The 115,343-nt window shown below is 53.6% G+C and carries 96 protein-coding genes, 1 other RNA gene, 1 pseudogene and 1 riboswitch; of the genes and pseudogenes, 59 read left to right on the forward strand and 39 right to left on the reverse strand.

Features of this window, described 5'->3' with window-relative positions; genetic code table 11:
• Positions 1-162: 162 nt before the first annotated feature.
• The 6 genes from G8770_RS15235 (at position 163) to G8770_RS15260 (ending at position 6,271) form a co-directional block, all read left to right on the forward strand.
• Positions 163-1,947 (forward strand): hypothetical protein, encoded by a 1,785-nt coding sequence (locus G8770_RS15235; protein WP_167188609.1) that lies wholly within the window; start codon positions 163-165, stop codon positions 1,945-1,947.
• Positions 1,948-2,027: 80 nt separating this feature from the next.
• Positions 2,028-2,753, forward strand: coding sequence for a GNAT family N-acetyltransferase (locus tag G8770_RS15240; protein ID WP_167188612.1), 726 nt, complete (start codon positions 2,028-2,030; stop codon positions 2,751-2,753).
• Positions 2,754-2,906: 153 nt separating this feature from the next.
• Complete coding sequence (locus G8770_RS15245) at positions 2,907-4,004, forward strand: AAA family ATPase (protein WP_167188614.1); 1,098 nt, start codon at positions 2,907-2,909, stop codon at positions 4,002-4,004.
• A gap of 1 nt (position 4,005) precedes the next feature.
• A complete protein-coding gene (locus G8770_RS15250) occupies positions 4,006-4,695 on the forward strand; it encodes a RelA/SpoT domain-containing protein (protein WP_167188616.1) in 690 nt (229 codons plus the stop codon).
• A gap of 98 nt (positions 4,696-4,793) precedes the next feature.
• On the forward strand, positions 4,794-5,054 hold the full coding sequence (locus tag G8770_RS15255; RefSeq protein WP_167188619.1) for a hypothetical protein: 261 nt from the start codon (positions 4,794-4,796) through the stop codon (positions 5,052-5,054).
• Between the two features lie 659 nt (positions 5,055-5,713).
• On the forward strand, positions 5,714-6,271 hold the full coding sequence (locus G8770_RS15260) for a hypothetical protein (protein WP_167188622.1): 558 nt from the start codon (positions 5,714-5,716) through the stop codon (positions 6,269-6,271).
• A 119-nt stretch (positions 6,272-6,390) separates the two neighbouring features.
• On the opposite strand, the gene G8770_RS15265 is transcribed toward G8770_RS15260, so the two are convergent.
• The 7 genes from G8770_RS15265 to G8770_RS15295 all read right to left on the reverse strand — a co-directional run bounded on the left by G8770_RS15265 (position 6,391) and on the right by G8770_RS15295 (position 12,098).
• Positions 6,391-7,317 (reverse strand): hypothetical protein, encoded by a 927-nt coding sequence (locus G8770_RS15265; RefSeq protein WP_167188624.1) that lies wholly within the window; start codon positions 7,315-7,317, stop codon positions 6,391-6,393.
• Positions 7,318-7,406: 89 nt separating this feature from the next.
• The gene (locus tag G8770_RS15270) at positions 7,407-7,604 is read right to left on the reverse strand and encodes a helix-turn-helix transcriptional regulator (protein ID WP_167188627.1); all 198 of its coding nucleotides are present in this window, start codon (positions 7,602-7,604) and stop codon (positions 7,407-7,409) included.
• Positions 7,605-7,706: 102 nt separating this feature from the next.
• Positions 7,707-8,240, reverse strand: a complete 534-nt coding sequence (locus G8770_RS15275; protein ID WP_167188629.1) for a hypothetical protein — start codon at positions 8,238-8,240, stop codon at positions 7,707-7,709.
• 54 nt (positions 8,241-8,294) lie between these two features.
• A complete protein-coding gene (locus G8770_RS15280; protein WP_167188632.1) occupies positions 8,295-9,512 on the reverse strand; it encodes a tyrosine-type recombinase/integrase in 1,218 nt (405 codons plus the stop codon).
• 198 nt (positions 9,513-9,710) lie between these two features.
• Positions 9,711-10,100: a transfer-messenger RNA gene (ssrA, locus tag G8770_RS15285) on the reverse strand.
• 214 nt (positions 10,101-10,314) lie between these two features.
• Positions 10,315-10,668 (reverse strand): DUF6482 family protein, encoded by a 354-nt coding sequence (locus G8770_RS15290; protein ID WP_167188634.1) that lies wholly within the window; start codon positions 10,666-10,668, stop codon positions 10,315-10,317.
• 83 nt (positions 10,669-10,751) lie between these two features.
• Positions 10,752-12,098, reverse strand: a complete 1,347-nt coding sequence (locus tag G8770_RS15295; RefSeq protein ID WP_167188637.1) for a sodium-dependent transporter — start codon at positions 12,096-12,098, stop codon at positions 10,752-10,754.
• Between the two features lie 444 nt (positions 12,099-12,542).
• Here G8770_RS15295 and G8770_RS15300 point away from each other — a divergent pair, with 444 nt between their 5' ends.
• Entirely contained in the window at positions 12,543-15,041 is a 2,499-nt protein-coding gene (locus G8770_RS15300; RefSeq protein WP_167188640.1) for a TonB-dependent receptor plug domain-containing protein, read from the forward strand.
• 87 nt (positions 15,042-15,128) lie between these two features.
• Positions 15,129-15,734: a LysE family translocator gene (locus tag G8770_RS15305; protein ID WP_167188643.1), complete on the forward strand. Its 606-nt coding sequence runs from the start codon at positions 15,129-15,131 to the stop codon at positions 15,732-15,734.
• Positions 15,735-15,836: 102 nt separating this feature from the next.
• Here G8770_RS15305 and smpB read toward each other — a convergent pair whose 3' ends face one another.
• Together smpB and G8770_RS15315 are read right to left on the reverse strand one after the other, a co-directional pair.
• The gene (gene smpB, locus G8770_RS15310) at positions 15,837-16,316 is read right to left on the reverse strand and encodes an SsrA-binding protein SmpB (RefSeq protein WP_167188646.1); all 480 of its coding nucleotides are present in this window, start codon (positions 16,314-16,316) and stop codon (positions 15,837-15,839) included.
• Positions 16,317-16,405: 89 nt separating this feature from the next.
• Positions 16,406-17,824 carry a sodium-dependent transporter gene (locus tag G8770_RS15315; protein ID WP_167188649.1) on the reverse strand — a complete coding sequence of 473 codons (1,419 nt, stop codon included), beginning with the start codon at positions 17,822-17,824 and terminating at the stop codon, positions 16,406-16,408.
• Positions 17,825-18,198: 374 nt separating this feature from the next.
• On the opposite strand from G8770_RS15315, the gene G8770_RS15320 reads away from it, so the two are divergent.
• Both G8770_RS15320 and G8770_RS15325 read left to right on the forward strand, forming a co-directional pair.
• Entirely contained in the window at positions 18,199-18,630 is a 432-nt protein-coding gene (locus G8770_RS15320) for an SRPBCC family protein (protein WP_167188651.1), read from the forward strand.
• Between the two features lie 87 nt (positions 18,631-18,717).
• Positions 18,718-19,053: an RnfH family protein gene (locus G8770_RS15325; protein WP_167188653.1), complete on the forward strand. Its 336-nt coding sequence runs from the start codon at positions 18,718-18,720 to the stop codon at positions 19,051-19,053.
• 228 nt (positions 19,054-19,281) lie between these two features.
• Here the strand turns inward: G8770_RS15325 and G8770_RS15330 are convergent, their stop codons facing one another.
• A complete protein-coding gene (locus tag G8770_RS15330; protein WP_167188655.1) occupies positions 19,282-19,692 on the reverse strand; it encodes an outer membrane protein assembly factor BamE in 411 nt (136 codons plus the stop codon).
• A gap of 123 nt (positions 19,693-19,815) precedes the next feature.
• On the opposite strand from G8770_RS15330, the gene fur reads away from it, so the two are divergent.
• Both fur and G8770_RS15340 read left to right on the forward strand, forming a co-directional pair.
• On the forward strand, positions 19,816-20,223 hold the full coding sequence (gene fur / locus G8770_RS15335; RefSeq protein ID WP_167188657.1) for a ferric iron uptake transcriptional regulator: 408 nt from the start codon (positions 19,816-19,818) through the stop codon (positions 20,221-20,223).
• Positions 20,224-20,421: 198 nt separating this feature from the next.
• Positions 20,422-20,964 (forward strand): hypothetical protein, encoded by a 543-nt coding sequence (locus G8770_RS15340; protein WP_167188659.1) that lies wholly within the window; start codon positions 20,422-20,424, stop codon positions 20,962-20,964.
• A gap of 186 nt (positions 20,965-21,150) precedes the next feature.
• Here the strand turns inward: G8770_RS15340 and recN are convergent, their stop codons facing one another.
• Positions 21,151-22,815 (reverse strand): DNA repair protein RecN, encoded by a 1,665-nt coding sequence (recN, locus tag G8770_RS15345; protein WP_167188661.1) that lies wholly within the window; start codon positions 22,813-22,815, stop codon positions 21,151-21,153.
• A gap of 371 nt (positions 22,816-23,186) precedes the next feature.
• On the opposite strand from recN, the gene grpE reads away from it, so the two are divergent.
• The 8 genes from grpE to acs all read left to right on the forward strand — a co-directional run bounded on the left by grpE (position 23,187) and on the right by acs (position 36,224).
• A complete protein-coding gene (gene grpE, locus G8770_RS15350; protein ID WP_167188663.1) occupies positions 23,187-23,768 on the forward strand; it encodes a nucleotide exchange factor GrpE in 582 nt (193 codons plus the stop codon).
• A 199-nt stretch (positions 23,769-23,967) separates the two neighbouring features.
• Positions 23,968-25,896 carry a molecular chaperone DnaK gene (gene dnaK / locus G8770_RS15355; protein WP_167188666.1) on the forward strand — a complete coding sequence of 643 codons (1,929 nt, stop codon included), beginning with the start codon at positions 23,968-23,970 and terminating at the stop codon, positions 25,894-25,896.
• Positions 25,897-26,177: 281 nt separating this feature from the next.
• Complete coding sequence (gene dnaJ, locus G8770_RS15360) at positions 26,178-27,311, forward strand: molecular chaperone DnaJ (protein ID WP_167188668.1); 1,134 nt, start codon at positions 26,178-26,180, stop codon at positions 27,309-27,311.
• A 92-nt stretch (positions 27,312-27,403) separates the two neighbouring features.
• Positions 27,404-28,207 carry a 4-hydroxy-tetrahydrodipicolinate reductase gene (gene dapB, locus G8770_RS15365; protein WP_425050610.1) on the forward strand — a complete coding sequence of 268 codons (804 nt, stop codon included), beginning with the start codon at positions 27,404-27,406 and terminating at the stop codon, positions 28,205-28,207.
• Between the two features lie 782 nt (positions 28,208-28,989).
• Positions 28,990-30,126, forward strand: a complete 1,137-nt coding sequence (gene carA / locus G8770_RS15370) for a glutamine-hydrolyzing carbamoyl-phosphate synthase small subunit (RefSeq protein WP_167188674.1) — start codon at positions 28,990-28,992, stop codon at positions 30,124-30,126.
• Between the two features lie 126 nt (positions 30,127-30,252).
• Positions 30,253-33,474, forward strand: coding sequence for a carbamoyl-phosphate synthase large subunit (gene carB / locus G8770_RS15375; protein WP_167188677.1), 3,222 nt, complete (start codon positions 30,253-30,255; stop codon positions 33,472-33,474).
• Positions 33,471-33,947, forward strand: coding sequence for a transcription elongation factor GreA (gene greA, locus G8770_RS15380; RefSeq protein ID WP_167188680.1), 477 nt, complete (start codon positions 33,471-33,473; stop codon positions 33,945-33,947). The genes carB and greA overlap by 4 nt, the downstream gene beginning before the upstream one ends.
• Positions 33,948-34,286: 339 nt before the next feature.
• A complete protein-coding gene (gene acs, locus G8770_RS15385; protein ID WP_167188683.1) occupies positions 34,287-36,224 on the forward strand; it encodes an acetate--CoA ligase in 1,938 nt (645 codons plus the stop codon).
• Positions 36,225-36,347: 123 nt separating this feature from the next.
• Here the strand turns inward: acs and G8770_RS15390 are convergent, their stop codons facing one another.
• The gene (locus G8770_RS15390) at positions 36,348-36,524 is read right to left on the reverse strand and encodes a hypothetical protein (protein ID WP_167188686.1); all 177 of its coding nucleotides are present in this window, start codon (positions 36,522-36,524) and stop codon (positions 36,348-36,350) included.
• A 14-nt stretch (positions 36,525-36,538) separates the two neighbouring features.
• Here G8770_RS15390 and G8770_RS15395 point away from each other — a divergent pair, with 14 nt between their 5' ends.
• Together G8770_RS15395 and G8770_RS15400 are read left to right on the forward strand one after the other, a co-directional pair.
• The gene (locus G8770_RS15395) at positions 36,539-37,159 is read left to right on the forward strand and encodes a trimeric intracellular cation channel family protein (protein WP_167188688.1); all 621 of its coding nucleotides are present in this window, start codon (positions 36,539-36,541) and stop codon (positions 37,157-37,159) included.
• Between the two features lie 125 nt (positions 37,160-37,284).
• The gene (locus tag G8770_RS15400) at positions 37,285-37,776 is read left to right on the forward strand and encodes an acyl-CoA thioesterase (RefSeq protein ID WP_167188691.1); all 492 of its coding nucleotides are present in this window, start codon (positions 37,285-37,287) and stop codon (positions 37,774-37,776) included.
• A 34-nt stretch (positions 37,777-37,810) separates the two neighbouring features.
• On the opposite strand, the gene G8770_RS15405 is transcribed toward G8770_RS15400, so the two are convergent.
• The gene (locus G8770_RS15405) at positions 37,811-38,443 is read right to left on the reverse strand and encodes a TetR/AcrR family transcriptional regulator (RefSeq protein ID WP_167188694.1); all 633 of its coding nucleotides are present in this window, start codon (positions 38,441-38,443) and stop codon (positions 37,811-37,813) included.
• 217 nt (positions 38,444-38,660) lie between these two features.
• On the opposite strand from G8770_RS15405, the gene smrA reads away from it, so the two are divergent.
• Complete coding sequence (gene smrA / locus G8770_RS15410) at positions 38,661-39,251, forward strand: DNA endonuclease SmrA (protein ID WP_167188697.1); 591 nt, start codon at positions 38,661-38,663, stop codon at positions 39,249-39,251.
• Positions 39,252-39,524: 273 nt separating this feature from the next.
• Positions 39,525-40,340, forward strand: a complete 816-nt coding sequence (locus G8770_RS15415) for a mechanosensitive ion channel family protein (protein ID WP_167188700.1) — start codon at positions 39,525-39,527, stop codon at positions 40,338-40,340.
• 527 nt (positions 40,341-40,867) lie between these two features.
• Here G8770_RS15415 and G8770_RS15420 read toward each other — a convergent pair.
• Both G8770_RS15420 and G8770_RS15425 read right to left on the reverse strand, forming a co-directional pair.
• A complete protein-coding gene (locus tag G8770_RS15420; RefSeq protein ID WP_167188702.1) occupies positions 40,868-41,179 on the reverse strand; it encodes a DUF3301 domain-containing protein in 312 nt (103 codons plus the stop codon).
• An 88-nt stretch (positions 41,180-41,267) separates the two neighbouring features.
• Positions 41,268-42,167: a LysR substrate-binding domain-containing protein gene (locus G8770_RS15425; protein ID WP_167188705.1), complete on the reverse strand. Its 900-nt coding sequence runs from the start codon at positions 42,165-42,167 to the stop codon at positions 41,268-41,270.
• A gap of 310 nt (positions 42,168-42,477) precedes the next feature.
• Here G8770_RS15425 and G8770_RS15430 point away from each other — a divergent pair, with 310 nt between their 5' ends.
• From G8770_RS15430 to maiA, 9 genes and pseudogenes are all read left to right on the forward strand, one after another.
• Positions 42,478-43,179, forward strand: coding sequence for a CoA transferase subunit A (locus tag G8770_RS15430; protein WP_167188708.1), 702 nt, complete (start codon positions 42,478-42,480; stop codon positions 43,177-43,179).
• A 12-nt stretch (positions 43,180-43,191) separates the two neighbouring features.
• Positions 43,192-43,848, forward strand: a complete 657-nt coding sequence (locus G8770_RS15435) for a 3-oxoacid CoA-transferase subunit B (RefSeq protein WP_167188711.1) — start codon at positions 43,192-43,194, stop codon at positions 43,846-43,848.
• 216 nt (positions 43,849-44,064) lie between these two features.
• Positions 44,065-44,568, forward strand: coding sequence for a DUF1003 domain-containing protein (locus tag G8770_RS15440; protein WP_167188714.1), 504 nt, complete (start codon positions 44,065-44,067; stop codon positions 44,566-44,568).
• Positions 44,565-45,086: a mechanosensitive ion channel domain-containing protein gene (locus G8770_RS15445; RefSeq protein ID WP_167188717.1), complete on the forward strand. Its 522-nt coding sequence runs from the start codon at positions 44,565-44,567 to the stop codon at positions 45,084-45,086. The genes G8770_RS15440 and G8770_RS15445 overlap by 4 nt, the downstream gene beginning before the upstream one ends.
• A gap of 133 nt (positions 45,087-45,219) precedes the next feature.
• Positions 45,220-45,513: pseudogene (locus G8770_RS24225) on the forward strand (ATP-dependent zinc protease family protein); the annotation flags it as partial.
• A 96-nt stretch (positions 45,514-45,609) separates the two neighbouring features.
• Positions 45,610-46,557: a 30S ribosomal protein S6--L-glutamate ligase gene (rimK, locus tag G8770_RS24230; protein ID WP_341771165.1), complete on the forward strand. Its 948-nt coding sequence runs from the start codon at positions 45,610-45,612 to the stop codon at positions 46,555-46,557.
• A 375-nt stretch (positions 46,558-46,932) separates the two neighbouring features.
• Complete coding sequence (gene hmgA / locus G8770_RS15455; protein WP_167188722.1) at positions 46,933-48,255, forward strand: homogentisate 1,2-dioxygenase; 1,323 nt, start codon at positions 46,933-46,935, stop codon at positions 48,253-48,255.
• 56 nt (positions 48,256-48,311) lie between these two features.
• Entirely contained in the window at positions 48,312-49,640 is a 1,329-nt protein-coding gene (gene fahA / locus G8770_RS15460; protein WP_167188725.1) for a fumarylacetoacetase, read from the forward strand.
• Positions 49,641-49,824: 184 nt separating this feature from the next.
• Positions 49,825-50,463 (forward strand): maleylacetoacetate isomerase, encoded by a 639-nt coding sequence (gene maiA, locus G8770_RS15465; protein WP_167188728.1) that lies wholly within the window; start codon positions 49,825-49,827, stop codon positions 50,461-50,463.
• A 260-nt stretch (positions 50,464-50,723) separates the two neighbouring features.
• On the opposite strand, the gene G8770_RS15470 is transcribed toward maiA, so the two are convergent.
• A complete protein-coding gene (locus G8770_RS15470) occupies positions 50,724-51,068 on the reverse strand; it encodes a YtxH domain-containing protein (RefSeq protein ID WP_167188731.1) in 345 nt (114 codons plus the stop codon).
• A 580-nt stretch (positions 51,069-51,648) separates the two neighbouring features.
• Here G8770_RS15470 and G8770_RS15475 point away from each other — a divergent pair.
• The 4 genes from G8770_RS15475 to G8770_RS15490 all read left to right on the forward strand — a co-directional run bounded on the left by G8770_RS15475 (position 51,649) and on the right by G8770_RS15490 (position 53,708).
• Positions 51,649-51,828: a hypothetical protein gene (locus G8770_RS15475; protein WP_167188734.1), complete on the forward strand. Its 180-nt coding sequence runs from the start codon at positions 51,649-51,651 to the stop codon at positions 51,826-51,828.
• A 309-nt stretch (positions 51,829-52,137) separates the two neighbouring features.
• A complete protein-coding gene (locus G8770_RS15480) occupies positions 52,138-52,785 on the forward strand; it encodes an MBL fold metallo-hydrolase (protein ID WP_167188737.1) in 648 nt (215 codons plus the stop codon).
• Between the two features lie 21 nt (positions 52,786-52,806).
• The gene (locus G8770_RS15485) at positions 52,807-53,238 is read left to right on the forward strand and encodes a hotdog fold thioesterase (protein WP_167188740.1); all 432 of its coding nucleotides are present in this window, start codon (positions 52,807-52,809) and stop codon (positions 53,236-53,238) included.
• A gap of 29 nt (positions 53,239-53,267) precedes the next feature.
• Positions 53,268-53,708, forward strand: coding sequence for a YtoQ family protein (locus tag G8770_RS15490; RefSeq protein WP_167188743.1), 441 nt, complete (start codon positions 53,268-53,270; stop codon positions 53,706-53,708).
• A gap of 115 nt (positions 53,709-53,823) precedes the next feature.
• Here G8770_RS15490 and G8770_RS15495 read toward each other — a convergent pair whose 3' ends face one another.
• Positions 53,824-54,054, reverse strand: coding sequence for a hypothetical protein (locus tag G8770_RS15495; RefSeq protein WP_167188746.1), 231 nt, complete (start codon positions 54,052-54,054; stop codon positions 53,824-53,826).
• Positions 54,055-54,239: 185 nt separating this feature from the next.
• Here G8770_RS15495 and pdsR point away from each other — a divergent pair, with 185 nt between their 5' ends.
• The 5 genes from pdsR (at position 54,240) to G8770_RS15520 (ending at position 60,032) form a co-directional block, all read left to right on the forward strand.
• Positions 54,240-54,938 carry a proteobacterial dedicated sortase system response regulator gene (pdsR, locus tag G8770_RS15500; RefSeq protein ID WP_167188749.1) on the forward strand — a complete coding sequence of 233 codons (699 nt, stop codon included), beginning with the start codon at positions 54,240-54,242 and terminating at the stop codon, positions 54,936-54,938.
• A gap of 138 nt (positions 54,939-55,076) precedes the next feature.
• A complete protein-coding gene (locus tag G8770_RS15505) occupies positions 55,077-57,422 on the forward strand; it encodes an ATP-binding protein (RefSeq protein WP_167188752.1) in 2,346 nt (781 codons plus the stop codon).
• Positions 57,423-57,504: 82 nt separating this feature from the next.
• Positions 57,505-58,164 carry a DsbA family oxidoreductase gene (locus tag G8770_RS15510; RefSeq protein ID WP_167188754.1) on the forward strand — a complete coding sequence of 220 codons (660 nt, stop codon included), beginning with the start codon at positions 57,505-57,507 and terminating at the stop codon, positions 58,162-58,164.
• Between the two features lie 150 nt (positions 58,165-58,314).
• On the forward strand, positions 58,315-59,058 hold the full coding sequence (locus G8770_RS15515; protein ID WP_243760527.1) for an SIMPL domain-containing protein: 744 nt from the start codon (positions 58,315-58,317) through the stop codon (positions 59,056-59,058).
• A 137-nt stretch (positions 59,059-59,195) separates the two neighbouring features.
• Entirely contained in the window at positions 59,196-60,032 is an 837-nt protein-coding gene (locus G8770_RS15520; RefSeq protein WP_167188759.1) for a crotonase/enoyl-CoA hydratase family protein, read from the forward strand.
• An 80-nt stretch (positions 60,033-60,112) separates the two neighbouring features.
• Here G8770_RS15520 and G8770_RS15525 read toward each other — a convergent pair whose 3' ends face one another.
• Positions 60,113-60,715 carry a pentapeptide repeat-containing protein gene (locus tag G8770_RS15525; protein WP_167188762.1) on the reverse strand — a complete coding sequence of 201 codons (603 nt, stop codon included), beginning with the start codon at positions 60,713-60,715 and terminating at the stop codon, positions 60,113-60,115.
• A gap of 332 nt (positions 60,716-61,047) precedes the next feature.
• On the opposite strand from G8770_RS15525, the gene G8770_RS15530 reads away from it, so the two are divergent.
• Positions 61,048-62,358: a hypothetical protein gene (locus G8770_RS15530; protein ID WP_208022294.1), complete on the forward strand. Its 1,311-nt coding sequence runs from the start codon at positions 61,048-61,050 to the stop codon at positions 62,356-62,358.
• 114 nt (positions 62,359-62,472) lie between these two features.
• Here the strand turns inward: G8770_RS15530 and G8770_RS15535 are convergent, their stop codons facing one another.
• The gene (locus G8770_RS15535) at positions 62,473-62,955 is read right to left on the reverse strand and encodes a gamma-glutamylcyclotransferase (protein ID WP_167188765.1); all 483 of its coding nucleotides are present in this window, start codon (positions 62,953-62,955) and stop codon (positions 62,473-62,475) included.
• A 488-nt stretch (positions 62,956-63,443) separates the two neighbouring features.
• Between G8770_RS15535 and G8770_RS15540 the strand changes: the two genes are divergently transcribed.
• From G8770_RS15540 to G8770_RS15565, 6 genes are all read left to right on the forward strand, one after another.
• Positions 63,444-65,150: an autotransporter assembly complex protein TamA gene (locus G8770_RS15540; RefSeq protein WP_167188768.1), complete on the forward strand. Its 1,707-nt coding sequence runs from the start codon at positions 63,444-63,446 to the stop codon at positions 65,148-65,150.
• A complete protein-coding gene (locus G8770_RS15545; RefSeq protein ID WP_167188770.1) occupies positions 65,150-68,998 on the forward strand; it encodes a translocation/assembly module TamB domain-containing protein in 3,849 nt (1,282 codons plus the stop codon). The genes G8770_RS15540 and G8770_RS15545 overlap by 1 nt, the downstream gene beginning before the upstream one ends.
• A gap of 112 nt (positions 68,999-69,110) precedes the next feature.
• Positions 69,111-69,292: riboswitch (FMN riboswitch) on the forward strand.
• A gap of 95 nt (positions 69,293-69,387) precedes the next feature.
• Positions 69,388-69,876, forward strand: coding sequence for a 6,7-dimethyl-8-ribityllumazine synthase (locus G8770_RS15550; RefSeq protein ID WP_167188773.1), 489 nt, complete (start codon positions 69,388-69,390; stop codon positions 69,874-69,876).
• Between the two features lie 314 nt (positions 69,877-70,190).
• Positions 70,191-70,973: an SDR family oxidoreductase gene (locus G8770_RS15555; protein WP_167188776.1), complete on the forward strand. Its 783-nt coding sequence runs from the start codon at positions 70,191-70,193 to the stop codon at positions 70,971-70,973.
• Between the two features lie 126 nt (positions 70,974-71,099).
• A complete protein-coding gene (locus tag G8770_RS15560; RefSeq protein ID WP_167188779.1) occupies positions 71,100-72,842 on the forward strand; it encodes a SulP family inorganic anion transporter in 1,743 nt (580 codons plus the stop codon).
• Between the two features lie 404 nt (positions 72,843-73,246).
• A complete protein-coding gene (locus G8770_RS15565) occupies positions 73,247-74,359 on the forward strand; it encodes a GGDEF domain-containing protein (RefSeq protein ID WP_167188782.1) in 1,113 nt (370 codons plus the stop codon).
• A 52-nt stretch (positions 74,360-74,411) separates the two neighbouring features.
• On the opposite strand, the gene G8770_RS15570 is transcribed toward G8770_RS15565, so the two are convergent.
• Positions 74,412-74,831, reverse strand: a complete 420-nt coding sequence (locus G8770_RS15570; RefSeq protein ID WP_208022295.1) for an NINE protein — start codon at positions 74,829-74,831, stop codon at positions 74,412-74,414.
• A 455-nt stretch (positions 74,832-75,286) separates the two neighbouring features.
• Between G8770_RS15570 and G8770_RS15575 the strand changes: the two genes are divergently transcribed.
• From G8770_RS15575 to G8770_RS15585, 3 genes are all read left to right on the forward strand, one after another.
• Complete coding sequence (locus G8770_RS15575) at positions 75,287-76,396, forward strand: peptidase M42 (RefSeq protein WP_167188784.1); 1,110 nt, start codon at positions 75,287-75,289, stop codon at positions 76,394-76,396.
• A 126-nt stretch (positions 76,397-76,522) separates the two neighbouring features.
• On the forward strand, positions 76,523-77,995 hold the full coding sequence (locus G8770_RS15580) for a RimK family protein (RefSeq protein WP_167188787.1): 1,473 nt from the start codon (positions 76,523-76,525) through the stop codon (positions 77,993-77,995).
• The gene (locus tag G8770_RS15585; RefSeq protein WP_341771162.1) at positions 77,985-79,214 is read left to right on the forward strand and encodes a GNAT family N-acetyltransferase/peptidase C39 family protein; all 1,230 of its coding nucleotides are present in this window, start codon (positions 77,985-77,987) and stop codon (positions 79,212-79,214) included. The genes G8770_RS15580 and G8770_RS15585 overlap by 11 nt, the downstream gene beginning before the upstream one ends.
• A gap of 69 nt (positions 79,215-79,283) precedes the next feature.
• On the opposite strand, the gene G8770_RS15590 is transcribed toward G8770_RS15585, so the two are convergent.
• The 4 genes from G8770_RS15590 to pyk all read right to left on the reverse strand — a co-directional run bounded on the left by G8770_RS15590 (position 79,284) and on the right by pyk (position 83,368).
• Positions 79,284-79,838: an NADPH-dependent FMN reductase gene (locus G8770_RS15590; protein ID WP_167188793.1), complete on the reverse strand. Its 555-nt coding sequence runs from the start codon at positions 79,836-79,838 to the stop codon at positions 79,284-79,286.
• A 209-nt stretch (positions 79,839-80,047) separates the two neighbouring features.
• Positions 80,048-80,767, reverse strand: coding sequence for a hypothetical protein (locus G8770_RS15595; RefSeq protein WP_167188796.1), 720 nt, complete (start codon positions 80,765-80,767; stop codon positions 80,048-80,050).
• 543 nt (positions 80,768-81,310) lie between these two features.
• On the reverse strand, positions 81,311-81,868 hold the full coding sequence (locus tag G8770_RS15600; protein ID WP_279537173.1) for a peroxiredoxin: 558 nt from the start codon (positions 81,866-81,868) through the stop codon (positions 81,311-81,313).
• Positions 81,869-81,958: 90 nt separating this feature from the next.
• A complete protein-coding gene (gene pyk, locus G8770_RS15605; protein ID WP_167188799.1) occupies positions 81,959-83,368 on the reverse strand; it encodes a pyruvate kinase in 1,410 nt (469 codons plus the stop codon).
• A 551-nt stretch (positions 83,369-83,919) separates the two neighbouring features.
• On the opposite strand from pyk, the gene G8770_RS15610 reads away from it, so the two are divergent.
• A complete protein-coding gene (locus G8770_RS15610; protein WP_167188802.1) occupies positions 83,920-85,281 on the forward strand; it encodes an amidohydrolase family protein in 1,362 nt (453 codons plus the stop codon).
• Positions 85,282-85,431: 150 nt separating this feature from the next.
• Here the strand turns inward: G8770_RS15610 and G8770_RS15615 are convergent, their stop codons facing one another.
• Positions 85,432-86,646, reverse strand: a complete 1,215-nt coding sequence (locus tag G8770_RS15615; protein ID WP_167188806.1) for an MFS transporter — start codon at positions 86,644-86,646, stop codon at positions 85,432-85,434.
• 252 nt (positions 86,647-86,898) lie between these two features.
• Here G8770_RS15615 and G8770_RS15620 point away from each other — a divergent pair, with 252 nt between their 5' ends.
• Positions 86,899-87,114, forward strand: coding sequence for a dodecin (locus G8770_RS15620; RefSeq protein ID WP_167188808.1), 216 nt, complete (start codon positions 86,899-86,901; stop codon positions 87,112-87,114).
• A 293-nt stretch (positions 87,115-87,407) separates the two neighbouring features.
• Here the strand turns inward: G8770_RS15620 and G8770_RS15625 are convergent, their stop codons facing one another.
• Positions 87,408-87,617 (reverse strand): cold-shock protein, encoded by a 210-nt coding sequence (locus G8770_RS15625; protein ID WP_167188811.1) that lies wholly within the window; start codon positions 87,615-87,617, stop codon positions 87,408-87,410.
• A 661-nt stretch (positions 87,618-88,278) separates the two neighbouring features.
• Here G8770_RS15625 and G8770_RS15630 point away from each other — a divergent pair.
• Positions 88,279-89,166: a dienelactone hydrolase family protein gene (locus G8770_RS15630; RefSeq protein ID WP_167188814.1), complete on the forward strand. Its 888-nt coding sequence runs from the start codon at positions 88,279-88,281 to the stop codon at positions 89,164-89,166.
• Positions 89,167-89,313: 147 nt separating this feature from the next.
• Here G8770_RS15630 and G8770_RS15635 read toward each other — a convergent pair whose 3' ends face one another.
• The 9 genes from G8770_RS15635 to G8770_RS15675 form a co-directional block, all read right to left on the reverse strand.
• Positions 89,314-91,140 carry an SLC13 family permease gene (locus tag G8770_RS15635; RefSeq protein WP_167188817.1) on the reverse strand — a complete coding sequence of 609 codons (1,827 nt, stop codon included), beginning with the start codon at positions 91,138-91,140 and terminating at the stop codon, positions 89,314-89,316.
• Between the two features lie 608 nt (positions 91,141-91,748).
• Positions 91,749-93,347: an arylsulfatase gene (locus tag G8770_RS15640; RefSeq protein ID WP_243760528.1), complete on the reverse strand. Its 1,599-nt coding sequence runs from the start codon at positions 93,345-93,347 to the stop codon at positions 91,749-91,751.
• Between the two features lie 396 nt (positions 93,348-93,743).
• Positions 93,744-94,718 carry a sensor domain-containing diguanylate cyclase gene (locus G8770_RS15645; RefSeq protein ID WP_167188819.1) on the reverse strand — a complete coding sequence of 325 codons (975 nt, stop codon included), beginning with the start codon at positions 94,716-94,718 and terminating at the stop codon, positions 93,744-93,746.
• A 178-nt stretch (positions 94,719-94,896) separates the two neighbouring features.
• Positions 94,897-95,799, reverse strand: coding sequence for a hydroxymethylglutaryl-CoA lyase (locus G8770_RS15650; RefSeq protein ID WP_167188822.1), 903 nt, complete (start codon positions 95,797-95,799; stop codon positions 94,897-94,899).
• An 82-nt stretch (positions 95,800-95,881) separates the two neighbouring features.
• Entirely contained in the window at positions 95,882-97,933 is a 2,052-nt protein-coding gene (locus tag G8770_RS15655) for an acetyl/propionyl/methylcrotonyl-CoA carboxylase subunit alpha (protein ID WP_167188825.1), read from the reverse strand.
• A gap of 46 nt (positions 97,934-97,979) precedes the next feature.
• The gene (locus G8770_RS15660; protein WP_167188827.1) at positions 97,980-98,768 is read right to left on the reverse strand and encodes an enoyl-CoA hydratase/isomerase family protein; all 789 of its coding nucleotides are present in this window, start codon (positions 98,766-98,768) and stop codon (positions 97,980-97,982) included.
• Positions 98,769-98,785: 17 nt separating this feature from the next.
• On the reverse strand, positions 98,786-100,393 hold the full coding sequence (locus G8770_RS15665) for a carboxyl transferase domain-containing protein (protein ID WP_167188829.1): 1,608 nt from the start codon (positions 100,391-100,393) through the stop codon (positions 98,786-98,788).
• Between the two features lie 51 nt (positions 100,394-100,444).
• Positions 100,445-101,614 (reverse strand): isovaleryl-CoA dehydrogenase, encoded by a 1,170-nt coding sequence (locus G8770_RS15670; RefSeq protein WP_208022296.1) that lies wholly within the window; start codon positions 101,612-101,614, stop codon positions 100,445-100,447.
• A gap of 66 nt (positions 101,615-101,680) precedes the next feature.
• Entirely contained in the window at positions 101,681-102,109 is a 429-nt protein-coding gene (locus tag G8770_RS15675) for a MerR family transcriptional regulator (RefSeq protein WP_167188832.1), read from the reverse strand.
• Between the two features lie 278 nt (positions 102,110-102,387).
• Here G8770_RS15675 and G8770_RS15680 point away from each other — a divergent pair, with 278 nt between their 5' ends.
• Positions 102,388-103,539, forward strand: coding sequence for an NAD(P)/FAD-dependent oxidoreductase (locus G8770_RS15680; RefSeq protein ID WP_167188835.1), 1,152 nt, complete (start codon positions 102,388-102,390; stop codon positions 103,537-103,539).
• A 173-nt stretch (positions 103,540-103,712) separates the two neighbouring features.
• Entirely contained in the window at positions 103,713-105,446 is a 1,734-nt protein-coding gene (olsF, locus tag G8770_RS15685) for a bifunctional ornithine lipid synthase OlsF (RefSeq protein WP_167188838.1), read from the forward strand.
• A gap of 243 nt (positions 105,447-105,689) precedes the next feature.
• Here olsF and G8770_RS15690 read toward each other — a convergent pair whose 3' ends face one another.
• Positions 105,690-106,859, reverse strand: a complete 1,170-nt coding sequence (locus G8770_RS15690) for a hypothetical protein (protein WP_167188841.1) — start codon at positions 106,857-106,859, stop codon at positions 105,690-105,692.
• A 401-nt stretch (positions 106,860-107,260) separates the two neighbouring features.
• On the opposite strand from G8770_RS15690, the gene serB reads away from it, so the two are divergent.
• Entirely contained in the window at positions 107,261-108,472 is a 1,212-nt protein-coding gene (serB, locus tag G8770_RS15695) for a phosphoserine phosphatase SerB (RefSeq protein ID WP_167188843.1), read from the forward strand.
• Positions 108,473-108,662: 190 nt separating this feature from the next.
• On the opposite strand, the gene G8770_RS15700 is transcribed toward serB, so the two are convergent.
• From G8770_RS15700 to epmB, 3 genes are all read right to left on the reverse strand, one after another.
• Positions 108,663-110,795, reverse strand: a complete 2,133-nt coding sequence (locus G8770_RS15700) for an EAL domain-containing response regulator (RefSeq protein WP_167188845.1) — start codon at positions 110,793-110,795, stop codon at positions 108,663-108,665.
• Between the two features lie 422 nt (positions 110,796-111,217).
• Entirely contained in the window at positions 111,218-113,050 is a 1,833-nt protein-coding gene (locus tag G8770_RS15705) for a hypothetical protein (protein WP_167188848.1), read from the reverse strand.
• A 283-nt stretch (positions 113,051-113,333) separates the two neighbouring features.
• The gene (gene epmB, locus G8770_RS15710; protein ID WP_167188851.1) at positions 113,334-114,353 is read right to left on the reverse strand and encodes an EF-P beta-lysylation protein EpmB; all 1,020 of its coding nucleotides are present in this window, start codon (positions 114,351-114,353) and stop codon (positions 113,334-113,336) included.
• Between the two features lie 377 nt (positions 114,354-114,730).
• Between epmB and efp the strand changes: the two genes are divergently transcribed.
• Positions 114,731-115,303, forward strand: a complete 573-nt coding sequence (gene efp / locus G8770_RS15715; RefSeq protein ID WP_167188854.1) for an elongation factor P — start codon at positions 114,731-114,733, stop codon at positions 115,301-115,303.
• The last annotated feature ends 40 nt before the right edge of the window (positions 115,304-115,343 follow it).

Consider the following 115,343-nt stretch of genomic DNA (forward strand, 5'->3'; position numbering starts at 1 on the left):
AAATATTTTACAACCGCTTGCGTAGGCACTCTTCTCTGGGATATGTAAGTCCTGCGCAGTTTGAAAAGGACGCGGCAATGGCCGCTTAGTTAAGGTGTCTACTTTTGGTGGGTAGGACCAACCTTGTGCGAGCACCATTAGGATTAATCGTAGAGATTTATAATGTTCAAAAAGAAACAAGTAGAGCATGCCAATATAGATACTAAGCACGTTGTCAGCTCAAATGAGCTTGAGCCATACAAACAACCAATGGTTTTTCTATTCGATGCTGAAGAGGCAGTTGTCGAAACGTTAAAGGAGCTACGGTTCAATAGTTTCGAAGGAAGCTTTGGCTCTATAATAAAGGTGAATAATAAAAATCATGAGGAAAAATTTCTAAAGCTTAATCATGACTATCCAGCAAACCTGCATGAGTTTGATATTGTAATGCTGGACCTGACAAAGAATAAGTCTGAAACCTATGATCCCAGCCAACATCAATTGATTAACACATCAGGGAATACTGCTCATGCTTTATTGAGCGCATATCCAGAACAGATCTTCGATCCACGTCCTCTCGCCATAAACATGGTTTCTAAGGATCTAAATGATCTTTTTGAAAAGAAGTCTGTAATTATTGTCTTTTGTGGATCTGAGCATATTTCAGAATACCAGTTTGTTGAAATTACGAGTCGTGGAGTCAGCATAACGGGCAGAGAGAAGCTGTCCAGTTTTAGATTCTACCAGAATCTTCCTGGTTATAAATCTCGTAGTGGAAGAAAAGTAAAACTGCCTGAAAAAGACTCCAAGTTATCGCCACTATTTCGAAAACATCTAGATAGCATCGACTTCGAAACCACTTTTTACCATCCAACGGTTTGGAGAGACAATAAAAATCAACTATCAGATAACTTTGCTCCACTGCTACTTAATGAGAGAGACGAAATAGTTAGTTATGCTCATTTTATTGAAAAATCAATTGTGTTTGTTTTTCCAGATATAGCGGATAAGCCTAACTTCGTGAGTGAGCTTTTCAAAACGTATCTTCCCGAAATAGTTCCTGAAATTTTCCCGTTCCACGGAGAATTTCAGTGGCTGGATGATGGTAACTATCCGCTTCCCGGTGAAAAGCAATTATTACGAGATAGAGCTGTAATCGAAGAGAAATATAATAAAGATATTGCTGAGAATGAAAATGCGCTGGTTTCTTTAAAAGACAGATACAAATTCTTGTCTGATTTGATTTCTGAGACTGGGGGCGCTCTAGTTTCAGCTGTGGAAATATACTTGAAATGGTTAGGTTTTGAATCGGTGGTCAATCTAGATGATACTGACCCTGATATCCTTGAAGAAGATATTCAAATTGATTGTGAAGACCGATTTTTAGTTATTGAGATCAAAGGCATTGGTGGTACGTCTACAGACAAAGATTGTTCTCAGGTTAGCAAGATCAAATATAGACGCGCAGAGGAACGGGATAAATTTGATGTGTTCGGACTATATATTGTTAATCATCAGAGATACATGCCACCAAAATCAAGATCTAACCCGCCGTTCACAGAAAATCAAATCAAAGATGCTGGCCATGATAAAAGGGGCCTTTTAACTACATATGACCTTTATAAAGCATACTTTATGATTGAAGAAGGCATCTTGCAAAAAGAAGATGTTAGAGAATCACTTTTTAAAACAGGTTTAATTACTTTGGAGCCTGAAAATATATCATCTATTGGTACTCCACATGAGCTGTTTATGGATGGCCAAGTTGCCATTCTAAACTTAAATAGCATAACTCTAGCAGTAGGTGACACTCTGATAGTAAGAAAAAATGGTGATTACTCAAAAGCCATAATCGAATCCTTGCAAGTTGATGACAAGGAAGTAGATACCTGTAATACAGGGGAGATTGGCATAAAGTTAGATAGAAAGTTGAAGAAGAATTCGGAGCTGTTTGTTAGAAAGGTATAACAAGTTGCTGCACACGGAAAAATCACTCGCTGCGCTCACGATTTTCCGGTGAGCAAGGCGTTAGATCTAGAAGGTAGAGCATGTCTCAATTCGTGAATGATTTCGGCCAGCCTGTCGGGGAGCCACTTGCTCAGTGGGTAGAGCCCGCGCATCCGTCGCCGGAGCCGATGGATGGTCACTTCTGTTGCTTGGAGCCGCTTGCTCCGGAACGTCATGCAGAACAGCTCTATGCGGCGAACGCGCTGGACAAAGATGGGCGTGGCTGGACCTATCTTCCCTATGGCCCGTTTGGCTCCTTTGAGCGCTATTATGAGTGGCTTCAGGCAATGAGTCGGAACGATGATCCATTGTTTTTTACGATCATTCAGAAGTCGGATGGGCGAGCCGTTGGCGTTGCGAGCTATCTCCGGGTGATGCCAGCGAGTGGCTCCATCGAAGTTGGTCATCTCCATTTCTCCGAGCAGCTCAAGCGAAGTCCGGTCGCTACGGAAGCCATGTTCTTGATGATGAAAAGAGCTTTCGAACTAGGCTATCGACGCTATGAGTGGAAGTGCGACGCTCTGAATGCGCCCTCGTGTGCCGCCGCTCAGCGCCTCGGGTTCAGTCATGAAGGCACTTTTCGTCAAGCTACTGTGTACAAAGGGCGTAGCAGAGATACTGCGTGGTTCTCCGTTATTGATACCGAATGGCCGGCACTGTCGAGGGCTTTTTCACAATGGCTAGGGCCAGATAACTTTGATGAGTTTGGGGTGCAGCGCGCCTGCCTGAGCGAATTAACTCAAGCAGCCCTCCAGCAGTGGTCGTGAAGGACAGCATCCACACAGTTAAGATCATCTAACAAGTGGCTGTTGCCGGACGCACCTACGCTGGCTCCGGTACGCCGCAAAGCTAAGGCGTTATGCAATTTCAAGAACTGGTCAAACTACACAGATAGCTAAAAAATTCATGAAGGAGGATAGGTGAAAATAATATCGGTATTTAACAACAAGGGAGGAGTTGGTAAATCTACTTTGACCTACCATTTAGGTGCAGCTTTATCTGAAAAAGGAAAGAAGGTTCTACTTATCGACCTTGATCCTCAGTCTAATTTAACTTTGTATGGACTTTCTGAAGAGCGTTTAGAAGAGATTTGGAATTCGGAAGACGAGTATATTAGCGATTACAAGGCTGCCAAATCAAAAATTAGTGGCGATCAGTTTGAGGTCTTTCAAAAATCTAATCACTCGATACATTATCTGTTAAAACCAATCGAGGACGGCGAATCAGAAGAAAAAGAATTGTCTACACCTGTTTCTCTTCGGCCCAATTTAGATTTAATACCAGGGAGATTGACCCTTCACTTATTCGAAAACAAATTGGCAAAGCACTGGAGCGAAGCGTTCCTCGGTGAGCCGCAGGCAATAAGAATTGTTACTTCTGTAAGAAAAATATGTGAAGAATATGCTCAAAAATATGGCTATGACGTTACACTTATTGATACATCTCCTAGTCTAGGGTCTCTTAACAAAGTAATTATATCGAGCGCTGACTCAATACTTATTCCTTGTGCTCCTGATATGTTTTCTGACTACGGCATTAGAAATATTGGTAATGCCCTTTCCGTTTGGAGTAAGGAGTTCAATACCATGTATTCCTTGCTATCTGATAGCAAACGAAAATACTTTTCAAGTAAATTTGTAAAACTCCTGGGCTACACAGTCTACAATGCGAAAAAAAGGACTGATGCACCTAACGATCTAAACATAGCCCTCGCCCATTTTAACTACGCAAAGAAGATCCCCGAAACTATAAAAAACTTTATTCCAGCTGATTGCTTGCTCAACAATGGTCACAAATATTTTGACAGTTCAATAGGTGGTAACTCTGTAATTCATGGTCATGGCACCCTTCCAACAATGGCCCAAAAATATAAAGCCCCAATGTGGGAGGTTCCTAACCTTCAAAGCTTAGGCGAGGAAAAAAATACGATAAAAGGAAATGCGGGAAGCTATTACGAAACTCGAAAGGGCTACATGAAGCTTGCCGAGGACGTAATAGAAAGATTGGAGTTACTCTGATATGGAAGATATCAATCTAGATGATGCAATTAAGCTCATTAAGGACGATATGCATTCTTATGAGTTACTCCATGACAAATTTTTATCTTATATAAACAGAGATCCTGACCTAAAAAATCTGGTTCATAGCTATAAGTCAAGATTTAAGGATCTTGATCACCTTAAAAGCAAAATTGAGCGGAAGAATCACGAAGATTCAATGTTGCCTGAAGATGAGCAGAAAGGTCCTATTACACAAGACAACATACAAGAACGAATTACTGATATTTGTGGTATTCGAATACTCCATCTTTACATTGGACAGTTTGAAGCTATTCATAAAGCTTTAATGAAATATGTTAATTCTAACGAGCTTGCCCTTTTTGAGCCGCCAAAAGCATATACATGGGATCCAGAATACTCAAAAACATTCGAGGCTTTAGGGGTATCTCCCAAGCTGAAGGAAAGTTTTTACACCAGTGTGCATTATGTATTTAAGCCTAGGGCGGATAGTAATATCACCTGCGAAGTTCAGGTTCGCACTTTGTTTGAAGAGGTTTGGGGCGAGATTGATCATACTTTTAACTATCCAGAACCGTCTAAAAGTAAGGTAATTCAGGAGCAGCTCAAAGTTTTAGCTCGCGTTGTAGGTGCAGGAACAAGACTTTCTGATTCGATATTTGAGCTAAATTCTCTTCAAGATGCAGAGTGATAAACTGCATAACAAACGCATGTTGTCGGACTGGTTTTCCGCTGCGCTCCAAACCAGCCGAAAATGCGGGCGTTATGTTTACGCAGGTAATTAAGTGAATGGATAACCTGATATATTTCTTTGCGTATATTGGATATATCGCAGTTAGTTCTGTGGTGGCTTACCCATTACTTAAGTGGAAGTCCCAGCAGCCTAAAACATTATCCAATATCATTGATATGGTATTTTTTAATGCCATCATTTTAGGTGCTCTTCCGCTCCTGCCGTTCTTGATGAAGTATCCTCCCAAGCAGCCAATATCTCCCTCTGAAAGCTACGAATACTATAATAAAAAGAGAATATGGCTGTGGAACAAGTAATAAAACATAACAAGGCGGTGTTGTCGCCTTCGGCTGGGACTTCCATTCCGCTGACGCTGCAGTCAGCCCCAAACCGCGGCGTTAGTTTTCCGAGTTACCCACGAACAGTAGACACCTTCTATAGTTATATGGACTTCCCGCCGTCCGCTATTGGTTCCTTACCGTCGTAATTATTTAATCTTCAAATTTACATTGTAATATTTCAAATCAACTAGCAGATATAATCGTTGATGTGTCATCTGATTTTTGTGGCGAATTACAATAATTTCAATTCGTATCTGCGTATAAAATCCGGTGATAGCTACTGTTTAACTTTATTGATAACTGAGAGACTACTTCAGGTGTTATCAATGTTTTAGATTTTCAAGTGACTCTTTCGCTCGCTTCAATTGTTGATGATAGCTTTCCTCTCGACCCGTCTGCTATGAGTTGTTATACAGTAATCAATTTCCAGTTAAATCTCCTCTCATTTACTAGTGATCTTGATGTCTGAGTAAGTAAGCTAGTTCAGTTGTTTAAACTTGGTCTCTGTACTCAATAACTTTTAAAACTCATAACAATTGATAAGTAAGCTATCGCCTCAACACCAGCTTGTTAACTGTTAAGATAACGTTATTCAGGCTATGTGTTAATTTTTGCTAATGATTTAGGAGAAAGTCATGGAAAGACCGGGGGGCAGTGAAAGGAATCGCTGGTGCCGTGTGACAACCACTGATGATTTAAAGTCTCTGGATGTGCGTAAGCTAGCGAGAAACGCAGGGTTAGCTAATCAATCATTTAGGGTCGAGTGGATGTCTGGCGATGAATACACTGGATCAATTGATGTGAAGACATCTAGGCAAGCTATTGAGCTGAACTACCGAATCAAAACTTTTGACTTCTGGCGGGTTTGTGAGCAAGTCGTTTCCCTGGTTTATACGAGCTGCCATTTTGGGCGTAAACGTCCTTGGTTCAGTTGTCCTGGTTGCTTAAGTCGATGTGCGATTCTCTACTTGGGTGGTAGTGGCTTTGCCTGCAGGGTTTGCTACGGGCTCCTCTATCGCTCTCAGACGCTCTCTAAGCTTGATCGTTACCTGTACCAGCGGGTTGCCCTTGAAAAGCGGCTGTATGGCGATGAGGGCTGTTTTAAGCCGGGTGTACACAGTCGTACACGCAGCCGTGTGTGGGAAAAGTATATGGCCCTTCAGGAAAAGATAAGTACTGAACTGATGGGGTAAAAAGGCCTGCAGCTTAATCTGCTTGATTGAGACTCTTCAGTTCTCGCAGGCCGGGTCGTTAACACTGTATACAGCTGGGTTATCGGAAATTACTCAATTCTTACATCTAAGGCAGTCTACTATCCGAAGTCATCCGGAGCATTGTAAGCGTCAAGCCACTCTTCCAAGGTTTGATCTTGGACACTTTTTTCATTGGTAGAGAGAGGGTAAACATTATCTCTTGTATACGCGTTACCTTGATTACTTAATTCGTGGCTACGCACATACGTACTTGAAAATGGCTGTAGCCCAGGCGGCATAAGGGCTGCACTCAAATCGTTGTCCGGGACTGTTGTCCGGCAGTTGTCCGGCAGTTGTCCGGGAGTTGTCCGGCAGTTGTCCGGGACTTGAACGGTATTGTACTGGTGATTTTGATTTTTTTGTGTGCTTGTGGAAGAGGGCGACTCAGTGGAAGCGGATGGATCCAAAAAGAGCTTCCGTAGCTGCTCAGCTGTGATTTCCAGCGTCTTCAGTTTTTTGTCAATGATTTTTGAGGTCTTGGGGTCGATATCTAAGTTATACAGAAACTGACCGAAGTGACCCATGTAATCGTGCATTGATGAAAGACGCTTAAGCGGTGGCAGACCAAGTGACAGCCAGGCATTGTAAAGGTCGTGGTTTTTGGTTATCCAGAAGTGTCCTTTTGGCAAGGCACTGCCTTTGAGCCCGTGCTTCGTATTTCGTTGGCGGGTTAAGTTTACGTTGAAATATACACGGGCCATTTTACCTGATTTGAGGCTGCGGAAGCTCATGTGAACGCCGCCAGATTTTTTTCCTTTTTCTACAGTGTATTTATTTGCCGTATAGTCGAGGTACTCGTATGCCTCTAATCCGGAAGTGCGTAGGATTTCGTTAATAATTTGGGCTTTGTGAGTTTTCAACCAGTCAATAGGAACTGGTTTTCCGCTTTTGGCTTCGATGACTAGCTTGCCACCAGTGATAGCTATCTTGTCACCCCGTTTCAATAAATCCTTTACTGATGGGGTTTTAGTTGGGTGCTTTTGCATGCGCTGTTCTCGCGAAAAATAGCCCCTCTTCCTTGAGGGGCTGATCGTTTGACTGTTCGTCTTGTATGGGTAGGTTCTAGGTGGAAGAGTTAGCAGTCGCGAGATGCTGCGATACGTGCAGCCATCCACTCATGTAAATCGTCTAAGAGCCATCCAACTGCGCGACCTTCTTCGCCAAGCTGAATCTGACGAGGGAAAGTACCTTGGGCGATGCGGAGGTAGATGCTGCTAGTGGAAAGACCAGTCATTGCCTTCACTTCTGGAAGGCGGAGAAACACAGGTGCCATGTCGATTTTCCTTAATCAGTTAATGGAAGTTGTCAGTCCTTCTGACATGGCATAGTAAATAGGGCAAAACTGATAAAAGGGAGGCTTAGTGATTTTTTGCCACTAATATTTTGTCTTTGGGATGTCTTTGGCTCTCTTTCCTGCTTCAGAATAAGCTTTTCGTTGCGTACGTTCCTTTTCCTCGTAGTAGCTAACTCTTCCCGCCAGTACTTTTTGGCTCTCCATGACGTCCTGAAGCTCTTTTTGAAGCTTCATGTATTCGATTTTAATTCTTAACAACTCCACTTCCAATTCACCGATATTGTGAGGTATAGAGATGCTATGGGCTTGACCTTGGGTGTTAAGTGTTGGCAACTTCATAAGTCCATCGGATGGACTTTCTCTGCTTCTAACGCTCTCAACAGGGGGTAGTTCTGGACTTATGCTGTAAATCCAAAACAAAAGCTCCTGTGTATTAAATATGTTGTTAGATTCTTTACCGCTCTCTCTCAGCTTGCCCGAAATAACCGCTCCCCGGATGCGGTTTCTAAGTTTTTTTCGAGCATGTGAAGGGGAGGCTTGGGGATAAATCTTTTCGGAAAAGTAATCTAGTACACCCTCTCTTTTAACTTCTGGAAAGTCGAATATATTTGTCAAAATCCATCTCCAAATTGTGGCTAGCTACTGTAGTTGGCTTAGCTGATTGGTTATCTAAAGCGATATGGCCCCCTTTGCAGGAGTGGCTGTTTTTTTAAGCATCTCGAGGTAATCCGCCCACTGCTGCATCATGTCAATACGTTGTGGTAAATGGCTGGTGCGGTTATAGGCTCGGCCCAGGGAGTCTTTTACTGCATGGGCCAGCTGATGCTCAATCCACTCCGGCGGAAAATTCAATACTTCATCCAAAATCGTGCGTGCCATGGCCCGAAAGCCATGGGGTGTCATTGTCTGATTGTCGTAACCCATCGTTCGCAGTGCTGTTCTTACGCCATTCTCACTCAGTGGGCGGCTGGTGCCCCTTGCACTGGGGAATACGTATAGCCCCCGTCCGGTAAGCATTCGCAGTTCTTCAAGGATCAGCAGAGCCTGGTTGCTCAAGGGGACGATGTGGGGTTGCTTGATCTTCATTTTGCTCGCTGGGATCTCCCAAATAGCAGAGTCCCAATTGATCTCTTCCCACTCCATGTGCCGCAGTTCGCCAGGGCGACAGAACAGTAATGGGGAAAGCTTCAGGGCAGCTTTTACAACGGGTGTCCCTTGAAAGGCTTCTATCGCAACCAGTAGCTTGCCGACTTCTGCCGGGTCGGTGATCGCTGCTAAATGTTGTTCGACTGGGTTCCTCAGGGCGCCTTTCAGATCCGCGCTGGGATCTCGTTCAGCTCTGCCGGTGGCTATGGCGTATCGAAAGATCTGACCGCAGGTTTGTTTGGCTCTGTGGGCGGTTTCAACAGCACCTCGGGCTTCAATTTTGCGGAGGGCTGCCAGTAGTTCAGGTGGGGTGATACTTTTGATAGGCCTGTTACTGAGAAGCGGAAACAGATCCTTTTGCAGTGCTCGCCAGGTGCGATCCTGGTGGCTCTGGGACTTGTCGCACATTTTGATGTGAAACCACTCAGAAGCAATGCTCTCAAAGCTGTTGGCTGCAGCATCAACATTAGCGGCTTTCTTAGCCCGTTTGACTTCGCCAGGATCGGTGCCGTTGGCCAGTAGCTTGCGGGCTTCGTCCCTTCGTTCAATTGCCTCCTTCAGGCTGATGTCGGGATAGACGCCTAGGGCAAGGGTTTTTTGCTTGCCAGCAAAGCGGTAAGCCAGTCGCCAGTATTTGGCGCCAGTGGGAGGGATATGCAGGTACAGGCTTTTCCCTGCTGGTAATTTGCGGAGCTTATCGCCTGCCTTGGCTTTCTTTACTTCCAGTGCAGTCAGTGACATACAAATCTCCTTTTGTATCGCCGTTTACTGAGTTGTTGGTACATGGTGTGTGGAAGTTAATGTGTCCCAACATTAGTACCAACAGAAGCGTTGGTATTTCAGTATAACTTATAGGCAGTCCTGGGAAAGCAAAAAAGCCGCAATCCTTTGGGGGACGCGGCTTTCATGGAAGTTACGGGATGTTGCTGGAAAAGTATTTGGTGGAGCCGGGGGGAGTTGAACCCCCGTCCGCAAGCACTCTGCCTTAGGGTCTACATGCTTAGTTCCACTATTTGATTTAACTCATTACAGCCCAGTGGCCAAGACGTAACAAGCGATCCTGATAAAGTTTTAGCTGATCCACCCCAGGCAGGCTTCACTGCGATCCAGTTCTATATGACAGTCAGTAGCGCGGTACTGGCACCTTGCTAAAGACCGCTAGCGGCGAACCACTAGATGGTGTTACAAAAGGCTACTTACGCAGCCAGTTGAGCACCGTAGTTGTCATCGTTGGCAACTAATATTGTGCAGCTTTGGATTTACGTGATTCGCTACCCTCACGACATGCACCTAAGGTTTTGTTACCGACGTCGAATCCAAATCGGCCCCTCAAGATCGTCCATTATAGGCAATATGGTGTTAATAAAACAGGTTTCAATGCTTTAGCACCACATTAATCTTCAAACTGCCTTACAGACCACGGATTCCGTGGCGAATGGCCGTTGATGATCGTGCCCATCAACTCTATGACAGCGCCAGAGGTCTTTTATTGCACCGCGGGTGGTTTTTATTTATGTCTGCCGGCGGCAGCGGTGTTATTGAGCTAGTCATTGTCTGGCCAGTGGCCTTGTTGGCTTGCGGTTATGTCTGTCAGGTTGGGCGGCTCCAGGGAGATAGGCAGCAGCAGGGTGTTGGGCTGTTGACGCTGGGACTGGCCAATCATTTCATCGTAGGCACTGTTTTGTCGCAGGTGCAGTGATTCAAGGTTGAGAGTCGACAGCAGGGTGCGCATGTTGGTCAGATTGCGGGTTTTTAAGGGGGTGTGGTGGTCGGCCCAGATCAGCCGCTCAGCACCCTCCTGCGCCACAAACGCCTGATACAGGGCGCCATCGTAGGATTCAATGACGACCGACAGGCAAGAATGCTCACTGAGCTCTTCAAGCAGAAGTTTAGCCATAAGGGGTACCCTAAATAGAACACACCCTCATGGTTACGGCTTGGTGGGGAAAATGGATCAGTGGCGTGGGTACTGGCCCTAAGTTAGGCGGCCACGCTTTGGATCAGGGTGACCAATACCAGAATCGGGCAGACAAATTTGACGTAGTTGGGCCAGATTTTCCAAAAGAACGTGCCTTCAATTTCAGGGTGGCCGGACTTGATTTCTTTCAGCAGGCTGTCGCGGTGCCAGATCCAGCCGGCAAACACACATAGCATCAAGCCCAGCATGGGTTGGCTGTAAACGGTGGTGAGGCTGATGACGAAGCCAAACAGCTGGTCAAAGTTAAATAAAATGACGGTGGAGCAGCCGAAGATGAGGGTGCCTATGATCCAGGTGGCCTGACGGCGCGATGCGGGCGTTTCTTCGACGGCCAGGGACACGGGCACTTCCAGCATGGAAATGGAAGAGGTGAGCGACGCAATGGACATCAAGGTGAAAAAGGCGAAGGCCACGAAGATGCCAATCTCGCCCATGGAGTCGAACAGCGCTGGCAGTACCTGAAAGATCAGGTCAGGGCCGGCAATCAGTTCGCCGCTGTCGGTAAAAATATTGGTGCCGTGTTCCCTGGCCACATAGATGGCGGGAATAATCAGCAAGCCCGCCACAAAGGCGGTTCCGGAATCGACCAGGGTCACCATCACACCCAGTTTCGGCAGGCTTTCCTTATCGCTGAGGTAAGAGCCATACACCAGCATGGTACCGACCCCCAGCGACAGCGAGAAGAAGGCCTGCCCCATGGCATCCAGAATCAGGCTGGGCTTCAGTTGGCTGAAGTCGGGCACCAGGTAGATTTTCAGCCCGTTCATGGCGCCATCCTGGGTCATGACATAGGCAATGAGTGCAAACAGGATGACCATCAGCATCGGCATCAGACGGGTCGACCATTTCTCGATACCGGAGGAGATGCCACTGGAGATGATCGACATGGTGAGCACCATGAAGATGCCCATGGTGATGATGTTGCGGGTATTGCCAAAGTTGGTGAGCCATTCGCTGGCTTCGCTCCAGCCCAGCATGTTGGTGATGGATTCAGCCAGGTAGGCCAGCATCCAGCCGGCCACGATGCCATAAAAGCTTAAAATAAGGCTGGCAATAATAACGCCGTACATGCCGACGCCGCTGCCGATCCTGCGGGTGGCCTTGGTCGGGGCAATACCGCGCAAGGCGGTGAGGATATTGGATTTAGAGTGGCGACCGATAATCAGTTCGGCCATCAGGGCCGGATAGGCTAAACAAAAGGCCATGGCGAAATACACCACCACAAACGCAGCACCACCGTTGCTGGCGGTTTGCGTCGGGAACCCCCAAATATTGCCCAACCCAATGGCGGAGCCTGCAGCGGCCATGATGAAGCCAAATTTGGAGGAAAACTGTTCTCTTGATGCCATGGGGAAGCTCTTGTCGATTTCTTGGTGTTTGGTTTGGTTTTTTTGTGTCTTTTGTTGTGTATATTAGGATGCAATGTTTGCAAGGCGGTTGGCTATGCGACAGAAGAGCTTGCATGCTAAGGCGTTTGCAGATAAATGCGCTTATTGTGCGGGTAGATGGGACAGGTGTTCAAGTTTTTAAAATAATAACGAAGTATCTCAGCAGGCTTTTCAAGCCCAGGGCTTCGCTGGCGTTAGGAAGAATCTTTTTGTGACTGGGTAGTCACTATCCTTTCTTGCAAACGCATGTTCGAATTAGGTCTAATGGCGCGGTTTTGTCCCACCGCAGTACCATGACGCCCTGGTTAGGGTGAAATGTAGCCAGTTTGAGCTATAACATTACAGCGGTGGCCATAAAAAAATATAAGCCCTATATCGTCAGGGTATAAATACGAGGAGACTTCCATGTCTAATCAGCAGAGAACAGAGAGTAAATCTTTATTCGTACGCGCGTTGCTACCAGCCTGTATTGGAGCCATCGTTACCGGTGGTGCGTGGGCTCAGGAAGCCCAGCCCAAATCCAGCGAAGCTATTGAGGAAGTGATCACGGTTGGTACCCGTATGGCTGGCCGCACAGCGACTGAAAGTCTTGTGCCAGTTGATGTGATTTCAGAAGAAGCCATTCAAAACTCTGGTGCGGTCGACACTGCCGATATGCTGCGTAAGTTGGCACCGTCGTTCAATATGAATAACACCACAACCTCCGATGGCCAGGATCTGATGCGACCTGCCACTCTCCGGAGTATGGCTCCTGACCAGGTGTTGGTTTTAATCAATGGTAAGCGACGCCACCAGCAGGCAGTGATCGCCGTTCAGGAAAACGTTGGTCGAGGATCTGCGGGTACTGATTTAAGTTCTATCCCATTAACTGCAATTGCGAGAGTGGAAGTGCTGCGCGATGGCGCCGCTGCACAATACGGTTCTGATGCAATTGCGGGTGTGATCAACATTATTTTGAAGGACTCTCCGGGAGGCAATGCCTGGGGTCAGTATCGAACGACTTCTGAAAACGATGGCGATACCGTTAAAGCGGGCATCACTTATGGCTTTGAACTGGGCGATGGCGGGCACTTGAATCTGACCTACGAATATCTGGATCAGGATCCGATGAACCGTGCCACAGAATCAAACTGGTTTGGTGCGAGCCCGGTAACCGATCAATTGATTCTGGTGGGTGAGAGTGACGTCGAAAGTGATTCTGTCTGGATGGACTTCGCGTTACCTATTGGTGTTGGTGAGCTGTATGCGTTTGGTGGTTACACCAAGAAAGAAGGTGAGTCCCTGGGTTTTTACCGTGGGCCAACTGATGGCCGGGTTTGGTCATCCATTTACCCGAATGGTATCACTCCTGCCTTGGGCACCGAAACAGAAGACACCTCTTTTGCGATGGGGTACCGCGCTACTCTGGGTGAGTGGGAAACCGATGCCAGCGTCGTTTGGGGGGAAAACCGCTTTGAATTCAGTAACATCGAATCCCTGAACGCCAGTTATGGTCCAACCAGTCCCACTTCGGCCTATGACGGCGCGCTGATTGTCGATCAGCTCACCTTCAATGTCGATGGACACCGCAGCATCAGTTTGCCATTTACCCAGGACGCGTCCTTGGCTCTGGGTGCGGAATGGCGCGAAGACGGTTACCAGCAAGAAGCGGGCGATGAGGTTTCTTACGCTCGTGGCAGCCAGTTGTGTGACGAAAATTTTGTCAACTCATCCGACCCGGCCAAAGACCCCGGTACCTGTGTCTACACTGACGGCGGCAGTCTGGTAAATGGCACCACAGTACCTGGCATGCAGGGCTTCCAGGGCTACAGCCCAGCGATGGAGCTGGATACTGATCGAGACAGCTACGCTGTCTATGCGGATCTGGAGATGTCTCTCACTGATCGTCTGGATCTAGGGGGTGCGCTTCGCTATGAGGATTACTCCGACTTTGGCGATACCACGAACATAAAGTTGTCCGGTCGCTATCAGCTGACCGAATTGTTGGCGATGCGAGCTGCCTTTTCTACGGGCTTCAGAGCCCCGGGTGTGCAGCAGCAATTTTTCACTCAGCGTTCAATTTCCCTGGATAATGGACAGTTGGCCGATTTGGTAACTCTGCGGCCTGACAGTGCGCTGGCAGCCGACTTTGGTTTTGAAGAGTTGAAGGAAGAAACATCCGAAAGCTTCAGCTTTGGTCTGGTTTACTCGGGTGACTTTTGGACCAGTACGCTGGATGTTTATCAGATCAATATTGAAGATCGCATCGTATACTCCGGTAATATTTCTGCGACCGGTGATGCCAGCAACCCAATTGATATGGTCTTTGCTGCCAACAGTGGCTCTGGGCAGCAGTTGGATGGTGTTGCCAACGTCTCCATTTTTACCAATGCGGTTGATACAGAGACTACTGGGCTGGACTGGGTGAACGCCTGGGATTATTCACTGGATAGCGGTGATGGCATTGTTTTGGAAGCCACCTTCCATATGAACAATACCACCGTTGAGAAGGTGAACAGTGCCTCATCCTTCGTTTCTAACGAGATAGTGTATGGTGCCAGTCAGCAATTGCTGTTGACCGATGGCCAGCCAGGTAAGCGTGCAACGCTGGGGGCAACTTATAACGCCGCTAGCTGGAGCCTCACCGGGCGTGCCAATTATTATGGTGAGGTGAGCACTTCCAGTTATGGAACTGAAAAGAAAACCTGGAGTGCAAAGACCCTGGTTGATGTCACCGGTGTTTGGAATGTGACGGAGTCTTTCCAGCTGTCAGCAGGTGTCCTCAACCTGTTTGATACTTACCCTGATAAGTGGGGTAAAGAAGGGGGAGACTTCCCGGGTTTGGGCTTTAAATACGGTTGGACGTCATTTCCGTTCTCCATTGCAGGGCGCGAATACTATATGCGAGCCTCGTTTAATTTCTAAGGCAGTCCTTTAGAGTAAAAGGGCGCGTATGCGCCCTTTTTTGTGTCTGAGTGGCAGGGTTTTATTGAATAATGTTTGGGTATCACAATGACAATTTTTGATTGGCTGACCCTGGCGGGTCTCTGTTTTCTGGGGGCTTCCAGCCCTGGCCCGAGCCTGGCGGTAATGATTGAGCAAACCCTCAAAGGCGGTCGAGAGCAGGGCGCCATTGCGGCTGTGGCCCACGGCGCGGGTGTGGGTGTGTATGCGGTACTGGCGGCTCTGGGGCTGGCAGTAATCGTTCAGCAAACGCCTTGGCTGTTCAATGGGCTGCGCTGGCTGGGGGCATTGTTTTTATTGTTTCTGGCTTACAAATCGTTCACCGCGCCGATGGCGTTTGGTGAAGGAGAGGTGCACAACGTGACGTCACGGCAGGGAGTGGTAACCGGTTTTCTGACGGCGTTTTTGAACCCCAAGCTGGCGATCTTCTTTCTGGCGGTTTACACCCAGTTTATTACCCCCGAGACAACGATCTTGCAGAAGCTGGGCATGGCGGGCGTCTCGGCAGCGGTCGATGCGCTGTGGTATCTGCTGGTCGTGGGTATGCTGTCGCAGCCCAGTGTGATCAAGCGGCTGAAGCTGCACGCCATTAAAATGCAGCGATTTTTTGCCGTGTTTCTGGTGTTGGTGGCGATACGAGTGGTGGTGAACTGAGAAACGGGGGGCTTGGGGTGCTCGTTTCTTCTGGGGTGCAAGGCCGGTAAGGCACCGTTACCTCAAAGATGTCAAAGGTGACGGTGTCCGTATTTGAAGGGGTCAGGCGGGCTTTTGGAAGAGGCGCTGCTTTTCGCGGGCCCAGTCACGCTGCTTTTCTGTTTCGCGCTTGTCGTGCATTTTCTTACCCTTGGCCAGGGCAATTTCGCATTTGACCAAATGGCCTTTCCAGTACAGCGCGGTAGCAACGCAGGTGTAATCCTTTTGCTCTACAGCTTGTTGGAGTTTGGCGATTTCCTTGCTTTTCAGCAGCAGTTTGCGCTGACGGTTTGGTTCGGCGACGTGATGGGTCGAAACGGTATTCAGCGGAGAAATCTGGGCGTTAAGCAGCCAGGCTTCACCGTTTTTGAAGAACACGTGGGTGTCGACAATCTGCACCTTGCCTTCGCGCAGGCTTTTGACTTCCCAGCCTTGCAGGGCCAGGCCCGCCTCATATCTATCCGTTAAGTGATAATCGAAGCGTGCTTTCTTGTTTAACGCGATAGTGCCCGTTGAGGACTTCTGTGATTTCTTCTTAGCCATGGCGGCGGATTATAACGACTCGGTGGAACCTGTGACAGCATTAATTCGTCCTCTGGCAGGGGGTGCCCGCCAGGGGACTAGTGTGGGGGTTAAATCAGGCTTATGTTGAAGAACTTGTTCAAGACCGTATTCACAAACACAAACAGCAGGATGACAGGGATAAAGGTGCCGAGCGCGAAGTTGGAATAGCGTTCCAGCAGGGAGCCTTTGTAGTTGGGCTCGCCGGTTTCCAGCTCAGCATTCCAGTTGGCCTTTTTCCAGCGGTAGGTCACCAGCAAACAGATAATAAAGCCATTGAGCGGCAGAATCGTGTCATAAAACACGTCGTACACCAGATCAAAAAGCGAATGGGACGCCTCCCCGTAGTGGGCGAAGTTGGTGAAAAAGTCCACCATGCCAAAAGACAGGCCACACGCCAGAGCGATGAAGAACATGGTGATGCCGATGGTGGCCAGTGCCCGGTTGCGGCTGTAGCCTTTCTGGTCCATGACGCCGGATACGGGGACTTCGATGATGGAGACCAGTGATGTCAGTGCGGCAAAAAACACCAGCAGGAAAAACAGCGCCGCCACGATACTGGCGCCGACATAGCCGACGGAGACCTGCATGGCCAAGAAGATTTTGGGCAGGAAGGTGAAAATCAGGGAAACGGAAGAGTCGGAGAGGGTGCCGGGGTCGATGCCGGGATTGAACGAAAAGATGGCCGGCAGCACCATCAGGCCCGCGGTAAAGGCAACCCCGGTGTCAGCGAGGGCCACCATCTTGGCCGAGCCTGGAATGCTGGAGCGGCCGTCCATGTAAGAGCCGTAAGTGATCAGGATGCCCATCCCCAGGGATAGGGAAAAGAAAGCTTGCCCCATGGCCCCATTAATCACCTGTGCATTGATCTTGCTGATGTCGGGTATCAGATAATATTGAACGCCGGCCATGGCGTGATCGCGGGTAAGTACGAAAATCACCAGCCCAACCAGCATCACAAACAGGGACGGCATCATGATTTTTGCACCGCGTTCAATGCCGTCTTTGACGCCGGAATGCAGAATGAGCCCCACCAGTGCCGCTACCGCGATGAGATACACAAAGATAGTCGGGCTGCTGACAAAATGGGCGAAGTAGTCCGGGTCGGTCAATGCCTGCAGGTTACCGCTGATAATGGCGGTTAGGTAGCCGGTAATCCAGAGGGTAATGACGGCGTAAAAAACCGCTATCATGTAGGGGGTGATCAGGGCCAGCCAGCCGCCGATCAGCCAGCCCGGGCTGCCCGGAGCAAAATGCCGATAGGTCCCCAGGGGGTTTTTCCGGCTGTTTCGACCGGCCGCCAGTTCAGCCATCATGACGGGCAAGCAGATCAGTACCACGAAAAAGGCGTAAAGTAATAAAAAGGCGGCGCCCCCGTTTTTGGCGGCGTTGACGGGAAAGCCGACCAGGTTCCCGATACCGACGGCAGAGCCCGCCGCCGCTAAAATAAAGCCCAGGCGTGAGCCAAACTGTTCGCGATTTGCTGTCATTTTAATCCTAATTTTTGTGATTTTTATAGCTTGTTCTTGTGGCGCTGTTATCTGTCGGATACTAGCAACTTTATGAGGGCTTGTCCCCGACTCCAGTCCTGAATCGCTTGTGATTGTTGGGCTGGCGGCAAGATTGTTTGATGCAGGGCGGCGGTGGCTGCAGTTGTGGCTTCAGGTGATCGCCTCAACAGGTGTTAAAGGCTTGTTGGGGTGGCTTTAATCGGTTGTGAGCTTGTTTCGCAGGGCTGTTAGTATACGGTCATTGCAACGGGGGCTGAATAACCGCGAGGGCGGGCCTCAACAGGAAGATCTTGGCTTATAGAGAGTGAGTCACTACAATCGGCCGGCTAAGATAACCGTGGATCGGAGTGTCAGTGACTCAAATACATCGCAGTGCCCTGGTGGCCTATTCTGACCAGAAAATGTTTGAATTGGTGAACGACATTGAAACGTATCCTCACTATATGGACGGCTGTGTCGGTGCCAAGGTGCTGGAGCGCAGTTCGGTAGAGGTAACAGCTCGCCTGGATCTCAAGAAAATGGGGGTGAGTTACAGTTTTACCACGCGCAACCTCCTGGACGCTCCGCATACCATGGATATGAATCTGGTGGAGGGGCCGTTCAAGCGACTGAAGGGGGTGTGGACCTTTCGTGCGCTGGCGGAGGATGCCTGCAAGGTCTCCCTGGATCTGGAGTTTGAGTTTAATAACAGCCTGATGGCCAAAACGGCGGGCAAGTTGTTTGAATCGGTAGCCAATGAATTGGTGGATGGCTTGTGCCGCCGGGCGAAACAGGTCTACGGTTAAGTCGGGGGTTGGGCGCAGGTGTGTCCAAAAGCAGTATTTGAAAGAGCGCCAGTGATTAATGGATGACCCGGAGGGGTACGCTAGACTATGTCGGATATAGAAATGATTGCGGTTGAAGTGGCTTATGCCCTGCCGCACAAGCAAAAGATTGTGGAGTTGCTGGTGAAACCGGGTACGACCGCGTTGCAGGCCGCTGAGCAATCCGGGTTGGAAAAAGAGTTTCCCGAGATTGATTACAGCACCGCCAAGATGGGGATTTTTGGGCAGGCTTTGGGCACCAAAGGCCTTAAAAAGGCCCATGAGCATGCGCTACAGCCAGGGGATCGGGTGGAAATCTATCGGCCCTTGACGTCAGACCCGAAAGAAGTGCGCCGCAAGCGCGCTGCCAAAGCGAAAGAGGCCGAAAGCACGGACAACAAATGAGTGCCGGCCTGAGGTGCTGCGACGGCCCGACCTTGGGGTGGCTTAAGCGCCATCAAGGCAAGGCGTACACGGCCTGGGAACCGGTGCAGTTGTGATCGGCCCCAGCGCTAAGATTTTAGAGGTTCCAGTGCTATCAGCCGCGCCGGTGGCAAAAGCCGTGCAGGTGTGACAGGTTACAAGCCGGTGTGACAGGTTAATAAAAGTGCCACATCTCCGGTTCGCGAAGGCTTATTCGGCCTCGAACTCGGTTGCAGGCTCTGAATCGCTGGCGGGAACTTGCTCCGGTGTGGGCGTGGATTTTGCCCCGTTGGGGGTGTAATCGCCACTGAAAGACGTCAGGGTATCGCCTTCAAAGTAAACGCTGATGCGCTCTTTGGTGGGCTCACCTTTGCCTGGTGCCATACTGTAATAGTAGTCCCAACGGTTGGGGTTGAAGGTGTCTTCGATAAGGGGGGTGCCCATTACATAGCGCACCTGGCGTTTGGTCATGCCCGGTTTGAGCTGATCAATCATCTCCTGAGTGACAATATTGCCCTGCTGGATGTCGATTTTGTACACGCCGGGAAACTGGAAGTACTGGCAACCGGCCAATAACAGCAGCGAAATGGCGAAAAAGAGGCGTTGTACGTGTTTTTGCATAGCAGGGGTTCCACAAGGTAAAGTGAACGGGGATAATACCTGAACATTAGCGACGCTGAGAAGGGTTCTGGAGAGTAATTTCCAGAAACGTGCCAGCGCAGAATATTCTACTTAGAGGCAAATATGGCTGATCAAAACCAGGAGCTGCGCAAAGCGGGCTTAAAAGTAACTCTTCCTCGAGTTAAAATTCTGCAAATGCTGGAAGCCTCGGCGCAACGTCACCTGAGCGCTGAAGACGTCTACAAGCAGTTGATTGAAGCGGATGAAGACGTGGGGTTGGCAACCGTTTATCGCGTGTTGACGCAGTTTGAGACTGCCGGACTGGTGGTTCGTCATAACTTTGATGGCGGACACTCGGTGTTTGAGCTGGAGCGTGGTGATCATCACGATCATATGGTGTGCATTGAGACCGGCAAGGTGATCGAATTTCACAATGAGGAAATTGAAAAGCTGCAAATTGCGATGGCTGAAAAGCACGGTTATGAGTTGACGGGCCACAGCCTGGTGCTTTACGTTAAGCCCAAGTCCTAATCGTTAAAACCCGGGCATCAGTGATTTGGCTCGGGTTGTGGCCTTAAGGCTGGCCATAAGAGTTCAGCGACATCGACCTTCTTGTGGATACAAGCATCTGTTGAGCCTTGCGGCAAAAACATAAAAATAACTTTTTATAAAGGCTGCTGCTTAAACGCCGAAGTTTAAGTGGCCTGTGGTATAGAGGTATTGACACTCATGAGCGAAGCTCAAGCCCCCAAGAAAAAATTTAACCTGAATCTGGTTCAGGTGCTGGATTTAGGCTGCGGCATTTTGCATCAAGCCTTTGTGAAGCAGCCGGCTGATAAAGCCAAGGTGTTACTGAAAGAGTTGAAAGGCGGCAAGCGCATCTCTTTGGGTGCGTTAACGTTGACCAGCAAAAATGCCGAAGGTGAAGTGAAAGACTCGCTTGAGGTCCCGCTGTCTGTGGAAATGGATTACAGCGAGTTTGTGGGCGGCGGCTTTGGCTTTCCGGTGTTTGAGGCGGCGCTGAAAGCCATGCTCAATCAGATTGGCCAAACCCTGAAGGCCAAGAAGGATCTGAACATCCTCACGAATCAGCAGACCGGTGGCGCTCTGGTGCATCAGCCTGGCGTGGTGAAAGTCGGTGAGCAGTACAATGTTCTCGTTATCTGTATTGAACCGGGTAAGAAAGACGACATCGTGTTGAAGCTGATGTTTGTCAACCCGGAGCAGTACGAGCAGTTAAGAACAACCCCTAAAGACGCCGCCGAAGCCTAGGTTTCACCGGTTGTGTGATGCGAGGCAGTTCCCAATACTGCCTCGCTACTCGCTCAAGGTGAATTGCGCAGCAAGAGAGGGCAGCCTGGGCTGACTCGCATCTCGCACAAGGTGAATTGCGTAGCAAGAGAGGGCACCCTGGGGTGACTCGTAACTAGCTACTATTTACTAGCCACTGTGCTTCTCTCATTCCGCCATCTCCAACATCTCCCGCGCGTGCGCAATCGTCTGCTTGGTCATCTGGGCGCCACCCATCATGCGGGCAATTTCCATGATCTTATCGTCACCGTTCAGGTTGATCAGCGCGGTCTGAGCTGATTGCTTGTCCGTTTCCTTGTGCACTTGCAGGTGTTGATGGCCCTTGCTCGCCACTTGTGGCAAGTGGGTGACGCACAGCACCTGACCTTGCTGGCCCAGTTTGCGCAGCAGGTCGCCAACAACGTCGGCGGTGGCGCCCCCGATACCCACATCCACTTCATCGAACACCAGCGTGGGAATGGTTGAGCTTTGCGCGGTGACCACCTGAATGGCCAGGCTAACCCGTGACAATTCGCCGCCGGAAGCCACTTTGGCCAGTGCTTTGGGGGTTTGGCCGGGGTTGGTGCTGATTAAGAATTCAATGTCATCCAGGCCGTGCGGGCTGCTGTGGGCAGGGTTGCTGTCCACGGTGATGGCCAGGTGGGCGCTTTTCATCGCCAGGTCGTGCAGTTGCAAATTGATGGCTTTCTGCAGTTGTTTGGCGGCTTTAAGGCGCTGGCTGGAAAGGGTGTTGGCGCAGCTTAGGTAGGCGTCTTCACACGCTCTGGCCAGGGCTTCGAGTTCGTCCAGTTGTCCGTCGCTGTCACCCAACTCTTCCAGCTCGGTGGCCAGGTCTTTGTGCAGCTGAAGCAGGTCAGCAGGCGATATGCGGTGCTTGCGAGCGATTTCATAGCAGCTGGACAGGCGGTCTTCGATGTAGCTGAGGCGCTGCGGGTCCATTTCAAAGCTGTCGATGTGGTGGCTGATCTCGCTTTGCGCCTCCTGAATCTGAATTTGGGCACTGAGCAGCAGTTCTTCCGCGCTGTTGAGCGCAGCAGGCTTGTCGGACAGCGCCTGCAATAAATGAAGCGCCTTGTTCAGTGTCGTTAGCAGGCCGCTCTCTTCGTTGTCGCAGATCTGAGTGACCAGCTGGCTGTTGTGTAACAGGGTGTCAGCGCTGGCCAGTTGCCGTTGCTCGGCTTCCATGTCGTCCAGCTCATTTTCTGTGAGGTCCAGAGCGTCCAGTTCCTGGACCTGGTAGCGCAACAACTGGGCGCGGGCGGTAATTTCTTCGGCGTTGTCCCGCCATTCCTGAAAGCGTTTTTGCGCGGTCTGCCACTCTCGGTAGCGGACTTTGCATTCCTGCACCAGCGCCTGGTGGTTGGCGTAGTCATCCAGCAGGCGGCGATGGGTTTCTTTTTTCAGCAGGGACTGGTGGGCGTGCTGACTGTGAATGTCAATCAACATCTCGCCCAGCTCCTTGAGCTGAGCCAGCGGCACGGGTTGGCCGTTGATGTAGCCGCGCGAGCGCCCCTCGCGGGTGACGACTCGTCGCAACAGGCAATCGGTTTCACTGTCGAGGTCGTGCTGATCCAGCCACTGACGCGCACGGGGAATGTTGGACACGTCAAACGTGGCGCAGATGTCGGCCCTTTCGCGCCCGGCTCTGACCCGATCGGGGTCGGCGCGGTCTCCCAGCGTCAGGCTCAGGGCATCCAGCAGGATAGACTTGCCGGCCCCGGTTTCACCGGTGATGGCGGTCATGCCGCGGTGTAATTCCAGTTCCAGTAGGTCGACGAGGGTAAAGTTCTGAACGCTGAGGTGAGTCAGCATGGCCGTGCTCCTGTGCTCTTATGGGGTGGCGGTGTTACCGGGTCCGTTAGCCTGAAAAAAGCCCCAACAATGGGGAAACATCAAAAACATGTTTATTTATACAGTGCTTTTTCGGGGCTGGCAAATGCAATTTGGGTGTTTGGGGCAGGGTGGGGGGCGGCGGCTATCGCCTGAAGAGGTCTGTACACGGTGAAAAAGTCTGAAGAGCCGTTTTCAGGGCTGGCGTGGGGAATTTAAATCCGGGGGGAAGTTTTTGATTAAACCACCATCAGCCCTTGAAACCTGTTTGGCCGGCCCCATATTTGGCTGCAGGTTCCACAGTTAATCCTGTCATTAACCCTGTCATTTAAAATAGGTATACGGAGTTCAGAGTGTCAGACGAACAGCAGACATCACCAGAATTGGATGAGGTAGCGCAAGAGGCTACCGAGCAAACAAAAGCCGCCGCCGCCGAACAGGGTGCCGAGGCCGCCACTGAACATGCCCCAGCAGTCGATGAGCATGCTCAGATCGAATCCCTGACCGAGCAGTTGCACGAGGCCAACGAGCAGATGTTGCGGGCGCGGGCAGAGGCACAGAATGCCATTCGTCGCGCTGCGCAGGACGTTGAGAAGGCTCACAAGTTTGGCCAGGAAAAGCTGGTCAACGATTTGCTCCCCGTGATTGATAACCTGGAGCGCGCCCTCGATGCCATGAATGTGGACGATGAGTCGCTAAAGCCCGTGATTGAAGGGATTCAGCTGACGTTGAAATCTTTCCAGGACACGCTGGCGCGCCACAGTATTGAGGCCTTGAACCCGGTGGGTGAGCCCTTTGACCCGCAAGTGCATCAGGCCATGACCATGGTGGAGAGCCCCGATGCGGAGCCGAACACGGTCATCAACGTGTTCCAGAAAGGTTACACCTTGCACGGCCGCCTGGTGCGTCCGGCGATGGTCGTGGTGTCAAAGTAACGAACTTGAGCAGGTCTGCTTGGTGAGACGATGACAACGCAATGTGAAAAAAACTCCATTGCGGGGTTGAAAAAAAGTCAGTTGAGCCAATATAGAGATCAACAGTTTGAGAAAGCATCAGCCAAGGCTGATTGAGTGTATTAACCAAGCTTGCTGAACTTACAGAAACAGGCAGGCAGGATTTTCGGAGATAATCGAAATGGGTAAAATTATTGGTATCGACCTGGGGACAACCAACTCGTGTGTGTCTGTTCTGGAAGGCGGTAAAGCAAAGGTCATTGAGAACGCGGAAGGCGATCGCACCACACCATCCATCGTTGCTTTTACGAACGACGATGAAATTCTGGTGGGTCAGAGCGCCAAGCGTCAGTCCGTCACCAACCCAAACAACACCTTGTTTGCGGTTAAGCGTCTGATCGGCCGTAAATTCAAAGATGACGTGGTTCAGAAAGACATCTCCATGGTGCCTTACAAAATTGTTGAGGCCGACAATGGTGATGCCTGGGTCGAAATCAAAGGCGACAAAAAAGCTCCGCCACAGATTTCTGCTGAAGTCCTGAAAAAGATGAAGAAGACTGCCGAAGATTATCTGGGCGAGAAGATTACCGAAGCGGTCATCACCGTACCGGCTTACTTCAACGACTCCCAGCGTCAGGCAACCAAAGATGCGGGTAAAATTGCCGGCTTGGATGTAAAGCGCATTATTAATGAGCCAACGGCTGCGGCACTGGCTTACGGTATGGACAAGGCTCAGGGCGATCGCACCATTGCAGTTTATGACCTGGGTGGCGGTACTTTCGATATCTCTATCATTGAAATTGCCGATGTCGATGGCGAGCACCAGTTCGAAGTATTGGCCACGAATGGTGATACTTTCCTCGGCGGTGAAGACTTCGACCTGCGCCTGATTGAATATCTTGCGGCTGAATTTAAGAAAGAAAATGGCATCGACCTGCACAACGATCCACTGGCTCTGCAGCGTCTGAAAGAGGCGGCTGAAAAAGCCAAGATCGAGCTGTCTTCTTCCCAGCAAACCGAAGTGAATCTGCCCTACATTACTGCAGATGCGACCGGACCCAAGCACTTGGTGGTCAAGCTGACCCGCTCCAAGCTGGAGTCTTTGGTGGAAGAACTGGTGACTCGCTCGCTGGCGCCGTTGAAAGTAGCTTTGGCGGATGCAGACCTGTCTGTCAGCGACATTGATGACGTGATTCTGGTAGGCGGTCAAACCCGTATGCCAATGGTTCAGGCAAAGGTTGCTGAGTTCTTTGGTAAAGAAGCGCGTAAAGATGTTAACCCTGATGAAGCAGTTGCCATGGGCGCAGCTATCCAGGGCGCGGTTCTGGCCGGTGACGTAAAAGATGTATTGTTGCTGGATGTGAGCCCTCTGACTCTGGGTATTGAAACCATGGGCGGCGTGGCAACACCTCTGATTGAGAAGAACACCACCATTCCAACCAAGAAGTCTCAGGTCTTCTCTACGGCGGAAGACAACCAGACTGCGGTGACCATCCACGTGGTTCAGGGTGAGCGCAAGCAGGCGGCACAAAACAAATCTCTGGGTCGCTTTGACCTGGCCGATATCCCGCCAGCACAGCGTGGCATGCCGCAGATCGAAGTGACTTTCGACATCGACGCCAACGGTATTCTGAACGTGAGCGCGAAAGACAAGGCCACCGGTAAAGAACAGTCCATCGTGATCAAGGCCTCTTCCGGTCTGAGCGATGAAGAAATCGAGAAAATGGTTCAGGATGCCGAGGCGAATGCCGAAGCGGATAAGAAGTTCGAAGAGCTGGTGACTGCTCGCAACACCCTGGATGGCTTGATTGGCGCGACCAAAAAGACGTTGGAAGAAGCGGGTGATAAAGCTTCTGAAGAAGAGAAGTCTGCCATCGAAGCGGCTCTGGCTGAAGCGGAAACGGCCGTTAAAGGCGATGACAAAGCCGCCATGGAAGCTGCTACGACCAAGTTGACCGAAGCTTCCAGCTCTCTGGCGCAGAAGTTGTACGCTGAGCAGGCTGCCCAGGCAGGTGCTGCTGGTGGTGCTGAAGCCGGTGCTGACAGCGCAGCTGATGCCGACGACGGCGTGGTTGACGCTGAGTTCGAAGAAGTGAAAGACGATAAGTAAGTCTGGGGGTTGGTATTGTCTGAAGCAGCTCATCGCAGTTGATGCTCGCTAATCACTGGCCTTGGGCTGCATTGCTACCGCTGTCGCGATTGGCGTATCATTCAGTATCGTGAATTAACCTCTGAAGTTGGCGCGGGCATGTCCCGCGCTTTCTTTTTCTGCAGATTCAATGTTCGCTAAGACTCACGGGTCACTAAGACTGACGGGTTGGCTAAGACGAAGAGTTCTGCGAGACAACTAGCTTAAAGACTAACGAAGATAGAGCCTACAGGCTGAGAAATATGTCCAAACGAGATTACTACGAAATCCTTGGCGTCGATCGCGATGTGTCCAAGGCTGACCTGAAGAAATCATATCGCCGAGTAGCGATGAAGTATCACCCCGATCGCAACCCTGATGATGCCGAGGCGGAGGCGAAATTTAAGGAGGCCAGCGAGGCCTACGAAATTTTGTCCAATGCGGAAAAGCGCAGTGCCTATGATCAGTTCGGCCACGCCGGTGTCGATCAGCAGGGCGGTGGTTTTGGTGGCGGCTTTGGCGGCGGTGGCGGCAGCTTCAGTGACATCTTTGGTGATGTGTTTGGGGATATTTTTGGCGGTGGCGGCGGTCGTGGTCGCGGCGGCCCGGCGCGTGGATCCGATCTGCGTTACACCCTGGAACTGGACCTTGAGGATGCAGTAAGAGGCACGTCGGTCAAAATTCGGGTGCCAACGCTGGTGGCGTGTAATACATGTGATGGTTCCGGTGCCAAGGTCGGTACCAAGCCCGTGTCCTGTACTACCTGTGGTGGTGTGGGTCAGGTGCGCATGCAACAGGGCTTTTTCTCGGTGCAGCAAACCTGCCCGAACTGTCGTGGTAATGGCACCATCATTTCTGACCCCTGTGACGATTGTCATGGCCAGGGGCGTGTGGAAGAGACCAAGACGCTTTCTGTGAAGGTGCCACCGGGCGTCGATACTGGCGATCGTATCCGTTTGTCGGGTGAGGGCGAAGCGGGCGTTGATGGCGGGCCTGCTGGCGATCTCTATGTGCAGGTGTCGGTGAAAAACCACGATATCTTCCAGCGCGATGGTAAAAACCTGTACTGCGAAGTGCCGATCAGCTTTGTCGATGCTGCCCTGGGTGGAGAGATTGATGTGCCGACCCTGGACGGTCGGGTCAAGCTGAAGGTGCCCCACGAAACACAGTCTGGAAAGTTGTTCCGACTGCGCGGGAAAGGCGTTATGCCGGTCCGTGGCGGCAATGCCGGTGACCTGATGTGCCGTGTCGTGGTTGAGACTCCGGTGAGCCTAAGCGGCAAGCAAAAAGAATTGTTGAAAGAATTCAAGGCCACCATGGAAGGCGACAAAAACTCTCCCAAGCAGAGCAGCTGGTTTGAGGGGATGAAGAATTTTTTTGGTGACATGAAAATATAAGTCAGATACGAACAGCGAGTGACAAGATCCGAGGAGTGCTGTTTCTGGCTCCGGTGTGAGTCGGCTAACGTTGATTGATCTGCTGGGAAAACATTATGGTTCGAATTGCAGTTACCGGTGCGGCCGGTCGTATGGGCAAAACCTTGATCGAGGCGATCGCTTTGGCCGAGGGCGTGGAGTTGACGGTCGCGTTGGAGCGCCCTGACAGTTCGTTGGTTGGCGCCGATGCGGGCGAGCTGGCGGGGTTGGGTAAGAATGGCGTCAGCATTGCGGGCGACATTCATGCCGTGATTAACGATTTTGATGTGTTGATTGATTTTACCGCCCCGGCCGCGACCCTGGCCAACGCCGCGGCTTGCGCCGCGGCGGGTAAGAAGATTGTGATTGGGACCACCGGGTTTACCCCGGAGGAAGAACAGCAGTTGCTGGCTAACCAGGCCCAAACGGCCCTGTGTAAGGCGGCAAACTTCAGCACCGGCGTGAATGTGACGCTCAAGCTGTTGAAACAGGCCGCTGAAATCCTGGGTGACGATTACGACATCGAAATCTATGAGGCGCACCATCGCCACAAGGTGGATGCCCCTTCCGGGACCGCACTGGCGATGGGTGAGGCCGTGGCCGAAGGCGTGAATCGCAACCTGCGAGACGTGGCGGTTTACGGTCGCGAAGGCCAGACCGGTGCCCGCCAGCGCGAAACCATTGGTTTTGCCACGGTGCGCGGTGGCGATGTGGTTGGTGATCACACGGTGATGTTCCTGGCCGACGGTGAGCGGGTCGAAATCACTCACAAGGCGTCCAGTCGTATGTCTTTTGCCCGCGGGGCTGTTCGCGCTGCCGGCTGGTTGGCTGATCAGCAGCCTGGGCTTTATTCCATGCGTGATGTGTTGGGCATTTAGTCCCTGCAAGGGCGTCTCAGGTGTCGGCAAAGACACCTTTGCCTGATTGAGCGTCGCCCTGGTGTCTGCGTGCGACGCACAAAACCCCTGCCGAGTGAGCTTGGCGGGGGTTTTTTATGCCCCGAAGGTTTGTGGTGTGGCCGATCAGGCGGGGGTTGGGCCAGGGTCGCCGGCGGGACAAGCGTATGTTTGTAACATGGCCGCCATGATCTCGATGTATGCCCTGGGGAATCGTGGCATAAGAGCGGGGTCTGGCATTGGACAGCAGCAGGGCAAATCGCGTACAATCCCGCCTCAGATCGATCTTGGCCAATGCCGCAGAAGCGAGCTAGACTGGTTGTTACACTTTTTCTTACGCAATAAGACTGGGTGGTAGCAATACTGACTAACGGTAATCGAATGCAAATAATTCAGAAGCGAGATGAAGCCAAATGTTTCATCTCGCTTTTTTGCAACTTGAGACCGGCTAAATCCAATCCCAGATACAGTACGCAGCTGTTTGGCTGCCCGGACACGTGCGAATTCGCGCGGCAGTGCCTCTCGGTCTACAGAAAAGCAGAATATGCATGTTAGTTGACTTGTTTTTATGTGCGGTGTGCCTGAGCAACACTGGATTTAAGCGACACTGTTTTTAAACAGTAGTGCTGTAAGAATGATGTGTTTGAGCAGTAACGTACGCTTGACGATGAACTAGCGAAAACTAACAAGGTAATGAGGGTTGCGGATGCCTCGCCAGCGCTGCAGCCCTAAAGATTTTGACGCCAACTCTTGAGGAGTCTGACTTGACAACTGGTGCCCTTAGACCCGCAATCCTGGTACTTGAAGATGGTAGTGTATTCCGTGGCAGCGCCATTGGTGCTGATGGAATATCCACCGGAGAGGTGGTGTTTAACACCGCCATGACCGGCTATCAGGAAATATTAACCGATCCCTCTTACGCGCAGCAGATTGTGACCCTGACCTACCCTCATATCGGGAATACGGGGACCAACAGCGAAGATGAAGAGTGTGATCGCATCTGGGCCAAGGGCCTGGTGATTCGCGACCTGCCGCTGATGGCCAGTAACTTCCGCAGTGAGCAGACTCTGGACGAGTACCTCAAGCAGCGCAACATCCTGGGGATTGCCGACATCGACACCCGTCGACTGACCCGTATCCTGCGCGACAAGGGCGCCCAGAACGGCTGCATCATGGCCGGCTCGGTGGATGAAGAGCAGGCGCTGGCGGCAGCAAAAGATTTTGGCGGCCTGAAGGGGCTGGATCTGGCTCAGGAAGTGACCACTCAGGAAAGCTACAGCTGGCAAGAGGGCAGCTGGCAGTTGGGTAAAGGCTTTGTGTCACCGTCGGATTTTACATTCAAAGTGGTGGCCTACGACTTCGGTGTTAAGCGCAACATTCTGCGCATGCTGGTCGATCGTGGTTGTGACCTGACCGTGGTGCCGGCCAAAACCCCGGCCGCAGAGGTTCTGGCGATGAACCCCGGCGGTATCTTCCTGTCCAATGGCCCGGGCGATCCCGAGCCTTGTGATTACGCCATTGAGGCCATTCAGGCGTTCCTGGAAACCGATGTTCCGGTGTTTGGTATTTGTCTGGGGCATCAGCTGCTGGCTCTGGCTTCTGGCGCCAAGACGGTGAAGATGGGGCTCGGCCATCACGGTGGCAACCACCCGGTGAAAAATATTGAAGATGGTACGGTGATGATCACCAGTCAGAACCACGGTTTTGCGGTGGACGAAGCCTCTCTGCCGGAGGCTCTGCGAGTGACGCATAAGTCATTGTTTGATGGCACTCTGCAGGGCATTCACCGCAACGACAAGCCCGCGTTCAGTTTCCAGGGACACCCGGAAGCGAGTCCCGGCCCACACGATGCTGCCCCGTTGTTCGATCATTTCATCGAACTGATGCAAGAGCGTCGCTAAGCAGTTTCAACAGCCAAGAAATTGTTCGTGGTTCGATGTCAGATGCAGTGCAGGCCCTACGCAGTAGCCACCGGGCGCGCCGCATCCGACATCAGACATCCAACCCGAGAATAGATAGAGCACACCATGCCAAAAAGAACTGACATACAAAGTATTCTGATCCTGGGTGCGGGCCCGATCGTCATCGGCCAGGCCTGTGAATTTGATTACTCTGGCGCCCAGGCCTGTAAAGCCCTGCGCGAAGAGGGTTACCGGGTCATTCTGGTCAACTCCAACCCGGCCACCATCATGACCGATCCGTCCATGGCGGATGCCACCTACATCGAGCCAATCGAGTGGCGCACGGTCGAAAAGATTATTGAGAAAGAGCGTCCGGATGCGGTACTGCCCACCATGGGTGGTCAAACGGCGTTGAATTGTGCCCTGGCCTTGCACGATAACGGCGTGCTGGAAAAATACGGCGTTGAGCTGATTGGTGCCAACCAAAAAGCCATTCACATGGCCGAAGACCGCAATCTGTTTGATCAGGCGATGAAGCGTATTGGCCTGGAGTGCGCCCGTGCCGATATCGTGCACACCATGGAAGCGGCGTTGGAAGTCCCCAAGAAGTACGGTTTCCCGGTGATCATTCGTCCCTCTTTCACCATGGGCGGCTCCGGCGGTGGTATTGCCTACAACTGGGAAGAGTTTGAAGAAATCTGTACCCGTGGTTTTGACTTGTCGCCCACCAACGAGCTGCTGATCGATGAATCACTGCTGGGTTGGAAAGAGTACGAGATGGAAGTGGTTCGTGATAAGAACGACAACTGCATCATCGTCTGCTCCATCGAGAACTTTGACCCTATGGGCGTGCACACCGGTGACTCCATCACCGTGGCGCCGGCCCAGACTCTGACCGATAAAGAACTGCAAATCATGCGTAACGCCTCCCTGGCGGTACTGCGTGAGATCGGTGTGGAAACCGGTGGTTCCAACGTACAGTTCGCGATGGACCCGAAAACCGGCCGCCTGGTGGTGATCGAAATGAACCCTCGTGTGAGCCGCTCTTCGGCGCTGGCTTCCAAGGCGACCGGTTTCCCGATCGCCAAGGTCGCCGCCAAGCTGGCCGTGGGTTACACCCTCGACGAGTTGCAGAATGACATCACCGGTGGTGCCACTCCGGCGTCGTTCGAGCCGTCCATCGATTACGTTGTGACCAAAATTCCTCGCTTCACCTTTGAAAAATTTGGTGATGCCGATGCGCGCCTGACCACGCAGATGAAGTCTGTGGGTGAAGTGATGGCCATCGGTCGTACGTTCCAGGAATCCTTGCAAAAAGCTTTGCGCGGTCTGGAAGTAGACTCCGCCGGCTTCGAGCCCAAGGTCGACCTCAAGTCGGATGACGCCATGGCGCACATTCGTCGCGACCTGTCCACGCCGGGCGCTGAGCGCATCTGGTATGTGGGCGATGCCTTCCGCGCCGGCATGAGCGTCGACGAGGTGTATGAAGTTTCCGCCATTGACCCCTGGTTCCTGGTGCAGATTGAAGACCTGATCAAGTCCGAGACCATGCTGTCGGCCATGCCGTTGAGCGAAATTGACGCGGACCTGATGTTCCGGATGAAGCGTAAAGGCTTCTCCGATAAGCGCCTGGGAGCGCTGCTCAGTGTCAGTGAGAAGACGCTGCGCAATCACCGCACCAAACTGGGTATCCACCCGGTTTACAAGCGCGTGGATACCTGTGCGGCGGAATTCTCCACGTCGACTGCCTACATGTACTCGACCTATGAAGAAGAGTGTGAAGCGAATCCGTCCGACCGCGACAAGATCATGGTGCTGGGTGGCGGTCCTAACCGTATTGGCCAGGGTATCGAGTTTGATTACTGTTGTGTGCACGCCGCACTGGCGTGTCGCGAAGACGGTTACGAAACCATTATGGTCAACTGTAACCCCGAGACCGTGTCCACGGATTACGACACCTCTGACCGTCTGTTCTTTGAGCCGGTGACGCTGGAAGACGTGTTGGAAATTGTGCGCAAGGAGAAGCCCAAAGGGGTGATTGTGCAGTTTGGTGGCCAGACGCCATTGAAACTGGCTCGCTCACTGGAAGCGGAAGGTGTGCCGATCATCGGTACCAGTCCGGAAGCGATTGACCGTGCCGAAGACCGTGAACGTTTCCAGCAAATGCTGATTCGTCTGGATCTCAAGCAGCCGTCCAACGCGATTGTGCGCTCTACCGAAGAAGCGGTTCGCATGGCTTCGCACGTGGGCTACCCGCTGGTGGTGCGTCCATCTTACGTGCTGGGCGGACGGGCGATGGAAATCGTGCATAAAGAGGAAGAGCTGCGCACTTACATGCGTGAAGCGGTGCAGGTCTCTGAAGATGCGCCAGTGCTGCTGGATCACTTCCTCAATGCCGCGATTGAAGTGGACATTGACGCGGTGTGCGACGGTACGGATGTCGTGATTGGTGCCATCATGCAGCACATTGAGCAGTGTGGCGTTCACTCCGGTGACTCGGCGTGTTCTCTGCCACCGTACTCCCTGCCCGCCAGCGTGCAGGACGACATGCGTGAGCAGGTGCGCAAGATGGCCGTTGAGCTGGGTGTGATCGGCTTAATGAACGTACAGCTGGCCTATCAGGGCGGTGAGATCTACGTGATTGAAGTCAATCCACGGGGTTCGCGTACGGTACCGTTTGTGTCCAAGTGCATCGGTGTGTCGCTGGCGAAGGTTGCGGCTCGGGTGCAGGCGGGTAAGAGTCTGGCGGAGCAGGGCTTCACCACCGAAATCGTGCCCAATTACTACAGTGTTAAAGAAGCGGTATTCCCGTTCAACAAGTTCCCGGCGGTTGATCCGATTCTGGGGCCTGAGATGAAATCCACCGGTGAAGTCATGGGTGTGGGTGATACCTTTGCCGAAGCCTACGCTAAAGCCCAGCTGGGTGCGGGGGATGAAATCCCAACCGAGGGCCGGGTGTTTATCAGTGTGCGCGATTGCGACAAGGAAGATCTGCTTCCGGTGGCCAATGAGCTGGTGGATCTGGGCTTTAGCCTGGTGGCAACCCGCGGTACGGCGAAGTTCCTGGCCGGTCACGGCCTCAACGTTGATGTCGTGAACAAGGTGATTGAAGGTCGTCCGCACATTGTGGACATGATCAAAAACGATGAAATTTCCATGGTGTTCAACACCACGGAAGGCAAGCAGGCCATTAAGGATTCTGCGTCCATTCGTCGCAGTGCGGAAAACCACCGCGTTTATTACACCACCACCATTGCTGGTGCCGCAGCGGTTTGCATGGCCCTGCGTTTTGGACAGCAGCAGCAGGTTCGCAGCTTACAAGAGCTGCATGGGAGAATTGCAGGATGATCAAAGTTCCAATGACCGTCGAAGGCGCCAATGCGTTGCGTGAAGAGCTCGATCGCCTGAAAAAAGTGGATCGCCCGCGCATTGTGCAGGCGATTGCCGAAGCCCGTGAGCACGGCGATCTGAAAGAAAATGCCGAATACCACGCGGCCCGCGAGCAGCAGGGATTCTGTGAAGGTCGTATTCAGGAAATCGAAGGCAAGCTGGCCAGCGCTCAGGTGATCGATATTTCCCAGATCCCCGTCGGTGACAAGGTTATCTTCGGCACCACGGTGGTGATCATCAACGTGGACACCGATGAAGCGGTTACTTACAAGATTGTTGGCGATGACGAGGCGAATGTGAAGGTCAACAAGATCTCCATCAACTCCCCGATTGCACGCGGTTTGATCGGCAAAGAAGTCGGCGATGTGGCGGTGATACGCACGCCGGGCGGTGAAGTGGAATATGAAATTGACGAAGTAAAATTCATCTAACCACTTTTCAGTCTTCTTTGACTTGACGCGAGGCAGCCGAATCCCAAGGCTGTCTCGCTACTCGCTACTCGCTACTCGCTACTCGCTACTCGCTACTCGCCCAAGGTGAATTGCGCAGCAAGAGAGGGCACGCTGGGGTGACTCGCACCTCGCACCTCAAACCTCGCCCCCTAGCCTTATATCAATTCCTCAGCTACGATTGATCTTTAATAACACAATTTTACCGATTGGACCTCTACTAAAGTAGGGTGTAGCTCTTTCTGACGCTGGTCTATGATGGAGCCATTGAAGTTCAAAATATCCGTTAATTATAAATAATTAGAAGTTGAGGGAGTTGTTATGTCAGAGGTACACGTCTACCCGGTTCCGGACCAAGTGGCTGAATCTGCCTGGATCAATCGCGAGAAGTACGAATCCATGTACCGCCAGTCGGTGGAGAACCCGGATGCCTTCTGGGGCGAACAGGCGAAACAATTTCTCACCTGGAGCAAGCCGTTCACCAAAGTGCAGGAATACGATTTTCACAAGGGCACTGCCAGCTGGTTTGAAGACGGCGAGCTGAATGTCAGCGTCAACTGCATCGATCGACATCTGGCCACCCGGGGCGATCAGGTGGCCATCATCTGGGAAGGTGATGACCCGACCGAAGACAAGAAAGTTACCTACCGTCAGTTGCACACCGAGGTGTGTAAACTGGCCAATGTGCTCAAAGAGCGCGGCGTGAAAAAAGGCGATCGGGTCTGTATTTACATGCCCATGATCCTTGAAGCCGCCTACGCGATGCTGGCCTGTACCCGCATTGGCGCCGTGCACTCCATCGTCTTTGGTGGCTTTTCCCCGGACGCGCTGCAGGGGCGGATTCTCGATTCCGATTGTCAGGTGCTGATTACTGCCGATGAAGGCGTGCGCGGTGGCAAGTCGGTACCCCTGAAAGTGAATGCCGACAAGGCGCTGGAAGGCTGCCCGAATGTTCACACCTGCCTGGTCGTGAACCGCACCGGAGGCCCGGTGAACTGGGTCGAAGGTCGCGACATCTGGTACGGCGAAGCCACCGCCGCAGCCTCGGCCGAGTGTGAGCCGGAACCCATGGCGGCGGAAGACCCGCTGTTCATTCTCTATACCTCGGGTTCGACCGGTAAGCCCAAAGGGGTTCTGCACACCACCGCCGGTTACCTGTTGCAATCGGCCATGACTCACAAATACACCTTTGATTACAAAGACGGTGACGTCTACTGGTGTACGGCGGATGTGGGTTGGGTGACCGGGCACAGTTACATCGTTTACGGACCGCTGACCAACGGGGCGATTACCTTAATGTTTGAAGGTGTGCCCACCTACCCCAGCGCCTCTCGTTGCTGGGAGATTGTCGACAAGCATCAGGTCAATATTTTCTACACGGCGCCCACCGCCATTCGTGCCTTGATGGGCGCGGGTGATGAGATGGTCACCAGCACCAACCGCGAATCCCTGCGTTTGCTGGGTACCGTGGGGGAGCCGATCAACCCGGAAGCCTGGGAGTGGTACCACCGCGTGGTGGGCGAAAGCCGCTGCCCGATTGTGGACACCTGGTGGCAGACCGAAACCGGTGCGCACATGTTGACACCCCTTCCGGGGGCGACCGATCTGAAGCCGGGCTCAGCGACGCTGCCCTTCTTTGGGGTGCAGCCGGTCATTCTCGACGCCGAAGGTCATGAGATTGAAGGCGCCTGTGAAGGCAGTCTGGCCATCAAAGCCTCCTGGCCCAGCCAGATTCGCACGGTCTACGGCGATCATCAGCGCTGTGTCGATACCTATTTCAGTACCTACCCGGGTTACTATTTCACCGGTGACGGTGCGCGCCGTGACGAAGACGGCTACTACTGGATTACTGGCCGTGTGGACGATGTGCTGAACGTCTCCGGTCACCGCATGGGTACCGCGGAGATTGAAAGTGCGCTGACACTGCACACGCAAATCGCCGAAGCGGCCGTTGTGGGGGCTCCACACGACATCAAGGGGCAGGGCATTTACTGCTACGTGACACCGATGGCGGGTGTCGAAGGCAGCGATGAACTGAAAAAAGAACTGGTCAATCTCTGTGTGCAGGAGATTGGTCCGATTGCCAAACCCGACTGGATTCAGTGGGCGCCGGGCCTGCCCAAGACCCGCTCCGGCAAGATCATGCGTCGCATCCTGCGCAAGGTCGCTGCCAATGAACTGGATACCCTGGGGGATACCTCAACCCTGGCGGACCCCTCCGTCGTGGACCAGTTGATCGATAATCGCCTCAACCGCTAGAAGCGGCGACATCAATAACGCCTGATTCGAGAGGCGGGACAAAGACACTGTCCCGCCTCTCGCTCAAGGTGAATACATAGCAAGAAAGGCACCCAGGGGTGTCTCGCTTTTATCTTTCTTGTTCTAGTGGAATTGCGCAGCAAGAGAGGGCACCCTGGGTTGGCTCGCCACTCGCCACTCGCCACTCGCCACTCGCCACTCGCCACTCGCCACTCGCCACTCGCCACTCGCCACTCGCCACTCGCCACTCGCCACTCGCCACTCGCCACTTTTTTTATGCCATACTGCGCCTTTTTCCACGGGCGTCACTGTCTATGCTTGGGTCCTCCCCTGATTTCCTCTATATTGCCGGCCTGCTCGGGGTCATTGTGTTTGCTATTTCGGGCGCCCTGGCGGCAGCGGAAAAGCACCTCGACATACTCGGATTCATCCTGTTTGCGGCCATCACCGGTATCGGCGGTGGCACCGTGCGCGATCTCATTTTGGGGGTGGATGTTTTTTGGGTGACGGACGCTCTTTACTTGCAAGTGTGTGTGGCTGCGGGTGTACTGACGTACTTTTTGGCTCCCCAGTTCGTCGCACGTCAGCGCTTGTTGCTGTGGATGGATGCCATGGGGTTGGCGCTGTTCAGTGTGCTGGGGACCTCCAAAGCCTATGCTTTGGGGGTGGATCTGTTGGTGGCCTGCGCGATGGGGATGATTACCACCACGTTCGGCTCGGTGATTCGGGACATTTTGTCCGATCGTGAGCCGGTGCTGTTGGGTCCGGAAATCTACGTTACGGCGGCTTTGGCGGGGGCGATGAGTTACCTGCTGTTGTTTCATGTGCTGGGCGATAGCGGTGTGAGTATTGCGATCGCCGTGGTGATTGCTTTTGCGGTTCGCGCGGCGGCGATGGTGTGGGATTTACGGTTGCCCAAGTTTTCCCGCTATTAGTGTGTTCAAATACTGGTGTGGCGCAACTCGGGTAAACGTTTTGGCCGGCACTCACTCGCATTGCTCATAGAGAGTTGCGGTGTCGGCAGGTTAGAAATACGGGTTAGTAGCTGGAGTAATTTTTCATGGATTCAAATAGCTCTGCTTCTCAGCAAGCGGCTTCCGAGGGGGCCTGGGATTGTGTTGAGTGGGATTACCCCACCCCTTTTTTGCTGGATGTGAGCGTGGAGGAAAAAGACATTGATGGTCTGCAGCACGTCAATAATGCGGTCTATGTCAGCTGGTGTCAGGAGGCCGGTTGGGGACACTCCAAGGCGCTGGGAATAGGCCTGAAAGATTATCAGGCACTGGATCGCGCCATGGCGATTCGTCGCAGTGAGTTTGATTATCTGCAGGCGGCGTACCTGGGGGATTCACTCAAGGTGGCGACCTGGCTGACCGGCAATGACAACAAATTGTCCATGGAACGTCGGTTTCAGTTGGTGAGGGCCAGCGATGGTGCCACCTTGTTGCGGGCGCGCTGGGATTTGGTGTGTATCCAGATCAGCAGTGGCCGCCCCAAGCGCATGCCGACGTCCTTCAAAGAGGTTTACGGCAGCGTGGTCGTCGAGGCCTGAGCCTAAGGGGCTTAAGGGCTGGCGAAGTGGTTCGTCAGCCCGTGATTAAGGGGCGGGTGAGCCGGATCAGCCGTTGGCATTCGGCCGCGATGTCCATGGTTTTCAGCGAGGAGGGCTCGGTCAGTTTGCGGGTAATGTACTGGCTGAACGCGCCTGACAAGGTGTCGTGCAGGTCCATAACCGAGGCATCTGCCCGCACACACCCCTGCTGTTGGCCCTGCGCTAGAATATCTTCCAGAAGTTTGACCAGGTAACGCTCGCTGAATTGGGGGTCAATGGTGCGCTGCCGTGCTGTGATGCTGAGAAAGACAATTTCAGCCAGTTGCGGGTGGGCAAGATAAAAACTGACGACGGTGGTCAGAAAGGTATCCAGTTGATCCAGCGCGTTGCCGGAAGTCTGGTCAATCTTTTGCCGCACTTCCTCTTCCAAGTGAGCCAAATCGGGCAGGATACAGGCAAAGATTAATGAGTCTTTGTTGCCGAAATATTTGTAGATGGTTTGTGGGCCAACGCCGGCTTTCTTGGCGATGTCACGGATGCCGACTTGGTGAAACAGTCCCTGAGAAAAGAACTCTATGACGGTCACTCGCAGTTTTTCCAGCATTTCGGGGCTGATGGTGCGGCGGTCTTGCTTGGGGTAGGTTAGCTCGGGGCTATAATCGGTCATAGGACTCCGTCGTTATCATTGATTTTGGCGTGCCGATTAACAGATTGAAAATTGAATATATATCAGTGATCAGTCACGTTCAATTGAACGAAGGGGAAGGTGTGTTGTTTTTCACGCCATATTTGTCGTCTGTTTAACACTTATGGTGTTTGTCCTGGCTGGCAGGAAGCGGGTTATAATGGCGTATAAGTGGATTGACCCGCCGACGGGAGGGCGTATGTCAGATAGCGATACAACTGAGTTTGAAGCGTTCCGTGCGGCGATGGGGGATGTCAAACCCATCAAACGACCGGCGCGGGTCAAGCTGCAATCCTCCGCAGACCTGGGGACTAACCTGCGGGCCCGGCGAGAAGCCGCAACCGCCACGGTGGCGTCGGAGATCAATGATTTGTCCGGTGAGTTCATTGAGCCGGTCGACCCGAGCGACATCCTCAGTTTCCAGCGTCCGGGCATACAGAATGGTGTCTTTCGCAACCTGCGCCTCGGCAAGTATGCCATTGAAGCGCGTCTGGATTTGCACCGCCACACGGTTGAGCAGGCGAGGGAGGCGGTGTTTCGATTTGTCAGCGACTGCTTAAAACACGATATTCGCTGCGCTCTGATCACCCACGGTAAAGGGGAAGGCCGCAAGCAGCCGGCGGTGCTCAAGAGTTGTATTGCCCACTGGCTGCCGCAATTGGCTGAGGTCATGGCGTTTCACTCGGCTCAAAAACAGCACGGCGCCTCCGGCGCCACCTACATCATGTTGCGCAAGAGTGAGCGCAAGCGCCAGGACAATCTGGAGCGCCATCAAAAACGTCGCCTGTAATGGCCGGGCGTGTCAAAAGTTACGCTTGTGGCTGTGGTTTGCAGCCGTTCATCGGCCAGCGGGTGGTTCGTTAGCCCTTGCCCCCCGAGTCATCGGTTCTCCTGTCGCTTTGGGCTCTGCTGTCAATAGCTTCTTTCTCTGAGTCTTCGATATTTGGGGCAAGTTCCGCGTTAATTGTTCGCCAGAATGAAAGAGATGCCTTAGACTTATTCATATGTGTGCTATGTTTATTACTACTTGTAACTTTAGCATCTAATACCCTAAGGAGAAGGTATGGACTTGAATGTGGATAAGATCATGGAGACGGCTCCAGAGTTGATCATGACGTACGGCTTGAAATTCGTCATGGCGATAGTCGTTTTTCTGGTTGGTAAGTGGTTGGCCAAATTGTTGTCATCGGCTCTTGGTCGGGGGTTGGCGGCGAAAAATATTGATCCGACCGTTGCGCATTTTACCAAAAACATTGCCTATTACGCCTTGTTTGCCATGGTGGTCGTGGCCGCGCTGGGGCAGCTGGGTATTCAGACTGCGTCTTTTGTGGCCATTGTGGGTGCCGCAGGTTTGGCCGTTGGTTTTGCCTTGCAGGGATCGCTGGCCAATTTTGCCGCCGGTGTGTTGCTGATTTTGTTCCGCCCCTTCAAGGTGGGCGATTATGTGGAAGCGGGGGGCACCGCCGGGGTCGTTAAAGAGGTGTCCATCTTTTCGACCATTCTGACAACGCCGGATAATAAGGTGGTCATCATCGCCAACAACGCGGTGATGAGCAATAACATCACCAACTATTCCACCATGCCCACGCGTCGTGTGGATTTGAAGGTTGGCATCAGTTATGGATCGGATATTAAACTCGCCAAACAGGTGATGCAGGACATCGCCGATGCCGACAGTCGAATTCTAAAAGACCCGGCAGTGCAGATTGCGGTTTCCGAGCTGGCGGATTCTTCCGTTAATTTTGTGTTCCGCTCGTGGGTGAACAGTGCCGATTACTGGGGCGTCTTTTTTGATTTTACCGAACAGGTGAAGTTGAAGTTCGACGAGAAGGGCATCGAAATTCCATTCCCGCAAATGGATGTGCATTTGGATAAGTAAATACCCGTGCGGGAGAAGGGCAAGCTCGTGCTTTGAATGACGGCTGCTCTTTAATAACCGTCATGTTGTTAAACCGTAAAACCCCGGTGCTTTGGCGAGCCCCCGGGGTTTTTTTATTGGCTTTCGAATGTTGCTTTAGCAAGCCATTACTTGGCTGAAATGGCGGCAGACAAATCATCCGCAGCAATAAAGCCCAGCAACGTAAAGGTGGTGATAAGAACGCTGTAGAGAACCATAGTAATATCCTTTTTTCAGTGGAAAGCGGTTACAGTTAATGGGGTTTCACAAAAACTGTTTCAGTGATTACGCCATTCATATTAGAGGATTCAACTTTAAGTTGACTCAAGCGCTGGTAAAGTTCTGTGTGGGTTTGTGGTAAAAGGTAAGCGGGCAGGCAAGCAGAAAGGCAAGCGGAAAGGCAAGCGGAAAGAGCCGTGCAGATGGGGGCAGGCGGTCGCGCGAAAAACGCGGCCTGTAGCGAGTGAAACCCGTGTTTTTAAACCGGTGAAGCGAGGGGGGAATCTTGTTTAAATACGGTGAGGTTCCAGGTTGACGTCATAAAGGCGTGAGCCCATCAGCGTCATGTCTCCCCGATAGCGCTGGTCGCCGGTGGCGGTAAATTCAAATTCATAGCGGCGGGCAAGGGCAAAGTTGCCTCGTTTGTCCCGTTTCAGTCTCAAGCTCAACAGCGACACCGTGTCATCCAGCAGTTGCACATTCATGTGTTCACAATGCTGTTTGGCCAGGCTGATGGCGCGATCCCGATAGCCGGCGTTTTGCCAGATCAGCAGCCCGACGATGCCCACAACAAAGGCAATCATTAAATCGTAAATGGTCATGCAGTGCTTTTATCTCAGGGTCGTAGGTGGAGTGGAGCGCTACTATACCTCATTTCCGCTCCGTCTTATTCATTCGACTGGATCACGATCATGGCGGCGAACTGAACGTCTCCTGCAGGACCGTCATCATGGCTTGTGATGCCGCTGACAGGGGGTAGCGTCGGCGGGTGAGGATGCCCACCTGACGAATCAGGCCGGCCCCGCGCAAGGGCCGACAACAGGCGTTGACTTCCAGCATCTGCTGCTCAGACAGTGCGGGCACAATGCTAACCCCCAGGCCATTGGCTACCATGCGGCCGACGGTTATCAACTGGTGTGCTTCAAACGCGGGTGCGAATGGTAGCTGTTGCTGAGCGAGCAGGTCGCTGATCAGTTGACGGACTTGTGACGGTGCCTGCAGAGTGATCAGGTCTTCCCCCGCCAGTTCGGCAATGTCGATATCTTGCTGGCGGGTTAGGGGATGTCCGTTGGGCAGCACGGCCACAAAGCGGTCTTCAAATAATGGGCTGAAATTCAGATCGTCCAGTTCTCCGGGGTAAAAACTGATGCCCAGCTCGGCCCGTCCGGCGCGCACCATCCGCACCACGTCTTCGGCAATTACATCGTGCAAGGCGACCCGGATGTGGGGGTGTTGCTGTTTGTAGGCAAATAACCCCTGGGGTAACAGGTTCGACGCAAAAGAGGGCATGGCCGCCATCGTGATGCGGCCGGTGTGCAGGGCAAAGCGGTTTTCGAGGTCTTCCAGGGCATCGTCCCAGTCGCTGAGCAGGCGCTTGGCCGTGGGCAGGAACTCTTCACCCTCTGGCGTGAGGCCAAAGGCGCGGGTGGTGCGGGTGAGCAGCTGTCCGCCTACCGATTGTTCCAGTGTTTTGATCGCAATGCTCAGCGCGGGTTGAGACAGGTTAATCTGTGCAGCAGCCTCGGCAAAGCTGTTGGATCGGGCCACGGCCACAAAGGCGCGGATTTGTTTCAGGGTGGCGTTGCTCACGAGCGGGACCTTTATTTTAAAAATTTTATCAATCTATGATATTTTTTCATTTGATAAATATAAGGCCATCCGCCACTCTAGGCAACGAATAAGATGTTTTCTGTGGTGCTGGCTCGGACTGCCATACTGACATACAGCTTGGGTGGCCTGGTCGGTAGCAGAGAGCAAAGACTCATGGTGTTAATAGGCCATCATTAATAACCCTTGTATTGATAACCAATGGGTCAACAGGCCATAGCGATAAAAGACAAAAGCGATAAAACGGTTTCACCACAGAGGGGAGCCGAAATAACCTGGAGGAGTTCAAACCATGTCGGGTTTTGACAAGGTGGTAAACAGTTACGAAGAAGCGATGGAAGGTCTGCAAGATGACATGACCATCATTGCCGGAGGCTTTGGCCTGTGCGGTATCCCGGAAAACCTGATCAACGAGATCAAACGCAGAGGCGTTCATGGGCTGACCATTGTGTCCAACAACTGCGGAGTGGACGGTTTCGGTCTGGGGGTCTTGCTGGAAGACAAGCAGGTTAAAAAAATGGTGTCCTCCTACGTGGGTGAAAACAAGCTGTTTGAGCAGCAGTTGCTGGCCGGTGAGCTGGAGGTGGAATTGACACCACAGGGAACCCTGGCGGAAAAGATGCGTGCTGGCGGAGCCGGTATCCCGGCCTTTTATACGGCCACCGGTTACGGTACCGAAGTGGGTAAGGGCAAGGACGTGAAAGAATTTAACGGCCGGCCTTACATTCTTGAAGAGTCCATTACCGGCGATTTTGCCATCGTCAAAGCCTGGAAAGCCGACCGTTATGGCAATCTGGTGTATCGCCACACGGCGCAAAACTTCAATCCCATGGCGGCTACCGCGGGCAAAATCACCGTGGTTGAGGTGGAGGAAATTGTGGAGCCGGGTGAGCTGGATCCCTGCCAGATACACACCCCCGGTATCTATGTGGATCGCCTGATCAAAGGCACCTTCGAAAAACGTATTGAACAGCGCACTGTTCGCGAAGCTTAAGGAGATCGGACTATGTCATTAACTCGTGAACAACTGGCGATGCGAGTCGCGCAAGAGCTGCAGGACGGTTACTACGTCAATCTGGGTATTGGGATTCCTACGCTGGTGGCCAACTATGTGCCGCAAGGTATGGATGTGATGCTACAGTCGGAAAATGGCTTGTTGGGGATGGGGCCTTTTCCCACCGAAGACGAAGTCGATGCTGATCTGATCAACGCCGGCAAGCAAACCGTGACAACGATTAAGGGCTCCTCCATTTTCTCATCAGCGGAATCCTTTGCCATGATTCGCGGTGGGCATGTAGATTTGACCGTGCTGGGAGCCTTTGAAGTCGATGTCATGGGGAATATCGCCTCGTACATGATCCCGGGCAAACTCATCAAAGGGATGGGCGGTGCCATGGACCTGGTGGCCGGTGCGGACAACATCATCGTCACCATGACCCACGCTTCCAAGCACGGTGAGTCCAAACTCTTGCCCCAGTGTACCCTACCTCTGACGGGCGCAGGCTGTATTAAAAAGGTGGTGACCGACCTGGCGTATGTGGAAATTGCCGAGGGTAAATTTTGGTTGAAAGAGCGGGCGCCGGGGGTCTCTGTGGATGAGATTATCAGGCTCACTGCCGGCGAACTGGTGGTGCCGGAGGTTGTGCCTGAGATGGAGTTTTAATCTGTCGGTTGGGGGACAGGTAAATTGAAGGGTCAGTGAAAGCAGACTGTCTGAGTTAATTTGGTGATAATTTTTATTCTTTGCACGGGGAGCCTTGGGCTCCCTTTTTTTTGGCTGAATGGCCCTCCCCGAGGGGGGTATTTTTCAATAAAACCTGTCGCACCCCCGTCCACCTCACCGTATACTCCCCCCTTGTTTGACGGGGGATAACACGCCATGAAGCGGTATTTCGAGAAGCTTTCCAGAGCCTTGCTGGGGCAGGATTACCAGTACCTGGAGCCATCAGAGCAAAAGATCATTGACAGTATTGCCGGGCATACGACGGTCTCGGAGAATGTGAATGCCGCCTTTGGTGGGAGCCTGACGGCTGGGCAAAATCTGGCAGATGCAGTTGCCAGGTTTGGCGGCTCCTGGACCTTCATCGGGCTGTTTGTTGCGCTCATTGCGTTCTGGATCTGTATTAACAGTTATTGGTTGATAGCCGGACGTGCGTTTGACCCCTATCCCTACATTCTTCTGAATCTGGGGTTATCAACCTTGGCGGCATTCCAGGCGCCCATTATCATGATGTCGCAGAACCGCCAGGCGGCCAAAGACCGAATAAAGCAGGATGCTGCTTACGAGATTAATTTAAAACTGGAGCTTGATCTCATGCGGCTGCACGACAAAATTGATGCGATGCAACAGGGATTGGCAAAGAACGAGGACAAAAATAGATGAAGTTTATCATTGTGGCGATGTTACTGATTGCGTATCTGGTGAGCCTGAGCTTTTTGACCAGCGCCATTAGCCGCATTGGCAGTCGCAAGTCGGTCAATGTTTACCGCGTTGAATACATACGGAAAACCCTGAAAATGGGCGTCACGGTCTTTTTTGTGATTGTCCTGTTCCTGTTGTTGGGTATTGAATATTCCCAGCTGTCGGTGTTCCTGTCGTCGGTCTTTGCGGTCATCGGTGTGGCGTTATTTGCCCAATGGTCAATACTGAGCAACATGACGGCAAGCCTGGTCATTTTCTTTTTCTTTCCCTATCGGGTGGGGGATGAGGTGAAAGTCGTGGATAAAGATGATGATATTTCCGGCCGGATTGAAGAAATTTCACTGTTCCATGTCATGATACGGCGCAATCAAGAGTTGATTACCTACCCAAATAATTTAATTTTGCAAAAAGCGGTGATTAAAAACCCTCAGCCGGTGGCCGCCAATAGCGAAACAGATCTGCAAAATCAGCCCATTTGAGTCTCTCTGTGAGGGCTCAGTTAACGTTACATAACAGACACAAGTCGTACGTCAAAAAATTGAGGAACAACCCTTGACGCGTATAAATGAAAAAAGAGTTATCGGCAGTGAAGAATGGTGTGCCTTCCCGGAATTGGGTATCCCCGCTATCAAGGCCCGGGTAGATTCCGGCGCGAAAACTTCGTCGATCCATGCGTTTAACATTCAGACCTTTAGACGCAGTGGGACACTCTGGGTGACTTTTGAAGTACACCCGATTCAGAATAATCGCCATATTGTGATTCGCTGTGAGCGACCGGTTATTGATAAACGCACCGTGAAAAGCTCCAGTGGTGAGGCCGAAACGCGCTATGTGGTGAGTGCGCCAATGAAGCTCGGTGACGAGCTTTGGGATGTGGAGTTGACCCTTTCCAATCGCGACAGTATGGGCTTTCGCATGTTGTTGGGCCGCGAGGCGATGATCGATCGGTTGATTGTGGACCCGGCCGGGGTGTGCACCTTAGGTGAAGTGACGAAGGGTGAAATTCACGGTTTCTACGGCACTCGCCAGGCCAAAAAGAGCGGGCTTAAAATTGCTTTGCTGGCCAGTAATGAGTTGCTTTACAGCAATCAACGTTTGCTGGAGGCCGGCGAAGAGCGCGGGCATGATATGGAGTTCTTGAACGTGACCCAGTGTTATATGAAACTGGATGCGGTGGAGCCGGATGCGCATTATCGTGGCGGAAAACTGCTTAATGATCTGGACGCGGTGATTACCCGCATCAAGCCCAGCGTCACTTTTTACGGGACAGCTTTGGCCCGTCAGTTTGAAAGCATGGGTATTTACACCACCAACACCTCAGCCGCGATTACTCAATCGCGTGACAAGTTATTTGCTCTGCAGTTAATGCTTAAAAATGGTATCAACATCCCCACAACCGGCTTTGCCAATTCGCCGATGGATACCAGCGAGCTGATTGATATGGTCGGCGGAGCCCCGCTGATCGTCAAGCTACTGGAAGGCACTCAGGGGCGGGGTGTGGTGCTGGCTGAAACGCGCAAGGCGGCGGAGAGTGTGATCAATGCGTTTAAAACGTTGCAGGCAAATTTGCTGGTACAGAAATTCATTAAAGAAGCCGATGGCAAGGACCTGCGCTGTTTTGTGATTAATGGCAAAGTGGTGGCTTCTATTGAGCGCAAGGCGGCTCCGGGAGAATTTCGGGCCAACTTACATCAGGGCGGCTCGGCGGCGGTGGTCAAAATTACGGCCGATGAGAAAGCGCTGGCGGTGAAAGCGGCAAAAATTCTGGGGCTTCAGGTTGCCGGTGTGGACATCATTCGCTCTTCCGCTGGCCCGCTGTTGCTGGAAGTGAATTCCTCCCCGGGGCTGGAGGGTATTGAATCGGCGACGGGTAAAGACATCGCTGGCATGATCATTTCGTCCATCGAGAAAAAACTCCACTGGAAGCGAGATCTGCCGAAAGAAGAGTGACGGTCAGAAAGCGCTGCCCATGGCGTATGGTTGCTGTCGCAGCCCTGTGATCTCAAACAGCCCGCATCCCGCGGGCTGTTTTTTTATGCGCCATGTCCATTTGTGACGCAACCCGTGCGAGACTATACTCCAGTGATACTGAACGTGATTGTGGACCTGTTCTTTGTGGATTTGTTTTTTGTGGAATTGTAGTCTGTAGCACCGGCGGTTTGTAGAAGCGGGTGCTTGCCGGTAAGCACCCGCTTCATTTCTGGCTGGGGGCTGGCAGCGCAAGGTTGTTGGTCTGCGCAGTGCCAACAAACAGCGCACGCTCTCACGCGCTACAGAACCGCTACAGACACCGTATCGCCCCGGCATAAGGAGGTCTTGTACAGCATGAGCGGCCCAGAGACCCTGCATTACCAGACGGGGTTTGGTAATGAACATGAAACGGAAGCCGCACAAGGGGCTTTGCCGCAGGGGCGTTTCAATCCTCAAAAAGCGCCCTATGGGCTGTACGCCGAACAGTTCAGCAGTACGGCGTTTACGGCACCCCGCCACCTAAATCGCCGCACCTGGACTTACCGTATTCGACCTTCCGTGGTGATGGGCGATTACGAGCCCTATCGCACAGAGCAGCCGGGTTTAATCTGTACCGGACCTTTGCATGACAGTCCGCCGCCGCCCAATTCGCTGCGCTGGGATCCTTTCCCCATCCCGGAAGAGCCCCAGGACTTTATTGATGGCTGGATAACGTTGGCCGTGAACGGTGATGCTCGACTGCAAGTGGGCATTGGGGTTCATATTTATTGTGCCAATAGCAATATGGACCAGCGGTTTTTCTACAACGCCGATGGGGAGCTGCTGATTGTCCCCCAGCAGGGGGCGCTGCTGGCGCTGACCGAAATGGGTCGGCTTTATGTGACCCCGGGTGAAATACTGGTGATCCCCCGTGGCGTAAAGTTTCAAATTGAGTTGCCGGAGGGAACAGCCCGCGGCTACATTTGTGAAAATTATGGCGCGCCTTTGGAGTTGCCGGAAAGAGGGCCTGTCGGGGCCAACGGCTTTGCCAACAACCGGGACTTTTGCTACCCCACCGCCTGGTATGAAGACAAAGATGGCAGCTTTTTGCTGGTGACCAAATTCGCCGGTGTACTTTATCAGGCCACTCTGGAGCATTCACCGCTGGACGTTGTCGCCTGGGTCGGCAACTCGGCGCCGTACAAATACGATCTGGCCCGCTTCAATACCATCAACACCGTGAGCTATGATCATCCCGACCCTTCCATTTTTACGGTCTTGACCTCGCCGTCAGACCGACCCGGTACGGCAAACCTGGATTTTGTGATTTTTCCGCCGCGCTGGATGGTGGCTGAAGATACGTTCCGCCCGCCCTGGTTTCACCGCAATGTCATGAGCGAGTGTATGGGGTTGATTCAGGGCGTCTATGATGCCAAAGAAGCGGGGTTTGAGCCCGGAGGCCTGAGTGTGCATAACTGTATGTCGCCTCACGGTCCGGAAGCGGAGGTGTTTGAAAAAGCCTCTGCCGCGGTGCTGGCGCCGGAGCGGTATAAAAACTCCCTGGCCTTTATGTTTGAGTCTCGCTATATGCTGGCCACAACGCCGTTTGGGCTGGGAGCTTTGAAGCGTCAGAAGGATTACGTAACCTGTTGGAAAGGATTAAAGAAGCACTTTAGTCTTCCGCCACAAGGGGCATGAGCGGCATTCCTTCATGAGAATGCCGGTAAGTTTCACACACTAAAGGCTTGAGTGTTATGACCGATCTTAATGAAACTCACGACCCGACGTTAAGCAGCTGGGTGGACTCTGCCAATGGAGCGGAGACCGATTTCCCCATTCAGAATTTACCTTTTGCCGCTTTTCGCATGGCCGGCAGTGATGAATATTTTCGGGGCGGTGTCGCTATCGGCGATTTTATTGTGGACCTGGCCGCTGTCGCCAGTCAGGGGATTTTCAACGGTTTGGCCCAGGATGCCGTAAACGCATGCGCCCATGAAGACCTGAATGAGTTTATGGCCATGGGTAAGCCGGCCTGGTCGGCGTTGCGGCTGTCGTTGTCCAAAGCCTTGCGAACCGGTTCGGGAGATCAGTTTACGTTATCAAGCTGTCTGGTTGCGCAGGCAGACGCCGAATTCAAAGTGCCCTGTCTGATTCATGACTACACGGATTTTTACAGCTCGATTCACCATGCGACGGCAGTGGGCAAACAGTTTCGGCCGGATAATCCGTTGCTGCCTAACTATCAATGGGTACCCATTGGTTATCATGGTCGAGCGTCGAGCATTGGGGTTTCCGGGCAGCAATTTTCACGTCCACTGGGACAGCTTAAAGCCCCTGACGCTGATGTGCCCGTGTTGGGCCCCTCTCGCCGACTGGACTATGAAGTGGAAGTGGGCATTTACATCGGGTTGGGGAATGAGCTGGGCGAACCGGTCAGTATGGTTGAGGCCGAGGATTATGTATTTGGCCTGTGCCTGTTTAACGACTGGTCGGCGCGGGATATTCAGGCGTGGGAGTATCAGCCGTTGGGGCCGTTTCTGGCAAAAAGTTTTGCTTCAACGGTGTCTCCATGGATTGTCACTACTGAGGCTTTGGCGCCTTTTCGGGTGCCGTTTACACGGCCCGAAAATCATCCGCAGCCACTGCCGTATTTAACCTCAGATGCCAATTCTGCAGAGGGCTCGTTCGATGTCTCGTTGAGCTGCTTGTTGCGCACCGCCGGCTCGGACATTGAAAATCCGCTGTCTCGTTCCAGTTTCAAATACTCTTACTGGACCGTTGCCCAGATGGTTGCGCATCACACCATTAATGGTTGTAACTTACAGGCTGGAGATTTGTTTGGCAGTGGCACTCAATCCGGTCCTGAACCGCAAGAGGCAGGTTCTTTGCTGGAGTTAACACAGGGCGGCAAGCACCCGATAACACTGGCTAACGGTGAAACGCGCACGTTTGTGGAGGACGGTGATACCGTCATTATGCGCGGCTATTGCGAAAAGCCGGGAGCAAAACGCATTGGCTTTGGTGAGGTCACCAGTACGGTGTTGCCGGTCCGGTGGAGCCCGCGCAGCGGTTCGGTGCACTAGAATGAATGGCCATTGACGGCAGTCGGTTTGTTTCTCGGTTTTTCATGGTGGATGTTTGTTGAGTGGTTGGCCGTGCCTTGTTTCGTGAATGAGGACCGAGCGGCCTGCCGCGTTGTTGAGTTAAATGATGCAACGGCAACCATTCAGTCATATTTCGATTTGAGATAAACACAGGGGAATTTACGTGCAGCTCTACAGTTATTTTCGTTCATCGGCGGCTTATCGCATCCGCATCGCCTTAAACCTGAAGCAGTTAGATTATCAATCGCAAGCCATTAATCTGTTGGGGGGCGAGCACAAAAGCCCGGAGTATTTGGCGATCAATCCTCAGGGGCTGGTGCCGAGCCTGAAGACGGATTCTGGGTTGGTGTTGACACAAACTCCGGCCATCCTCGAGTGGCTTGAAGAAAATTACCCCCAGCCAGCGCTGTTGCCAAGCGATACCGGCGGCCGAGCCAGGGTACGCAGCTGGTGTTATCAAATTGCCTGCGACATTCATCCAATTTGTAATCTGCGGGTGATTAATTATGTTTCCAATGAGCTTGGTGGCGGCGAAGCCGGGAAGTTGGCGTGGCTGCATCATTGGATAACTGAAGGGTTTAAAACGCTTGAGCAGCAGCTCGCCTCAAAACCCAGGGGACCCTACTGTTACGGTGAGCAAGTCACCCTGGCGGATGTGTTTTTGATCCCGCAAGTGTTCAATGCGCTGCGCTTTAATCTGGACATGTCGGTATTTCCAGTCATTATGGAAATTTATGATTCGTGCAACCGTTTGAATGCTTTTATGGAGGCAGTGCCGGAACGACAGGCTGACAGCGCCTGATGTAAACTGCCAGGGCGCAGTGAATCGAATGCAACAGGCTGGGAGTGAAGCGTGCTGAGGCTTACAGGACGGTCAGTAACGAGAGTGCGAGACGGTGCGTCGGCAGAGTTGAATGTGTGTTGGGTAAGGTTGTAAAAATAGCAAGCGCAGAAGCAGACCTCGACAGCGGTTTACTGCCCCTGGGCTGCGTGTTCAGGAGCGGGCCGTTGTCAGGAGCGCGTGTTGCTCCAGATCAACGAGCCCGCTGAACCCGGGATGAATTACTTGGTCATCTCATCCATTTTGTCTTCGGCGTCATCCATCGCGTCTTCGGTGGCGTCAGCCGCATCGTCAACGGCATCGCCGGTCGCATCCATCGCGTCTTCAGTCGCATCCGAGATGTCATCAGCCATGTCTTCCGCAGCATCCATTGCGTCGTCGGCCATTTCTTCGGCTTTGTCCATGGCATCAGCGGCAGCGTCCTGGGTGGCTTCTGACATTTCATGAGTTTTTTCTTTGGCGCTGTCGAGCGCATTGCCGGTTTCTTTTTGTGCGCTGTCATCACTACAGGCAGCCAGTAAACCGGTCAATAAAATTACAGAGGCGGCAGTCTTTAACATGTTCATAGATGTGTTCCTTTCCTTTTGATGTTAAACGAACGTGACGTTCAAGTGCTTAAAAACTCAGTGTTATTATCATCAGGCTCATGTCGCAGTCGGACGTTTATGCTGTCTGGACAAGCATCGCTGACTGGACGGGCAGCGCTGAAAAAAGTACCGTTGAATTTTTACGGTTGCTTGAGTCTACCCCCCTTTCGTGACTATAGGAACCCCTGTCGTTCACACTCTGTTGGAAACGGGGTGTGGTTCTCATGAGGTTTGATTATTAGTCGACTGGTCTGTTAGCGTTAATATTTATAAACAATGCGTTTCCAAAACGGCGCTTCATTGCGATTCACACGCGTCAAACATCGTCTGATACTGACCAGATCGCGAATGACAAGCCTTGTTCCGTCAGGCCGTCGTTGTCGGCACGTGAACCGACGGCATCGTGTTGCTTGAGATGCGTGTTGGGTTACGTCCAATAATAGCTTACTGACTGTGAATCTATAAACTTACTGGCTATGAATCTATAAATTTACTGACTATGAATCGATAAGCTTACTGACTATGAATCTGATGCATTCATCCCTCACAGGAGTATGGCATGGTACTTTTAAAAATCCTGGGAATTCTTTTTCTTGCTCTGCTGATCGCAATCCCTCTGCTTGAGCGATTCGGCAAAGAACAGAGTCCAGAGCAGACCCAGGCGATGAGCCGCTGGATTTTGCCGCTGGTGATGTTGCTGGCTTTGCTGCAGTTGATTTTTTACCTGATTGGCCCGTAGCTCGTTTGTCGGGTGAGCGGGATGGTTGTTGATCACAGGGTTTGCTCTCGCGGTGGCTGGCCAACCTTGTCCCAGGTGCGCTCTTTCATGGGGGTGACCTCTAAGTAGCACATAGTAGCGCGTAAGTAGCACATGGTAACGCGCGGATGGGGACAGCAGTGCACGGGTGGAAAAAAGACAGATTTGCCCCACTTAATGGCGATTGTTGCCATGGGGAGAGTTTGCCGGGCTGTGGTATTCTAGGCGGCATTTAGCCTGAGGTGCCGTCTGAGAGAATGGCACCCCAAAAGAGACCAAAGAGGCCAGTTGATGAAGTTTCAAGTGATTCCTGTCACCCCTTACCAGCAAAACTGCACCCTGATGTGGTGTGAAGAAACCAAAAAAGCCGCCGTGGTTGATCCTGGCGGTGATCTGGATCGCATTGAACAGGCCGTTGCCCAGCAAGGTGTTGAACTGGAAAAAATTCTGGTGACTCACGCCCATCTCGATCACGTCGGTGGTGTCGCGGCTTTGGCAAAAAAGCTGAATCTCCCCATTGAGGGGCCTCATAAAGAGGATCAATTCTGGATTGATATGTTGCCGCAACAGTCACAGATGATGAACTTTCCGCTGGCCGATGTGTTTGAGCCAACCCGCTGGCTGGAGGGTGGGGAAGAGGTTACGGTGGGTAAGCAGACCATTGAAGTGCGTTTTTGTCCGGGGCACACCCCGGGCCATGTGATTTTTTTTCACCGGCCCAGCAAGCTGGCGATTGTCGGTGATGTGTTGTTTCAGGGGTCGATTGGCCGGACCGATTTTCCCCGAGGTGATTATGACACTTTAATTCATTCCATCCAGTCGCAGCTTTGGCCATTGGGCGATGAGGTGCAATTTATCCCTGGTCACGGCCCTATGTCCACCTTTGGGCATGAGCGTCAAACCAACCCGTTTGTCGCGGACAAAAATCTGCAACAGTAATCATCAAGTGAAGACCTATTCATGAGCAAAAGTATCTGGCTGCACGAGCCAAACCTGGAAGAGTTAAACAGCTATAACGACAAGACCATTCACGGGGTATTGGGGATCGAAATCACTGAAATCGGCCCGGATTATATGCGTGGTACCCTGCCGGCTAAAACCGAAACGTTTCAGCCCATGGGGCTGATTCACGGCGGTGCCAATGTGGTGCTGGCGGAATCCTTGGGCAGTATTGCCTCTAACCTGATCGTCGATCAAACGCAATTTTATTGCGTCGGGCAGGAGGTGAACGCGAACCACATTCGCGGTGTGCGTGAAGGCGTGGTCACCGGAACGGCCCATTTGCTTCACGCTGGCCGAACGTCCCACGTCTGGGAGATAAAAATCGAAAACGAGGCGGGTAAATTAACCTGTGTGTCACGACTGACGATGGCTGTTGTTAAGCACAGCTAATGATATGAACGCAATCTGAGGAGCAGGCCATGAGCTGGACTGTGTATCTGTCGGGTGAAATTCACACCGACTGGCGAGAACAAATTGAACAGGGGGTCAAGGCCGCCGGGCTGGACGTGAGCTTTACCTCGGCCGTCACCCATCACGACGCCAGCGACGCTGCGGGTGATCATTTGAGGGACAACGACAACAGCTTTTGGCGCGATCATCAGTCGTCCAAGGTGAATTTGATCCGCACCAAAACCCTGATTGAGAAAGCCGACCTGGTGGTGGTGCGATTTGGGGATAAATACAAGCAGTGGAACGCCGCGTTTGATGCCGGCTACTGCGCGGCGCTGGGCAAACCTTATGTCACTTTGCACGACGATTCGATCATTCACCCGTTGAAAGAAGTGGATGCGCAGGCGCTGGCCTGGGCACAGACACCGTCACAAGTGGTGGACATCCTCAAGTATGTGGTTGCAGCATAACTCTAGTTTCTAGTTTCTAGTTTCTAGTTTCTAGTTTCTAGTTTCTAGTTTCCACCCCAGGGTGCTCTCTCTTGCTTCGCAATTCACCTTGTAGCGTCTAGTTTCTAGAGGCGAGTTACGAACTACGGGAATGCTGTGACCCAGGTGTCAGGGTTGCGCAGGAGCTGGTGGCGGACGCGCGGCTGTGCTCTGCGGCCAGGATCAGCAGGCCTGTGGTGGCCACGGCGAGGGTCAACCCCCGGGCCAGGGTGATCCAGCGGCTTGTGCGGCGGCGACCGCTGAGGTTGTAGGCGTAGTGGTCCTTGAGAATACGGTGTTTGGGGATGCGGGGTTGATCAAAGCACATGGGAGCTCCTGGGGGGGTTGTCATTGTTTAAGGCTTGACGGGTATTTAATCGCGCAAAAGTGATGCCCTGCGATGCCAATCGGGCAGAGTGCTGAGCAAATATGATCAATTGTGGCAGCGGGCTGCGCGGGGAGGCTTTTTCTGTACAATAAGCCTCACGCTGAACAACTGGGACCGAATGTGCTATGGCTCGTAAAATTGCCATTGTTGAAGATGAACGTGCGATTGCGGAAAACTACCGCGACGCACTGACCCGTCAAGGCTACGCCGTTGAGCTGTATAGTGAGCGCTTACCGGCGCTGGAGGCCTTTCGTCAGCGCCTGCCTGATTTGGCCATTATTGATGTGGGGCTGGGGGAAGAAATCGAGGGCGGGTTTGACCTGTGTCGTGAGCTGCGGGCTATGGCGCCCGAGCTGCCGATCATTTTTCTCACCGCTCGCGATAGCGAGTTTGATGTGGTCTCCGGTCTGCGACTGGGGGCCGATGATTACCTGACCAAGGACATCAGTCAGCCGCACATGCTGGCTCGCATTGTCGCGCTTTTCCGGCGGGTTGATGCCCTGCGGCAACCACTGCCGCAACCCGAAGAAGATGTCGTGGAGCGGGGGCCATTGGTACTGAATATGGATCGCATGGCCGCCTACTGGAATGGCCAGCGGCTGGACTTGACCGTGACCGAACTGTGGGTGGTGCACTCACTGGCGAAGAACCCGGGTCACGTGAAAAATCGTCAGCAATTGATGGATGCCGCGAACGTTGTTCTGGATGACAACACCATCACGTCTCATGTTAAACGTATCCGCAAAAAATTCCTGCAGGTGGACGGTGACTTTCATTGCATTGAAACCGCCTACGGGATGGGTTATCGCTGGTTGTCGAACTGATGGCTGTGGCAGGTGAGCTGAAATCGCTGGTTGTTAGATGGGCGTCTCGGTTGGCGGTGCCGGACCCGGTTGTCGCGATGTGCGCTCAGGGAGACTGTCCGGTGGTCTCATCCGGTCGCCGGCAAGGACTCTGATTCGATGCGTTTACGTCGCCAATTGGTGTTGGTCAGCCTGCTCACGCTGAGTTTGCCCTGGGCCGGTTGCCAGTACATCCAGGAGATGGAAGGTGCCCTGCGCCAAGGTCAGGTGGTGGCGTTGAGTGCTACGGCTCAGGCGGTGGCCAGTCGACTTGCCAGTGAGCCTGCGTTGCGGGCTCAGCTTGAAGATGAGCGCTGGCGTGAGAGCGCCAGGGATCAGTTATACGTTCACAGCATCACGCTGCCGATGCAGTTGGATGGCTACGACGACGACTGGCGCTCCCTTGAGATAGCCGCTTCGGCATATTCCTTTGAGGGCGTGCCGCCTGACACATTGCCGCAAACTGTCGTGCCACAGTCCGCACCCTCGCCCGCCTCACCCTCGCCGATCAATCTGTCGCTGCAGGTCGCCAAAAAGGCTGGCTTTTTGTGGCTCTTTGCCCGAGTGGAAGATCGGCATATTCGCTATCACAACCCCAGTACCGGGCAGTTAGCCAGCGGTGATCACTTGCGTTTGCGCACGCAATTAAACAGCGGCGCTGTGCGTGATTATGTGATTCGCAGTGGCGCACCGGGGGAGGTCTCGGCCTTTTATCGCGAGGAGCCATCAGCTTCTCGACAGCAGCCATCAGCTTCTCGACAGCAGCCATCAGCCTCCCGACAGCCGTCACCAGCTTACCGCGAAACGCCATCAAGAGCTGACCACCTTACCGCGGCTCGCCAGGAACATCGCATTGAGGGCGTCTGGCAGGAGCATGCCCAGGGGTTTCAGTTAGAATTAAAGCTGCCTTTATCGCTGCTTGGGCGGCATTTGGGGGTGGCTCTGGTGGATGTCGGGGAGCCGCCTAAAGTGGCGTCTACGGATGGCCTTTGGGGGCTCTACGATAACCTCAACCGTCAGCCCGCCCGCGCGCCGGAGCGCTGGTTGGGGAATATACAAGCCAACACGCCCGCGCCCTATTGGAGCAGTTTGAATGATGACCTGGAGGCGGCTGTCAGGGTCTTTGCCAGGGATAACCTGCGCCTGCGGGTGGTGAGTTCGAATCAGTGGCTCCTGGCCAGCGCGGGCTCACTGCAGCCGCCGCCATCCGGCCCCGGCGAACAGCATGGTTTGCTCACCTGGATTTATCGACTGGCACTGGGGCGAGAACAGCTGCCCGTCATGCAGGAGGCAGACGGTAGCGGACAATTGCTGTCGGCGGAAATACTCCGGGCTCAGCAGGGGCACAAAGCCAATGGTTGGTATCAGTGGGGGGCTCAGCGCGTCGGGCAGGCGGCAGTGCCAGTGTTGAGCGCTGACGATTCCCGCGCAACAGTGTCCGATTCCGGGGCAGGGCGAGAGGCCGGGACGCCGGCGGCAACCCTGGCTGTGGTGACGGCCGAACAGAGCAGTGACACGGTGATGGCCCTGACCAATACGGCCTTTAACCGGTTGTTTTTTTACACTCTGCTGGCGACGGGGGTGACCGGTGTGGGGCTGATCTCGTACGCCAGCTGGCTGTCGTTTCGGATTCGCCGTCTCAGTCGGGCGGCGGCGGAGGCGGTGGACGACAATGGGCGTATTCGCGATTGTTTCCCCCAGTCCCGGGCGCTGGATGAAGTGGGGGACCTGACTCGCAGTTACGGTGATCTGCTGGCGCGGTTGCGCGAATACACCGATTATCTTCGCACCCTGTCGAGCAAACTGTCTCATGAGCTCAGAACCCCGTTGGCGGTGGTGCGTTCTTCGCTCGATAACCTGGAGCATGAGGCCATTCCCGAGACCGCCCGTACTTTTTCACAGCGGGCGCAACACGGCAGTGCCCGGCTCTCCCAGATTCTGAACGCCATGAGTTCGGCCAGTCGGGTCGAAGAAAGCATTCAGCATGCCGACACGGAAGACTTTTCACTGTCAGAATTGGTCTCCGCCGTTGGCGCCGCCTATGCTGATGTGATTCAGGGTCGCCATGTGAAGGTGTTGCTGAAAGCCTCTGCCCGTGATGCGCGGATGATCGGCTCCCCGGATCTGCTGGTACAAATGCTGGATAAGCTGGTGGATAACGCTGCCGATTTTTGTCCGCCGGGAGGCGACATTGTCTTACAGCTGGAGGGCGCCGAAGCATGCTGGGTGTTAACCGTCAGCAATGATGGCCCTTTGTTGCCGGAGCGCATGCAGGGGCAGCTGTTTGATTCTCTGGTGTCGCTGCGATCAGCGGAATACGACGATGATCAAACTCACCTGGGGTTAGGGTTGCACATTGTGCGCTTGATCGTTGAATTTCACGGTGGTGAGGTCGTGGCCAGAAATCGGGCCGACTTGAGCGGGGTGGATTTTCACATTCAGTTGCCCCGCAAGAACGTGTGCTGAACCAACCATGGCGGGCGCAATGACCGTGCGTATCATTGCAACACGCCATCACAGGTAAACGAATTTTTAACATGAGGGTTATATGAGTCAGCCACTGATCGTTGATTATTACACCGACATACTGTGTGTCTGGGCGTGGATCGCACAACGCCGAATTGAGGAGCTGAATAAAACCTTGAGTGAGAAAATCGACTTGCGCTTCCATTATGTGGATGTGTTTGGCGATGTGGCAACGAAGATGGCGGTTCAGTGGGGCGCACGCGGGGGGTACGAGGGCTTTGCCGAGCACGTTAAAGCATCCGCAGCGGCCTTTGATGACGCGCCGGTGCACCCGGCCATCTGGTCGCAGGATCGCCCGGCAACGTCGGCCAATGCACACCTGGTGTTGAAGGCGATTCAACTGGCTGTGGGGTGCTCGGCCAGTGTGGCGTCTGCTTTACTGTTACGCAAAGAGTTTTTTGTCAATGCGAAGAACATTGCGGATCTGACGGTGCTGGCTCAAATCGTGGCGGAGCAAGGCCTTGATTGGAACGCCGTGCAATCCAAACTGGATGACGGTTCGGCGATGGCGGCGTTGATGGGCGATTACCAAAAAGCTAAACAGCAGGGTATTCATGGCAGCCCATCCTATGTTCTGGATGGTGGCAGGCAGGTGTTGTACGGCAATGTGGGCTATCGGGTGATCCTGGCAAATATTGAACAATTGCTAAAAAATCCGACGGATGAAGCCAGCTGGTGTTGATTTTCCAAAAGCCTAAACAGGCCAAAACAATAGTGGCTGTGCCATTCGCTACTGACAGAAAGCTGTCCGGTGAATGTTGATTATAACGAAAGCTACTTAAAGTGTATGGGCTAAACCGGGTTGTTTAATAAGATCCGCGGAGGAATGACTATGTCGAACAACAGTAATGCCGGGATCAATAAAAATGATGCCGGGTCGGGATTGTTTCTGGGCTTTTTTATTTTTCTGGGGCTGTCGGTGTTGGGTTACTTACTGGCGAGTGCGGCCATTGATTATAAACTCTATGAACGTACGGTGACGGTCAAGGGATTGTCAGAGCGGGAGTTTTCCGCAGACGTTGTCATTTGGCCAATTCAATTCAATGTGGCCAGTAATGATTTAACCGAGCTCTACCGCGAGCTGGATCGGCAGGCCTCGGAGATTAAAATTTTTTTGATGGCCAATGGTATTGGTGAGGGTGACATCAGCCAGGACTTGCCGTCCATTACCGATAAGTCAGCCCAGCAATACAACAGCAATGAGCGTGCTGCGTTTCGTTATACCGCGACGCAAACCGTGACTGTTTATTCCCGTCAGATTGATACTGCCCGCTCGGTGATGTCGTCGTTGTCGCAGTTGGGCAAGCAGGGGATTGTGTTTGTGGGCAACAATTATAGTTCGCAAACGGAATACCTGTTTACGCGATTGAATGAAATCAAACCCGAAATGGTCGAAGAGGCAACTCGTAAAGCCCGGGAAGTGGCTGAAAAATTTGCCGCGGATTCACAGAGTTCCCTGGGGAAAATCAAGCGAGCGTCACAGGGGCAGTTCAGTATTGCGGCCAGGGACAAGAATAATCCGCACGTTAAACGGGTGAGGGTGGTCTCTACGGTGGAATATTATTTGTCTGATTAACACAAGCCCTGAGCGGCGCAAAGGCCCGGATATGACCTTTGAGCCAATTACTTCAGCGACAGGATGCCTTTCCGATCGCTCTGAAACATGTTCACGGCGCTGCGCGGATGCTGTGATATCACAAGAGAGGACAACTCATGACTGAAATCAAGACGGCACTAGTCTCCGTCAACATTAACAACCACGTTGCCGATGTGCGCCTGAATCGTGCCGAGAAAATGAACGCACTCAATATCCCCATGTTTGAAGCCATCCGTGATGTGGGTAAACAACTGGCCGCCGACAAGAGCATTCGTGCGGTGGTATTGTCCGGCGAGGGACGAGGTTTTTGCGCGGGACTGGATTTGGCAAACTTCACAGATCCGGAGGTGTTTGCTGATCCCTTTGGCCCCGGGCGAGGTGGATTTTATCCCAATTTTTATCAGCTGCCCGGTTATGCCTGGAAAGCCATTCCGGTACCCGTGATCTGCGCTTTGCACGGTGTGGCTTATGGTGGTGGGCTTCAGATTGCCCTGGGTGCGGACATCCGTATTGCTCATCCGGAGGCCAAATTGTCCGTGATGGAAATCAAGTGGGGATTGATTCCCGATATGTCCGCGTCACAAACGTTACGAGACCTGGTGCGGCTGGATGTGGCGAAAGAACTGACCTTCACGGGACGGGTGGTGACAGGGCAGGAGGCGGTGCAGCTGGGGCTGGTGACGTCGCTCAGTGACGACCCTCGCGAGGCCGCCCTGGCCATGGCGGCCGAAATAGCCCGTCGTAACCCCAATGCCATTGCCTATGGTAAGTACCTGTTAAACAATACTCGCCATGGTGATGATCTGGAGGGATTGAGGGTGGAAGAGCGCCTGCAGGCAAAAATTCTGAAAAGCCCCAATCAGATCGAATCTGTCATGTCCGAGATGGAGGGGCGTGAAGGCCAATTCAGTGACCGTGAATTCACCGCTTTTGACGATATAGTGCTCGATTGACCGGTGGCTGACGGCCGCTTGGGCCATGCGGTGGCCCCGGGTGCGTCAAAATCCCGGGGATCCGGCCGCGACCACCCGTGTTAATCCACCAGGTGCACGCTCAGATACTCCAGCAAGCGCACCGCTTCATGCCGCGAGAACTTGGCGTTTTTGAGCGTATTGTTGTTCAGATTGATGTCGTAATTGATGGCGTCGGTAAAGTCGGCTGCGGTCAGGTTGGTGTTGCCAAACAGACTGTTTGTCAGGTCCGTGCCGGTCAAGCTCGCGCCGCTCAGGTCGGCCTCGCGAAAGTCCACATCGTGGGCCCGGCACTCTTCCATAACGATGCGGCTTTGATTGAGACCGTAAAAGGACGATGAGTTCAGCAGGCAGCGTTGAAAGGCAAACGGGGAGCCGGGTGTAAAACCGCGCCAGTAGGCTTTTGACCAGTCAATCGCCAGGGCTTTGCAGTCGCTGAAGCGGATGTCCATGAACTTGCTGTTGTTCACGGTCAGTAGATTCAGATTGCAGTGGCTGAAGGTACAGTCGGTAAATTCACACTGCTGGAAGGACGCGTCGCTGAAGTCGCAGGCATCGAAGTGACAGTGATCAAATTCTTTGCCGGTGATCTGTTTTCCGGAACAATTCAGCTGGGTAAATGTCTCAGCGTGAATGACGGTTTCGGCGCTATCGATGTCGATCATACTAGGTTCACCGCTCGAGGGGTCAAAGAGGGGGGCTACTTTACCGATTGGCGGGGCAGAATGCCAAGGCTATGCTATATATCCACAGCGACACGGTATATCCACGGTTACAGCATATCCACAACTGCCCATATCCACAGCTACAGCCCATAAATACGGCCGTCTGTGAGCGTTTCGGCGAGGCTATTGAATAAATTGGATGACGATTAACGCGTAGATGATGTCCTGAATTGGCACTTGTTTCATCGTTCTGGAATCCAGCCCACTGTTTAGCGCTTCAGCCCGTGTTAAGTTTGGGGTGTCGACAATTCCATCATGCCGGGAGGCAATCTGTGAAGTTTGTAATAAGTCTGGTACTGCTCCTATCGTTGTTTTCACCCTGGGTCAGCGCTGACAATTTTAGTATTCACTACGTGGCAACCGTGGACCCAGCGTCGGGGCTGGCTCATGTTGAAATCAAGCTGCAAGGGCAGAAGTTGCCCAGCAAGTTAACATTGATGACCGACCCCGACCGTCATACATCGTTTGCCAGCGAGCAACCGCTGGAGATAACGGGCAATAAGGCGGTTTGGCGGCCACAGGAGCCCGCGTCCAGTTTAAAATACGAATTTGTGATTGATGAGAAGAAGGGCAAGAAACGCTATGACTCGAAAGTCACTGACGACTGGGCCATTTTGCGCAGCGATAAATTGATTCCCCCCATTGCGGCCACCATGCCTCGCAGCTTGTCCTCCGACGCCGAGTTGCACCTGCAATTGCCGAAGGGCTGGTCTTCGGCGGCCCCTTACGACAGTGAAATCAAAAACGAATATTTGCTGGTGGACCCAGGGCGTCGATTTAAGCGCCCCAAGGGGTGGTTGATGCTGGGTAAAATGACCAGCCGTAAAGATGACATTGCGGACACCACCGTGCGCATTGCCAGCCCCAAGGGGCTCAATACCCGCTTGCAGGACGCGCTCGCGTTTATCGGCTGGACGCTGCCGGATCTCAAAAAAATCTTTCCGGACTTCCCGCCCCAATTGTTGATCGTCACGGCGGATGATCCCATGTGGCGTGGCGGTTTGTCGGGCTGGCGATCGCTCTTCATGCACAGCGATCGGCCGCTCATCAGCGGCAATCGCACCAGTAGCCTGATTCACGAGTTGGTGCACGTGGGCACCGGGATCCGAGGTGATGAGCACAGTGACTGGATCGTGGAGGGCATAGCCGAGTTTTACGCGGTGGAGATACTGCACCGCACGGGCGGCATCAGCGAAACCCGGTTCCAGGAAACGATGGCCGAGCTGGCTGAGTGGGGCACACAGTCCGAGGAGTTGCTGACGGCAAGCTCGTCCGGAGCCACCACCGCTCGGGCTGCGGTCATCATGCATGAGGTGGATCAGGAAATTCGCAAGGCAAGCGGTGGCAAAGCGAGTATTGACGATGTGGCGACGGCACTGGCCAAGCAGCGAGGAACGGTGACTGTAAAAGAGTTTGTGAGCCTGGCGGAGAAAACTGCCGGTCGGTCGCTGCAATCCCTGCAATCGGTTAAAGATCAGCTGGCTGAAGAAAAGCCATTGGCTAAAGAGCAACGGGAGGCAAAGCCACCGGCCCAAGAAGGGACAAAAAAAGCCGTGAAAAGGGAGGCGAAAGACAAGGACTGATGGTCGCTTGAGGGTTTTATTGGGCTGCCGGCAAGGTCGCGAGGTCAGCCGGTCTGCTATTTAATGATATGACATTATCGCGGGCTGAAGCCATTGCCTGGGGCCAAAGGTTCGTCAAGCTCGAAGTGACTGCAATTCCTGCCATACGGCATCGGCTTCCAGCACACTCATTTTTCCCCAGCAGCGGTGCATGTACTGGCGGCACATCTCTACCAGGGTATCGCGCTCACTCCGCTGCCACTGATGAAAACACCAGGGCTCGGTCACGGGCAGCTCTTCGTTACTGGCCTGATTGTAGTGGGCGGTGAGCTGCTGGCCATTTTCCAGCTCGATGTTGAGAGCGGCCATGCCGTATTCATCCCCTTCGTAGAAAGCCATGCGTGCCAGCGCTTCGCTATTGGGGGACAGCAGAACTTCACCCTGCACCAGACCGCCGGGCTGGGGTACCAGTATCGGAAAGGTTTCACCGGGGTAGGTCAGGGTTCTGTGGTCGCGGGCAACGGCCGGTCGCACCTGGCCGGGAGAGACGGTATCTGCGAATACGTGACGCCGGATTTCGGTGTCCATTAGCGAGCCGTAAAGAAAGATTGCCTGCACGGTGAGATCCTGTGAGGGGAAAATCGGAGGGGCATTATAGGGAAGTTGACCGAGATGTGAATGGTTAATTTCTGCCGCTGGCGATGGGGCTGATGACGCCGCGGTGGCTGTTCACATTGCGCTGGCCTGTGGTGAAGTTTTCAGTGACAGAATGTGGCTCAAGGCTGGTACTATCTGCATCAGCCGGTCGTTGGGCCGTGTCACGGCGTGGCCGGTGGAGTCGTCTATAATCACATTTATTCGGACAGGGAAAGCTGATTTCAAGACCATGTGACTGACCCATTAGCGCTCGAGGGATAAGCCTTGTTGTGATGCTCTTTATCTCCATATCTCCATATCTCCATCTCCCGACCGGTCAGAGGGCGGCTGGGAGGAGACGGACGGAGCGTGCCGTTGGCTGAGACTTCCGTCTGATGCATTAACTGGGTCAAATGGTCGAGTGCGGCTATATTTGAGTCGTTTGGTTGAAATGTACTGGGAAGGAATGCATGGGTCGCGCCACGTTAGGGTTGTTTTTAGTGTGCTTTGCTGTCGCGGCAGCAGCGAAACTCGAGGTAAAAATCGAACCTTCCCACAAAGAGGTGAAAGAGAACATTCAGGCCTTTGTCGGGGCCGTGGAGCCAGCCAATCAAGCTGAGCTGACACGGCTTGCAAAACACGTTGATGAGCAAGCCAGCCGGGCCGCACAGGCGCTCGGCTATTATCACTCGACGAATCACATCGAATTTGCCGGTACGGATGACAAGCCGGTGATCAAGCTTAAAGTCGTTCTCGGGCCTCCGGTTACCTTGCGACACGTCAATATCGAGATCGACGGTCCCGGCCAGGGCACTGACGCGTTTACCCTGCCTGAAACCACTCAGCTAGCCACCGGGATGATATTAAATCACGGCACTTACGAAGACCTCAAAACCCTGATTCAGCACCAGGCGTTAGCGTATGGCTATTTCTCCGGCACCTTCTTGCAAAAGCAATTGTTGGTCGATGTGGAGCACAACAAAGCCGACATTAACCTTACATACCAAACAGGGCCAAGGTATCGACTGGGTGAGGTAGCCTTCACTGACACCGTGTTTAATGCCGATTTGTTAAACAGCCTGGTGCCGTTCAAGAGCGGGGATTTCTACACCTCCGACCGGATTGCTGCCTTTAACCGAGCCCTGCTGGCCAGCGGGTATTTCATGAGCGTCAAGGTAACCCCGCAACCGGATCTGGCGGTGGATAATGTCATTCCCATACAGGTGGCTCTGGTCGAGCGTGACCCTCACTCTCTGGGGTTTGGCGGTGGCTATTCCACCGATGTGGGCCCTCGTGCGAAAGCCACCTGGGACCAGCATTGGCTGAATGCGGAGGGCGACAGTCGCGGTGCGGCCATGGAACTTTCCACTGTGCGGCAACAGCTCAGTACCTATTACAAGACGCTTCTGGAGAAATCCTATGCCGATGATCTGCGTTATTTTGCCGGCTTGCAGTTCGAAGACATTGATGAAATTGAAACGGAAAGTGTGGTGGTGGGGGCAGAGCTGTACAAGCGCCTGGAGAGCAACTGGGAGCGAACCTACGGACTGCGTCTGGAGCATGACGTGTTTTCACTGGGGCAGGCATCCGGGGAAACGACTCTGCTCATTCCGAGTCTGGCTTTCCATCGCGTCCACACATCCAGTCAGATTGACCCGGCCTGGGGGTACCGCATGCTGGTGGAGTTCGAGGGCGCCAAGGAGGACATCATTTCGTCGGTGGATTTTGCCAGTGTCACCTCCCAGATCAAGGGCCTCTATACCTTCTTTGGCAGGCACCGGGTGTTGGGCCGCTTGAGCCTGGGGGTGGTGGCGACCAACAGCTTTGAAGACATCCCGCCATCGCATCGTTATTTTGCCGGTGGCGATCAGAGTGTGCGGGGCTACGACTATCAGCAGTTATCGCCACGTGACAGTGACGGAGAAAATATAGGTGGTCGCTATCTGCTCGCCGGCAGCCTGGAGTATCAATATCAATTCCTGGATAAATGGCGTGTGGCCGGCTTTATGGACCATGGTAACGCCGTGAACTCCCTCAATGACCCCTTGAAAACCAGTGTCGGGCTGGGCTTGCGCTGGGTCTCGCCGATTGGCTCAATCCGTATTGATGTCGCCAGGTCCCTGTCAGACCCGGACGAGGGTTTTCGCATTCATTTTTCCATGGGGCCCGAGCTTTAATGGCCTTTCGGTTTCAGGAGCGACTGGGGTTTCCGTTAAAGGGACGTCCTTTTGCTGAGCGCCCCTTTCCGGTAAGGGCCCTGCTGATCCTGATTGTGGTGTTGATTCTGATTCCGGTGAGCGTGATTGGCGTGCTGGGCAGTGAATCGGTTAACCGTTGGGCGTTTGCCAAGATCGATGAGGGGCTGGCAAATCTGGAGCTGGATTTTGAGCGTGGCACACTGTGGCGGGGCTGGCACTTTGGTCGGATCGTCTGGAAAAGTGACACGCTGGACGTGCGAGTCGATCGGCTGGAGATGGACTGGTCCCTGTCCTGTCTGTTGAGCCGGCGCCTGTGCGTGGACCGCCTGTACAGTCACAACATCACTGTGATTGCGACGCCGGACGCAGAGGTGGATCCGCAACCGTTGACCTTGCCGGATCTGCGGTTGCCGCTGGGGCTTCAGATGGGCGACGTGCAGGTGGATGAAATCTCCCTCGATGGCGAAACGGTGCTGTTGAGTGAGCTGACGCTGAAAACGGACAGTCCCTATGTGGCGCTGGGCAGCGACAAGGGGCGGGTGTATATCCGCGAGTTCTCCGGTCGGGGAGCGGATGTGAGCTGGCATCTGCAGGGCGACATTCGTACACAGGGCGATTGGCCATTGCACATGACCGGGCAGGTGCAATTACCGGCAGTGGACGAACGGGACTGGTCTCTGGACATTGAGGTGGGTGGCAGTGTGGAGCTGCTGGTGCTGGATGTGGCCAGTCGCGGCTACTTGCAGGGGCGCTTGACGGGCAGGGTGGCGCCTCTGGACAAGGGAATACCGGCGAGTCTGGCCTGGCAAGGCGACAGCTTTCTTGCGTTGAACAGTCTGCCGGAAAGTTTGACCCTCAGACAATGGACGCTGTCAGCCGAAGGCAATCTGGACGAAGGTTTCGCGGTCCGGGCCCATTCGGACATCCGATTGGATGCAGCACGGTTGGATACGGCACAAAGAACACCAGGTCAAAGCGCTGGCGAGCGTGCCTTGCTGGAACTGGAGGGGGTGGTTAGCCCTGCCGGGGCTAAAGATGTCCGCCTGTTGCTGAGCATGGCTAACGCCAGGGACCAAAACCTTCAAGTCACGGGGCATTTTAACTGGCAGGACCCCTGGCAGGCGGAGGCGGTTTTGACGCTGGACAAGTTTCCCTGGCAGAGGCTCTACCCGGTGGACACCGGGACCATCAACCTTGAGACCCTGGATGCCACTGTGCGGCTGCAAGATACCCAGCTGATCGCTGATCTGAGTGCCACGGTCGATGGCGTGGCTGGCCAGCAGGTCGACCTGCTGGCCCATGTACAAGGGGATGAAACCGCCCTGCGGTTAAGCCCCTTGAGCGTGGTTACTGACGCGGGCAGCGCCAGCGGTGAGGTGCTGTTAGGGTTGGCGTCCGGGGTGGAATGGGATGGACAGTTCGAGCTGCAAGATCTCAACCCGGGTATTTTCATTGAGTCGTTACCGGGTCGCTTGAGTGGCCAGGTGGTGAGTCAGGGGCGTCTGCACGACGATAACCTGGAGTTGCAGGGGCAGTGGAACATCACCGGGGAGCTGCGTCAGGCGCCTCTGGCGATCAGTGGCCGGCTGACGAAAACGGCTGAAAGCTGGGCATTGATGGATCTGCTTGCCCGGCAAGGGGAAAACCGGGTCGTGGGCCAGGGCCAGTGGGGGCCGAAGGTTGCGGGGACATTGGAGCTGGAGCTGGCTGATCTGACCTCCTTGTGGCCGGGGTTGACCGGCAACGGCCACGGACAAGTGACGTTGAGCGGATCCGCTAACACCCCGGGGGTTGCGCTGCAGTTGTCCGGTGCAAAGCTCGGTTATAACAAACTGTTGGTGCAACGGCTGGCGGTGTCGGGCAACGTCGATTTCAGTGAGGCTATGCCGGGCCAGTTAAAGCTGACTGCAGAGGGGGTGCACAATGATCGGACCGTGTTGGGCAATCTGCGGGTCGATGCCTCCGGCGACCGGGCCAAACATCAGTTGCAACTGGACGTGACCGAAGGCCTGGTTGGGGGGCATGCACGATTGACCGGTAATCTCCGTGACGACCAGTGGCTGGCACAGCTTGGCGATGGCCGGATCCTTTGGGGTGAGCAGCTATGGCAGATGGAGCAGCCGGCGTCGCTGCGTTATCAGCGGGCGGCCGGAGAGCTGCAATTGGGTAGCCACTGCTGGTTGCAGGCCGCTGCCAGGCTTTGCTTTAACAATACCCAGACGTTGTTGCCTGGGCGCCACATCAATGCCCAGCTCAGCCATTTTGATCTGAAGTCCTTGTCCCAGGGGCACAGCGCGCAATGGCTGCCCGAGGGCGTTAGCTGGGATGCCCTGGTCAACGCCACGCTCCTGATGGAGCAGAAAGCTGGTGCTCAGCCAGAGGCCGAGATCCACGTCACCAGCTCAGAGGGGGTGCTACGGGTGAAGGAGGCGGGCCGGGCTCATAATTTCCCCTATCAATTGATGGATTTCAGCGCCCGGCTGAAAGCACAGCAAGCCCAGGCCCGCTTGCAGGTGAGCAGTGATGTGATAGGCGTGCTGGACATTAACGCGACGATCAGCGATCCCGGCGGAGAACAGGTTGTGTCCGGGAATTACCTGGTTGATCACTTTAAACTGGATTTTTTGCAGGCTTTCCTGCCTGCGAAAACACGCTTTGAGGGTGAGCTAAACGGTCAGGGATCCATCAGCGGCCGGTTGCTCGACCCGGTGGTTGAGGGCCAACTGAACCTGACCGACGGCCATCTCAGTGGCCCCAATTTGCCGGTCAGTATGGATACCCTGTCCGCGACCCTGGCAATAGCCGGTGACAGCGCCCAGGTTGATGGCCAATGGACTTCTGGCACAGCGGGAGTGGGGCGGATCAAGGGGCAGCTGGGGTGGGCACCCTGGGAGCTGGAGCTGACGATTCAAGGTGACGCCTTGCCGGCGACATATCCGCCTTACGCTCAGCTGATGATCAACCCGGACCTGAGCTTGACGCTGCAAGACAATAAACTTCGTATAGCCGGTAGTCTGGCGGTCCCGGAAGGGGATATTACCGTGCGCGAGTTGCAGCCGGAGGCGGTGCAAATATCGCCGGATACGGTCATTGTGGGGCAGGAATCCGCTAACCAAACCCCCTCCCTGGGTATTACTGCCCGAGTGAAATTGATTGTGGGCGATCAGGTTTACCTCTCGGCGTTTGGCCTGAGTGGTCGTTTGAAGGGGCAGCTGGACGTCCGTGAAAATATGACCGCCAACGGCGATCTCAGAATACTGGGCGGGCGTTTCAAGCGTTTCGGGCAGGACCTGAAGCTGCGGCGTGCCATCCTGCTGTTTTCCGGCCCCATCACTAAACCCTATTTGAACGTGGAAGCGGTCCGCGAGGTGGATGAGGTCGTGGCGGGGTTGCGCCTGACCGGCAGTGCTCTGAACCCGGTGTCTGAAGTCTTCTCCGAGCCCTCAATGTCACAGCAGCAGGCGCTGTCATACCTGGTTCTGGGGCGTCCTTTGAGTCAAGGGGACGGTGATAGCGGAGAGGACAGTAATTTAATGGGACAGGCCGCTCTGGCTTTGGGGGTGGCGGGCAGTGCCCCGATCACCAAGAAAATTGCGGCGTCGCTGGGGTTAAAGCATTTTGAGCTGGAAACGGAAGGTGTCGGAGATGAGACGCAGGTGGTGGCCAGTGGAAACATTACTGACAAGCTGAGTTTGCGTTATGGCGTGGGGGTGTTTGAGCCGACCAACCTGATTGCCGTGCGTTACGAGATCTCCCGCCGTCTGTATATTGAAGCCATCAGTGGCTTTGCCAGTTCGCTGGACTTTTTTTATCGAGTGGACTTTTAAAACTGCCTGTAAAAGCTTCAGCAGCGCTCTATGGCGAGTACATCGCCCGTCGGTATAATTTACACCCAACGGTAGCCTTGGTATGATTCGCACCCCGATTGCCAGCAGTCGGGATCTCAGGGCGGGGTGGAAGTCCCCACCGGCGGTAATCGCAACGATGGTTGAACCCTATCGGGTTGTATCTGCATCGATGTGTAGCCCGCGGGCGCCTGTCTGAGCCGTTGGGCTTCGGACAGGGACAGCAGACTCGGTGTGATTCCGGGGCCGACGGTTAGAGTCCGGTTATGAGAGAAAGGTCTACAGCCAATCTGTCTGTCTCCCGTTAGGTGAGATGACAGTGTCTCGGCACCTTATCGCCCCTTATACGATTTGAGACAAGGGCGTTATTTATGACTTCATTCGACACACTTAAAAAAACTCAATCCAAGCCTTCGCGCATTGCCGTAGTACAGGCGAGCTGGCATCGCGACATAGTTGATCGTTGCGTTCAATCGTTTATTTCCGAAATTACCCAACTGACTGACAATACTGTTGAAGTCTTTGAAGTCCCGGGGGCTTACGAAATTCCCCTGCAAGCCAAGTTGTTGGCCAATAGTGGTCAGTATTCAGCGGTGGTTGGCGCTGGTTTAGTGGTAGACGGCGGCATTTACCGACACGACTTTGTTGCTCAGGCGGTTGTTTCCGGGATGATGCAAGTGCAACTGGAAACCCTGGTGCCGGTCTTTTCCGTGGTGTTAACACCGCATCAATTTCAGGAAACCGATGATCATCGCAACTTTTTCAGTGAGCATTTTGTCAAAAAAGGCGCTGAGGCAGCGCATTCCTGCGCAGCAACCCTCAGCCTGATGGAAACCCTTCCCGCTGCTGCGGCCAGTTAAACCGCGGCTCAACAGGTGCGCCCGGCGTTCGGTATCCACCGAATTTTGGGCGTGTCATCACGCTAATAAAGTCTTCTTTCGCTCTTTGTTTTGATAGCCTTGAAAACGTAGGCGGGCTTATTCCTGTCCGTTTGTACCCCAACTGCAGTACCTCCCAACAGCTTGACCGTCGGCTAAGTTTCTTTCTTGAGTGTTGCGGCTGGGGTTGGGGATTGGATACGGCCATTGATGCCTCGCACGCTGCGTCGGGCAGCATCGTGGAAGTGAGGTCACAGCAAATCAGGTTTTCATAACAAACAGCCAGGAGAGAGACGATGTTTGAACAGCTATTTTCGATGCAGGGCAAAGTGTGCGTGATCACCGGAGGTTCCCGCGGGTTGGGTTCCTACATGGCGCAAGGCTTTTTAGAGGCGGGTGCAAAGCGGGTCTATATTACCGCCCGTAAAGTAGAGGCCTGTATTGAGGCTGCACAAGCACTGAGTCAGTATGGTGAATGTGTTGCGTTACCCGGCGATGTAGCCACCGCAGAGGGCATCAGCGCCTTGGTGCAGGCTTTGAACGAACGCGAGTCACACATTGATGTGCTGGTGAACAACGCCGGTGCCGGCTGGGGCGCGCCGTTTGGTCAGGTGCCGGAAAAGGGCTGGGACAAGGTGATGGATGTGAATGTAAAAAGTCCGTTTTTTCTCACTCAGGCTTTGGCTCCCATGCTGAAAAAGAACGCATCGCCAGAGCAGAATGCCTGCATTATCAATATCGGTTCCATTGCCGGCATGGTGGGCAGTGCGCTGGATAATTTCAGTTACGCGACGTCGAAAGCGGCAATACATCAGTTGACGCGAGTGCTGGCAACGGAGCTGGCAGGTGATCATGTCCGAGTCAATGCCATCGCCCCCGGCCGGTTCTATTCCAAGATGACCGAGTTTTTGAGTGCTGACCAAGAAGCCTTTGAGCAAGACCGGCAAGGAATTCCCATGCACCGTTGGGGCGAGCCTAAAGACATTGCCGGTGTCGCTATTATGTTGGCGAGTCAGGCCGGGGGGTTCATTACCGGGCAAATTATTGCTGTGGATGGCGGTACCAGCCTGATTCATTAATCGTTGCCATTTTCATGCCCTGAGCGGTTAGGCTTACACTCATGACTCTATGGCGCTCGTGCTTCGTGCCTCTCAATGTGCTATCAAGAGGTTATACTGAAGCGTCGGGCAAGGAGGATGAGGGGCATGACGCTGTTGCAATCGCTACCGTTAACGCATTTTTTGAAGCATTACCGTTTGGAGTCCTTCGTGCGGGACTGCGTGGCGGGCATTGTCGTCAGTATTGTGATGATCCCACAGTGCATGGGGTATGCTTTGTTGGCCGGTATGCCCGCCGAGTATGGTCTCTATTGCGCGATTTTACCGACCTTTCTCTACGCCCTGCTGGGCAGCAGTCGCTGCCTGTCGGTGGGGCCTGCTGCTTTAATATCGATTATTCTGGCCAGCAGCATTGCTGCCCTAAACCCGCAAAGTGACGCCCAATATATTTTCTATGCGGTGAATATTTCCTTTTTAGCCGGCATGTTTTTGTTGCTGATGCGGCTCTTGCGGTTGGGTAACCTCACCAATTACATCAGTACACCGGTGATCAGTGGCTTTACCAGCGCTGCGGCACTGACGATCATGTTGAGTCAATTGAAGCATGTACTGGGTGTTGAAATTGGCGCAGGACTGGACTTCGGGGAAACTCTGCGGGCTCTGATACGAAGCCTGGTTGAGGTCAATTGGCCCACGCTGAGTATTGGTGTAGGGGCCTGCCTTGTCTTGTGGTATTTCAAGGCGTTGTTCCCGGCGTTGATCAAAACCTTCAGTTTACCCACCTGGCTGCAGCAGGCATTGGGCAAATCGGGACCTATGGTGGTGGTGTTTGGGGCGGCGGCTCTCGTCGCAGTGTTGCAGTTAGATCAGACTTCCGGTGTGGCTGTACTGGGGAATATCCCGCCGGGACTGCCGGATTTAACCGCGGTATGGACCGGGTTTTCGATGGATATCGAACTGTGGAAGCAGCTGGCTCTGCCCGCCTTTTTGATCGCACTGATGTGTTTTATTACCAGCATTGCCGTCGGCAGCAGTTTGGCGAGTTTGCGCAAAGAACGGGTTAACCCCAATCAGGAGTTGCTGGCGCTCGGGATTGCCAATCTGGGGGCTGCCGTGAGCGGGACGTTTGCTCTGGCCGGTAGCCTCAGTCGTTCGGCAGTCAGTCATCAGGCCGGGGCAGAAACCCCGATTGCCAGTGTCATCAGTGCACTGTGTATTATCCTGACATTGCTGGTGTTGACGCCGTTGTTTTATTCCTTGCCGCTGGCCGTGCTGGGGGCCATCGTGATTATGTCCGTGTTTTCTATGATTGATATTGCACAGGTTGGGCGCTGTTGGAAGCTTAACCGGGCCGATGCCTATAGCTTATTGGCGACTTTTTTTGCGGTGTTAGTGTTTAATATCGAGATTGGCATCTGTGTGGGCATTATTTTGTCCATTGTCCTGCTGGTACACCGCGCCAGCCACCCGCACATAGCCGTTGTCGGGCGTGTGGGAGAAAGCGCTCATTTCCGTAACGTAGAGCGGCACGATGTGGTGACCGATGAGAGCATTATCGCTATTCGGGTGGATGAGAGTATTTATTTTTCCAATGTGCAGTTCATTGAAGACTTTATTCTGGAGCAATGCAGTGCGCACCCTCATGCAGAACATGTTGTCTTGATTTGCAGTTCGGTCAGCTTTATTGATGCGACCGCCGTGGATGCCCTGGAGCAATTGGGTGAGAAACTCCGCGAGACCGGCATTACCTTTCATTTGGCAGAGGTCAAGGGCCCGGTCATGGATCAGTTGAAAAGAACCGAGATGATCGAGCGGCTTAAGCCCGGCCAAATATTTTTTACCGTGGATGAGGCTATGCGCAGTTTGGCCGTCTCAAAACAGAATGGCTGAGAGCACACACTGCTGTCGCCGGTACTGGAATGTCCATAGGTCTGATAAATGGTTCGCCAGGGCGCCCAGTTAAGTGGGGCCGCCTTGTGGCGATCTGCGAAGGACGCCGTCGGCCGTCGCTAAGAAAAACAGGTGGCTTGGAGCGTCCAGTAAACCCAATACCGTTAATCTGTAGCACCTGTTTGGTTCTACCTGTTCTCGGGTTTTGAGGGGGTGTACAGCTCGACATAAGGTATTGCCTGTATGAGCTTTTTGGCACGTCTTTAAAAAGGCATAAATGGCGCCATTTCTTAAAAACTGTGATAGGGTTCACATGTTGTCGAGTTTTTCGGGGAGGCACGGCGGTAAGAGTGCGGTTCCTGAGGCCAATTACCGAAGTGAGACGCACATGGATTAAAGTGGGTATGCAAAATTATCTGAACTCTCAACAACTGTTGTCCCGACCTTATCGCCAGGCGGTACTGAAGGCACTGTTAATCATCACGATTATCAGCGGCTTGTTGTTTACGGTCCTGAACCTGGGGCGCCAAAATTACAGCCTGGCCTTTGCCGAGTTGTTGATGTCGATCTACTCGATGGCCATCCTCTGGCTGCTTTCTACCACCGACTTCGTCAAGCATATCGAAATCTGGGCGCTGGTGTATTTGGTGCCGTTTTTCAGCGTTATGATGCTGGCGTTGGCTTCGCCCGGTGCCACGGCCAGTGTCTTTGTGTGGGTGTTTTTGATCCCTATCCTGTCGCACTTCACCCTGGGAAAGCGGTTGGGGTTGATGATTTCTGTGTGTTACATCGCGATGGCAGGGGTTATTTTTTTCAACAAGTATCAGGCAGATCTGGAGTTGCTGGGGCCGGTGCCGGTTGCCAATTTCAGTATTCTGACGCTGGTCATTCTGGCCTTTTCATCAGCTTATGAAATTACGCGTGAGCAGACGGAATTGCGGCTTTTAAAAATGGCGCATTCGGATCCCTTAACAGGTTTGGCCAATCGAGCTCACCTTCACAGTGTGTTTGAGCATGAGCAGCGCCGTAGTGAGCGAGCCCAGTCTCCGTTGTGCATTGCGCTTTTGGACCTGGATCATTTCAAACGGGTTAACGATACCTATGGTCATGAAGTGGGTGATATGGCACTGGTTCATGTGGCTGAAGTCCTCAAGGCCGGACTGAGAAAATCCGATCTGGTGGCGCGCTTGGGAGGGGAAGAGTTCTGTCTGTTGCTGATGGAAACGCAGGGGCAGCAGGGGCTCGCAGTGGCCGATAAAATTCGTCGACGCCTTGAGCAGACCCCGGTGATGTTTGAAGGGGCTCCGCTAGTGATTGACGGCACCGTCATTACTCTGACCATCAGTGGTGGGGTAGCAGAGCATGGTGTCGATGGTACGGCGTTGAAGGACTTAATTCGTGTCGCGGACCAAAGGTTGTATGAATCCAAAAACAATGGGCGCAATCAAATTCGGTTACACAGCGACGCCGCCAGTGCACTGGAGGTGGACGATAAAAGTCCGGGATTACTTTTCTAGCAGGTCGCTCCGCTGAGACGCCTGGGTGGGTTTGAGTGTGGATTGCATCCCGTTAACGAAATCTCCGCCGCTGGTTGACCCGATCGATTTGCTCATTAAGGGTCCAGTAATCGTATAAAACCCCCAGCAGCAATAAGCCGCCGGTCAACAACCAAATCAGTCCCGTCAGCCATTTCCCCAGATAGAGCCGGTGAATACCAAAGATCCCCAGAAAGGTTAAGAGAATCCAGCTGATGTTGTAGTCCTTGTCGCCGGGTATGTACTTGATGTAGGCGGAGCGGTCCATGGACGGAATTAAAAACAGATCAATGATCCAGCCGATGAAGAAAATACCTAGGGTGAAAAAGTACAGGGTCCCGGACACTGGCCGGCCATAGTAGAAACGGTGAGCCCCCATAAATCCGAAAATCCACAACAGGTACCCCATGACGAGGTTGTGGGTATTTCCCGGGTGACGTATCGCATTTTCCATCGGTTTGACTCCCCCTTTGGCTAGGATTTCGGCCGGTGTGGCTGGCGGTCAGCGTTGATCATAGTTGCCTACCTGGCCATATTCGACCTTTTGAGTTGTTCTATCTTCTTAAAGCCGAAAAGTGTAGTCAAGGGGTATTCACCTGTTCAGCGCATTTAAATGTTGGGGTTTTCCACTTGGTGGCTTGCTTGCTAGGGGCTTCGAGGGTGCTCTTGAGTAGCCCAGGGTAGCCGCTCACAGGCCTTTGCTCAAATACCTTTGGGCGCATATCGGCTGCTAGCTGAAGGGGTGGCTTAAAGTTTCTCAGTCAGCGTTAAAAATAAAACTTGTTTGTGACTGGGATTGGCGCTATATAGCACTGCATAATTTGCGCAACCCGTTGGGGTGCCCAACCCGTCAGTCTCTGATGTGCCAAGCATCGCACCAACGCCTGTTTTTTTCTGGATGGGCTAACCATGACTACTGATCAAATTCCACGGGAGTTCCTTTCGGTTCTCACGAGCACCACACTGCCTTCTTCATTGACCAATTTACTGGCTCAGTTGATTCGCAACCCCAGTGTGGTGGGGGCGGAACACTCTTTCTTTCGTGTATTGCAGCGAGAGCTGGAAGAACGTGGTGCCAAAGTCACCTGGTACGAAGGTTTACTGGTGGCGCAGGGCCGCCAGCCCGCCAGCCTCATGTTGTCGGCTCACATTGACCGTCACGGCTTGATTTGCACGGGCCCGAACGAGTTTCAGTACGCGGCATTTGTGGCCGGTTCCCGGTCGGATTTGTTGGGTAACTCGGTTGACGAGCAACTGATGCGTAAAGTCGTGACCCGTTTTCCCAATGAGCGGGTGTACGCCTACGAACCCTGGTCCGGCGCCTATCGCGGGCAGGGCGCGATCAGCAATGCCTATGTCTGCCCGAACCGCAATAACCTGATTTTTGAAGTGGATGGGTTGGCACATTTGGTGGCGGGAACGCCGGTTGCTTTCACGGATAATTTAAAAGTAACCGACGAGGCCCTGGTGGGGCAGTTGGATAATGTGCTGACCGCGGCCATTCTGGTGTATTTGTTTGAATTGGGTTTTCAGGGAACGGCATTTTTTACTGCCCAGGAAGAAGCGGGAAAGAGTTGGCGCTACCTGTTGGAATGGTTTCGACGTTTTGGCGACTCGACCAATCAGCTGGTGGTGGTCGATACCAGTCCTTTCCCGGATTTTGCGGCGGCTCAGCAGCAGCACCTGGTGTTACGACACAAAGATGCCAACCACACCTTCAATGCAGCGCTGACTGAAAAGTTAATCGAGGTGTGCGATCAGCTTGGCTTCAGTTATGTGTTTAAGGATCGTTATGTTGAGGAAATGAACGCAGCCAAAGCAGCTCGAGGCGAAGAGCCGGCGTCTTTAGGCTCCACAGAAATGGGGCGTATTATTGCGGCATCGAAAGGCCTGGTGGATGGGACGACACTGCAGATTCCAAGCTCCAGTTATCACACGTTATCAGAGTCTGCGCCGCTGGCCTCAGTCATGGCGTTTATTGAAGTCTTGTCGCAGTTGGCCGGGTTGAAAGGCTCGTAATGGTGGTCGCGATGTTGTATTTACAGACATTGGGTTGATTGACAGAGTTTAGTTTCGTTACGGGCTGTTAGCCCGGTTATAAAACCATTGTTATATTCTCTCGGGAATAATTCAGAGAAACGTTACATGCATAAAACCCTGGTTGTTGTTGATGAATCTGTGTTGGGGGAATTTTCGGAAACGCCCGGCATTGCTCACCTGAATGTCATCACCTTTGATCAATATTTACAGGATTATCCGAAACTCAATGAGCCGAGAACACGCATCATCAATGTGTGCGATACCGTCAATTATTTGAGTAAGGGCTATTACTGCTCGCTGTTAGCGGAAGCTCGCAACCACAAGGTGTTGCCCAGCGTAAAGACCATCAACGAATTGCGAATTGAAGGTCAGGCCGATACGGCGCAATTGTCCTTCAGCCTGTCATCGCAAATGCAGGGTGAAGCCGATGTGCCACAAGAGCTGTTCGTCTACTTTGGGCTGGTGGCCAACGTTGCCTTGCAAAAATTGGCCCGCAAACTTTATGAACGTTTCCCTGCCCCCATTCTGAGGGTGGTTTTTGATCATCAGGGCGAAAGTGTGAATGCCCACGTGCGCCGAAGCTCGTATCAGGAACTGGATGAAATTAACAGGGCACGCTTTATTGAGGCGTTGGCCAGTTTTACCGATTCTGTTTGGCGTAAACCGTCGCAGCGCAAAGCGGCGCGCTGGGATATGGCTATTCTGGTAAATCCGGACGAACCCCACCCTCCCAGTGACAAGGAGGCCATTGCGCGATTTGTCAAAGCGGCCAAAAAACTCAACATTTATGCTGAGCCCGTCACCTCACAACAATTGTTGTTACAACTGAACCAGTTTGATGCGCTATTCATCCGTGAAACCACCGCCATTGACCATCCGACTTACCGGTTGGCACGAAAGGCTGAAAGCGCTGGCCTGGTGGTCATGGATGATCCGGATTCTATCCTGCGCTGTTGCAATAAGGTGTTTCTGCACGATGCCTTCAGTTATCACGGGGTGCCGAGTTTGAAGACTCATGTGGTCATGAATGTAGACGAGACCACGCTGGACGGCATTGAGCAGCAGTTTGACTATCCGCTGGTGTTAAAAATGCCTGAGGGCTCGTTTTCAAATGGTGTCTATAAAGCGGCGGATCGAGCTGCGTTAAGGCAGCGGTTGACGGAATTGTTTCAGCAAAGTGCCTTGGTGCTGGTGCAGGAATATTTGTACACGGACTTTGATTGGCGCATTGGCGTGTTAAACGGCCGGGCGATTTACGCCTGTCGCTACCACATGGCTCGCAATCATTGGCAAATCTATAATCACAGTGCCAAGCGGTTCAGTTCGGGTGGCTTTGAAACACTGCCCACGTTTGAAGTGCCGAAACCGGTGCTCGATGCTGCGGTTAAAGCGGCTAACGTGGTGGGTAAGGGGTTGTACGGTGTCGATCTGAAACAAAAAGATGGTCATGTTTACGTGATTGAGGTCAACGACAACCCGAGTGTTGACCACAAGGTAGAAGACGCATATTTAGGCAATGAATTGTACATGCTGGTTATGGCTGAGTTTCAGCGCCGACTGGAACTTCGTGGAAGATAATGCGGTGAACGTCGATACAATACACCCTGTCGTGAAGCTCTCTGACAAAGCCCTTGAAAGCCGCGTTGAGAGCCGGGAAGAAAACAACATACGTGATGCCAGTGTTGTTTTTCGTGTGGCGTCTCTCCATGACCTGGACGCCCTCGATGCGCTGGAAAAACAATGCTTTGACAGCGATCGCTTGAGCCGGCGCAGTTTGCGTCACTGGATCAAGGCACACCACGGTCTTATGTTGCTGGCAGAGGGGGGGCAGGGGCTGTTGGGCTATGGTTTGGTGTGGCTGCACAAGGGCACACGGTTGGCGCGGCTGTATTCTCTGGCGGTGGCTCCACAGGCTCGCGGTCAACGTATCGCTACACAGTTACTGACTTGTCTGGAGCAGAAAGCGTCGGAACGTGGCCGCATTTTTATGCGCCTGGAAGTGGCAAAATCCAATCGTTCGGCGATCGCACTTTACCAGTCGCAAGGCTATCGTGTGTTTGGCGAATTCAGTGATTATTACGAAGATCATGACGATGCGTTACGAATGCAAAAACGCATTCGTTTTGCTCGGACGGAGAACGCCGCGGGGGTGGGGTTTCAGCAACTGCCCTGGTACCCGCAAACCACCGAATTTACCTGTGGGCCGGCCGCCCTGATGATGGCCATGGCCGGTCGGCAAGAGCGTCGTGATGGCGACCACTTGACCCCCAACCCGATACTGGAGCTGGAGATCTGGCGTGAAGCTACCACCATTTTCATGACTTCAGGCCATGGTGGCTGTCACCCGCTGGGATTGGCCTTGTCGGCGCGTAAGCGGGGGTTTGATGTCGAAGTTTATATCAGTACCGATAAGCCACTTTTTACGGAAAGTGTTCGCAGCGAGGCGAAGAAACGCGTTGTTGGACTGGTGCATCAACAATTCCTTCAACAAGCCAGGGAGCAGACGGTGTCGATTGTGTATGAGGATGTCTCGCAGGATGTCCTGTCCCAGTGGTTAAGTGAGGGTTACTCGGTGTTGGTGCTGATCAGTACCTACCGTTTGGATGGTAAAAAAGCCCCGCACTGGGTGTGCCTGACCAATATTGATGAGCACTGTCTCTATGTGCATGACCCTGATGTGACACTGGACCAGCAGTTACCTTTGGATTGTCAGCACCTTCCCATTGCACGGCAAGACTTTGAAAAAATGTCGGCCTTTGGGGCAGAGCGTTTGCGGACGGCCATGGCGATCCGTTGACAGGTCTCGGCAAAAACCCCGCTAGCGGAACCGCTCAGCAGTGATACAGCGGTGAGATCAGCAAAACATTCAGTGGTCGAGACGTTGAATAAATCGGGCAAAGCGCTGACAAAAATCGGCGATAAAATCCGCGACATCTGGGTCGTTGACGGTGCCGTCGTCCTCAATCATATTTGAGTCTTTAAAGGTGATGTAAACTTCTCCAGGCAGAATGATGCTGCCCAGTATGGGCAGCATCTGTCGCAAATGTTGCTGGGCTAGTGCGGTTCCCAGGCTGCCCGGTGAGGTACCTGCCATGGCGATGACTTTATCGCGCCAGACATTGTTTTCTGGCGGCTTGGAACCCCAGTCAATAGCGTTTTTTAAAACGGCAGGTATGGAACGGTTGTATTCTGGCGTGACCATGCAAACTGCATCGGCGGCTTCTATCGCGGCGACAAATTGGTTGACGGGTGTTGGACGGTTGTCTTCCAGGTCTGCATTGTAGAAGGGCATGTCATACATGGGTACCCAGGTAAACTGAATTGAGCTTGGCGCGCTTTTTTCAATCGCACGAGCGAGGCGGACATTGAGTGATGCTTTGCGATTACTGCCGACCAGCATGGCGACACGGTATTTGGGCATGATGGCTCCTGCGTTGCCGAGACATGGATTTTAATGTGACGTGACAAACATAAAACGAAATAAACATAAATGGCTGGGGTAGCGGCAGGGCAACATTCTTAACTGATTGAGAGGCGGTTCGTTAAGGGTTAGCTTACGAATCGCCCCGCCGGTGTCAGTCGCGCCATTGAAGTGTGAATGGAAGGATTATTCTTCTGCTGCCAGACTGCTTAAGCCGGTGTGCTCCAGCCGTTGCGCAGCCTTAAACCCAGCAAACCGACACTAAAGAGGAACAGGGTTGAAGGCACAGAAACCGGAGCCAGATCAGCTGCAGACGCTATCAGTGGTGTGTACGCGGTAATCACTCGCGCCCAGTCTCCGGGAGTGTAAGCTTTCCAAGCGATATCAACTATGCTTGCGTCCCCACCCACTCCAAATTTGATTTTGTCGTTAGACTCAAGTCCTCGAAATTCGAAGTCCAGATATTCTAGTCCGCCCAGGCCCAAGAGGGAGTCGGTGGCTGCCAAGCCGCTGTCAGAGGAAATGAAACCCATGACGTCACCATCAAAATCCAGTTGAGCTTTAACCAATTGCCCTTCGGTCCCTTTGATCCCGTCCCATTGAACGTAGTGACTGGAAATGACCGTGCCGGCTTTGATGTAAGTGCCATTTGCGTCTTTGCCAATGTAGCTGGCGGTGGGATCGGCAACATTGTCGATGTATAGGTTGTTCTCCAGTGTGACATTTTGCTGTTCGTTCCAGCTCACCAGTTTCCCGTCATCCGGGTTGGCAGAAATGGATGTTGGCAGAGCCGTATCCTCTGGTGCAATCAGACAGCTTGTTGCTCCACTGCAGCTGTTATAGCCCTCCAGGGCAGCTTGCGACTGAAAGGACATCACCAAGAATAACGCAGCAACGCCAGCAAGAACTTTTTCTTTGAATATTTTCACCCAAAACTCCATTTTTTCAGGAAGTGGTACATGACCTTACAGGTTAAAAGCAATTTTCATTCCTGTAACGCAAATGGTATCTAAAACAAAGGGTTAACCGGCTGCCATTGAGGAAGTGAGAGTGGAGTGTAAAAAAAGCTGACACTGTAGGCGTGCCGACTGCCACTCTTTATCCTCATGGGCGTTGTTTTGTTAGGCATGACGTTTGTTCAATGAGCGAAAATTACATGATGTATTTCTGTCAGACATCATGATTAGAAACAGTCTGCCTTAAAACGTTACCCTTACAATTTCCAGTGTAGACCAGTTCTGTGGATCAAGAGGGCGACATTATGTTGAGGAGTGTTAAGTTCGATTAAGGCGAGCGCCCTGCGGAGTTTGATGGTCTGAATCTTGGCGAAAGATTTTTTTAACGTTATGAAGTTGACCGGAAGACCATTGCTCGACGCTGCGAGTCAATGGTCCGGGAAATGATTGCTTCAGGCATTGAGAGCCAGCCCGCGAGCTATCATAGTCTGTTTTTTTAGGGGTTAACGGCGTCAGTTATTCACGACGTTTGATGTCCAGTTGGCCCAGAGTGGCCGCCATATCTTCCGCGGAGGTGGCGGGCGTGACGTCACTGTCAATTTTTAAAATCGTGCCATCTGTGCCGATGTAGAAGGTGTGCCGCTTGGCAAACCCCAGCAGGTGAAGCACATCGTAGGCCTTGGCGACTTTTTTCTCCGGATCGCTCAATAATGGAAAGTCGGCGTCGTTTTCTTCCGCAAACCCCTGATTGTCTTCCAGTGGATCCACGCTGGCCATAAAGTAGCTGACGTCGTATTGACGAATTAAGTGCCCGTTCTTAGCTAGGGATTTACACTCGATGGTACAGCCGGAGGTGTAGGCTTTGGGGAACCAGGCCAACACCACCGCCTGCTTACCGTGGTAATCGGACAGGCTATAGGTCTTGCCGTCGGAGCCTTGCAAAGTGAAGTCGGGTGCCGGGTCGCCCACTTCGAGCGCCTGCACGGTGGCGATGGCCGCAAGGTTAATCAGCAGAAAACAAACAGCATTCGCCAGAAAGCTATTTTTAATCCGGATGATGAGCATGGTGTTCATACAGAAATCCTTTTTAGGGTTGTTGTCAGTGACGTTTGTCATATGGGGCAATTGAATCGCCCAAAATTCACAGTCGATAAGGTTAGTTTTTTATTGGCCTAATATACGCACCTGAATCGCATCCAGACCACTCCCGGACACTCCCAGAGCATCCGAGATGACCACCACCTGATCGCCGGCATGGAAACCCTCTTCTTCCAGCAAGGTGGTAAAGGCTTTGTTCAGGGTTTTTTCCGGATCGTTGCTGAATTGCAGCTTGTGGGCATACACGTTGCGGTTTAAGCCCAATTGACGACGGGTGCGACCGTCGTTGGTGAAGGCATGAATGCTGGGAAGTATGGGGTGGCAGTTGGTCACATAGTTGGCCATACGTCCGCGCCGGGTGATGACCACGATCGCCTTGGCGGGGAGAGACTCGGCCAGATGCACCGCGCTGGCGGCCAAATTTTGTTTGGGGTGCTCCGTCAGCAGATCTTCGGTGAAACGCAAACCGCGATGGCGTTCAATGCTGGTGGCGATTTTGGCGAGGTTCTCCACGCACTTGATCGGGTATTTGCCCACCGTGGTTTCCCCCGACAGCATGATGCCATCGGCTTCTTCGTAGACAGCATTGGCGACATCCGTGACCTCGGCACGGGTGGGCATGGGGTTTTCAATCATGGACTCCAGCAGGTGCGTAGCGACGATGACGCGCTTGCCCTTGTGTGCGCATTTGCGAACGATACGACGCTGGATATTGGGCAGCTCCCAAAAATCAACCTCTACCCCCAGATCGCCCCGGGCCACCATGATGCCGTCGACCATGTCGATAATGTCATCAATATTGCGCACGCCTTCCTGATCTTCAATCTTGGCGATGACCTTGACCTTATCCTGCTTCTCGCCCAGTAATTCATGCAGCTGTCGGATGTCATCCGCTTCACGCACAAAAGACAGTGCAATGTAATCGATGTCCATCGACAGACCAAACAGGATGTCGGATCGGTCCTTGTCGGTAATGGCCGGCAAATTGACCCGGATACCGGGCAGGTTAACGTGGCGCTTACTTTTTAAAACGCCGCCATCAACGACTTTACAGCGCATGACCCGTTGATCTTTGTCGAGGATTTCCAGATTGATCAGGCCGTTATCCACCGTGAGGCGATCCCCCACCTGCATATCAGTGATCAGGCTTTCGTAGTTGACCATCACGGAATTTTCTTCCACATCTTCCGCAGAACGGGCGACTACGGAAATGATATCGCCTTTTTTCAGGTTCAGATTGCTGTCGCGCTCACCGGTTCGAATCTCCGGCCCCTGGGTGTCCAATAAAATGGCAATCGGGTACTTCAGTTTGGTGTTCAGGCTTTGTATGCGTTTAATGACTTCAGCGTGGGAGGCGTGGCTGCCATGCGACATGTTCAGTCGTGCCACGCTCATGCCAGCGTCTGCCAGCTTTTCCAACATTTCGTAACTTTCTGTGGCTGGACCGATAGTACAAATGATTTTGGTTTTACGCATAACCGCCTCTGGTAATGACTTGGACCCTGATTTAAGGCATAGCTCGTGTTTAAAGACATAGACCTTAGCTAAGGGTAACGGATTTAAATGGCTATTCTGCCATGAATCAGGCCGTAACCGAATTGATTGTGTAAAAAGCAAGGCGAAGCAGGACATCAAGGCAGGACCGAAATTGTGCCTGGCAGCCAGAGTGTTTTCAGGCGGCGCTATTGTAGGGGCTCACCGTTATAGCGCTTGGGTATGTTCGTCCGGTCGGAAGAGGCTCTCTTTGCCATCGCCAGTGGCCCTGTGTGAGTCATGTGGTCTACAGTTAATGAGTAGGTATTACCTGGGCAGATCGATGGCTTAAGTGCCTGTTTAGCGGCGTATTTAATAGCTTATTTAAGCGTCGGTTTAAGAGTCAGATCATAAACTGCGTTATCAGCTGTGTTATAAAATGACGTTATCAACAACGCTAAAGCTTATCGTCAGTAGAACTCGCAAGACGGGTCTCGGGAGAGGCGGTCGAGGTGCTCTGGTTTGCTCTTTGTCATTAGAGCGGGGGAGTTTCCGTGAACTATTTAATCAGGCATGCCGATGCCATTGCTACCGACGAGTGTGAAGGGGCAACGGACATTCGGATTCAGCAAGGGCGGATCACCGAGATCGGGCATCAACTTGAGCACCATAAAACTGAGGGGTTGATTGATGCGGGCGGGTGTGTGGTGTATCCCGGATTTGTGAATACTCACCACCACTTGGCTCAGTCTGTCCTGAAAGGTGTCCCGGAGGGCTTAAACCTGGGCCTGGAAGGTTGGCTGGACGCGGTGCCCTGCCGCTTCTGGCCTCATTTTACGCCAGAATTGATGTACCTGGCCGCAACCATTGGCCTGTCAGAGCTGCTGCGTTCAGGCACCACCACCTGTGCCGACCACCACTATTTATACCACTCGACAATTACGCCGGAGCTGGAGGACGCCGTCTGGCAGGCGGCGGAAGACTTGGGCATCCGGCTGGTGCTCTGTCGCGGCGGCGCAACAGAGATTGTTGACCAGAAAGGCATGGCGCAAGCCCGCATCCAGCCGGAAAGTATCGACTTGATGCTGCGGCGTTTGGACGCCAGTCGCCGTCGCTACCATGAGGCAGATGGAAACGCCATGCGCAAGCTGGTTGTGGCGCCGACGTGTCTCGTTCATTCCGCTCCCGAGGATGGTCTCAGGCAGTTGGCGAGTTATGCGCGCGAGTACCATTTAAAGCTGCATTCACATTTGTTGGAAGTGCCTTTTGATGAAGCTCAGGCACAACAGAAATATGACTGCACCGCGGTAGAGTTTGCAGGCCGTTGCGGGTGGCTGGGCAGCGATGTCTGGTATGCGCATCTGGTCCAGGCAACGGAGGCCGACATTGACCGCCTGGTGTCCAGTGGCACCACTATCGCTCATTGCCCAACCTCAAATTGTCGTCTCGGCAGCGGCATTGCTCCGGTGATTGATATGGAGCAAGCCGGAATGAGCATCACCCTGGGAGTGGATGGTTCTGCCTCTGCAGAATCGGGCTCGATGGTGCAGGAGGCGAATTTGTCGTGGCTGTTGCATCGCGCAGTAAAGGGCCCTCAAGCCACCACTCTGGAGCGCTGCTTTAAGTGGGCCAGCGCTAATGGGGCACGATTGTTGGGTCTTAGTGAAGCAGGTGAGTTGACGATTGGCAGTGTGGCGGACCTGGTGGTGTACGATTTATCGCATTACCGCTTTGAGGGTATGCATGAACGCCGCTGGGCGCCCCTCATGGCCGGGGAACCTGTTTCTGTTAAGGCCAGCTTTGTGAATGGTAAGCGGGTGGTGCACGGCGGCGAGCCGATCAATCTGGATCGAGCAAAGCTCGCGGCGGATGTTCAGCAGGCACTCAAGCAGCTCATCCGTCGGGCCGCCGCCTGACAACTTGTTCGAAATGGCGCGAGGGTAGCGGTCGTCACTGAATGGCTGAATCGTCAGACTGCGTTAATGAGGTTAACAGGGTTAACAGGGTGAATGGGGCTGTGTTCGACCCGCTGCCGCGCTGGCCGCCAGGCAACACCAGCGCTGTTGCTAGGCGGGGGCTGTTCGCAATCGCAGCACCGGGCGCTCATCAATAAAGACATGGATCACCGCGGTGATCAGTGCAATGGTGCTGGCGGCCCACCAGACCACACTGTAAGAGCCTGTCATGTCATACAAATAACCGCCCAGCCATACCCCGCTGAAAGACCCCAGTTGGTGGCTTAAAAAAACAATGCCATACAGCAGGCCCATGTACTTTAAGCCAAACATCTGCGCAACCAGGCCGGATGTTGGTGGCACGGTTGCCAGCCACAGGAGGCCCGTGACGATGGAAAAGGCGTACACCGAGGTTTGCGTCATGGGGAGTATCATGAACGCAGCAATGGTCAGTGCCCGAGAGGCATAGATAAAGGTCAGCAGGTACTTTTTGGAGTGCTTGCCGGACCAGGATCCAGACAATAAACAGCCAAAGATATTACACAGGCCGATCAAAGCCAGGCTGGCAACGGCGACGTCAGGGGCGAAGCCCTGATCGGACAGAAAGGCCGGCATGTGCACGGTAATAAAGGCGAGCTGAAAGCCGCAGACAAAGAAACCGGAAACCAGCAACCAGTAATGGGGGTAGGCACTGGCTTCCTGCAGCGCCTGGGTCATGGTTTGCGCCGACTCGGTGCTGCTGGAGTGGCTGTTGCTATCAACCGTGCGAAATGGGGTTGCCAAAATCATCATTGCCAGTGCACAAACCGCCAGCAACATCAGCGCGGTGCTCCAGCCGTAACCGGCAATAAATTCCTGTGCCATCGGCACCACCAGTAATTGCCCGGCAGAGCCAGCCGCACTGCCAAGGCCCAGTGCGAACGAACTTTTTTCCGGGGGTACCATACGTGCCATGGCGGGTAGTACGACACCAAAACCCGTTGCTGAAATGCCCATGCCAATCAACAGGCCTGCCCCGAGGTTGAGTCCCATCACGCCTTCTGCGCTGGCGGTAACATACAGCCCCAGGGCGTAGAGGACGGCGCCGATTAACAGCGATTTAAAGGTGCCGTAGCGATCGGCAAAGGCACCGGCAAAGGGCTGAAACAAGCCCCAGAACAAGTTTTGCAGAGCCAGGGAAAAGGCAAAAACCTCGCGTCCGTAGCCAAATTCTTCTGAGATGGGCGCCATGAAAAAGCCCATGGAAGAGCGGATACCAAAGTTCAGCGCCAATAAAAGACAAGCCAGGCCAATGGAAAGACTGAATAGTTTGGTGGGGCGGGACATGGGGTCATTCCTGAGGGAGGGCAGCTGAACGCGATGTGGCGTAATGATAGAGAAAAGCGCCGTTAGAAGAAACTCGTGGCGCCTGTTTTTGGCTTATTGCTCGAGCAAAGTCTTTTCCCGCTCTGAGAATTCGGGCCAGAGTGTGGGCGGCAGGTGGTGCGGTGGCATGGTGGGCGCGAGTGTGTTGGGGGAAAAGGCAGCCGTTTGAGCTTAAACTATACTAGAAGTTTATCGTTCGTCGGAGAGTACGCTATGTCTGATCATCACACCTATAAAAAGCTTGAAGTGGTGGGGTCCTCCAAAAAAAGCATTGATGACGCCATCAGGAACGCGATACGGGAATGTTCAGTATCGGTTATGAATCTGGAGTGGTTTGAGGTGATTGAAACCCGGGGGCACATTGTTGGCGATGATGTTGGCCATTTTCAGGTAACGTTGAAAATCGGCTTCCGCGTTGAGGGCAGTTAAGTATAGGGGAGCGCAAAAAAACTTCATTGATAACGGTGCGGTTAGGCCTGAAGTTGACCTCGGAAACACAGCAACGATTGCAGGGTCGTAAGTTAAGTACAGAACAGCCAAGGATAACTGCAACCCATTGTGCAGGAAGCACCTAAAAGGCTTCTATAAAACCCCAAAGGCCTCCATAAAATAGACGCACGATGTGCTGCATGAAAACGAATGACATAAACGGAGAGCACAAAAGGAGCGCATAAAAAAAGCAAGTCTCTGCAGACTTGCCTTTCGATTAGAATATGGCGCTATTACAGAGCGACGATATTCTCGGCCTGAGGCCCTTTTTGACCGCTGGTCACGGTGAACTCAACACGCTGGCCTTCGGCGAGGGTTTTGAAGCCCGAGCTGGCAATGGCGCTAAAGTGAGCAAAAACATCGGGACCTGATTCCTGCTCGATGAATCCAAAACCTTTAGCTTCGTTGAACCACTTTACGGTTCCTGTAGTTGTGTTAGACATAATAATATCCTGAAATTTATAAATAGAGGTGCCTTCAAAAGGCGTAATAGCGAAAAAATGGAGGCTGGAACTTAGAAACTGCAGGACGAGTATTACGAATAAGACAGCGAAATGTAGGATGTAAATAAGAGACTTCTTTTCTAGCTGAAGCCACTGTATAGAGTATGGCTGTCACTGTCCAGTCTTATTGTGATTAATATTGTGCATCCCCCGTTCATGCGGTGGGGGTGGCGGGGGTCAGTTCAGGGACGCCTGCCGAAAATTGCCTCGCCCGGGCCCGGGTAATAGCGGGTCTGACTTTACTTCAAATTCGGATAATTGCAGTAGAAACCTTGCTCGTTTATCGGCTATCTTTCAGATGATCACCTAGTGAAGATGAGTGCCGGGGTTGGAGGTGGGATAAGAACAGGGCGACGTAAGAATAGAGCGACGTAAGAATAGAGCGACGTAAGGACAGCGGGGCATCGGGCGCATCAGCCCAAGGCGTTATTCTTCAGCATCCGGAGAGTACCCAGGGCAGTATTTGAGGTTGACCAGACCGACCGCTAATGATTGGCAATTTGTTGAACGCTTATTGATTTAAAAGTTGCTAGCCCAATCGGCACAGATTCAGTGTTTCACTTTCACTTTCACTTTTACAACCAAACAATGGACCGCAGGCATGTGTGACGAACAGACAATCAAAGACAGTGAGCAATACCATCAGGCTGTGACAACCACCCGTCGAACTTTTGGCAAGGCAGGGCTGGGATTGGCGGTAGCCATGATGTTGCCGGTGGCATCACAAGCGCAAGAGGTGAATGAAGGTCAGGTCATGGTGGAGACGCCAGATGGCATGGCGGATTGTTATTTTGTGCACCCTAGTCAAGGTCGACATGCGGCGGTGATCATGTGGCCCGATATCTTTGGAATTCGTGAAGCCTATCGACAGATGGGTAAACGCCTGGCCCAGTCCGGTTACTCGGTATTGGTGGTGAATCCTTATTATCGGACTCAGCCAGGGCAGGTTGTTCCGCAAGGGACCACCTACATTGATCCGGACCTGCGCAGTAAGGTTTTTCCTGCTGCCAGAGCGCTGGCCGGCACCTTGTCACCGCAAACTTGCGTCACGGATGGCCGGGCTTTTGTCCGCTTTCTCGATCAACAGGCTTGCGTGGAGCCCAAACGCAAGATCGGCACAGCGGGCTACTGCATGACGGGTTCGTACACGTTTCGATTGGCTGCGGATATGCCGGACCGCATTGGCGCCGGGGCCTCTTTTCACGGCGGCCAGCTGGTGACCGAGGCTGAGACCAGTCCGCACCGGCTAGTGCCCGCCATCAAGGCCGGTTTTCTGGTGGCCATTGCCGAAAATGATGACGCCCATCAGCCGGAAGCCAAAACCGTGTTGCGGCAGGTGTTCGACAGCGCGGGCGTTGATGCCGAAATTGAAGTCTATGAGGGGGCGCAGCACGGCTGGTGCCCGCCGGACTCTGCCGTTTACAACGAAGCTCAGGCTGAGCGCGCCTGGAGTCGGTTGCTGGCCTTGTTTGAGCAGCGGCTTGTCTAAGTGCAGAATGTGTCATTAGAGAACCGGCGAGCGATCTTCTGGCACGTACAGTGAGCGTTCTCACGCAGTGCCAAAACATTTCAACGGCTAAACAAGACGTCCGTCTCCAGGATCTTAAGCCGGCCAATGAAAAAGAGCACCTGGGGTTTAAAAGGGAAACAGCAGCGGCGTCACCAACATCGTTGTCAGGTAGGTAAGCGCCAGCAAAGGCAGGCCGGTTTTGACAAAATCTATGAACTGGTAGCGTCCAGGTTCGACCACCAGCGAGACCACGGGCGTGGCCACCGGCGTCGAAAACGCTGAAGAGGCCGCGATCACCACCGCCACTGCAAACGGGTAAGGAGACAAGCCGATGGCGGTAGCGGCGTAGATGGCAATGGGGGAGACCAGTACCGCCGCCGCTGTATTGGACAGCACCAGGCCAATGCTGGCGGTGAGAAAGAACACCAGCGTCAGCAGCATATAGGGCCCGGAGTCACCGGAGAGGCTCATCAGGGTGTTGGCAATCACTTCGGTGCCGCCTGTCTTTTTCAGGGCTTCGGCCAAGGGAAGCATGCCGGCAATCAACACCAGGCTGCTCCAGTGAATCGATCGGTAGGCGTCTTCCATGGTCAGGCAGCGGGTGAACACCGCCGCCAGCGCCGCCAGCGCCACCGCCACAATCAGTGGCACAATATTAAACAGTGTTAACAGTACCATCGCAGCCAGAATCATCAGCGAGGTGCGCATCTGCTTGTAAGACGGCACCACATCCAGGTGCTCGCGGGGAAATTCAGTCACCACAAAGTCATGGGTTTTTTGGCTGAGTTGCTGAATTTTATCCCACGAGCCCACCACAAAAATACTGTCGGCCGGCTTGAGGCTGACATCGCTGTAATCCTCCAGGGGTTTAAAGTTGCGGCGCACGCCGAGGACATGAGCGTCGTAATTGGAGCGAAAGCCGATTTCCCGCAGTGACTTGCCCAGCAATTGGGACTCGGGGTGAATCAGCACCGCGGCGCCACTGATGTCCCAGAGCCAGCGCTGACGATCACTGTTGTCCTGGGGGACGACGGCCAGGGATTGTTCTTCCACCAAGCGGCTGATGTCGGTTTCTTTGCCCAGTACCAGTAAGGTCGTACCGGCCAACAGTTCCACACTCGGTGCGGGCGATAAAATATGTTCCCGTCCTTTGAACGTGCGCCGCAGGACGCCGACAATACGAACGTGGTACTTGGTTTCCAATTGCGTTTCGGCAATAGAGGCACCGACAAACTGTGATCCCCGGTCGATGCGCAGCTTGCGGTACGTACTGTCCGGACTGTGTTCGTGCCAGAGGGTTTCCACGGAACGCAGGATTTGTCGCTCAGTGGGGGTTTCGGTTTGTTTGCCTAACAGGTGTCGGCCAATGAGAGTGATGTAGACAATGCTGACCAGCAACACCGCGAGACCCACCAGCGAAAAGCTGAAAAAACCAAAGCCCTCAAAACCGGCACTTTTTAACTGCCCATGCACCACAATATTGGGTGTGGTAGCGATTAAGGTCAGCATTCCGGAGATTAACGACGCATAGGACAGGGGAATCAGCATGCGCGAGGCATTGAGCTGGGTTTCGGCGGTGATGCGCAGTACCACCGGGATAAACAGCGCCACCACCACCGTCGAGCTCATGACCGAGCCCAGCAGGGCCGCGCTGCCCATAATCAGCACCAGCAAGCGGGTTTCACTCTGCCGGCCATGTTTTAACACCCAGTCACCCACCACCCGGGCCACCCCGGTCCGCGACAACATTTCTCCAATCACCAGCAGGCCGGCCACCAGCGCGACCACCTGGCTTCCAAAACCGGCCAGAGCTTCATCAATGGTTAAAATGCCGCTCAGCATCAACACCAGTACCACCAGCAGGGCCACGATATCAAAGCGCACCCGATTGCTGGCCATTAACACCCCGGCTGCCGTAATGATGGCAAAGACAAACAGTGTTTCATGGGACATGGTGAGTGGTTCCTTTCGGTGGTTATATCTGGTCAGTGGCGACTTCTGGTGTGGCCTTTTGGGTCACGCTACAGCGGTTTACGTTGATCAGTTGGATGCCCAATCATAATGACTGGTTGGTGCTGCGGTGAAGTTGTATTGAGCTGTTTTACGGCATTTATCATGAACAACACTGTTGTTCGGTAATTGTCGTATGATAGCATCGAGTGCCCCGGGGTGGCGAGCGCTAAGATGGCTGCTGATTCTGCTTTAGGGGTAGGCATCAATCGGTGTTCAGCCCTTTTAGGCCGGTTGGTCAGGAGGCTTAAGGCTGGATCTGCCGGGCTTGTATAAGACCGGGCTCGGATAGGCGCCTCGATACAGAGGCAGGTGTTCGCTGCGCGCGCTGATGAAAGGTGCGGTGGCGAGAGGGGGTCGGTCAAGAGGGGCCGGCCAGAAGACATACCGGTTGAGGGCGAGAGAGGGACAGCGCGAGCTGGTGATCATTTCAGCCGCTGCACAGGTTGTCATTGCCTGCTGTGGGCTATGTTCTTGGCTCGCTCCCCCTGCCAGCGGTGATGACAAACCAGCCGTTGACAGAGGTGAGCGATGGTTGCCGTTGCGGTGATCTACTGTTGAGATTTATTTATGAACTGCTCAACCACATTGGACATGTCGAATGACTTGCCGCCCTGCACCGGTGGGTAATCTTTTAGGGTCTGGAGGTGCTGGCCCATGAGTTCGCCCATCGGCTGTAGAAGCCACGAAACCTTTTGCATTAAGTGGCCATAAGCGTCAGGGCTGTCGTAGCTCTCAAAAGGATCCATGCGAATGTTGAAGACCAGGGGCACCGTGCGGGGAATGACATTGGCGTAATAGTCCTCCTTGGTTGAGAAGTGGAATTTCCAGGGCCCCATTCTTACCGCCGTCAGTTTCGACTCATAATAATGGAAAATGGTGTTGCGCGCGGAATGGTCTGATTCGCCAGTCCAGTAGGTCAGATTGTTGACGCCGTCGATGTATTGTTTTTTCTGCCTTTTCATTTTTTCTGCCACGTCGTCCACGCCCGCAGCGGCGGCGAGGGTCGTGAACATGTCCTGGTGGGCCTGGATGCCGTTGAGCATCTGGCCAGATTTGAGGACACCGGGCCAGCGTATCATGGAGGGGACGCGCACCCCACCTTCATAAGTGGTCATCTTTTCACCACGAAAAGGGGTGGTTGCACCATGCGGCCAGGAGGAGTGCTCGGGACCGTTGTCGGTGGAGTACCAGACAATCGTGTTGTCTTCGAGTCCATTGGCTTTAAGGTAGTCGAGCACCAGGCCCACGTCGTGATCGTGCTGCAACATCCCGGAACCGTGGAAGTCGGCTTCGGAGGTGTAGTCCTCTGCCGCATAGCGCCACTTGTCATTGAGGCGTGTGTAGAGATGCATGCGGGTGGTGTTGAGCCAGACAAAGAAAGGCTTGCCATCATCCTTGGCTTTCTTCATAAATTTTGTCGCCAGTGGGATGACTTCCGCTTCATCAAAGTTTTTCATCCGCTCTTGAGTGAGTGGACCGGTATCTTCGATGGTCTGTTTGCCGACCTTGCCAAAACGCGGATCTTCGCTGCTGTCATTCTTGGTTGTTGCAAAAGAGTGAATCACGCCGCGGGTGCCGAATTTTTTTTCGTATTGTTCGAGATCGCCGGAGTAGGATTTGCCAAACCGCTGATAATCCCGCTGTTCGGATTCTTCCTGCGTGTTGAGGTGGTATAAGTTGCCGAAAAATTCGTCGAAACCATGCGCGGTGGGCAGGTGTTCGTTGCGATCACCCAGATGGTTCTTGCCGAAATGGCCGGTGGCGTAACCCGCGTCTTTAAGCACTTCCGCAAGGGAGGGAGATTCTTTCTGCAAACCCAGTTTATCCCCTGGCTGGCCCACCGTCGTCATACCTGAGCGGATAGGGTACTGACCGGTAATGAACGCGGCGCGACCGGCAGTGCAGGAGGGTTGAGCGTAATGGTCGGTGAAACGGATGCCCTCCCTGCCGATACTGTCAATGTTGGGCGTCGTGTAACCCATGGTGCCCATGCCATAAGCGCTGAGGTTTTGCCAGCCAATATCATCGCCCCAGATGACCAGTATATTGGGCCTTTTGGATTGCGCGTTGGCGGTCGCCATGCAGAGCATGCTGATTAGGCACACTGCGAGCATGGGCCTGAATACATGATCGAGTGAAAGTGTCATTGTACTGCTCCTTCCAAAAGTGGCTTTGTGGTTTCCCATCGATTTTGACGATTAAACAGTTTTGGCGTTATTGATTCCTGGCCAGAATTCACTTTCTGTATCCGGACAGCCATGAGAAAAGAGTATAGAAGAGGTTTGTTGTTTTCCCCTGAAAAGGCGCGAAATCGGTCATTATTCACTCTGTTGGATGTCAGATGTGCCTCTCAACGGGGGTGTCGCCACGCCCTGGGGCCGCCACAGATCAGGCATCACAGGCGGGGCTAACAGGGGGGCATACTCTCTGGTAAGCGACTAGGCTTGTCGCGGGGACGGAGGGGGGAGAAGGTGCAATGCGCTTAAGGGGAGCCGTCAGTGGTGGCAGATTGAGTCGCGAGGGTCTCGAAACGGCCGGAGAGGTTAAGCCGCTGGCGTTTCACACACTCTGTTTCGTCCGCTGTGTTTCGCCGTCAGCAGGGCCTCATCAGCACGCTGGAGCAGAGTGTCCAGTGAGACATAGGCAGCGCTTGGTGACGCGGACGATTTCTGGCACGTAAAGTCCGCAACGGTTAAACCAAAGCTGGCGGTGCAATGGAAAGTGCACTGCTCAATGGTGATGGGCAGGTGGGCGATGTTGTGCTGGAGCCGTCTCGCCAGTCCTCGGGCATCGTCGAGTCCGGTATTGGGCAAGATGATGGCAAATTCTTCGCCGCCCAGTCTCGCCAGCAAGTCCGGGGCTCTGAGGGAATCGGCCGCTGCTTGTGTTAACGCGATCAGCGCGGTATCTCCGGCGGCGTGTCCCCATTGATCATTCACGCGTTTGAAGTGATCCACATCAAACATAATGACAGACAGGGGCTGGCGCGCGCGCTGGGCCTGCTGTACCAGTTTATTGCCATAGTTAAAAAAGGCGCGGCGATTGTAGAGGCCCGTGAGTTCATCGGTATCGGCCAGGGCTTCAGCCCGGGCTTTGGCTTGTTGTAATTCGAGCTCGATGGTTTTTCTATCGGTGATGTCGGTGGCAATTTCAATCCGCACCAGACGACCATCAATCCAGCGGATGGCCTGATCCCGGCATTGATACCAGCGACCGTTTTGGGTGTTTTGGAATTCCCACACGTAGACTCCGCAGGGATTGCCGTCGCTGTCGATCAGTTTGGGGTTGGTACAGAATTGACAGGGTTGGGTCTGGCCGGCTTGCAGCAGCTCGTAACACTTTTTGTGACCGGGATTGCCCCACACGGATTTCCCGTAGTCGTTAAAGAACAGAACGTCATAGGTGTCCATGTCAGCGACATAAACCAGCGCGTCCAGGCTGTTGAGTATGGTGGCTATGGCTTCATAGCTTTGTGCCGGATCAATGTCTTCTGGCCGGGGTGGGAGGTTGGGGGGCATCAGTTAGAGTCTGCTGTCTATTCTTTGAGCGGTTCTGACTGTAAGAGTAGCATGCACTGACGCAATTACGAAGGCGCAGCACAAGTGCGCCTTCGTTGGTTTGTTTGCAGGCGTCCCCACCGGTTGCCGAGGTTTGACCCATAAGGCCACATAAGGGTGAGAACCAAAGGCAGAGTACTCAGCCTTTGGTTAGCAGAGCCCTCGCCACTTTGGAGCCGTTGTCGCGACCCAGTGCTGTGCAAATAGAGTCTCCCGCCTGAATCAGGGTATCCAGATCAATGCCGGTTTCGATGCCCATGCCGTTGAGCATATACACCACGTCTTCCGTGGCGACATTGCCCGATGCGCCTTTGGCGTAGGGGCAGCCGCCCAGACCGGCGACGGAACTGTCCACCACACTGATCCCCATTTGCAGGGCAATGAGTATGTTAGCGAGTGCCTGGCCGTAGGTGTCGTGCATATGAACCGCAAGATGCTCCAGGGGAATGAGTTTTAAACATTCTTCCAGCACCCGTTGTGTCGACGCAGGAGTCGCCACGCCGGTGGTATCGCTGATGGAAATTTCATAGCAGCCCATGTCGTAAAGTTGTTTGGCAACGTGCGCCGCTTTTTCGGGAGCCACATAGCCTTCGTAGGGGCACCCTAATGCGGTGGAGACATAGCAGCGCACTTTAATACCCCGCGCTTTGGCTTCGCTCATAATGGGCTCGAAACGCTCGATACTTTCGGCAATGGAACAGTTGATGTTTTTTTGGGTAAAGGATTCAGACGCGGCGGTGAAGATCGCCACTTCATCGGTGTTGGCCAGAACGGCGCGGCCAAAACCCTGCAGGTTCGGGGTCAGCGCGGAGTAGACAACACCGTTTTTGCGGTGAATGTTCGACAGGATCTCGTCACTGCCGGCCATTTGAGGAACCCATTTGGGGTTCACAAAACTGCCGGATTCAATGTGGCTGACTCCGGCATCCGCCAGGCGCTCGATCAACGCAATTTTGGTGGCGGCATCAATGGGTTGCTTTTCGTTTTGTAAGCCATCCCGAGGGCCCACTTCGACGATGCGCACGTGTTTGGGTAAAGTCATACATACACCTGTGATCTGTATTTTTCAAAATCGTGCTCCCCGCTGGTGCGGGGATCTGATCGTGCAGAATATTGAATGCCGTTTAAGCGTCTTCGGCAACGGCAAATTTCACCAATTCCGCCCCGCCATCCACCAGCTCGCCGGCTTGGAAGAAAAATGCTTCGACCACGCCGTCGGCAGGCGCACGGATGGTGTGCTCCATTTTCATCGCTTCCATCACCAGCAGGGCGTCACCTTTGCTGACGGTGCTGCCAGCCTCGACCAGCAAGGTGACCATGGTACCGTTCATGGGCGCGGTGAGGCCACCACTGCCGGAATCGTCGCCGGCGTCGCCCAGGTCGGGTGTCACGAGGGCGAAACTGAGCGCGCTGTTCTGGGTGTAGAGGCTATAGTGGTTGCCCGCCGGATCGACATGCTCGGCGACACTGGCGCTGAATTGATAGCCATCGATATTGGCGTGCAGGGTGTTGCCGTCAATACGACCTTCCGCCACAACGGTGTTACCGCCAACGCGGATACTGTAGCGCGTGCCGGCAGTGGGGGTGCTGTGAATGGTGTGCTGTTCCACCGCCACAGAAAATTCGCTGTCGTGAAAGCGCAGACTGAAATGATGCAGGTGGGGTTCATTGACTCGCCAGGCGTTCGTGGCGTTCCAGGGCGAAGTGGCGTCGAGGCTGAGTGCAGCACGCTGCTGTGCCGCTTGTGCTTGTTGTAACACCAGATAGAGGGCTGCGAGCGGCAGGTTCTGTTTGATGTCCTGGGGCTCATCGTGAAAAATGACACTGTGGTGTTTGTCGATAAAACCGGTGTCCAGTTGGGCTTCGCGGAAGGGCGCGCTGTTGGCCAGGTTGTAAAGAAAATCGATGTTGGTGGTCATACCACTGATGCGGTATTCACTCAGGGCTTTGGTCAGTCGCTGCAGCGCCTTGTCGCGGTTTTCATCCCATACAATCAGCTTGGCGATCATGGGGTCGTAGAACACGCTGACGTCATCTCCCTGGCGCACGCCGGTATCCACGCGCACATGGTCGCTGACGTCGGGCGGCTGCAAGAACGACAAGGTGCCGGTCACCGGTAGAAAATCATTGTCGGGGTCTTCGGCGTAGATCCGCGCTTCGAAGGCGTGGCCGTTGAGGCGCAGTTGATCCTGAGCCAGGGGCAAAGGCTCGCCGGCGGCGACTCGCAATTGCCACTCCACCAGATCCTGTCCGGAAATCATTTCGGTAACCGGATGCTCTACCTGCAAACGGGTGTTCATTTCCATAAAATAGAAAGCGCCGTCGACGTCCAGCAGGAATTCCACGGTACCGGCACCGACGTAGTCAATGGCTTGGGCGGCACGCAGCGCGGCATCGCCCATAGCGGCACGCAGTTCCTCGGTCATGCCCGGTGCCGGCGCTTCTTCGATCACTTTCTGGTGACGACGTTGCACCGAACAGTCGCGTTCGAACAGGTACACGCCGTTGCCGTGTTGATCGCAGAACACCTGAATTTCCACGTGACGTGGTTGCGTGAGGTATTTCTCCACCAGCATGTGATCGTCGCCAAAGCCGTTCATGGCTTCGCGTTTGGCGGCCGCCAGCGCTTCGTCAAATTCGGACTCTTTCCACACCTGGCGCATGCCTTTGCCACCACCACCGGCCGCGGCTTTTAGCAGTACCGGATAGCCCATATCGTCAGAGGCTTTTTTCAAAATGTCGCGGCTTTGATCTTCGCCGTGATAACCCGGGACCAGCGGTACCTGGGCTTTTTCCATGATCTGTTTGGCGGCGGATTTGGAACCCATGGCTTCGATGGCGCCAACCGGCGGGCCGATAAAAACAATGTTGTTTTCTTTACAGGCGCGACAGAAGGCGGCGTTTTCGGACAGGAAACCGTAGCCCGGGTGAATGGCTTCGGCGCCGGTTTTTTTGGCGGCGTCGATGACCCGGTCAAACAGCAAATAGGATTCCCGCGAGGGAGCGCCGCCGATGTGAACCGCTTCGTCGGCCATGGCAACGTGCAGGGCGTCGCGATCGGCGTCACTGTACACGGCAACGGTACGGATGCCCATCTTGCGGGCGGTGCGAATGACGCGGCAGGCAATTTCACCGCGGTTGGCAATCAGGATTTTACTGAACTGTTTGATATTCATAGTTATTTATCTTCTTTGAATTCGTCTCAATGGTTCAAGGCGGTGTTTATTGGGGCTGCAGCCACGATGCCGGGCGCTTTTCCAAAAACGCACTCAAGCCTTCTTGCCCTTCCTCCGACACACGGATATCCGCAATGCGTGAGCAGGTGTCTGCAATCAGGGGCGTGTCGATCACCCGGTCAGCCACATCAAACACCAGTTGCTTGGCGGCTTTCACCGCTGCCGGGCTGTTGGCCAACAGCTGAGCAATGAGTTGTTCAAGGGTGTCATCCAGTGTATCTGCCTCGACCACCTCACTGACCAGTCCGAGCTGTTTGGCCGTGTCGGCACTGAAGCGTTCGGCGGTGGTGAAGTAGCGACGCGACGCCCGCGGGCCAATGGCGGCCACCACGTAGGGGCTGATCGTGGCGGGGATCAAGCCGATTTTGACTTCACTGAGACAGAAGCTGGCGCGCGTGGAAGCCACCGCCATGTCACAGCAGCTGACCAGCCCTACAGCGCCGCCGAACGCGGCGCCCTGCACGCGGGCAAGGGTGGGCTTGGGCATGAAGTTTAAGGCCCGCAGCATTTCCGCCAGGGCGTGGGAGTCGCGCAGATTTTCCGCATGGGTATAACCGACCATGCGCTTCATCCAGTTTAAATCGGCACCGGCGGAAAAGCTTTTGCCTGCCGAGGCCAGCACCACGATGCGCACCGAATCGTCACTGGCCACGGCGTTAAACGCCTGAGTCAGTTCGGCAATGATGGCGTCGTCAAAGGCGTTATGCTTGTCCGGGTTGTTCATGGTGACCGTGGCAATGCCGCGCTCATCGATGTGGGTGATTACTGTGCTCATGTGGGGTCCCGCCGTCATTACATTCTGAATACGCCAAATTTCGTGTCTTCAATTTCTTTATTCAAGCTGGCAGAAATTGACAATCCCAACACCATGCGGGTATCCGCCGGGTCGATCACACCGTCATCCCACAGTCGGGCGGAGGCGAAATACGGGTGACCCTGTCGCTCGTAAGTGTCGATGATGGGTTGCTTGAATTCAGCTTCGGCTTCTGCGCTCCAGTCTTCACCGGCCTTGGTTTTCTGATCGCGTTTGACCTGCGCCAGCACCCCTGCGGCCTGTTCGCCACCCATGACCGAAATACGGGCATTGGGCCACATGAACATAAAACGTGGATCGTAGGCTCGGCCACACATGCCGTAGTTACCCGCGCCGAAAGAGCCGCCGATAAGGATAGTAAATTTAGGCACCTGTACGGACGCCACGGCGGTCACCATCTTGGCGCCGTGCTTGGCAATGCCGTCGTGTTCGTATTGCTTGCCCACCATAAAGCCGGTGATGTTTTGCAGGAACACCAGCGGGATTTTGCGCTGTCCGCAGAGCTCGATAAAGTGCGCGCCTTTTTGCGCTGATTCACCAAAGAGGATGCCATTGTTGGCCACAATACCGACGGGATAACCGTAGATACGGGCAAAGCCACACACCAGGGTGGTGCCGTACTGGGCTTTGAATTCGTCAAATTCAGATCCGTCCACGACGCGGGCGATCACTTCGCGCACGTCATAGGGCTGGCGGCTGTCTTTGGGAATGATGCCGTAGATTTCCTGACTGTCGTAGAGCGGTTCTGCCACTTCGGCGACATCGCTTTGGATGGGTTTAACGCGATTCAGGCGGCCAATCGATTGCCGGGCCAGCTGCAGGGCGTGATGATCATTTTGCGCCAGGTGGTCGGCCACTCCGGAGATGCGCGTGTGCACCTCGGCACCGCCGAGTTCTTCGGCGCTGACCACTTCACCGGTGGCTGCTTTGACCAGCGGTGGGCCGGCGAGAAAGATGGTGCCCTGCTCTTTGACAATGATGGATTCATCGGCCATAGCGGGTACATAGGCACCGCCAGCAGTACAGGAACCCATCACCACAGCGATCTGGGGAATGTTGCGTGCCGACATGTTGGCCTGATTAAAAAAGATGCGTCCGAAGTGTTCCCGATCCGGGAAGACTTCATCCTGGTTGGGCAGGTTGGCGCCTCCGGAATCCACCAGGTATATACAGGGCAGATTGTTTTCCTGAGCGATGGTTTGCGCGCGGATGTGTTTTTTAACGGTCAGCGGGTAGTAGGTGCCGCCCTTGACCGTGGCATCGTTGGTGACGATGACACACTCCTGACCGTTAACCCGGCCAATGCCGGTGATGATACCCGCCGCGGGTACATCATCCGGGTACACCTCGTAGGCAGCGAGCTGTGACAGCTCCAGAAACGGCGAGCCGGGATCCAGCAGGGCATTGACGCGCTCGCGGGGCAACAGTTTGCCGCGTGACACGTGACGCTCGCGGGATTTTTCGCCACCGCCGAGCTTAATGGTTTCCAGTTTATCGCGCAGGTCATTGACCTGCGTCTGCATGTGCCCGGTGTTGTCGATGAACTCGGTGGCGCGAGTGTTGATTTTTGTTTTGATGATACTCATTATTTTTTCCTTCGACGTTGGGTTCGGTCAGGCGTTAGTGTCGAACGCTGCTTATTTGGTTTCGTTAAACAATTCGCGGCCGATCAGCATGCGGCGTACCTCTGATGTGCCAGCGCCAATTTCGTACAGCTTGGCATCGCGCAGTAAACGGCCGGTGGCAAATTCGTTGATGTAGCCGTTGCCGCCCAGTGTTTGTATCGCTTGCAGTGCCATTTGTGTGGCCTTTTCGGCGGTGTACAAGATCACGGCTGCGGCGTCTTTGCGACTTTCTTCGCCGCGGTCGCAGGCCTTGGCCACGGCGTACAAATAGGCACGGGAAGCGTTCAGCTCGGTGTACATGTCCGCCACCTTGCCCTGCATCAGCTGAAATTCACCAATGGACTGGCCAAACTGTTTGCGGTCGTGAATGTAGGGCACCACAATGTCCATACAGGCCTGCATGATGCCGACCGGACCGCCGGACAGTACCGTGCGCTCGAAATCCAGACCGCTCATCAGCACCTTTACCCCTTCGCCTTCTTTGCCAAGAATGTTCTCCTCTGGCACCTCGCAATCCTGGAACACCAGTTCACAGGTGTTGGAGCCGCGCATACCCAGCTTGTCCAGTTTCTGGTGACGGGAAAACCCGGGGAAGTCGTGCTCGACGATGAACGCCGTGATGCCGCGGGAATTGGCCGCAATGTCAGTTTTGGCGTAGATCACATAGGTGTGGGCGTCGGGACCGTTGGTGATCCACATTTTGTTGCCGTTGAGAATGTATTTGTCGCCCTGCTTGTCGGCGCGCAGCTTCATGCTCACCACATCGCTGCCGGCGTTGGGTTCGCTCATGGCCAGTGCGCCGATGTGTTCACCGGAACACAGCTTGGGCAGGTACTTCTGTTTTTGTTCGTGGCTGCCGTTTTTGCGGATCTGGTTCACACACAGATTCGAGTGGGCGCCGTAAGACAGGCCGACGGACGCAGACACGCGGGAGATTTCTTCCATGGCCACCACGTGGGCCAGGTAACCCATGTTGGTGCCACCGTACTCTTCTTCGACGGTCATACCCAGCAGACCCATGTCGCCAAATTTGCGCCACATGTCCATCGGGAATTCATTGTCGCGGTCGATCTGGTCGGCGCGGGGGCCGAGTTCTGCCTGCGCGAACTGATAGACACTGTCGCGCAACATGTCGATGTCAGAGCCGAGGTCAAAGTTTAAGGAGGGGTAGCTGATGTTCATAATATCTCTCGCAGTATCTGGTTTGATTGTCATACCTTGTTAAAGGGCTTTTTAATTGATTTCGCCTTATGCGCCCTGATCCGCTGAGTCGGCAAGCAGGTCGTCATAGGCTTGTTGATCGATGTTTTGCAGCGCTTCCAGGCAGCTGCGCTCGGACGATTGCAGGTCCACCATCATGACCTCCAGGTCGTGCATCTGCTGTTGCAGGTAGTCGCGGCGCTGACGAATTTTCAGGATCAGTTTTTCCAGCTGATTGGCGTTACTCTTGCCGGGGTTGTACATCTCAATGATGTCGCGGCTTTCATCCAGCGTCAGCCCCAGGCGCTTGCCGCGCAGAATCAGTTTGAGTTTAGTGCGGTCGGCGGGAGTGTAAATGCGGGCTTGCCCGCGGCGTTCCGGGGTCAACATACCTTTGTCCTCGTAAAAGCGGATGGCACGGGTAGTGACATCGAACTCCCGGGACAGGTCGGTGATGGTGTAGGTTTTTGATGTCATTGCTTCTCCGGCCAATCTTTCGATGTACGGCCCGCAGGGGGCGGTAAGGATAAGTGGATAATGGGGTAAGGTTAGCATTGGTTTACGTTAACGTAAAGGTAAGGTTAAAGGCAAAGGCAAAGTAAAATCTGGATGGGACCCTCTTTATCGCTGGAGCCGACGCCGGGTGGCCTGACCCCAAAGAGTCTTGGGGTGAGTGATGCAGGGCACTTGAAGCCGTGAAAAAAGCAGGGAAGAATGGTGTTTGTCGGGGTGCGAAATAACGAAGGGGAACCGCTATGAGTGACCATGAATTCGACGTCGTCATCATTGGTGGAGGCATTGTCGGTGCCGCGATGGCTTATCACCTGGCCCCGCACCGGCGGGTGGTGATTTTGGAGGCTGAAGCGGCTGCCGGGTATCACGCCAGCGGGAGGTCGGCGGCTCTGTTTGAGCCCAGTTACGGCCCGGAGTCCATCCGCAGTTTGACCCGGGCGAGCGAAGCGTTTTTTCGCTCGCCTCCTGAAGGTTTTGCCGACAGCCCTTTAATTCACCCTCGAGGTGCTTTATTTGTTGGGCGCCAAGAGCAGGTGCCAGCGGTAGAGGCTTTTTACCAGCAGCAATCACTCGAATCGGACACTGTCCGCTGTCTGAATACCGATGAAGCTCTGGCGCTGGTGCCCGTGTTAGCCCGGGAGGCTGCCGTGAAAGCGGTTTACGATACAGGGGCCTTCGACATTGAAGTGGATTTGTTGTTGCAGGGGTTTCTCAAGCAGGCCAAGTCCAACGGGGCTGTTTTTGTACGCAATGCCCGCGTCAACAACATCCAGTCATGCGCGCCCGGTTGGCGGGTGACAACGGAAGAGGGGCTGATCGTGCGCGGCACGGTGCTGGTCAATGCCGCGGGTGCCTGGGTGGATCAAATTGCGCAGTTGGCGGGCGTGTCCGCTGTCGGCATTGAGCCCCGCCGGCGTTCAGCGTTTATTTTTGAGGCGCCGGCGAACATCGACTGCAGTCAGTGGCCGATGACGATTGGGATTGAAGAAAACTGGTACTTTAAACCGGATGCGGGGGCTCTGCTGGGATCACCGGCTAATGCAGATCCGGTAGAGCCACACGACGTGGTGGCTGAAGAGCTGGACATTGCCACCGCGATCTATTTTATCGAACAGAATACCAAGCTGCGCATACGCCGCCCCCGGCACACTTGGGCGGGATTGCGAAGTTTTGTGGCGGATGGTGAGCCGGTGTGCGGTTTTGATCAGGGGCACACGGACTTTTTCTGGGCGGCCGCGCTGGGGGGGTATGGCATTCAGTCGGCCCCGGCTTTTGGCCGTCTGTGTGCTTGCCTGATTCTGGGGAAAGGCGTGCCTGAGGATATTCAGGCTCAGGGGTTGGATCTCAGGAAGGTGTCGCCACAGCGATCCGGGCTCAGGTGGACTCCCTCATGAGCTGAGCGTTAGGCTTTTGCTGGGCGGAAGGTGGCCGTTGCCAGGGCGATCCTATTGGATGAGGACGGTCACATTTCTGCCACAGTATCATCATCCAGCCGTCACAAGATCGCCGTAATTTGGTCGTATTCCAACAAGCACTGTTATCAACAGTACGGCCATGAGCGCATTGCATGATCAATATCGAACAAACCCTCTGTGAGAAATACCCCGGCTTCGGTCAGCAACAGGAGGTGATCAAGCGATCCACTTTTTCGTTGCTCAGGAAATTGACTCACGAGCAGGAAATTAACCTCTTTCTTCACGAGCACGCCGGGTTGGACCCCATCGCATTCATTGACAGCGTGTTCGATTATTTCAATTTCAGTTACAGCGTCTCCAGTCGTGACAAGGCCAACATTCCCGATCAGGGGCGGGTGGTTATCATTGCCAATCACCCCATCGGCTCACTGGACGGGTTGGCGATCCTCAGAATGGTGAGTGAGGTGCGACAGGATGTCAAAATCATCGCCAACGATATGCTGATGAATTTTGAGGCGCTGCACCCTTTATTGATTCCGCTGGACAACCTGACCGGCGGCGGTGCCATAAAAAGCTTTCGCCGGGCGCTGGAGGAGCTGCAGCAGGAGCGCGCAGTGATTATCTTCCCGGCGGGTGAAGTGTCGCGGGTACGGCCCCATGGGGTGCGCGATAGCCGCTGGCGGCCGGGGTGTCTAAAAATGGCGCGCCGAGCCAAAGCGCCGGTGTTACCGATTCACATCAGAGCCAAAAATTCGCTGTTGTTTTACAGCGCGTCGATGTTGTACAAGCCGTTGGGCACCGCGTTGTTGGCCAAAGAAATGTTCAACAAAAAGTCGGCCACCATCAATTTTTGTGTGGGGGAACCCATCCCCTGTTGTGCCCTGCACACCGATCATCTGTCGGATAAAGCGTTGCTCAGGCGCCTCAAGAAACACCTCTACAAATTGGGCCGTCGCAAGCACAAGCGTTCGATGTTTATTACTGAAAAAACCATTGCTCATCCCGAGGATCGCCTGCGGCTGGTGCAGGAATCCCGTCAAATGCGAACGCTTGGCGAGACTCGTGACGGCAACTGTATTCTTCTGACCGGCTATGGTGATAGTCCCGTGACCATGCGGGAAGTGGGCCGTCTGCGGGAATACACGTTTCGCAAAGTGGGTGAGGGGACCGGCGCTAAACGCGATCTGGACAATTTTGATCGCAGCTATCAACACCTGCTGCTGTGGGATCGTGAAGCCATGTGTCTGGCTGGCGCTTATCGCCTTGGGAATATCAAACGGTTGCTCAAAGAAGTGGGTAGCAATGGCCTGTACACCCACACGCTGTTCGATTTTCAGCCCGCGTTTTATCCCTATCTGCAGCAGGGGCTGGAGTTGGGCCGCAGCTTTGTCAATCCGCAATACTGGGGCAAAAACAGTCTGGACTATTTGTGGCAGGGAATCGGCGCCTATCTGAATCACCACGATGACGTGCGCTACATGATGGGTCCGGTGACCGTCAGTGCCCGTTTTAACAAGCCGCTAATTGATCTGTTGGTGTTTTATTATCAGCGCTATTACACCTGTCCGCAGGCGTTGGCGAGTGCCAAACAGCCTTATTTCATTGAACCGGAACGTCGCTGTGAGATGGAGGCTCTGTATCTGGGGTTGGACCGGGAGGAGGGCTTTGCGCTGCTGCAAAAAGCTTTTCAACTGGAAGGTGAAAAAGTCCCGGTGCTGTTTAAACAGTACGCCTCGCTGTTTGAGGAGGGCGGTTTCCAACTGCTGGCCTTCAGTGTGGATCCCGATTTCAGCGACTGCATTGACGGTCTGTTTCTGGCTGACCTGAGCAAACTGAAAGTCGCGAAACGAAAGCGCTATTTGGGAGATGGGGACAGGAAAATATAGGGGCAAGTAGACAGGAACGGATAGGAAAGGAAAGGAAAGGATAGGATAGGATAGGGATGAGTGGACAGTAGCGAGTGGACAGAAAAACATTAAAAAATGAGAGTAGACCTGCTTGGGAGTGGGGTGATGCTTTACTCGCCACTCGCCACTCGCCACTCGCCACTCGCCACTCGCCACTCGCCACTCGCCCAAGGTGAATGGCGCAGCCAGAGAGGGCAGCCTGGGCTGACTCGCTACTCGCTATTAGGCCGTTTGCAAACTTTGTAAATGCTTGGCCTGTTTATCCAGTAACCCCTGGTAGGTGGGTTGCAGGCCCTCAATGATCGCCCAGCTTTGGTCGAACGTGAATTCATTCACTTGCAAGCGTTGCAGCAACTGGGAGGTCGCGCATTCCTGGGTGTCGATCAGCAGGCTGTGGTTGGTTTGTTCGGCGAGCATGGCTTGCAGTTGCTGGCGGAATTCGGAGTTATCCAGGTACTGATGCAAATTGTTGTCGTCGGTTGCCGGGTAGGCCGCAGCGGCGTAGTCCAGGCGGATACCGGCATTGCTTTGTTTTACCAGAGAGAACAGCAGATAAGCGGCACAAATGGCACGAAAGGTGGTGTTGCCGATTTCGTCACCGCGGAATTGCAACTCCAGGGTTTCGTGATCGGCAAACAGGATGCGGCCATTATAGAGAGCGTTGATGCCGCTCAGATGTCGCTGCAGGTCGTCAAACAGCTGTTGGCGCAGGGTGGCGCTCAGTTGTTGCTTGAGGGTGGGCCAGTTCAGGCAGCGCAGAGTGAGGTTGACGTCCACATCGTCGTGAATCGACATACTGCGTGTGGGAAGCTGGTTGTCTCGTGCCGGGGGGGACGTCAATGGAGCTTCCTGGTTCTCGGGGTCTGCGGGGCTTTCGGTCGGAGTCTGGCGCAGGTTCAGGACGCTCATCACCAGCATGGCACCGGCGAGCCCGAGCAGGGCCATCAGCCAGGTATCGTCTTGTTCTTCATACAGTGTCTGTTTGTCGATGATAACGGTTAAGTAGCCCGCCACACTGTCTTGCAGGGTAATTGGGGCGCTGTAGGAGCCATAGTCCCGATTGACATAGTCACCGGCATTGGGGGAATCACCGGCCTGAACCAGCAGCCGGTTTTCCACGTCGTGAATGGTTGCACTCAGCACATCGGGATTGCGGGCAATATCACTGACGGTGACCTGCAAGCTGACGAGGTCGTGATTGAGGGTGGCGTCGGTGGCTTGGCTGGCGCCGAGCGTGGCCAGCGCGTTACCGTATTGTAGGGTGCGGATTTCCAGACGTTGATGGTGTTGCTGTTGCAGCAGGCTGGCGCTGAGCAGCAGGCAAACCAGCGTGGTGATGCTGATGATAAACAGGGGTGTGCGAATTAGGTTGAGCACAGTCGGAGACAGCATGATCGTGTCGATCTAACCTCTGGGTTGTGGTGGTCAGTGTATGGGTGGTGATGGGTTGATGGTCACCCGGTCCGGCGCGGCCTATGGGAATGAGGCATTTAAGCCAATATTCTACATTGAGCCAGCAATCCACATCGAGCTAATGATCTATATTGAGTGTATTGTCTTATTTGGGCCTATCGCCTTCTATAAGCTAAAGGCCATCCATAAGCGAAAAGTTATCCATAAGCTAAAGCTACCCTGAGAATAAAGTCATATTCAGCATACTATCAAAGCTTCGATCGATCCCTGGCGTGCGGCCCCGCGCAATACGGTCATCTTTCCCAAGAGATTATTTTAGTCTGACGGTAGAGTAAAGTTATAATGCCCACCTTACATTTGCAGGCAGTCGAGTTTTCAGCGTGAAAGAAATACTTTTGATCAATATCTCCGGTGCAGATCGACCCGGTGTTACCTCCGCGATTACCAGTATACTGGCTCAATACGAGGCCAATGTGCTCGATATTGGCCAGGCAGTGATCCACGATAATCTCACCCTCGGGCTGCTGGTCGAAATTCCTCCGGCTTTTGAATCTTCACCGGTGTTAAAGGATATTCTGCTGAAAGCCCACGAGCTGGAGATGCAGGTGAAATTTCAGCCCATTACGGAAGAGAGCTACGGTCACTGGGTGGGTCAGCAGGGGAAAGATCGCCATATCATTACCTTGCTGTCGCGCAAGATTACCGCCGAGCAGATCGCGGAAGTCACCACGGTGGCAATGACGCACGGCCTCAACATCGACAACATCAGTCGCCTGTCCGGCCGGGTTGAGCTGGATCATGAGAGTGATCAGACCAAGGCCTGTGTTGAGTTTTCAGCCCGTGGCACGTCCTCTGACCTGGCTGAATTGCGCTCTGCCTTTATGGAATTGTCAGGCCGCCTGGAGGCAGACATTGCCTTCCAGGAAGACAATGCGTTCCGCCGCAATCGCCGTCTGGTGTGCTTTGATATGGATTCCACCCTGATTGAGGCGGAAGTTATCGATGAGCTGGCCAAGGCCGCCGGGGTGGGCGATCAGGTGATCGAAATCACCGAAGCGGCGATGCGCGGTGAGCTGGATTTCAAAGAGAGTTTTGCCCGCCGCATGGCGCTGCTGAAAGGCCTGGACGAATCCGTGCTGGCAGAAATCGCCGAGCGGCTGCCGGTGACTGAGGGCGCGGAACGGTTAATTTCGACCCTGAGAAAACTGGGCTATAAAACCGCGATCCTATCCGGTGGCTTCAATTATTTCGGCAAATACCTGCAGCAAAAGCTGGGCATCGATTACGTTTATGCCAATGATCTGGACATTGTGGATGGCAAGGTCACCGGCGAAGTCTCCGGCGTGGTGGTGGATGGGGCTCGCAAAGCCGAGCTGTTGCGGGAGCTGGCGGAGAAGGAAAACCTGTCTCTGGAACAGGTCATTGCCGTTGGCGACGGCGCCAACGACCTGCCCATGCTCAGCATCGCCGGTCTGGGGATTGCCTTCCGGGCCAAACCCCTGGTCAAGGCGGAAGCCAAACAATCCATCTCCAACCTGGGGCTGGACGGCATTCTCTACCTGATTGGTTTTCGTGACCGGGATGTTATTTAAAGGCAGTTGCTAGTCTCGAGTAGAGAGGATTAAGGATAGGGGCGAGTTGACAGTCACGAGTAGCCAGGAAAAGATTATACTCGCTACTCGCTACTCGCTACTCGCTACTCGCTACTCGCTACTCGCTACTCGCTACTCGCTCAAGGTGAATTGCGCAGCAAGAGAGGGCAGCCTGGGCTGGCCACTGCCTTTACCCTTCCATATTAAAATCAAAGTCCATGGCCTCTGTGGGGGCTTGCAGGTAGTTGCCCTGAATGTAGTGCACTCCGGTTTGCCACAGGGTCGACAGGACGCCGGCATTTTCCACCAGCGGCACGATGGTGATGGTGTTGGCTTCCAAGAGCTGTTTGATCAGGCTGCTGATCGCTTCCGGGCTTTCGGTGTTGTTCTGGATCTCCAGGGTGAAGGATCCATGTACCTTGACGTAGTCCGATGGCGCATGAGACAGGGTTTTAAACGGGTTCAACGAACAGCCAAAGTTTGAAATCGAAGTCTGGCAGTTAATTTGGTTGAGCCCGTGGAACAGAGCTTTAGCCGCGTTAAGGTGATTGGTTACGTGGGTTTCATCCACCTGGAAAACAACGGTGTCCGGGTTCAGTCCGGCCGCCTTGAAGGCAACGCCAATCCAGGGGGCCAGTGTTTCGTCGCAGAGGGACTCTCGGCTCAGATTGATGATTACCCGGGTGTTGTTGCCTTTGGCCCGGTGGCTGGAGAGGGTTTTGATGGTTTCCAGGATTACCCAGCGGTCAATCTTGGTCATCAGGCCCAGTTGCCCGGCGGCTGGCAAAAAGTCACCGGGCGCCACCAGTTCATCGTTATCGTCCAGCATTCTGAGCAGAACTTCATAGTGCTCATCTTCGGCACCGCGCAGACTGATGATGGGCTGGAACATCAGTTTGAAGCGGCTGTTGTCGAGTGCACCCTGTATCATTTTTAACAGGTCCGCCTCGGCTTTGTCTTCGGGGCTGATCTCCGGGTTATACAGGTCAGCGCCATTGCCTGCGCCATCATGCTCTTTGCGGTAGCTTTCAACCGCTTTTAACGCCTGGTCGATGACTTCTTCTGCGCTGGTGGAGTTTTCATTGAGAATGGAAACGCCGATGGTGACCGTGGCTTGAGCGGTTTTGCCGTCCACGTCGATAATGTGTTGTTCCAGCTGTTTGCAGATGGCTTCAGCCCGAGCCAAAGAGGCATCAGCGCGCTGGTTGCGGGCCAGTAGCATGAACGAATCGTCGCCAAAACGGGCCAAAATTTCACCGTCCAGGGTGTGCGATTTCAGCAGTTGGGCAATATTGGCCAGGGCCAGATCGGAGCCGGCAACCCCCATTTGATGTTGAATGTGGTCTGAGAAATTATCCACTTCAATGTACAGTGCGGTCGCGGTAGAACCCTCTTTAATCGCGCTGGAAACGGCCCGCTCCATCTGTTCGACCAGGTACAGACGGTTGTAGAGGCCAGTTACCGTGTCCTGATCTTTGATTTTTTGCAGCTCTGCCTGCAGGACTTCATTGCCGGCAGCGTTATCGCTGGCTTGCTCGGCCCTGGCGTGGATCAGAAACTGAATGCAGTTTTCTTCATCGTAGATCGCACTGGTGACCGTGACCTGGCAACGGCAGATGGCTCCTTCAGCATTGACCCCGTTAAATTCCAGTTGCGAGCTTTCGGCTTCTTCCCCCTTGAGGGTGAAGTCTTTGAGGAATTGTTTGACTTGAGTCTGATGCTCATCGTCCACCATGTCGATGACGGGCATGCACTCAATGTCATCGCGGTCGCTGTAGCCGAAGGTATCGGCAAAAGATTGGTTGGCATACAGGTACATGCCATCCTGAACGTAGGCGATGGCATCGCGAGAGCTGTCGAGCAGTTTTTGGCTGCGGCGCTCGGTCTCTTTCAATTTATGGTCTGCGCGACGGCGTTGCTGGCGCTGTTCGCGATTGTCCAGCTCGCGCTGAATGACCAGCAACAGGTGTTGGTCCTGATCCAGTTGTACAACGTCAGCCGCGCCGAGTTTAATGCCATCTACCACGGCCTGGCTGACGTCCCCACCATTGGCGAGGGCATCGCTGATCAGGATCACCGGTACGTCTTTATTCAGCCGTTTAATTTGTCGGGCAGCCGTTTCCGGTGGCAGTTGGCTGCAGCCCTCTTCGGCAATGAGCAGGTCCCAGGTTTGCTCCTGCAATAATTTGGTGAGCACTTCTTCACTTTCAACATGCTGGGCGCGAGTGGCTCGGCCGGCATTGTTGAGCATGCTGATGAGTCTTTCAACTTCCTTGCGGGAGTCGTTAAGGATCAGGAGGCGGATGGTCTCATTGGCATTCATACTGCAGTTAATTTTCCCTATTCTAACTTGGTCGAGCTCCGTTCCCTTTCAGGACAGAATAACATCGTCTCAGCGGGTTTTTCTTATATGGTGTAAAGCTTTTTCGGTCTCAAATTGTACACAATATGTTGCTGTCCCAAAGGCATCGGCCGGCACTTCAGCGGTTGATTTGGACCCGGGTAATACGAGTCTTGCCTGCTGCGGTCTACCCAATCCAGCGCTGATTTTGCGGTTATTACCTAAATCAGAGGGGTAACCGTCACCGATTAGCACGATAGTACCATACAGTTGTACAGGCGTGTCCAAGCCGAACTTAGCCCAAAGAAGCACAGAGTACGCTAATTAAAAAAGGTCTCAAAGGACACTGTGGGCCTAATTCGGCAATCTGTGATGGCTGTTGCAGATCTTCAATGCAATATGCATTACCAGTCTTCCGGAAAGACCCCGGGTACCGGAGCACCTTCGGTGGGCGCTTGCTGCGTCTTTGAGTCAGTTTCCAGTGGGCGGTAGCCAAACACCGAAATGCTGGAAGAGCTGTGCAGTATTTGCTGCAACTGCACGACCGACGTTGCGCCCAGTTGGTTCATTCGAACTTTGTTTTGGGTTCGAAAGGGGTGGCTGGCGGTAATCAGTGCCGCGTGCTTAAAGCTTCGGCCGGCCTGACTGGTGATCAAGCCGCGCATCAGTACATTGTCAGCACCGGTTGTTTGCAGTTGTTGAACGGCAATGGCGTTGGCTTGCTGGGCGATCAGCTGGACCCCAAGCTTTGACATGCCGCGATGTTGCTTAACCCAGCGAATGACCCCTATCTTCCACTGGCGGCGATTAGGCTGGCGTAACGCAATCAGCTCCCCGGCAGCCGCCTGAGAAGGGATATGGTGACGCCACTCGAGGCCGTAGCCGCTGTCGCTGGCATTTGAAATCTGAACCTGATACACCCGAAATTTGGAGGGCTGTGCTTCGCTGCCTGACTCCGAACCGTTTGTCGCTTTGGTCTTTGACTTGCCCCCGGCGTCATTAAAGGACTCTGCCCATGGGTCGAATTCACCGGGTGTCGTGTGCGCCTCAAAGCGGTTGCCCGACTGGCCCTCAAGTTGGCAGGTGTCCTGAAGAAAGTGATTAAACGGTTTCTGGTCGGCCAGGTGATAGTGCACATTGGTGAGGCCAACCACGACTTCCAGTAGGTCTTTAGACGCTTTACGAGGGTGGTTGCGATGGTACTCTTCCCCCCAGTGTTGGCGAACATGCTGCAACAATTGGGCGTTGACATGGCCCGGGACCTGAATGAGGTCGCCGGGCGCTCCGGAGGCGTAATTTCTCAGGGCGTCCAGCAAGGGCGTCAGATTCAGTACTCGCAAGCCTGGCTTTAGAGGTTGCTGTAATAAGTGTTGTGCAGCGGGTTGCGAGGCGTGTGCTTGAGACGAATCCTGCGTCTGGCTTCTGTAACTCGGAGGCTGATCGCTTTCCAGGTCGATGCTGTACAGGTTGTTGTCAGTGTTGGCCGGATGAGCAAAGTCCACCAGTCGGCACCAGTTCTCCAGCGCCTCGTAAAGGTGTTGGACATCATTTTGACGCAGTTGGTTTGGGGTGGCTGTCTGTAACAGCAGGGTGCGCAGGTAAGCCTGCTCAATGGTGTTACCCCGCAGCCCTGTCAGCAGCGGGTCGGCAAACGTTCGTTGCGATAGGCTCAACTGTTCGGCCAGGTAGAAAAGTGTGTTGAGTTCCAGCCACAGTTGACTGGATATTTGCGTGTAAATCTGCGAATTGCGCAGAAATTGCAGGCCAATGCCGCTGATGGCGCGATGTATTGCCAATCCCAGCTGAGTCAGTGAGTCATCTTTAAGTTTGCCGCCATGGTTTTTGAGTAGCAGGTCCCTGATGACCAGGCAGTAGCCATTACTCAGGTGTTTTTGCAGGGCCTGGGCAATCACAGCGGCTTTTTTGGCGCTTTCCGGGAGAATCACGGGCTGTCCCAGAAACGTTTGTGACAGGCCCTGAATGCATTGTTGAACGTAGGGTCGCAAACGCTCGAGGATATCCAGTCGGTTGCTGGGGGGGGTGTCAAGTCGGCAGATTTCTGGCAAGGCTTGATACAGCAATACGCTGGTGTTGTTGATGCGGGTGGTTTGCAGTTGGCTGGCCCACTCTGCAACCCGGCTGGCGCGGTTACTTTGGCAAAAATTCAGAGTGGTCTGACTCTGAGCCGGAAGGCGCAGTTTCTTAATCAATTCCTGGATGGTCGGGGCTGAATTCATTGATGATTCGTTATTAGCTGCAATTGTTCGCGAGAATTTAGTGTATTCGCCAAGCCAGGTACTTGCTCGGGGGTGCGTTTCACAGCCCGGCAATGTCCCGTCGATGCCGTTTTATCTTGTCGTTCGGGCTTCCCTGGGGCTTTCCCTTTGGCGCCTATCGAACCTTTTATGAGCAATGAGCTCTACTGTGACTGTGTTTGTACCTTTCTTGGCCGATTTTTGCCAGCTTTCTTGAGGCTTATGCCGGTATTTTCAAGAAAAGGCCGGGATTTGATGGCCTCCGTCAAAAAATCAGTGTCTTGTTCAAGGCCCCGGGTTCCTCCCGGGCTAATTTGGGCACTAGGAAGCCTGGCAGTCTGGACTGCATTTGCTGATGCAGTGCAATAGCGTCCGAGTCTGCTACCGCAAAGTGAGCGGCGCCTTGCACTTTGTCCAGCAGGTGCAGGTAATAGGGTAGTGCGCCGGCCGCAAACAGTGCTTCACTGAGTGCGATCTGGGTTTCCAGGTCGTTATTCACGCCTTGCAGCAGTACCGCCTGGTTGAGGACAGTCACTCCGGCACTGCGCAGGCGCGCGATGCTTTGGCCAACCTGATGATCCAGCTCATTGGGGTGGTTGGTGTGCAGGACCAGCACGCTTTGCAGGCGGGTGTCTGCCAGCCAGCGCAGGGTGTCGTCGGTGATGCGCTGGGGGATGACGATGGGTAGGCGGGTGTGTACCCGCAGGCGGCGTATGTGGGGGATGTCCACCAGTTGATCCACCATCCATTGCAGCTGACGGTCCGGGCTGGCGAGGGGGTCGCCACCGCTGAAAATGACTTCGCTGATGCTGCGGTCGGCACGGATTGTATCAAATACCTGGTGCCACTGCTGGCGGCTGGGGTTGTTGTCCTGATAGGGGAATTCTCGCCGGAAACAGTAGCGACAGTTTATGGCGCAATGAGGCGCCACCACCAGCAGTACCCGGCCATGGTATTTGTGCACGAGCCCCTGAGTCGGGTTGCTGTCGGCTTCCTGCAACGGGTCGGCGCTGTAACCGGGGGTGAGTGTCAATTCATCCTGAATGGGCAGAACTTGACGCAACAACGGGTCATTCAGGTCGCCTTTGGCAATCCGGTCGAGAAAGGGCCGGGGGGCTCGCAGTTCAAACAGCTGGCAGGCTGCTTGGGCCCTGGGCAGCAGTTCAGGTGGCAGCTGCAGGTATTCCAGCAGGGTTTGCGGGTCGCGCACCGCCTGAATCAGTTCTTCCTGCCAGCTGATCTGTGGCTTGAGGGAGAGCGTTTGAACGGGGGGGCGCTGCGACATGGGTAACCCGGGTAATTTGGTGTGTGAATCGGTTGTTTGTGTTGAGACTGAAGCCTGAGGCTCAATAACGCTTTGGTTCCGGCTCCACCAGGGTCGGGACATCCTGCCAGCGAGCCCAAAAAAGGCTTTAGGTGTCATGGTGACCAGTCTGCAAGCCGCCAGTATACCAAGTTTCGCACCATGAGGCCGAGGTGCGTGTATCTTCAGCGGTGCTGGTTATCTTCTGCGTATGGCTGCGCTATAATGCGCCTCTTTGAAGAATACGCTGCGTCAGCGATGGCGCGTATTGTACCGTGGGCCGGGTTGCCAGAGTGCTGTTTGCAGTCGGGGAACAGCCGCGGTATAGAACACTTGAACCGGAAAAGATGAGATAAACCATGGGTACATACTCCACGAATGAATTCCGCAGTGGCATGAAGGTGATGCTGGATGGCGAACCTTGTGCCATTCTGGAAAACGAATTTGTTAAACCAGGTAAAGGCCAGGCCTTCAACCGCGTCAGATTGCGCAACCTGAACTCTGGTCGGGTCTGGGAGCGCACCTTCAAGTCCGGCGAATCTCTGGAAGCGGCGGATGTGATGGACCACAGCATGGAGTATCTGTACACCGATGGTGAATTCTGGCATTTCATGGAGCCTGATACTTTCGAGCAGCATCAGGCGGATGCCAAAGCCGTAGGCGACAGCGCCAAGTGGCTGAAAGAGCAGGACACGGTTATTGTGACACTGTATAACGGTGCGCCTTTGGCGGTGACCCCGCCAAATCACGTCGATCTGGAAATAGTGGAGACCGACCCTGGTCTGAAAGGCGATACCGCCAACGGTGGCACCAAGCCTGCGACCCTGTCTACCGGTGCGGTAGTGAAGGTGCCTCTGTTCCTGTCCACCGGGGAAGTGATTCGTGTGGACACTCGCAACGGTGAGTATCAGGGCCGCGCTAAAGAGTCATAATCTCTGAGAAACTAGAAACTAGAAACTAGAAACTAGAAAC

Source organism: Pseudomaricurvus hydrocarbonicus, assembly GCF_011602365.1.
In the GTDB taxonomy this organism is placed as follows: domain Bacteria; phylum Pseudomonadota; class Gammaproteobacteria; order Pseudomonadales; family Cellvibrionaceae; genus Pseudomaricurvus; species Pseudomaricurvus hydrocarbonicus.

What these genes read in the sequence shown, in the direction of transcription:
- G8770_RS15635 (WP_167188817.1), bottom strand. Translation starts at nt 91,140, where the DNA reads ATGTCCCATGAAACACTGTTTGTCTTTGCCATCATTACGGCAGCCGGG.
- G8770_RS15250 (WP_167188616.1), top strand. Translation starts at nt 4,006, where the DNA reads ATGGAAGATATCAATCTAGATGATGCAATTAAGCTCATTAAGGACGAT.
- G8770_RS15620 (WP_167188808.1), top strand. Translation starts at nt 86,899, where the DNA reads ATGTCTGATCATCACACCTATAAAAAGCTTGAAGTGGTGGGGTCCTCC.
- G8770_RS15235 (WP_167188609.1), top strand. Translation starts at nt 163, where the DNA reads ATGTTCAAAAAGAAACAAGTAGAGCATGCCAATATAGATACTAAGCAC.
- G8770_RS15265 (WP_167188624.1), bottom strand. Translation starts at nt 7,317, where the DNA reads ATGCAAAAGCACCCAACTAAAACCCCATCAGTAAAGGATTTATTGAAA.
- G8770_RS15280 (WP_167188632.1), bottom strand. Translation starts at nt 9,512, where the DNA reads ATGTCACTGACTGCACTGGAAGTAAAGAAAGCCAAGGCAGGCGATAAG.
- carB (WP_167188677.1), top strand. Translation starts at nt 30,253, where the DNA reads ATGCCAAAAAGAACTGACATACAAAGTATTCTGATCCTGGGTGCGGGC.
- G8770_RS15405 (WP_167188694.1), bottom strand. Translation starts at nt 38,443, where the DNA reads ATGACCGATTATAGCCCCGAGCTAACCTACCCCAAGCAAGACCGCCGC.
- G8770_RS15290 (WP_167188634.1), bottom strand. Translation starts at nt 10,668, where the DNA reads ATGGCTAAACTTCTGCTTGAAGAGCTCAGTGAGCATTCTTGCCTGTCG.
- G8770_RS15630 (WP_167188814.1), top strand. Translation starts at nt 88,279, where the DNA reads ATGTGTGACGAACAGACAATCAAAGACAGTGAGCAATACCATCAGGCT.
- G8770_RS15570 (WP_208022295.1), bottom strand. Translation starts at nt 74,831, where the DNA reads ATGGAAAATGCGATACGTCACCCGGGAAATACCCACAACCTCGTCATG.
- G8770_RS15480 (WP_167188737.1), top strand. Translation starts at nt 52,138, where the DNA reads ATGAAGTTTCAAGTGATTCCTGTCACCCCTTACCAGCAAAACTGCACC.
- efp (WP_167188854.1), top strand. Translation starts at nt 114,731, where the DNA reads ATGGGTACATACTCCACGAATGAATTCCGCAGTGGCATGAAGGTGATG.
- smpB (WP_167188646.1), bottom strand. Translation starts at nt 16,316, where the DNA reads ATGGCTAAGAAGAAATCACAGAAGTCCTCAACGGGCACTATCGCGTTA.
- G8770_RS15400 (WP_167188691.1), top strand. Translation starts at nt 37,285, where the DNA reads ATGGATTCAAATAGCTCTGCTTCTCAGCAAGCGGCTTCCGAGGGGGCC.
- G8770_RS15485 (WP_167188740.1), top strand. Translation starts at nt 52,807, where the DNA reads ATGAGCAAAAGTATCTGGCTGCACGAGCCAAACCTGGAAGAGTTAAAC.
- G8770_RS15515 (WP_243760527.1), top strand. Translation starts at nt 58,315, where the DNA reads ATGTCGAACAACAGTAATGCCGGGATCAATAAAAATGATGCCGGGTCG.
- G8770_RS15240 (WP_167188612.1), top strand. Translation starts at nt 2,028, where the DNA reads ATGTCTCAATTCGTGAATGATTTCGGCCAGCCTGTCGGGGAGCCACTT.
- G8770_RS15590 (WP_167188793.1), bottom strand. Translation starts at nt 79,838, where the DNA reads ATGCCCAAATACCGTGTCGCCATGCTGGTCGGCAGTAATCGCAAAGCA.
- G8770_RS15705 (WP_167188848.1), bottom strand. Translation starts at nt 113,050, where the DNA reads ATGAATTCAGCCCCGACCATCCAGGAATTGATTAAGAAACTGCGCCTT.
- G8770_RS15550 (WP_167188773.1), top strand. Translation starts at nt 69,388, where the DNA reads ATGACTTCATTCGACACACTTAAAAAAACTCAATCCAAGCCTTCGCGC.
- G8770_RS15260 (WP_167188622.1), top strand. Translation starts at nt 5,714, where the DNA reads ATGGAAAGACCGGGGGGCAGTGAAAGGAATCGCTGGTGCCGTGTGACA.
- dnaK (WP_167188666.1), top strand. Translation starts at nt 23,968, where the DNA reads ATGGGTAAAATTATTGGTATCGACCTGGGGACAACCAACTCGTGTGTG.
- G8770_RS15625 (WP_167188811.1), bottom strand. Translation starts at nt 87,617, where the DNA reads ATGTCTAACACAACTACAGGAACCGTAAAGTGGTTCAACGAAGCTAAA.
- G8770_RS15315 (WP_167188649.1), bottom strand. Translation starts at nt 17,824, where the DNA reads ATGACAGCAAATCGCGAACAGTTTGGCTCACGCCTGGGCTTTATTTTA.
- smrA (WP_167188697.1), top strand. Translation starts at nt 38,661, where the DNA reads ATGTCAGATAGCGATACAACTGAGTTTGAAGCGTTCCGTGCGGCGATG.
- G8770_RS15660 (WP_167188827.1), bottom strand. Translation starts at nt 98,768, where the DNA reads ATGAGCACAGTAATCACCCACATCGATGAGCGCGGCATTGCCACGGTC.
- G8770_RS15475 (WP_167188734.1), top strand. Translation starts at nt 51,649, where the DNA reads ATGGTACTTTTAAAAATCCTGGGAATTCTTTTTCTTGCTCTGCTGATC.
- G8770_RS15540 (WP_167188768.1), top strand. Translation starts at nt 63,444, where the DNA reads ATGGGTCGCGCCACGTTAGGGTTGTTTTTAGTGTGCTTTGCTGTCGCG.
- G8770_RS15470 (WP_167188731.1), bottom strand. Translation starts at nt 51,068, where the DNA reads ATGAACATGTTAAAGACTGCCGCCTCTGTAATTTTATTGACCGGTTTA.
- hmgA (WP_167188722.1), top strand. Translation starts at nt 46,933, where the DNA reads ATGAGCGGCCCAGAGACCCTGCATTACCAGACGGGGTTTGGTAATGAA.
- G8770_RS15555 (WP_167188776.1), top strand. Translation starts at nt 70,191, where the DNA reads ATGTTTGAACAGCTATTTTCGATGCAGGGCAAAGTGTGCGTGATCACC.
- G8770_RS15435 (WP_167188711.1), top strand. Translation starts at nt 43,192, where the DNA reads ATGTCATTAACTCGTGAACAACTGGCGATGCGAGTCGCGCAAGAGCTG.
- epmB (WP_167188851.1), bottom strand. Translation starts at nt 114,353, where the DNA reads ATGTCGCAGCGCCCCCCCGTTCAAACGCTCTCCCTCAAGCCACAGATC.
- G8770_RS15645 (WP_167188819.1), bottom strand. Translation starts at nt 94,718, where the DNA reads ATGCCCCCCAACCTCCCACCCCGGCCAGAAGACATTGATCCGGCACAA.
- G8770_RS15420 (WP_167188702.1), bottom strand. Translation starts at nt 41,179, where the DNA reads ATGACCATTTACGATTTAATGATTGCCTTTGTTGTGGGCATCGTCGGG.
- G8770_RS15640 (WP_243760528.1), bottom strand. Translation starts at nt 93,347, where the DNA reads ATGACACTTTCACTCGATCATGTATTCAGGCCCATGCTCGCAGTGTGC.
- G8770_RS15525 (WP_167188762.1), bottom strand. Translation starts at nt 60,715, where the DNA reads ATGATCGACATCGATAGCGCCGAAACCGTCATTCACGCTGAGACATTT.
- olsF (WP_167188838.1), top strand. Translation starts at nt 103,713, where the DNA reads ATGATCAATATCGAACAAACCCTCTGTGAGAAATACCCCGGCTTCGGT.
- fahA (WP_167188725.1), top strand. Translation starts at nt 48,312, where the DNA reads ATGACCGATCTTAATGAAACTCACGACCCGACGTTAAGCAGCTGGGTG.
- G8770_RS15325 (WP_167188653.1), top strand. Translation starts at nt 18,718, where the DNA reads ATGTCGGATATAGAAATGATTGCGGTTGAAGTGGCTTATGCCCTGCCG.
- G8770_RS15295 (WP_167188637.1), bottom strand. Translation starts at nt 12,098, where the DNA reads ATGGCATCAAGAGAACAGTTTTCCTCCAAATTTGGCTTCATCATGGCC.
- G8770_RS15520 (WP_167188759.1), top strand. Translation starts at nt 59,196, where the DNA reads ATGACTGAAATCAAGACGGCACTAGTCTCCGTCAACATTAACAACCAC.
- G8770_RS15560 (WP_167188779.1), top strand. Translation starts at nt 71,100, where the DNA reads ATGACGCTGTTGCAATCGCTACCGTTAACGCATTTTTTGAAGCATTAC.
- G8770_RS15700 (WP_167188845.1), bottom strand. Translation starts at nt 110,795, where the DNA reads ATGAATGCCAATGAGACCATCCGCCTCCTGATCCTTAACGACTCCCGC.
- G8770_RS15305 (WP_167188643.1), top strand. Translation starts at nt 15,129, where the DNA reads ATGACAATTTTTGATTGGCTGACCCTGGCGGGTCTCTGTTTTCTGGGG.
- G8770_RS15495 (WP_167188746.1), bottom strand. Translation starts at nt 54,054, where the DNA reads ATGTGCTTTGATCAACCCCGCATCCCCAAACACCGTATTCTCAAGGAC.
- greA (WP_167188680.1), top strand. Translation starts at nt 33,471, where the DNA reads ATGATCAAAGTTCCAATGACCGTCGAAGGCGCCAATGCGTTGCGTGAA.
- G8770_RS15340 (WP_167188659.1), top strand. Translation starts at nt 20,422, where the DNA reads ATGAGCGAAGCTCAAGCCCCCAAGAAAAAATTTAACCTGAATCTGGTT.
- dnaJ (WP_167188668.1), top strand. Translation starts at nt 26,178, where the DNA reads ATGTCCAAACGAGATTACTACGAAATCCTTGGCGTCGATCGCGATGTG.
- G8770_RS15330 (WP_167188655.1), bottom strand. Translation starts at nt 19,692, where the DNA reads ATGCAAAAACACGTACAACGCCTCTTTTTCGCCATTTCGCTGCTGTTA.
- G8770_RS15490 (WP_167188743.1), top strand. Translation starts at nt 53,268, where the DNA reads ATGAGCTGGACTGTGTATCTGTCGGGTGAAATTCACACCGACTGGCGA.
- G8770_RS15650 (WP_167188822.1), bottom strand. Translation starts at nt 95,799, where the DNA reads ATGACTTTACCCAAACACGTGCGCATCGTCGAAGTGGGCCCTCGGGAT.
- G8770_RS15300 (WP_167188640.1), top strand. Translation starts at nt 12,543, where the DNA reads ATGTCTAATCAGCAGAGAACAGAGAGTAAATCTTTATTCGTACGCGCG.
- G8770_RS15430 (WP_167188708.1), top strand. Translation starts at nt 42,478, where the DNA reads ATGTCGGGTTTTGACAAGGTGGTAAACAGTTACGAAGAAGCGATGGAA.
- G8770_RS15440 (WP_167188714.1), top strand. Translation starts at nt 44,065, where the DNA reads ATGAAGCGGTATTTCGAGAAGCTTTCCAGAGCCTTGCTGGGGCAGGAT.
- G8770_RS15680 (WP_167188835.1), top strand. Translation starts at nt 102,388, where the DNA reads ATGAGTGACCATGAATTCGACGTCGTCATCATTGGTGGAGGCATTGTC.
- G8770_RS15675 (WP_167188832.1), bottom strand. Translation starts at nt 102,109, where the DNA reads ATGACATCAAAAACCTACACCATCACCGACCTGTCCCGGGAGTTCGAT.
- pyk (WP_167188799.1), bottom strand. Translation starts at nt 83,368, where the DNA reads ATGCGTAAAACCAAAATCATTTGTACTATCGGTCCAGCCACAGAAAGT.
- G8770_RS15255 (WP_167188619.1), top strand. Translation starts at nt 4,794, where the DNA reads ATGGATAACCTGATATATTTCTTTGCGTATATTGGATATATCGCAGTT.
- G8770_RS15600 (WP_279537173.1), bottom strand. Translation starts at nt 81,868, where the DNA reads ATGAACACCATGCTCATCATCCGGATTAAAAATAGCTTTCTGGCGAAT.
- G8770_RS15415 (WP_167188700.1), top strand. Translation starts at nt 39,525, where the DNA reads ATGGACTTGAATGTGGATAAGATCATGGAGACGGCTCCAGAGTTGATC.
- G8770_RS15580 (WP_167188787.1), top strand. Translation starts at nt 76,523, where the DNA reads ATGCATAAAACCCTGGTTGTTGTTGATGAATCTGTGTTGGGGGAATTT.
- recN (WP_167188661.1), bottom strand. Translation starts at nt 22,815, where the DNA reads ATGCTGACTCACCTCAGCGTTCAGAACTTTACCCTCGTCGACCTACTG.
- G8770_RS15445 (WP_167188717.1), top strand. Translation starts at nt 44,565, where the DNA reads ATGAAGTTTATCATTGTGGCGATGTTACTGATTGCGTATCTGGTGAGC.
- G8770_RS15670 (WP_208022296.1), bottom strand. Translation starts at nt 101,614, where the DNA reads ATGAACATCAGCTACCCCTCCTTAAACTTTGACCTCGGCTCTGACATC.
- G8770_RS15690 (WP_167188841.1), bottom strand. Translation starts at nt 106,859, where the DNA reads ATGCTGTCTCCGACTGTGCTCAACCTAATTCGCACACCCCTGTTTATC.
- acs (WP_167188683.1), top strand. Translation starts at nt 34,287, where the DNA reads ATGTCAGAGGTACACGTCTACCCGGTTCCGGACCAAGTGGCTGAATCT.
- G8770_RS15665 (WP_167188829.1), bottom strand. Translation starts at nt 100,393, where the DNA reads ATGAGTATCATCAAAACAAAAATCAACACTCGCGCCACCGAGTTCATC.
- G8770_RS15270 (WP_167188627.1), bottom strand. Translation starts at nt 7,604, where the DNA reads ATGGCACCTGTGTTTCTCCGCCTTCCAGAAGTGAAGGCAATGACTGGT.
- G8770_RS15615 (WP_167188806.1), bottom strand. Translation starts at nt 86,646, where the DNA reads ATGTCCCGCCCCACCAAACTATTCAGTCTTTCCATTGGCCTGGCTTGT.
- G8770_RS15510 (WP_167188754.1), top strand. Translation starts at nt 57,505, where the DNA reads ATGAGTCAGCCACTGATCGTTGATTATTACACCGACATACTGTGTGTC.
- G8770_RS15395 (WP_167188688.1), top strand. Translation starts at nt 36,539, where the DNA reads ATGCTTGGGTCCTCCCCTGATTTCCTCTATATTGCCGGCCTGCTCGGG.
- G8770_RS15565 (WP_167188782.1), top strand. Translation starts at nt 73,247, where the DNA reads ATGCAAAATTATCTGAACTCTCAACAACTGTTGTCCCGACCTTATCGC.
- G8770_RS15545 (WP_167188770.1), top strand. Translation starts at nt 65,150, where the DNA reads ATGGCCTTTCGGTTTCAGGAGCGACTGGGGTTTCCGTTAAAGGGACGT.
- G8770_RS15655 (WP_167188825.1), bottom strand. Translation starts at nt 97,933, where the DNA reads ATGAATATCAAACAGTTCAGTAAAATCCTGATTGCCAACCGCGGTGAA.
- G8770_RS15505 (WP_167188752.1), top strand. Translation starts at nt 55,077, where the DNA reads ATGCGTTTACGTCGCCAATTGGTGTTGGTCAGCCTGCTCACGCTGAGT.
- fur (WP_167188657.1), top strand. Translation starts at nt 19,816, where the DNA reads ATGGCTGATCAAAACCAGGAGCTGCGCAAAGCGGGCTTAAAAGTAACT.
- pdsR (WP_167188749.1), top strand. Translation starts at nt 54,240, where the DNA reads ATGGCTCGTAAAATTGCCATTGTTGAAGATGAACGTGCGATTGCGGAA.
- G8770_RS15575 (WP_167188784.1), top strand. Translation starts at nt 75,287, where the DNA reads ATGACTACTGATCAAATTCCACGGGAGTTCCTTTCGGTTCTCACGAGC.